The 115,343-nt window shown below is 41.5% G+C and carries 105 protein-coding genes, 1 tRNA gene and 2 riboswitches (1 of these 108 running past the window's edge); of the genes, 68 read left to right on the forward strand and 38 right to left on the reverse strand.

Translation table 11 applies throughout. The features are described 5' to 3' along the window. Positions 1 to 103: 103 nt before the first annotated feature. A complete protein-coding gene (locus IEW76_RS14380; RefSeq protein WP_188655002.1) occupies positions 104 to 1,003 on the reverse strand; it encodes a mechanosensitive ion channel family protein in 900 nt (299 codons plus the stop codon). A 144-nt stretch (positions 1,004 to 1,147) separates the two neighbouring features. On the opposite strand from IEW76_RS14380, the gene IEW76_RS14385 reads away from it, so the two are divergent. From IEW76_RS14385 to pdaA, 5 genes are all read left to right on the forward strand, one after another. Beyond that, entirely contained in the window at positions 1,148 to 1,294 is a 147-nt protein-coding gene (locus tag IEW76_RS14385; RefSeq protein ID WP_188655004.1) for an SE1561 family protein, read from the forward strand. A gap of 354 nt (positions 1,295 to 1,648) precedes the next feature. Continuing rightward, complete coding sequence (locus tag IEW76_RS14390) at positions 1,649 to 2,737, forward strand: AimR family lysis-lysogeny pheromone receptor (RefSeq protein WP_188655006.1); 1,089 nt, start codon at positions 1,649 to 1,651, stop codon at positions 2,735 to 2,737. Continuing rightward, a complete protein-coding gene (locus tag IEW76_RS14395) occupies positions 2,709 to 2,867 on the forward strand; it encodes a hypothetical protein (protein ID WP_188655008.1) in 159 nt (52 codons plus the stop codon). Before IEW76_RS14390 ends, IEW76_RS14395 begins: the two co-directional genes overlap by 29 nt. 194 nt (positions 2,868 to 3,061) lie before the next feature. Next, a complete protein-coding gene (locus IEW76_RS14400) occupies positions 3,062 to 4,381 on the forward strand; it encodes a Na+/H+ antiporter family protein (RefSeq protein WP_188655010.1) in 1,320 nt (439 codons plus the stop codon). Positions 4,382 to 4,614: 233 nt separating this feature from the next. Next, positions 4,615 to 5,385, forward strand: coding sequence for a delta-lactam-biosynthetic de-N-acetylase (pdaA, locus tag IEW76_RS14405; RefSeq protein WP_373286008.1), 771 nt, complete (start codon positions 4,615 to 4,617; stop codon positions 5,383 to 5,385). A gap of 32 nt (positions 5,386 to 5,417) precedes the next feature. Here pdaA and IEW76_RS14410 read toward each other — a convergent pair whose 3' ends face one another. Together IEW76_RS14410 and IEW76_RS14415 are read right to left on the reverse strand one after the other, a co-directional pair. After that, a complete protein-coding gene (locus tag IEW76_RS14410; protein WP_188655015.1) occupies positions 5,418 to 6,041 on the reverse strand; it encodes a class I SAM-dependent methyltransferase in 624 nt (207 codons plus the stop codon). A 12-nt stretch (positions 6,042 to 6,053) separates the two neighbouring features. Further along, on the reverse strand, positions 6,054 to 6,455 hold the full coding sequence (locus tag IEW76_RS14415; RefSeq protein ID WP_188655017.1) for a VOC family protein: 402 nt from the start codon (positions 6,453 to 6,455) through the stop codon (positions 6,054 to 6,056). Positions 6,456 to 6,618: 163 nt separating this feature from the next. Between IEW76_RS14415 and IEW76_RS14420 the strand changes: the two genes are divergently transcribed. From IEW76_RS14420 to mbcS, 10 genes are all read left to right on the forward strand, one after another. Continuing rightward, positions 6,619 to 7,503 carry a DNA-3-methyladenine glycosylase family protein gene (locus IEW76_RS14420; protein WP_188655019.1) on the forward strand — a complete coding sequence of 295 codons (885 nt, stop codon included), beginning with the start codon at positions 6,619 to 6,621 and terminating at the stop codon, positions 7,501 to 7,503. 141 nt (positions 7,504 to 7,644) lie between these two features. After that, positions 7,645 to 9,084 (forward strand): glycogen synthase, encoded by a 1,440-nt coding sequence (locus IEW76_RS14425; RefSeq protein WP_188655021.1) that lies wholly within the window; start codon positions 7,645 to 7,647, stop codon positions 9,082 to 9,084. Continuing rightward, the gene (locus tag IEW76_RS14430) at positions 9,084 to 11,507 is read left to right on the forward strand and encodes a glycogen/starch/alpha-glucan phosphorylase (protein WP_188655023.1); all 2,424 of its coding nucleotides are present in this window, start codon (positions 9,084 to 9,086) and stop codon (positions 11,505 to 11,507) included. The genes IEW76_RS14425 and IEW76_RS14430 overlap by 1 nt, the downstream gene beginning before the upstream one ends. A gap of 208 nt (positions 11,508 to 11,715) precedes the next feature. Beyond that, positions 11,716 to 12,096, forward strand: coding sequence for a hypothetical protein (locus IEW76_RS14435; protein ID WP_188655025.1), 381 nt, complete (start codon positions 11,716 to 11,718; stop codon positions 12,094 to 12,096). A 62-nt stretch (positions 12,097 to 12,158) separates the two neighbouring features. After that, on the forward strand, positions 12,159 to 12,599 hold the full coding sequence (locus tag IEW76_RS14440; protein WP_188655027.1) for an SRPBCC family protein: 441 nt from the start codon (positions 12,159 to 12,161) through the stop codon (positions 12,597 to 12,599). Between the two features lie 350 nt (positions 12,600 to 12,949). Beyond that, the gene (locus tag IEW76_RS14445; protein WP_188655030.1) at positions 12,950 to 13,798 is read left to right on the forward strand and encodes a YitT family protein; all 849 of its coding nucleotides are present in this window, start codon (positions 12,950 to 12,952) and stop codon (positions 13,796 to 13,798) included. 63 nt (positions 13,799 to 13,861) lie between these two features. Next, positions 13,862 to 14,551, forward strand: coding sequence for a GntR family transcriptional regulator (locus IEW76_RS14450; protein ID WP_188655032.1), 690 nt, complete (start codon positions 13,862 to 13,864; stop codon positions 14,549 to 14,551). Between the two features lie 761 nt (positions 14,552 to 15,312). Beyond that, on the forward strand, positions 15,313 to 15,948 hold the full coding sequence (locus IEW76_RS14455) for a YczE/YyaS/YitT family protein (RefSeq protein WP_188655034.1): 636 nt from the start codon (positions 15,313 to 15,315) through the stop codon (positions 15,946 to 15,948). A gap of 289 nt (positions 15,949 to 16,237) precedes the next feature. After that, positions 16,238 to 16,876 carry a YczE/YyaS/YitT family protein gene (locus tag IEW76_RS14460; protein WP_188655036.1) on the forward strand — a complete coding sequence of 213 codons (639 nt, stop codon included), beginning with the start codon at positions 16,238 to 16,240 and terminating at the stop codon, positions 16,874 to 16,876. 654 nt (positions 16,877 to 17,530) lie between these two features. Continuing rightward, positions 17,531 to 19,114, forward strand: a complete 1,584-nt coding sequence (mbcS, locus tag IEW76_RS14465) for an acyl-CoA synthetase MbcS (protein ID WP_188655038.1) — start codon at positions 17,531 to 17,533, stop codon at positions 19,112 to 19,114. Positions 19,115 to 19,192: 78 nt separating this feature from the next. Here the strand turns inward: mbcS and IEW76_RS14470 are convergent, their stop codons facing one another. Beyond that, the gene (locus IEW76_RS14470; protein ID WP_188655041.1) at positions 19,193 to 19,741 is read right to left on the reverse strand and encodes a GNAT family N-acetyltransferase; all 549 of its coding nucleotides are present in this window, start codon (positions 19,739 to 19,741) and stop codon (positions 19,193 to 19,195) included. A gap of 160 nt (positions 19,742 to 19,901) precedes the next feature. Here IEW76_RS14470 and IEW76_RS14475 point away from each other — a divergent pair, with 160 nt between their 5' ends. Beyond that, the gene (locus tag IEW76_RS14475) at positions 19,902 to 21,224 is read left to right on the forward strand and encodes an FAD-dependent oxidoreductase (protein ID WP_188655185.1); all 1,323 of its coding nucleotides are present in this window, start codon (positions 19,902 to 19,904) and stop codon (positions 21,222 to 21,224) included. A gap of 6 nt (positions 21,225 to 21,230) precedes the next feature. Further along, the gene (locus IEW76_RS14480; protein WP_188655043.1) at positions 21,231 to 22,289 is read left to right on the forward strand and encodes a class I SAM-dependent methyltransferase; all 1,059 of its coding nucleotides are present in this window, start codon (positions 21,231 to 21,233) and stop codon (positions 22,287 to 22,289) included. A 783-nt stretch (positions 22,290 to 23,072) separates the two neighbouring features. Here IEW76_RS14480 and IEW76_RS14485 read toward each other — a convergent pair. Together IEW76_RS14485 and IEW76_RS14490 are read right to left on the reverse strand one after the other, a co-directional pair. After that, on the reverse strand, positions 23,073 to 23,576 hold the full coding sequence (locus IEW76_RS14485; RefSeq protein WP_188655046.1) for a cupin domain-containing protein: 504 nt from the start codon (positions 23,574 to 23,576) through the stop codon (positions 23,073 to 23,075). Positions 23,577 to 23,720: 144 nt separating this feature from the next. Then, positions 23,721 to 24,563: an STAS domain-containing protein gene (locus IEW76_RS14490; protein ID WP_188655048.1), complete on the reverse strand. Its 843-nt coding sequence runs from the start codon at positions 24,561 to 24,563 to the stop codon at positions 23,721 to 23,723. 1,090 nt (positions 24,564 to 25,653) lie between these two features. Next, a riboswitch (PreQ1 riboswitch) is annotated at positions 25,654 to 25,698 on the forward strand. A gap of 98 nt (positions 25,699 to 25,796) precedes the next feature. On the opposite strand from IEW76_RS14490, the gene queC reads away from it, so the two are divergent. Genes queC through queE form a run of 3 tightly spaced genes read left to right on the forward strand, consistent with a single transcriptional unit; the run spans position 25,797 to position 27,650 of the window. Next, positions 25,797 to 26,462, forward strand: a complete 666-nt coding sequence (queC, locus tag IEW76_RS14495) for a 7-cyano-7-deazaguanine synthase QueC (RefSeq protein WP_188655050.1) — start codon at positions 25,797 to 25,799, stop codon at positions 26,460 to 26,462. Continuing rightward, positions 26,462 to 26,941: a 6-carboxytetrahydropterin synthase QueD gene (gene queD, locus IEW76_RS14500; RefSeq protein ID WP_229721252.1), complete on the forward strand. Its 480-nt coding sequence runs from the start codon at positions 26,462 to 26,464 to the stop codon at positions 26,939 to 26,941. Before queC ends, queD begins: the two co-directional genes overlap by 1 nt. Further along, positions 26,934 to 27,650, forward strand: coding sequence for a 7-carboxy-7-deazaguanine synthase QueE (gene queE / locus IEW76_RS14505; protein WP_188655052.1), 717 nt, complete (start codon positions 26,934 to 26,936; stop codon positions 27,648 to 27,650). The genes queD and queE overlap by 8 nt, the downstream gene beginning before the upstream one ends. A 757-nt stretch (positions 27,651 to 28,407) precedes the next feature. Here queE and IEW76_RS14510 read toward each other — a convergent pair. Together IEW76_RS14510 and IEW76_RS14515 are read right to left on the reverse strand one after the other, a co-directional pair. Further along, entirely contained in the window at positions 28,408 to 30,039 is a 1,632-nt protein-coding gene (locus IEW76_RS14510; protein WP_188655054.1) for a BCCT family transporter, read from the reverse strand. Between the two features lie 311 nt (positions 30,040 to 30,350). Then, positions 30,351 to 30,962, reverse strand: a complete 612-nt coding sequence (locus tag IEW76_RS14515) for a nitroreductase family protein (RefSeq protein WP_188655056.1) — start codon at positions 30,960 to 30,962, stop codon at positions 30,351 to 30,353. A gap of 262 nt (positions 30,963 to 31,224) precedes the next feature. Here IEW76_RS14515 and IEW76_RS14520 point away from each other — a divergent pair, with 262 nt between their 5' ends. Beyond that, complete coding sequence (locus tag IEW76_RS14520; protein ID WP_188655058.1) at positions 31,225 to 32,463, forward strand: aminopeptidase; 1,239 nt, start codon at positions 31,225 to 31,227, stop codon at positions 32,461 to 32,463. Positions 32,464 to 32,661: 198 nt separating this feature from the next. Next, the gene (locus IEW76_RS14525) at positions 32,662 to 34,830 is read left to right on the forward strand and encodes an ATP-dependent helicase (RefSeq protein ID WP_188655060.1); all 2,169 of its coding nucleotides are present in this window, start codon (positions 32,662 to 32,664) and stop codon (positions 34,828 to 34,830) included. A gap of 31 nt (positions 34,831 to 34,861) precedes the next feature. Here IEW76_RS14525 and IEW76_RS14530 read toward each other — a convergent pair whose 3' ends face one another. The 3 genes from IEW76_RS14530 to IEW76_RS14540 form a co-directional block, all read right to left on the reverse strand. Next, positions 34,862 to 36,067 carry a helix-turn-helix domain-containing protein gene (locus tag IEW76_RS14530; RefSeq protein WP_188655062.1) on the reverse strand — a complete coding sequence of 402 codons (1,206 nt, stop codon included), beginning with the start codon at positions 36,065 to 36,067 and terminating at the stop codon, positions 34,862 to 34,864. Between the two features lie 214 nt (positions 36,068 to 36,281). Next, positions 36,282 to 37,583, reverse strand: a complete 1,302-nt coding sequence (locus tag IEW76_RS14535; RefSeq protein WP_188655189.1) for an NCS2 family permease — start codon at positions 37,581 to 37,583, stop codon at positions 36,282 to 36,284. Between the two features lie 110 nt (positions 37,584 to 37,693). Continuing rightward, positions 37,694 to 37,795, reverse strand: a riboswitch (purine riboswitch). Between the two features lie 812 nt (positions 37,796 to 38,607). Further along, a complete protein-coding gene (locus IEW76_RS14540) occupies positions 38,608 to 40,095 on the reverse strand; it encodes a potassium/proton antiporter (protein WP_188655191.1) in 1,488 nt (495 codons plus the stop codon). A 427-nt stretch (positions 40,096 to 40,522) separates the two neighbouring features. Between IEW76_RS14540 and trpE the strand changes: the two genes are divergently transcribed. The 9 genes from trpE (at position 40,523) to IEW76_RS14585 (ending at position 49,247) form a co-directional block, all read left to right on the forward strand. Then, positions 40,523 to 42,046: an anthranilate synthase component I gene (gene trpE / locus IEW76_RS14545; protein ID WP_188655064.1), complete on the forward strand. Its 1,524-nt coding sequence runs from the start codon at positions 40,523 to 40,525 to the stop codon at positions 42,044 to 42,046. Then, positions 42,039 to 43,064: an anthranilate phosphoribosyltransferase gene (gene trpD / locus IEW76_RS14550; RefSeq protein ID WP_188655066.1), complete on the forward strand. Its 1,026-nt coding sequence runs from the start codon at positions 42,039 to 42,041 to the stop codon at positions 43,062 to 43,064. The genes trpE and trpD overlap by 8 nt, the downstream gene beginning before the upstream one ends. Next, positions 43,057 to 43,833: an indole-3-glycerol phosphate synthase TrpC gene (gene trpC / locus IEW76_RS14555; protein ID WP_188655068.1), complete on the forward strand. Its 777-nt coding sequence runs from the start codon at positions 43,057 to 43,059 to the stop codon at positions 43,831 to 43,833. The genes trpD and trpC overlap by 8 nt, the downstream gene beginning before the upstream one ends. Then, positions 43,814 to 44,473, forward strand: a complete 660-nt coding sequence (locus IEW76_RS14560; RefSeq protein ID WP_188655070.1) for a phosphoribosylanthranilate isomerase — start codon at positions 43,814 to 43,816, stop codon at positions 44,471 to 44,473. The genes trpC and IEW76_RS14560 overlap by 20 nt, the downstream gene beginning before the upstream one ends. Further along, entirely contained in the window at positions 44,451 to 45,641 is a 1,191-nt protein-coding gene (gene trpB / locus IEW76_RS14565) for a tryptophan synthase subunit beta (protein ID WP_188655072.1), read from the forward strand. The genes IEW76_RS14560 and trpB overlap by 23 nt, the downstream gene beginning before the upstream one ends. Before the next feature lie 13 nt (positions 45,642 to 45,654). Beyond that, complete coding sequence (trpA, locus tag IEW76_RS14570) at positions 45,655 to 46,467, forward strand: tryptophan synthase subunit alpha (RefSeq protein ID WP_188655193.1); 813 nt, start codon at positions 45,655 to 45,657, stop codon at positions 46,465 to 46,467. 43 nt (positions 46,468 to 46,510) lie between these two features. Next, on the forward strand, positions 46,511 to 47,110 hold the full coding sequence (locus tag IEW76_RS14575) for an anthranilate synthase component II (protein ID WP_188655074.1): 600 nt from the start codon (positions 46,511 to 46,513) through the stop codon (positions 47,108 to 47,110). Between the two features lie 248 nt (positions 47,111 to 47,358). Then, positions 47,359 to 47,655, forward strand: coding sequence for a hypothetical protein (locus tag IEW76_RS14580; protein WP_188655076.1), 297 nt, complete (start codon positions 47,359 to 47,361; stop codon positions 47,653 to 47,655). A gap of 131 nt (positions 47,656 to 47,786) precedes the next feature. Then, on the forward strand, positions 47,787 to 49,247 hold the full coding sequence (locus IEW76_RS14585) for an FAD-binding domain-containing protein (RefSeq protein ID WP_188655078.1): 1,461 nt from the start codon (positions 47,787 to 47,789) through the stop codon (positions 49,245 to 49,247). A 59-nt stretch (positions 49,248 to 49,306) separates the two neighbouring features. Here the strand turns inward: IEW76_RS14585 and IEW76_RS14590 are convergent, their stop codons facing one another. The 5 genes from IEW76_RS14590 to IEW76_RS14610 form a co-directional block, all read right to left on the reverse strand. Next, on the reverse strand, positions 49,307 to 50,200 hold the full coding sequence (locus tag IEW76_RS14590) for an ABC transporter permease (protein ID WP_188655080.1): 894 nt from the start codon (positions 50,198 to 50,200) through the stop codon (positions 49,307 to 49,309). Positions 50,201 to 50,214: 14 nt separating this feature from the next. Beyond that, positions 50,215 to 51,219 carry an ABC transporter permease gene (locus IEW76_RS14595; RefSeq protein WP_188655082.1) on the reverse strand — a complete coding sequence of 335 codons (1,005 nt, stop codon included), beginning with the start codon at positions 51,217 to 51,219 and terminating at the stop codon, positions 50,215 to 50,217. 131 nt (positions 51,220 to 51,350) lie between these two features. Further along, positions 51,351 to 53,021 (reverse strand): ABC transporter substrate-binding protein, encoded by a 1,671-nt coding sequence (locus IEW76_RS14600; RefSeq protein ID WP_188655085.1) that lies wholly within the window; start codon positions 53,019 to 53,021, stop codon positions 51,351 to 51,353. A gap of 43 nt (positions 53,022 to 53,064) precedes the next feature. Then, positions 53,065 to 54,039, reverse strand: coding sequence for an ABC transporter ATP-binding protein (locus IEW76_RS14605; RefSeq protein WP_188655087.1), 975 nt, complete (start codon positions 54,037 to 54,039; stop codon positions 53,065 to 53,067). Continuing rightward, the gene (locus IEW76_RS14610; RefSeq protein ID WP_188655089.1) at positions 54,020 to 55,033 is read right to left on the reverse strand and encodes an ABC transporter ATP-binding protein; all 1,014 of its coding nucleotides are present in this window, start codon (positions 55,031 to 55,033) and stop codon (positions 54,020 to 54,022) included. The genes IEW76_RS14605 and IEW76_RS14610 overlap by 20 nt, the downstream gene beginning before the upstream one ends. A 206-nt stretch (positions 55,034 to 55,239) precedes the next feature. Here IEW76_RS14610 and IEW76_RS14615 point away from each other — a divergent pair, with 206 nt between their 5' ends. Together IEW76_RS14615 and IEW76_RS14620 are read left to right on the forward strand one after the other, a co-directional pair. After that, positions 55,240 to 55,551, forward strand: coding sequence for a hypothetical protein (locus tag IEW76_RS14615; protein WP_188655091.1), 312 nt, complete (start codon positions 55,240 to 55,242; stop codon positions 55,549 to 55,551). Next, the gene (locus tag IEW76_RS14620; protein WP_188655092.1) at positions 55,529 to 56,254 is read left to right on the forward strand and encodes a peptidoglycan recognition protein family protein; all 726 of its coding nucleotides are present in this window, start codon (positions 55,529 to 55,531) and stop codon (positions 56,252 to 56,254) included. The genes IEW76_RS14615 and IEW76_RS14620 overlap by 23 nt, the downstream gene beginning before the upstream one ends. Before the next feature lie 17 nt (positions 56,255 to 56,271). On the opposite strand, the gene IEW76_RS14625 is transcribed toward IEW76_RS14620, so the two are convergent. Next, positions 56,272 to 57,051: an SDR family NAD(P)-dependent oxidoreductase gene (locus tag IEW76_RS14625; RefSeq protein ID WP_188655094.1), complete on the reverse strand. Its 780-nt coding sequence runs from the start codon at positions 57,049 to 57,051 to the stop codon at positions 56,272 to 56,274. Positions 57,052 to 57,319: 268 nt separating this feature from the next. Between IEW76_RS14625 and IEW76_RS14630 the strand changes: the two genes are divergently transcribed. Further along, on the forward strand, positions 57,320 to 57,850 hold the full coding sequence (locus IEW76_RS14630; protein ID WP_188655096.1) for a GrpB family protein: 531 nt from the start codon (positions 57,320 to 57,322) through the stop codon (positions 57,848 to 57,850). Positions 57,851 to 57,889: 39 nt separating this feature from the next. On the opposite strand, the gene IEW76_RS14635 is transcribed toward IEW76_RS14630, so the two are convergent. Genes IEW76_RS14635 through IEW76_RS14645 form a run of 3 tightly spaced genes read right to left on the reverse strand, consistent with a single transcriptional unit; the run spans position 57,890 to position 59,789 of the window. Beyond that, entirely contained in the window at positions 57,890 to 58,666 is a 777-nt protein-coding gene (locus IEW76_RS14635) for an ABC transporter permease (RefSeq protein ID WP_188655195.1), read from the reverse strand. Beyond that, positions 58,666 to 59,574, reverse strand: coding sequence for an ABC transporter ATP-binding protein (locus tag IEW76_RS14640; protein WP_188655098.1), 909 nt, complete (start codon positions 59,572 to 59,574; stop codon positions 58,666 to 58,668). The genes IEW76_RS14635 and IEW76_RS14640 overlap by 1 nt, the downstream gene beginning before the upstream one ends. Beyond that, positions 59,571 to 59,789, reverse strand: a complete 219-nt coding sequence (locus IEW76_RS14645) for a PLD nuclease N-terminal domain-containing protein (protein WP_188655100.1) — start codon at positions 59,787 to 59,789, stop codon at positions 59,571 to 59,573. The genes IEW76_RS14640 and IEW76_RS14645 overlap by 4 nt, the downstream gene beginning before the upstream one ends. Positions 59,790 to 59,936: 147 nt before the next feature. Between IEW76_RS14645 and IEW76_RS14650 the strand changes: the two genes are divergently transcribed. The 19 genes from IEW76_RS14650 (at position 59,937) to hpaB (ending at position 78,840) form a co-directional block, all read left to right on the forward strand. Beyond that, positions 59,937 to 60,009, forward strand: a tRNA-Ala gene (locus IEW76_RS14650). A 466-nt stretch (positions 60,010 to 60,475) separates the two neighbouring features. Next, entirely contained in the window at positions 60,476 to 61,210 is a 735-nt protein-coding gene (cpaB, locus tag IEW76_RS14655) for a Flp pilus assembly protein CpaB (RefSeq protein ID WP_188655102.1), read from the forward strand. 51 nt (positions 61,211 to 61,261) lie between these two features. Further along, positions 61,262 to 62,404 (forward strand): CpaE/TadZ family protein, encoded by a 1,143-nt coding sequence (locus IEW76_RS14660; protein WP_188655103.1) that lies wholly within the window; start codon positions 61,262 to 61,264, stop codon positions 62,402 to 62,404. A gap of 27 nt (positions 62,405 to 62,431) precedes the next feature. Next, positions 62,432 to 63,805: a TadA family conjugal transfer-associated ATPase gene (locus IEW76_RS14665; protein ID WP_188655104.1), complete on the forward strand. Its 1,374-nt coding sequence runs from the start codon at positions 62,432 to 62,434 to the stop codon at positions 63,803 to 63,805. Then, positions 63,777 to 64,706, forward strand: a complete 930-nt coding sequence (locus IEW76_RS14670) for a type II secretion system F family protein (RefSeq protein ID WP_188655105.1) — start codon at positions 63,777 to 63,779, stop codon at positions 64,704 to 64,706. The genes IEW76_RS14665 and IEW76_RS14670 overlap by 29 nt, the downstream gene beginning before the upstream one ends. A 3-nt stretch (positions 64,707 to 64,709) precedes the next feature. Further along, positions 64,710 to 65,645, forward strand: coding sequence for a type II secretion system F family protein (locus IEW76_RS14675; protein ID WP_188655106.1), 936 nt, complete (start codon positions 64,710 to 64,712; stop codon positions 65,643 to 65,645). A gap of 21 nt (positions 65,646 to 65,666) precedes the next feature. Beyond that, entirely contained in the window at positions 65,667 to 65,885 is a 219-nt protein-coding gene (locus IEW76_RS14680; RefSeq protein ID WP_188655107.1) for a hypothetical protein, read from the forward strand. 15 nt (positions 65,886 to 65,900) lie between these two features. Continuing rightward, positions 65,901 to 67,313, forward strand: coding sequence for a VWA domain-containing protein (locus IEW76_RS14685; protein WP_188655108.1), 1,413 nt, complete (start codon positions 65,901 to 65,903; stop codon positions 67,311 to 67,313). Between the two features lie 49 nt (positions 67,314 to 67,362). Continuing rightward, positions 67,363 to 68,772 (forward strand): VWA domain-containing protein, encoded by a 1,410-nt coding sequence (locus IEW76_RS14690; protein WP_188655110.1) that lies wholly within the window; start codon positions 67,363 to 67,365, stop codon positions 68,770 to 68,772. Between the two features lie 39 nt (positions 68,773 to 68,811). After that, on the forward strand, positions 68,812 to 70,227 hold the full coding sequence (locus IEW76_RS14695; RefSeq protein WP_188655112.1) for a vWA domain-containing protein: 1,416 nt from the start codon (positions 68,812 to 68,814) through the stop codon (positions 70,225 to 70,227). A 52-nt stretch (positions 70,228 to 70,279) separates the two neighbouring features. Further along, a complete protein-coding gene (locus tag IEW76_RS14700; protein WP_188655114.1) occupies positions 70,280 to 71,734 on the forward strand; it encodes a hypothetical protein in 1,455 nt (484 codons plus the stop codon). A 65-nt stretch (positions 71,735 to 71,799) separates the two neighbouring features. Beyond that, positions 71,800 to 72,636, forward strand: coding sequence for a hypothetical protein (locus IEW76_RS14705; RefSeq protein ID WP_188655116.1), 837 nt, complete (start codon positions 71,800 to 71,802; stop codon positions 72,634 to 72,636). A 47-nt stretch (positions 72,637 to 72,683) separates the two neighbouring features. Beyond that, entirely contained in the window at positions 72,684 to 73,496 is an 813-nt protein-coding gene (locus tag IEW76_RS14710) for a hypothetical protein (RefSeq protein WP_188655118.1), read from the forward strand. 51 nt (positions 73,497 to 73,547) lie between these two features. Further along, on the forward strand, positions 73,548 to 74,258 hold the full coding sequence (locus tag IEW76_RS14715; protein ID WP_229721253.1) for a hypothetical protein: 711 nt from the start codon (positions 73,548 to 73,550) through the stop codon (positions 74,256 to 74,258). Positions 74,259 to 74,261: 3 nt separating this feature from the next. Beyond that, positions 74,262 to 74,654 carry a TadE/TadG family type IV pilus assembly protein gene (locus IEW76_RS14720; RefSeq protein WP_188655120.1) on the forward strand — a complete coding sequence of 131 codons (393 nt, stop codon included), beginning with the start codon at positions 74,262 to 74,264 and terminating at the stop codon, positions 74,652 to 74,654. After that, entirely contained in the window at positions 74,651 to 75,319 is a 669-nt protein-coding gene (locus IEW76_RS14725; protein ID WP_188655122.1) for a Tad domain-containing protein, read from the forward strand. Before IEW76_RS14720 ends, IEW76_RS14725 begins: the two co-directional genes overlap by 4 nt. A gap of 11 nt (positions 75,320 to 75,330) precedes the next feature. Beyond that, positions 75,331 to 75,537 carry a hypothetical protein gene (locus IEW76_RS14730; RefSeq protein ID WP_188655124.1) on the forward strand — a complete coding sequence of 69 codons (207 nt, stop codon included), beginning with the start codon at positions 75,331 to 75,333 and terminating at the stop codon, positions 75,535 to 75,537. Positions 75,538 to 75,899: 362 nt separating this feature from the next. Beyond that, positions 75,900 to 77,261: a sodium/glutamate symporter gene (locus tag IEW76_RS14735; RefSeq protein WP_188655126.1), complete on the forward strand. Its 1,362-nt coding sequence runs from the start codon at positions 75,900 to 75,902 to the stop codon at positions 77,259 to 77,261. 169 nt (positions 77,262 to 77,430) lie between these two features. After that, a complete protein-coding gene (gene hpaB, locus IEW76_RS14740) occupies positions 77,431 to 78,840 on the forward strand; it encodes a 4-hydroxyphenylacetate 3-monooxygenase, oxygenase component (protein ID WP_188655128.1) in 1,410 nt (469 codons plus the stop codon). A gap of 83 nt (positions 78,841 to 78,923) precedes the next feature. Here hpaB and IEW76_RS14745 read toward each other — a convergent pair whose 3' ends face one another. The 8 genes from IEW76_RS14745 to IEW76_RS14780 all read right to left on the reverse strand — a co-directional run bounded on the left by IEW76_RS14745 (position 78,924) and on the right by IEW76_RS14780 (position 88,767). Beyond that, positions 78,924 to 81,254 carry a sensor domain-containing phosphodiesterase gene (locus tag IEW76_RS14745; RefSeq protein ID WP_188655130.1) on the reverse strand — a complete coding sequence of 777 codons (2,331 nt, stop codon included), beginning with the start codon at positions 81,252 to 81,254 and terminating at the stop codon, positions 78,924 to 78,926. An 845-nt stretch (positions 81,255 to 82,099) separates the two neighbouring features. Next, entirely contained in the window at positions 82,100 to 82,222 is a 123-nt protein-coding gene (locus IEW76_RS14750; protein WP_156969235.1) for a YfhE family protein, read from the reverse strand. Positions 82,223 to 82,325: 103 nt separating this feature from the next. Beyond that, complete coding sequence (locus IEW76_RS14755; RefSeq protein WP_188655132.1) at positions 82,326 to 82,877, reverse strand: GNAT family N-acetyltransferase; 552 nt, start codon at positions 82,875 to 82,877, stop codon at positions 82,326 to 82,328. A gap of 336 nt (positions 82,878 to 83,213) precedes the next feature. Continuing rightward, a complete protein-coding gene (locus IEW76_RS14760; protein ID WP_188655133.1) occupies positions 83,214 to 83,801 on the reverse strand; it encodes a class F sortase in 588 nt (195 codons plus the stop codon). Positions 83,802 to 83,859: 58 nt separating this feature from the next. After that, positions 83,860 to 84,657: a DUF4397 domain-containing protein gene (locus IEW76_RS14765; protein ID WP_188655134.1), complete on the reverse strand. Its 798-nt coding sequence runs from the start codon at positions 84,655 to 84,657 to the stop codon at positions 83,860 to 83,862. 211 nt (positions 84,658 to 84,868) lie between these two features. Beyond that, positions 84,869 to 86,287, reverse strand: a complete 1,419-nt coding sequence (locus tag IEW76_RS14770; protein WP_188655135.1) for an MBL fold metallo-hydrolase — start codon at positions 86,285 to 86,287, stop codon at positions 84,869 to 84,871. A 440-nt stretch (positions 86,288 to 86,727) separates the two neighbouring features. Then, positions 86,728 to 87,840: an amidohydrolase gene (locus tag IEW76_RS14775; protein WP_188655136.1), complete on the reverse strand. Its 1,113-nt coding sequence runs from the start codon at positions 87,838 to 87,840 to the stop codon at positions 86,728 to 86,730. Positions 87,841 to 87,861: 21 nt separating this feature from the next. Next, positions 87,862 to 88,767 (reverse strand): TIGR01777 family oxidoreductase, encoded by a 906-nt coding sequence (locus IEW76_RS14780; RefSeq protein ID WP_188655137.1) that lies wholly within the window; start codon positions 88,765 to 88,767, stop codon positions 87,862 to 87,864. Positions 88,768 to 88,886: 119 nt separating this feature from the next. On the opposite strand from IEW76_RS14780, the gene recX reads away from it, so the two are divergent. Beyond that, entirely contained in the window at positions 88,887 to 89,702 is an 816-nt protein-coding gene (recX, locus tag IEW76_RS14785) for a recombination regulator RecX (RefSeq protein WP_188655138.1), read from the forward strand. A gap of 269 nt (positions 89,703 to 89,971) precedes the next feature. Here the strand turns inward: recX and IEW76_RS14790 are convergent, their stop codons facing one another. Further along, the gene (locus IEW76_RS14790) at positions 89,972 to 90,631 is read right to left on the reverse strand and encodes an SDR family NAD(P)-dependent oxidoreductase (RefSeq protein WP_188655139.1); all 660 of its coding nucleotides are present in this window, start codon (positions 90,629 to 90,631) and stop codon (positions 89,972 to 89,974) included. A gap of 82 nt (positions 90,632 to 90,713) precedes the next feature. Here IEW76_RS14790 and IEW76_RS14795 point away from each other — a divergent pair, with 82 nt between their 5' ends. Next, positions 90,714 to 91,064 (forward strand): YfhH family protein, encoded by a 351-nt coding sequence (locus tag IEW76_RS14795; protein ID WP_188655141.1) that lies wholly within the window; start codon positions 90,714 to 90,716, stop codon positions 91,062 to 91,064. Between the two features lie 56 nt (positions 91,065 to 91,120). Here IEW76_RS14795 and IEW76_RS14800 read toward each other — a convergent pair whose 3' ends face one another. After that, entirely contained in the window at positions 91,121 to 91,918 is a 798-nt protein-coding gene (locus tag IEW76_RS14800) for an HAD family hydrolase (protein ID WP_188655143.1), read from the reverse strand. 157 nt (positions 91,919 to 92,075) lie between these two features. On the opposite strand from IEW76_RS14800, the gene glcT reads away from it, so the two are divergent. The 4 genes from glcT (at position 92,076) to IEW76_RS14820 (ending at position 96,245) form a co-directional block, all read left to right on the forward strand. Next, on the forward strand, positions 92,076 to 92,915 hold the full coding sequence (gene glcT, locus IEW76_RS14805; protein WP_188655145.1) for a glucose PTS transporter transcription antiterminator GlcT: 840 nt from the start codon (positions 92,076 to 92,078) through the stop codon (positions 92,913 to 92,915). Positions 92,916 to 93,110: 195 nt separating this feature from the next. After that, positions 93,111 to 95,138, forward strand: coding sequence for a glucose-specific PTS transporter subunit IIBC (gene ptsG / locus IEW76_RS14810; protein ID WP_188655147.1), 2,028 nt, complete (start codon positions 93,111 to 93,113; stop codon positions 95,136 to 95,138). 18 nt (positions 95,139 to 95,156) lie between these two features. Then, positions 95,157 to 95,423, forward strand: a complete 267-nt coding sequence (locus IEW76_RS14815; RefSeq protein WP_188655149.1) for a phosphocarrier protein HPr — start codon at positions 95,157 to 95,159, stop codon at positions 95,421 to 95,423. Positions 95,424 to 95,645: 222 nt separating this feature from the next. After that, positions 95,646 to 96,245 carry a TetR/AcrR family transcriptional regulator gene (locus tag IEW76_RS14820; protein ID WP_188655151.1) on the forward strand — a complete coding sequence of 200 codons (600 nt, stop codon included), beginning with the start codon at positions 95,646 to 95,648 and terminating at the stop codon, positions 96,243 to 96,245. Between the two features lie 123 nt (positions 96,246 to 96,368). On the opposite strand, the gene IEW76_RS14825 is transcribed toward IEW76_RS14820, so the two are convergent. Together IEW76_RS14825 and sspK are read right to left on the reverse strand one after the other, a co-directional pair. After that, entirely contained in the window at positions 96,369 to 96,542 is a 174-nt protein-coding gene (locus IEW76_RS14825) for a YpzG family protein (protein WP_188655153.1), read from the reverse strand. A gap of 12 nt (positions 96,543 to 96,554) precedes the next feature. Further along, positions 96,555 to 96,713, reverse strand: coding sequence for a small acid-soluble spore protein K (gene sspK, locus IEW76_RS14830; RefSeq protein WP_036787409.1), 159 nt, complete (start codon positions 96,711 to 96,713; stop codon positions 96,555 to 96,557). Positions 96,714 to 96,852: 139 nt separating this feature from the next. Between sspK and IEW76_RS14835 the strand changes: the two genes are divergently transcribed. Then, the gene (locus tag IEW76_RS14835; RefSeq protein WP_188655155.1) at positions 96,853 to 97,119 is read left to right on the forward strand and encodes a YfhJ family protein; all 267 of its coding nucleotides are present in this window, start codon (positions 96,853 to 96,855) and stop codon (positions 97,117 to 97,119) included. Positions 97,120 to 97,197: 78 nt separating this feature from the next. On the opposite strand, the gene IEW76_RS14840 is transcribed toward IEW76_RS14835, so the two are convergent. After that, positions 97,198 to 98,178 (reverse strand): metal-dependent hydrolase, encoded by a 981-nt coding sequence (locus IEW76_RS14840; protein WP_188655157.1) that lies wholly within the window; start codon positions 98,176 to 98,178, stop codon positions 97,198 to 97,200. Between the two features lie 92 nt (positions 98,179 to 98,270). Between IEW76_RS14840 and mutY the strand changes: the two genes are divergently transcribed. Continuing rightward, positions 98,271 to 99,323 (forward strand): A/G-specific adenine glycosylase, encoded by a 1,053-nt coding sequence (gene mutY / locus IEW76_RS14845; protein WP_188655199.1) that lies wholly within the window; start codon positions 98,271 to 98,273, stop codon positions 99,321 to 99,323. 119 nt (positions 99,324 to 99,442) lie between these two features. Here mutY and yfhS read toward each other — a convergent pair whose 3' ends face one another. Beyond that, positions 99,443 to 99,667, reverse strand: coding sequence for a mother cell protein YfhS (yfhS, locus tag IEW76_RS14850; RefSeq protein ID WP_188655159.1), 225 nt, complete (start codon positions 99,665 to 99,667; stop codon positions 99,443 to 99,445). A 149-nt stretch (positions 99,668 to 99,816) separates the two neighbouring features. Here yfhS and IEW76_RS14855 point away from each other — a divergent pair, with 149 nt between their 5' ends. The 3 genes from IEW76_RS14855 (at position 99,817) to IEW76_RS14865 (ending at position 102,787) form a co-directional block, all read left to right on the forward strand. Then, positions 99,817 to 100,014: a gamma-type small acid-soluble spore protein gene (locus IEW76_RS14855; protein ID WP_188655161.1), complete on the forward strand. Its 198-nt coding sequence runs from the start codon at positions 99,817 to 99,819 to the stop codon at positions 100,012 to 100,014. A 298-nt stretch (positions 100,015 to 100,312) separates the two neighbouring features. Then, complete coding sequence (gene ntdP, locus IEW76_RS14860) at positions 100,313 to 100,843, forward strand: nucleoside tri-diphosphate phosphatase (protein WP_036787395.1); 531 nt, start codon at positions 100,313 to 100,315, stop codon at positions 100,841 to 100,843. Positions 100,844 to 101,008: 165 nt separating this feature from the next. Beyond that, entirely contained in the window at positions 101,009 to 102,787 is a 1,779-nt protein-coding gene (locus tag IEW76_RS14865; RefSeq protein WP_188655163.1) for an ABC transporter ATP-binding protein, read from the forward strand. A gap of 383 nt (positions 102,788 to 103,170) precedes the next feature. On the opposite strand, the gene IEW76_RS14870 is transcribed toward IEW76_RS14865, so the two are convergent. From IEW76_RS14870 to IEW76_RS14880, 3 genes are all read right to left on the reverse strand, one after another. Continuing rightward, positions 103,171 to 104,244 (reverse strand): FUSC family protein, encoded by a 1,074-nt coding sequence (locus tag IEW76_RS14870; protein ID WP_188655165.1) that lies wholly within the window; start codon positions 104,242 to 104,244, stop codon positions 103,171 to 103,173. A 192-nt stretch (positions 104,245 to 104,436) separates the two neighbouring features. Further along, positions 104,437 to 108,924 (reverse strand): glutamate synthase-related protein, encoded by a 4,488-nt coding sequence (locus IEW76_RS14875; RefSeq protein ID WP_188655201.1) that lies wholly within the window; start codon positions 108,922 to 108,924, stop codon positions 104,437 to 104,439. A gap of 409 nt (positions 108,925 to 109,333) precedes the next feature. Further along, the gene (locus IEW76_RS14880) at positions 109,334 to 110,629 is read right to left on the reverse strand and encodes a glutamate-1-semialdehyde 2,1-aminomutase (protein WP_308422083.1); all 1,296 of its coding nucleotides are present in this window, start codon (positions 110,627 to 110,629) and stop codon (positions 109,334 to 109,336) included. Positions 110,630 to 110,838: 209 nt separating this feature from the next. Here IEW76_RS14880 and IEW76_RS14885 point away from each other — a divergent pair, with 209 nt between their 5' ends. Together IEW76_RS14885 and bcp are read left to right on the forward strand one after the other, a co-directional pair. Then, on the forward strand, positions 110,839 to 111,258 hold the full coding sequence (locus tag IEW76_RS14885; protein WP_188655169.1) for a potassium channel family protein: 420 nt from the start codon (positions 110,839 to 110,841) through the stop codon (positions 111,256 to 111,258). A gap of 53 nt (positions 111,259 to 111,311) precedes the next feature. Further along, positions 111,312 to 111,782, forward strand: coding sequence for a thioredoxin-dependent thiol peroxidase (gene bcp, locus IEW76_RS14890; protein WP_188655171.1), 471 nt, complete (start codon positions 111,312 to 111,314; stop codon positions 111,780 to 111,782). A gap of 92 nt (positions 111,783 to 111,874) precedes the next feature. Here bcp and abc-f read toward each other — a convergent pair whose 3' ends face one another. Next, a complete protein-coding gene (gene abc-f / locus IEW76_RS14895) occupies positions 111,875 to 113,467 on the reverse strand; it encodes a ribosomal protection-like ABC-F family protein (protein ID WP_188655173.1) in 1,593 nt (530 codons plus the stop codon). Between the two features lie 619 nt (positions 113,468 to 114,086). On the opposite strand from abc-f, the gene IEW76_RS14900 reads away from it, so the two are divergent. Next, on the forward strand, positions 114,087 to 115,037 hold the full coding sequence (locus tag IEW76_RS14900; RefSeq protein WP_188655175.1) for a D-2-hydroxyacid dehydrogenase: 951 nt from the start codon (positions 114,087 to 114,089) through the stop codon (positions 115,035 to 115,037). 2 nt (positions 115,038 to 115,039) lie between these two features. Then, on the forward strand, positions 115,040 to 115,343 hold the 5' portion of the coding sequence (locus IEW76_RS14905; protein WP_188655177.1) for a cob(I)yrinic acid a,c-diamide adenosyltransferase. It continues 254 nt past the right edge of the window; 304 of the gene's 558 nt are visible here — the first part of the coding sequence; the start codon lies at positions 115,040 to 115,042; its stop codon lies off the right edge, out of view.

The following is a 115,343-nucleotide window of genomic DNA, read 5'->3' on the forward strand; positions in this document are numbered from 1 at the left end:
TCTAGGGCTTCGTAGTTTATCTCATCGATATAAATTTCTACGTCAAACTTAGGGAAACCGCCGAGTACGGGTCCGTACGCTCGGTGGTGTGAGAGGACGGAGGTTAGTCACCTCCTCCTACTCGATTCTGTTCATTTGATGGTGGAGAAGGGAGATCAATATGCTGTAGTGACATTTGAACACCAGAGTCAAACAGTTTTTCAGCAATCATTCTCCTAGCTTCTTTGGCTGCGGTCCAGTACACAAGGTCTTCGGTTAATCCGACAATCGTGTATTCATATCCTCGGTGATCTTTGTTTAAGGAGGTCATGCCGTAGACTTGGAATGGTTGAATCGGCTTCTTTGTTAAGTCTTTCTTTAAGTATTGATCAAGCTCTTCATTAAGTTGTTCACAAGTTTCCTCTAATAGCGTAAATATACGTTTTGGATCCTCAGTGAAGCTAACAGTGATCGCTTCGATGACGCGCATATGATCGATGTTATAGTTTTGAATGGAAGTTACTTGCCCATTACTAATGGTCAGTAGCTTCCCGCTCCACTGCCGTACTTTAAGAAAACGGAGCCCAATATCTTCTACAGTACCGATAAATTTGTCGTTAATAGAGACGAAATCGCCTTTATGAAGCTGCTTTTCGTAAATAAAGAAGATACCCGATAAAATGTCCTTAATAAGACTTTGTGCGCCAAAGCCAAGAATAATACCGATGACACCAGCCCCGGCCAGAATGCTGCCTACCTCTACACCATATACAGAAAGAATATAAATAATGATCCCGATTGTAGCTGTATAGGAAACAATGGAATTAATCATGGATTCAAGCGTCTTCTCTTTTCGTTCTTCTATGAAAGAAGTTCGTTCAAAGAAAGATCGAATCGATCGCCTAATGAACCGTATCCCTATAAAAACGACAAGAATCGCAACAATGACTTGAACGATTTTATATTCGAATATTTGAAGGAAAACGTCGTACCAATTCTGCAAGTTGTTGATCCATTCGTTCATAACTAAACCTCCGTCATGCCTGGTAATGGCTATATTATAGCATGAACGGAAGTGCGTCTCTATAAACACTCGGCGCCATTAGACAAATTACGACTTTTCTAATAGGATAGAGCTACATGACTTCAATTAAAAAGGAGCACATCCATGAGTAACGAAGCTAAAATTGATGAACTGAAACTACGTCTAAACACGTTTATGACAAAAGTTGATGAGTTGGACCCAGAGAAAACATCTGTCGAAGATGTGGATCGTTTAATTAAAATGCTAGAAGATTTAGAAGAACGTTTTTAAGGATAAGACACCTTTAAGGGGTGTCTTTTTTTTTATATCTATATATAAAATGATTTATGTAGTTAATGGGTGGAGCCGTGAATAGGGTTTTAGCTTTGATTGCGCACGATTTAATGAAGCTACTTTACTAATTAGATTTTTCTATAAATTCTTCATTTTTAAACATTTAGAATGGTAAAAATTCCATTTTTATATTAAGATGATAACTAAGATAGTCACAGAGAATCATTGACAATGTAAAAATGTGAAAAATGACACCTTAGAAAAGAACCTCATAAAACACCTAGAATTCTGGCATCTCACTTAAAAAACGATCAGATGTGAATTCAATCTTCTATATAAGGGGATTAGCATATGCGAAATGAAGAAACTGGTCCGATCTGTTCTTCTGAGCAATTAGAATCGGTTCGACAGCTAGTAGGACCCAACGAGCCTGCGCTGTTTACCGTGTTGCAACAGTTAACGAAAGAATATGATGAGGTTACGGCCATACAGCTAGCAAAGAAATTTTGTCTCTTGTGCCAAACCGATGAAAACAAGCGGGTTGGCTTGGAGTATTTGTATATGAATGGGTTGCTAGATGAAGTACAAGAACTAGTTAAGATAAACGAGCAATCAGAAAATCAAATAAACCGTGAGTGGGCTTATCTTTATCAATTCTTTTTGGATAGGAAGTTGAGAAATGCTCAATTAATTGATTTTGAAGCTTTCTCATCAATGTTTAAATGTTCTGATCCAGAATTAGATTGTTTAATGCTTTTTACAAAAGTTTATGTACAAGCAGATAAGCGTGATTTTGGGTTTATAGAAAGTATAAGGCATGAGCTAACTGATAAAATGTTGAAAATTAACAACACTGTTTTGAGGATTTGTTTTCAATTAAGAGAAAATGAAATGTTATTCGTATATTATTGGAGAAATGACAAGGTAGATATAGCGCGACATTACGGTTTTAATATACTAGACAATACTCTGCTTAATTATGACAAGAAATGTTATATGCTAGCTAATTTAGCTGAGACCTATACTTATGATAGTTATGAATTAGCATTGGAATATGCATACAAGGCAAGAGAAGTGGCTAAAGAATATAATTTAAGCCATTATTTTCACTTAATAAATCAAAGGATTATACCATTTATACATGCCGTAAATAATAACACTGAAGGAATAGAAACCACAGATGTGCCTGAAGCAGCACACTTAGCTGCTGTTAGAGGTGAAAAAGAAACTGCAATAAGGTTGTTAGAAAGTCTGGGGGAGCTTACCCCTTTCCAAGTATATTATATGGGGTTAGCTAAAGATGATGAAGATCTACTATACGAATCTTATAGAAGAATAATTGACGAAATTGGCGACTATTTCTTTGGAAGGCTACCACTAAGAGAGTTGAAAAAAAGGGGGTGGAAATTTAATGAAGAAAAAAATCTTTATGTTAATTAGTGCTTTCTTACTCGTTATAACCATACAGTTTAGTAATGGACAGACTCAACATGAGGATGCAATTAGTGTGGACGAACCTTCTATGAAAATTATGAATTTCAGTGACCCATATATAGATGGTATGGGGTAAAAATTTATCACGTTAAAAGGAAGCATCCCAATGCTTCCTTTTTCTATGCGCTCCATAAACAAATATTCCCACCACCCTTTTTTAATCAAGAGGGTTGATTTTTTTACGTTAGTCCTTTACCATATTAAATTGTTAACGAACTAATACAATAACGTAAAAATACAAATCTCTTGAAACCTATAGGAGGGTATAAAATGCTAGCTTGGTCAGTTGTCGTATCTGTACTTGTTATGACGGTTTTAAGCTTGCTACGCGTCAACGTCATCATTGCCATATTAGCTGCAGGGCTTACAGGCGGGCTTATGACTGGTGCGAGCTTGACGGATACATTAGATATGATTATTAATGGCATGGGGGGACAAGCGCAGGTTGCCTTAAGTTACATTTTATTAGGTGCCTTTGCTGTTACGATTGCTTATTCAGGTATTACAGGTATTCTTGTTCAAAACTTATTAAAAGTGATGAAGGGAAAACGAGTAGCGCTTCTATTCGTAATTGCAGGTGTTGCATCTTTATCCCAGAACGTAATTCCGGTTCATATTGCTTTTATTCCAATTCTTATTCCACCGTTATTAAAACTGTTTAATGAAATGAAGATCGATCGTCGCGGAGTAGCTACAGCTTTAACATTTGGTTTGAAAGCTCCTTACCTTATGATTCCTGCTGGTTTCGGGCTGATCTTCCACCAGACGATTCAAGACTCTATGAAAGAAAATGGAGTAACCGTTTCAGTGCCTGAAATTGCTCAGTCCATGCTCATTCCTGGGTTAGGAATGGTTGTTGGACTCCTTATTGCGGTCTTGTTTACGTACCGTAAACCACGTGACCCTGAGGAGATCATACAGGTAGACTCTGAGAAAGCTGAAGTAGCTGCTTCAGAAGAAAATGTAGAAACCTTTGGTCGAAAGCATGTGTTCACGATTGTTGCCATTATTGTTGCCCTTGGTATTCAATGGTATACAGGTAGCATGGTGTTCGGGGCGCTTGCTGGACTTGTTTCTATGTTTGCTTTCCGTATCGTACCTTTCAAGAGGGGCGATCAAGTTGTTTCAGAAGGTATTGGCATGATGGGTACGATTGCCTTTGTTATGCTCATCGCTTCTGGATTTGCTAATGTGATTCAGACAACGGGTGCAGTTGACGCGCTTGTTGAACAAACATCTGGTCAGCTAGGTGATAATAAGATGGTCATCGCATTCCTTCTTCTTGTCGTAGGTCTTGTAATTACGATGGGGATTGGCTCATCCTTTGGTACAATTCCGATTTTAGCAGCTCTTTATGTACCAATTTGTGTGTCAGTTGGCTTTTCACCGCTCGCTACTGTAGCCTTGATCGGTACAGCAGGAGCACTTGGTGATGCAGGTTCACCTGCGTCTGACAGTACACTCGGGCCAACATCAGGATTGAACGCTGATGGGCGCCACAACCACATTTGGGACACCTGTGTTCCGACTTTCTTACACTACAACATTCCATTGTTTGTGTTCGGTTGGGTCGCAGCAATTATTTTATAAATAAATAGATCGTTCCACCTGCCTGCTCCACCACACCGGGGCAGGCTTTTTTTATGTCTTTAAACCAATAAAGGGTGCCAGGCACCCTTTATTGCGTTAAAGGATCGCAGGGTGTCTGACACGCTGTTCCACTTTAGAGTGATGAAGGGTTGGTTGTGTATATTTTGGAGGTTGTGATGAAGACTAATATAAAAAGGTGGTGTGTGCTTGTGAGGATTTGGTTGCTTATTAGTATGGTGGCGGGGTGTTTACTCTATGCGCCAAATGTGAGTGCTCACGGAAGCTATGGGTGGGGGTTCAGTAAAGTAGGAGAAGGACAGCCTCCTGATGTTGGTAAATATGGACCGCTTTTAAAGAAATATGGCGGTTATTATATGGACCATACGGATGAAAAGGTTGTTTATTTAACGTTTGATAATGGATACGAGCAAGGATACACAGGTCAGATCTTAGATGTGTTAAAAGAGAAAGATGTTCCTGCAACGTTCTTTATAACAGGTCACTATGTGAATAGTGCTTCTGATCTTGTGAAGCGAATGGTTAAAGAAGGTCATATTATTGGTAATCATTCCTGGAATCATCCAGACTTATCGAGGGCTTCTTCAGATAAGATCAAAAAAGAATTAGACCGAGTTGAGGATGCTGTAGCGGAGATGACAGATCAGGAATCGATGCAATACCTTCGCCCTCCAAGAGGTACTTTTAGCGAGCAGAGTTTGGCTGAAACAGAGAGGATGGGCTACATTACAATGTTTTGGTCATTAGCGTTTGTGGATTGGCACACGGATGGTCAAAAAGGGTGGGAATATGCATATAGAAGTGTTCTAAAGCAAGTTCATCCAGGGGCGGTTATATTGCTTCACACGGTTTCAGAGGATAACGCACTTGCTCTTGAACATATGATCGATGAACTTCGTAAAAGAGGCTACACGTTTAAGAGTCTTGATGACTTAGTCATGAAAGATCTGTTGCCTAATCCACTGCAGTCATTATCTGGATTATAAGAAATAGCGAGGCCTCGTCTTTAGAGGTCTCGCTATTTTCGTAATGTAATGCAATTGTAGTGTGTTTCTACTTCAACCAAATTAAACTGATTCAACTTCTGATCGTTTTGGAAAAATGTTTTCTCAGGAAACCATTTTGAAGAGACGTCCTCTACAGACCATTGGTTACTGATGTTCCACTTCGTTTCTTCCCATTCCTCGTACCACTCCTCTGGGAAAAAGGAAGCTGTCTCTGAACTTTCATTAGAAGAAATGACTTTTTCACTAACTATAAGTAAAGTGCCATGTTCAGAAAGGACACGACTTGCTTCACTTAAAACTTTCGGACGGTCAAATAAATGCCAAACCCCAAAGGCTATAACCACATCAAAACTGTCCCTTTCAAAAGGCAAATGTTCAGCATCCCCTTTACGGTAAGTAATGTTTGGGTTGCGGCTTTTAGCATCCGTAAGTTTCCTAACAGAGCGGTCAAGTCCAGTAACGTGGGCCTCATGATGAAAGAGAGCATTGGTGAAGGCACCGTCTCCACATCCTATGGTTAAAACATTCTTCCTATAGAGTGTCGTACCCTGGTCTTCGCATATTTGCAAGAAGTAGTCAAACTTATGTGAGGCTTCGTGTTGGGAATCAACCGCCCCAATTTGATCGGAGCTCATATGATCAACTCCTTACTGGCTTACATGATTGGTCGAACTCATGCATAACCAATGTTCATCTGGATCTTGAAAATAAAAGACTTTTCCGCTTTCGGCTTCTTCGATCTCTGTAACGGACATATTCACTTCATGGAAGAAGTGGTAACAAGCATGAATGTCTGTTGTATAAAAATCTATGACAGGATTATGCTCGATATTCGCGTTGGAGTTTGAGAAATGTAATGGTGATACTGAATTTGTCTCCGCTAATTTGATCGTTGCTGTTCCTTTTTCTCCAAAGGAAAGATAGCACGCGTGATCTTGTTTCTCTACAGTGTGTAGTCCGAGGATTTCAGTATAAAAATCCTGAGACTTATCTAAATTTGAAACGGGTACTTCGATGGTTGCAATTTTTACAATTAATTTATCATCCATAATCTTCACCTCTTCAATTTTGTCTAAGTTTGATTAGTTTTCTTTTCCTTTTTTGTCAGCCTGATAAACAAGAAAACCATATCAAGTTAAATGTAGTGCGTTTTAGGGTAGCGTTAAAAGATATAGAGAAAATGAAGCGTATAAAGAAAGGGAGAGGCTTGATATGTCAACAAACTACAATTGGCAAGAACATGTTTATTTAGATACGTTTTATGACTTTGACTACACGTTACTCCGTTTTAGTCTCGACCCGTTGACTAAATTAAATCGGGAAGAGAGATGGGTGCAAATCCCTGTCCAAATTGGTTCAGAACAGCATGTTGTTCTGGTAGAAGGGATTGGTACAAGGGAGGAGCCAGCATTCGTTATAAAAGGGAATTCACTAGAGCGGAAGGAAGAACTGCTTGACCACATGCATGACTTATTTCAGTGGGATGTGAATCTAGAGGACGTTCATAAGCATTTCCTTCGTACGAATCTTGATCAGTTGTTTAAGGATCATCCTGCAACTCCGATCGTGAAGGACTTCCACCCATATGATTGTCTGATGAAAACGATCATTCACCAACAGCTTAATATGAAGTTCGCCTATACATTAAGCACGCGTTTTGTTCAGACATACGGTAACCAAGTAGATGGCGTGTGGTTTTATCCAACACCTGAGCGCGTAGCAACGATCCCTTATGAAGAGCTTCGTGCTTTGCAATTTAGCCAGCGAAAAGCTGAGTATGTTATCGATACATCTCAGAAGATTGTTGACGGGGAATTGAACTTGCAGGAACTTACTACGTTAGATAATGAAGAAGTTATGAAGAAGCTGACTAAAATTCGTGGGATTGGGCCTTGGACGGTTGAGAATTGGCTTTTATTCGGAGCAGGGCGTGCTGACTTCTTGCCAAAGGCTGATATTGGTCTCCAAAATGCTTTGAAACTATATTTTGACCTTGAGAGAAAGCCAAAACACGATGAAATAGAAACGATGAGTACGGGTTGGAGTCCATATAAGAGTTATGCCTCTCTGACTCTTTGGAGAAGTATAGAGGGGTGAAGAAGTCTGGTCATGTTAAATGGCCAGGCTTTTTTTATTTGATTCAAAAACCCTGGATCATGGAAAGTGGGCATGTTTGTTGTTCCTGAGCATACATTTTTCTATATGTCTTATACGATCAATCGAGTAAGGAGAGGAAAAATGAACGTACTCCATATCGCCTCAGAGTGTGTGCCGTTTTGTAAAACATATGATTTAGCCGACGTAATAGGTTCCTTACCGAAAGCTCTTCAGGAACAAGACGTTAAGATCAGCATTATATTGCCTTTATATAAATCAATTCCTTCTCATTTTCGAGCCATGATGACAACTCATACAATATGCTCATTGCGGTTGGGGTGGAGGGAGAAGGTGTGTTATTTGAAAGAAGCTGAGTTTGATGGACTGCGATATTATTTTATTGAACAAGACGAGTACTATGGATATGAGGAGGTCTATGGTGATCCTCAATCTTTTCATGAAGCGGAGCGCTTTGCTTTTTTCTGTAAAGCTGTTTTAGAAGTTCTTCCAAAGCTCCGTGATAAGCCAGATGTGTTGCATGCGCATGACTGGCAAACAGCGTTCATTCCTTATTTATTGAAAGAAGAATACACACATAATCCTTATTATGCCTCTATAAAGACCATGTTTACGATCTATCAATTGAATCAACAAGGGGTTTATCCAGCAGGAACGTTTAATAACTTGCTTGGTTTAAATGAAGACATTTGTGAGTATTATGGCAAGGTCAATCTCATGAAAGCAGCTTTGATACATGCCGATCTACTTACAACGGCAAGTAAGACCTATGCTGATGAAATTCTCCACCCTGATCACGGGGAAGGCTTAGATGGTGTGTTACGTGAACAACAATGTAAACTTGTTGGAATCTGTAATGGGGTAGACCTATCTGTTTATGACCCATATACAGATCCATCACTTGTATGTCATCCACCTCTTAAAGAGTGGAAGTCTGTGAATAAAAGGGCTCTCCAGCAACACCTTTCGCTGGCGGTAAGGGAGGTTCCTATTGTTATTATGGTTTCTCCAGTTGGATATTCAGCAGGGTCTGAAATCGTTTCCCCTGTTTTAGAAGAATTATTGGATGAAGAAGTACAAGTTCTGATCATTGGAAAAGAAAGTGACAACTTTGAGCACCGTTTAAAAGAATTGCAAAAGGTGTATAAGAGGAAGCTGTTTGTTCATAGTGAGTGGGACGAAGAGTTGGTGAGGCAGGCATACGCTTCGGCAGATCTATCATTGATCCCTTCTCAATGTGAACCAGGAGGAGAAAGGGCGGCTATGGCTTTTCAATATGAGGTAGTGCCTGTGGTGAGAGAAACAGGTGGACTTAAAGATACTGTGACGAGTTTCAATGAATTCACAGGAGAAGGGAACGGGTTTACGTTCGCCCCTTATCAAGCTCACGACTTGCTTTTTACTGTGAGGAGAGCTATCCACTTTTATGGAGATCCGTTACTGTGGTGGCGTATTGTGCAAAATATTAAATCTGAAGATTACGGATGGCATGAACCATCTAAATCGTACGTAAATTTATATAAAACGCTTCTTTCATACACTGACCAGGAGGTGCGGTTATAATGTTTCGAAACGTAGATGCTTTTAAAGAGGCTTATCTTGAGAGGCTAGTGAATATGCATGGAAAAGGTGTGGAGGAAACGACCCCTTCAGACCAGTATGCAACGCTAGGAGCGATGGTTCGGGAATATGTTAGTCGAAATTGGATCACAACGAATGACCAGTACCGGGATAAGGGTGAGAAACAAGTATACTACCTCTCCATGGAATTTCTTTTAGGGAAGTTGTTGAAGAGTAATTTGATGAACCTCGGTATTCGTGAATTGTGCGAGCAGGGGTTGGACGAATTGGGGATCGATCTGGATCGCATTGAGGAACAAGAGCCTGATGCTGGTCTTGGAAATGGTGGATTAGGGCGTCTTGCGGCTGACTTTCTTGATTCGATGGCTTCTCTTCGTCTCCCGGGGCATGGGTGTGGTATTCGCTACAAGTACGGATTATTTGAGCAGAAGATTATAGATGGCTATCAGGTGGAAATTCCTGACTATTGGCTGAGGGAAGGGAATGTGTGGGAGCTTAGGAAATCAGATAAAGCTGTTGAAGTCCGATTTGGAGGTAGGATAACCTCTCATGAAAAGAATGATCAACTAACATTTGTTCACGAAGATTATGAACCCGTATTGGCCGTGCCTTACGACATGCCGATTGTGGGGTATCGGAACCAAACGGTAAATTCTCTCCGTTTATGGAGTGCGGAGTCTGCTATTAAAGACTTTGATTTCAATCAAATGAATGATCACAATTACCATCGACTAATTGAATATAAGAAAGCGACTGAAGCGATATCAGAATTCCTCTACCCGGATGATTCAACAGAGGAGGGGAAGCGGCTTCGGCTGAAGCAACAATACTTTTTAGTATCGGCAAATCTGCAAAGCATCTTGTGTCGGTTTAAAAGAATGAATAACGACTTGTCGGAGCTCCCGAATAAAGTGGCGATTCATACCAATGATACTCATCCTGTGCTTGCGATTCCTGAGTTGATGCGCCTATTGATGGATCAAGAGGGGTTAGGTTGGGATGAGGCGTGGTCGATTACGAAGAAGACGATTTCCTACACCAACCATACACTTATGGCAGAGGCGTTAGAGCGATGGTCCGTGGATCTAATGCAAGCGCTTCTTCCGAGAATTTATATGATCATAGATGAGATCAATGAGCGTTTCTGTAAGACGCTATGGGAAACCTACCCTGGTCAATGGGAGAAGATTCACCACATGGCAATCATTGCTGATGGGTATGTGAATATGGCTAATTTAGCTGTTGTAGGAAGCTATAGCGTCAATGGTGTTTCGAAGCTTCATAGCAACATTCTTAAGAAGGAATTGATGAAGCCATTCTATGAATGGGAACCACATAAGTTTAATAACAAGACAAATGGCATCACTCATAGACGTTGGCTAATGTATGCGAACCCTGACCTAACATCAGTCATCACAGAAGCGATTGGGTCAACATGGTTGAAGAACCCGAGTGATCTGATGAATTTGCAACCCTTAACGAACGATCCATCTCTTCAACAAGCCACTGCGTATGTGAAGCGTCACAATAAAGAAAGGTTATCCAATCATATTGCGGATCAATACGGGATCTCCGTTGACCCTGACTCTATATTTGATGTCCAAATTAAACGTATGCATGCTTACAAGCGTCAGTTGTTGAATGTATTTCATATTATGGATCTTTATCGCAGGATCAAGGAAAATCCAAAGAGCAGAATTACGCCACGTACGTTTATATTCGGTGGCAAAGCCGCTCCGAGCTATCATTTAGCTAAGAGTGTCGTAAAGCTCATTCATACGATTGCAGATGTTATTAACAACGATCAATCAATTAATGATCAAATAAAAGTTGTTTTTATTCGGAACTATGGGGTGTCAGATTCCGAACGAATCATCCCTGCTTCCGACATCAGTGAACAAATTTCAACCGCAAGTAAAGAAGCATCAGGAACAGGAAATATGAAATTTATGATGAATGGTGCTGTTACAATCGGTACACATGACGGAGCTAATATCGAAATGGCTGAAGCGGTAGGGGAGGATAATATCTTCTTATTTGGCCTTAAGCCGAATGAAGTTCTATCTTATTATGAAAATGGTGGCTATCACGCCCGTGAAATGTATAATCAAGACCCGCGGTTAAAGCAAATCTTAGACCAGCTGATGAATGGAACGTTTGTGAAGGAAGACGTAGATTTTAAATCCATTTATTATAGCTTAATTGACCACGATGAATTCTTTGTTCTAAAGGACTTCTCTGCCTATATTGATACCCAGCAGCGCATTGCCAAAGCGTATGGGGATCAAAAGGAATGGAGGCGCATGAGTTTACACAACATCGCGCATTCCGGCAAGTTCTCAAGTGACCGGACCATCCATGAGTATGCAAGTGGGATTTGGCAGCTTGAACCGGTATTTATCTAATAAAGTATTTGCTTGAAATGAGGATGGCGCTATGCGTCATCCTTTTTACTTTAGTGAAAGTCTTTTAGAATCTCTTTTTTATAAACTTAGTATATCTTTGTCTATAACTCTATTTACTTGAAAAGTGAATCGTTCCTTTGGACTAGTATTAAAGAAAGAGATTGAGATATAATAGAGAAAAGGCTTCATTTTAGGAGGGGAAGAAACCATGGAAAGAGCGAAACGCTTTGTTGTCGTGCAAACCCCTGATTGCTTTTTTATATTATCTAGCTATGATCACCAAAGTTTTCAAAAAGTATGGGGCTACGTTGATGTTGTAGGAGGTTTTCCTACACAGAAACAGGCCAGGAAGTATGTGCAAAATCGGATGAGGCAAGGGAAAATTCAGGTGGATACAGAAGGTTTTGCAGTGTATCGGGATGATAAAGGAAAATTGAAATATATAGAGTTGAAAGCGGTCCAAGATTTAAGAGAGCGTTTCGGATGGTTTCCAATCGAGGGTAAATTCTCATCTGAAAAGGAAGCGCTTTCATATATTATCCATGCACAGACATCCATGGACCCGCCTTGTTTACCGCATACTTCATAGATTTAATCTCTCCCCGTTTGATATACTAGCTTAATAAGAACGTTTAGGGGAGGAGAATGGCAATGACTACTTTTACAGATAAAGTTGTAATCGAAAAGCCCCGTGAAGAGGTTTTTGCATTTACGACCAATATAGATCATTTTAAAGATGTAATGCCTAATGTAGTTCATACAGAAACACTTACAGAAGGGGCATTTGGGGTCGGTACTAAAATAAAAGAAACACGAGAAATCAAGGGCAGGAAAGGCACCTCAACAATTGAGGTAATTGAGTATGTGCCAAATGAGCGTTATTCTGTAAGAAGTGTACTAGAAGGATTAGAAACCATCTATCATTATTCCTTCCATGAAAATGGGACTCAAACCACGATTGAGTTTGAGTGTGAATTGAAGGCATCTACATTGAAGATGAAGATGATTAAACCGATTTTTAAGAAGACGCTTCAGCGTGAAGACAAAGAGCATTTGAATCTGATCAAGCAGGCTCTGGAGGAAGTCGAGTAAAGTCTACTGTATTCAATAAGGGATAAGGTTATAAAAATAGCTACGCTTAGGGTTTTTAACTCTAAGCGTAGCTATTTTTATAAGCATTTTCATAGTTAGTATATTTCCCTTTAGAAATTGGGAGTACATAGAGTAGGAAGGAGAGTATTAACTTCTTTATAATTGTTAGAAAATTTGTTTAAGTAAACGCTTTCCGAGGCCCTTATATCAAGGTTTCAGAGTTTGTGTAGATTTTTTGTAAAAACTTAAAATCAGCTGTTTACACCGTCTAGTATGAGTCTTATAATTTCAGATTGTACTACAATTTTGATCGACAATACGAAAACAATTTGAAGAAAAGGAAGATGCGTATGTTCAAAAAGGTCCTTTCCTTTTTAATTATTAATCTGGGTGTATTTTGTTTAGCGGTAAACGTCCACTTTTTCCTATCTCCAAACAACCTGGCAACAGGCGGAGTGAGTGGTCTTTCGATCGTTCTGCATAATATCTATCCCGACATTTCTTTGGGGCTTGTTATGTTAATCTTAAACGTAATTTGCTTCATACTAGGCTTTATCTTTATCGGATTTAACTTTGGAGCGAAAACCATTTATACAAGCTTTGCAGTTTCGTTCATGGTTTGGGCACTTGAGCGATTTGCTCCCCTTAGCCAACCGTTATCCGATGATATTCTGATTCAACTGATTATCGGCCAAATGATCGCCGCGGCTGGTATTGCTATGGTCTTTCACCAGGGGGCGTCTACAGGAGGAACCGATATTATTGCTATGATTATTAATAAATTCTTCTCCCTAGAACTTGGTAAGGCTGTCTTGCTATCGGATATTGCCATTGCAACATCATCTATATTCTTATTCGGTCCACAAGTCGGGCTATATGCCTTCTTTGGTGTTATTCTGAATGGAATTGTAATTGATTATGCACTGCAGCAATTTGATAATAATAAAGAGATTGTTATTATCAGTCGCGAAAGTGAAAGAGTTCAACACTTTATTGTCAATGAACTTGGAAAAGGGGCGACGATTCATACTGCTAAAGGTGCCTTTACCCAGGATTCAAAAGAAGTGATTACGACAATCCTGAAACGTAAGGATTATACGCGTCTCAAGAAATATATTGCTGAAATTGACCATACAGCGTTTATCACCGTTCACTCGATGAATGAAATTATAGGGGAGAACTTTAAACGCTTAGCCTAAATAGAGGTAAATGGAATAAACTTGTCAAAATAGAACTTGTTTATAAAGGATGAATAGTTCACCATGAGTGAGAAAAAATCAATGATTGATCGCGTTCACCAATCCCTTAAAGAAGCGATTCTTTATAGAAAGATTGCTCCCGGAACGCAACTAGTTGAGAAGACGATTGCTGAGCAGCTTAGTGTTTCTAGGACGCCTATTCGACACGCTATGATTCGTTTAGAACAAGAAGGACTCGTCACCATTGTTCCAAATAGAGGAGCTTTTGTCGTTCAACCTACAGTAGAAGAGATCAGACAAGCGTTTGTCATGAGAAAGGAACTAGAGAGTACCGCAGCTCGCTTAGCAATCAATGAGGTTACAGACGAAGACCTTGAAGTCATGAAAGAACTAGTTTCAAGAGAAAAAGAAACGTATGAAAGCGTCGATATTTTAAGATATATTCACGTAAATAAATCCTTCCATATGTATCTTGCTCAAAAAACTGGGAACACGTTTTTGCAAGACTATATGGAACGCATATTGGATCAGATGAATGTCTATCTAGTATTATATGATGTCTTCTACGATGCTGACTCATCGATGGAAGGAAGTACACGCTTCGTTGAGCATGAGCATATTATTGAAGCTCTTAGTAACCGGGATCTTGATTACTTGTTGCATTTAATCGAGCGTCATATGCAATTTAGTTTAGAATCAATGAATTTAGATAAAACCACATATCGTTCGCTAGAGAACGTACTCAAAGACTGATTTGTTGAATGGTGAGCCATTTCGCAATCAGTCTTTTTTATGAAGTGGGGCCGTTATGTTTGCTAAGTGGTTGGGGTGTCTTGGGAACGACTCGCTTTCCGCGGCCCTACACGACGTGGGGTCGTTCGACGTTGGCTATTGACGTGACGGTCTTAGTCGAACTTCCTCTACTCTACCTTTTTAACACCCTCCTCCCTCAATCCGTTCAGTCCGGGGTCTCGTCGACCTCTTTCTCCCGCAGGAGTCTCCCCGTTCCCAAGACACCCCTGGCTATAATTTTGCAAACGCCCCTACATTTTAAGGGTGGTGAGAGTTGCAAGTTTAAGACTTCCACATACGGCATGTTTCCGTTACACCATATATGGTAGAGGTGGTTCGGGAAATTGCGAGACTCCTGTGGCAGTAGGAGCCTAGGGGAGACCCCGGAGGGAGCGGACGCGACTGAGGAGGCTTCCCAGCTCGCCGCGGAAAGCGAGTGATTTCCCGAACCACCTTACGCTCAATTAAAGCTTACGTAAACATTCTCTCAGTTTCGAGTATTCAACAATCTAACCCCTAGCTAAATAATTTAATAGGATCAATGTGAAAGCACCTAAAAAGATAACGGTTTCATTTCCCTTTCAAGTAGAAAATTAAACCTAAAATGGCAAAAAATATTGTTATAAGTATTGACTCTGAAAGTGGTAGATTTTACAATTATCAATGGTTTATAAATAAAGCTCATCTTAGCCAATGGTGGAACTAAGAAAGGGGACGCTTTGTTGACATATAGAATAACGGTTTATTTATTAGGAATGTTTGTAAACTTCTTCGGTGTAGCCTTAATTGTAAATGCGGCATTAGGAGCAGGGTTCTGGGCATCTTTCTTTATCGGTCTTTCTGACTTATTTGGATTGACAGTCGGAACATGGACAGGGATCTTTCAATTTCTGATTATCTTTTTGAATGCCTGGCTCATTAAACAAGCTCCAGAATATAAAGCAGTTATTCCGGTAGTACTAGAGAGTTTAATATTAGATTTTTGGTTAGAGATCGTCTTTTCTCGAATTGATTTCACGACAGCGCCGTATGCTGTACAAATCGTTATGTTAATCGCTGGCGTCATCTTTTGTGGCCTTGGTGTTGCGATATATATCTTGCCTGAATTCCCTCGTGGACCAATGAACCAATTGTTCTTGGCGATTGGGAAACGTTTTAATGTAAGTTTAGGAACAGGACAAACCATCGTAGCTGTTATTGTAACAATTAGTGCGTACCTTATTGGAGGACCTGTGGGAATCGGAACATTAGCGAACATGTTCTTCCTTGGACCTGGCATTCAATTCTGGTACACACACGCATATCCTATGTATTACCGATTACACCCAGGGTATCAAGACGAACTTGAATTAGTATAAATAGAGAACAAGAAACCTGAACGAATGCTTCTCTGAAAGATTAAGAGAAGGGATCGCTTCAGGTTTCTTTTTTTGGGGTAGATTTGGGACGATTAGTGTATTAATTTATTTAGAATTCAGTGAATGCGATTCCAATATTCAGTGTAATAAAATTGTTAAAAAACGTTATATAATAACTGATGCACACCTATTGACCGCCTTGTAAGTGTGGGTGTAGAATGTTTTCAGGATTTTTCAATTGGCCCTACAGCTTAGCGAATAATTACATCAAAGAAAGGGGGAAATCGTCATGACTTATAGAGTAACGGTTTACCTTCTTGGAATGTTTGTGAATTTCTTTGGTGTAGCATTAATAATTAATGCCACACTTGGAGCGGGATTTTGGACGTCCTTTTTTATAGGTATGTCCGACCTGTTTGGTCTTACGGTAGGTACTTGGTATGCCATCTTTCAATTTCTTATCATTTTCGTCAATGGATGGTTAATCAAGCAAGCACCTGAATTTAGAGCAGTGATTCCTGTGATCTTGGAAGGTTTTATTTTGGATTTTTGGCTAGAGGTTGTCTTTGGACATTTAGACTTCTCAACAGCTCCGTTTTTATTACAAGTCGTTATGCTTATATCAGGTGTCCTTATTACGGGTCTTGGTGTAGCGATCTATATTATCCCTGAGTTCCCAAGAGCACCCGTGGATCAGCTGTTCTTAACTGTAAGCCGCCGCTTTAATCTAAGCTTGCGCATGGGGCAAACGGTCGTAGCTGTTATTATGGCTACAAGTGCATTTTTAATTGGAGGTCCCGTAGGTCTTGGGACATTAGCTGGTATTCTATTCTTAGGCCCAGCCATACAGTTCTGGTATATGAAAACTTATCCAATGTATTATCGATTCCATCCGAATTATCAAGATGAGGTTGAACTCATCTCCTAATAAGCACGAGGTTCATTCCTTCTATTAATAGAAGGAATGCCTCGTGCTTTTTTATATTTATCGATTGTTTCATGCGATAGTAGTAGCAGAGTTCATTCTTTTACATAAACCCCTTATATGGAAGACTTGAAGCTGAGGTGATGCTTCCGTTTGCTTCGGTTGAGCTTAAGGTGGTTCGGGAAATCACTCGCTTTCCGCGGCGAGCTGGGGAGCCTCCTCAATCGCTACGCGCTTTCCGGGGTCTCCCCTAGGCTCCGACTGCCGCAGGAGTCTCGCAATTTCCCGAACCACCTTTACCATATATAGAAGTAACGGAAGCATGCTAGATAACGAGGGAGGGTTGTTAAATTCCTGCCATTCTCGAGCTGCGGGGCCGTTCGTATGATACATGGCAAGGGGGGTCTGGGGAACGGGGAGACTCCTGCGGGAGAAAGAGGTCGACGAGACCCCACAGAGAGCGCAAGCGAACGAGGAGGCTCGACAGCTCGCCCGCGGAAAGCGAGTCGTTCCCCAGACACCCCTTAGCACTCATTAAACGTAACGGCCCTAAACAAAATAAAGTGTAGTGCGGGTGGGGGAGAATATGCCTCTTCCTAAATTGTTAGAAAATTTGGTATAATGGAGTCGATCAATTTGTTGAGAGGGGATGTCAGGATGAAACGTGAAGATTTAATTGCTCCAGAGCAGTACAATGTCGTAAGTGAAGTTGAGAAGTTTGCGAATGATCCGAATCATACAGCTCTTCACTGGGAAGATGATTCTGGTAATGCCCGTGAGATCACGTATCGGAAGCTGATTAAACGTGCAAGTAAAATTGGTAACGCTTTCTTAAGGCGAGGACTTAAGAAAGGCGATAAAGTATTAGTCATGGTTCCTCGGTTAATCGAAGCGTATGAAGTTTATCTTGGCGCACTGAAAGCTGGTCTTGTTGTAATCCCCAGTTCAGAAATGCTTCGTGCGAAGGATCTTCAATATCGAATCAAGCATGGAGAAGTTAAGGCTGTAGTCAGTTATTACCCTTATGTGGACCAATTTGCTGACGTGGATGCAATTGATCAAGTTACTAAATTTGTTGTGGGTCACGAATCAGAAGGATGGCTTTATTTAGATTATTTAATGGACCAAGAAAATGATCATCTTGAGGTCGCTCCTACTTCAAAGGATGACATGGCTTTTCTATCCTACACATCTGGCACAACAGGGAACCCTAAAGGGGTGGTACATACCCATGGGTGGGGATTTGCTCACCTACGAACAGCTGCTTATAAATGGCTTGCCATTGAAGAAGGAGATAAAGTATGGGCTACAGCCGGACCAGGCTGGCAAAAGTGGATATGGAGTCCTTTCTTATCTGTGCTTGGTACTGGAGCCACCGGTTTTGTCTACCAAGGTAAATTTGACCCTGAACGCTACCTGACCCTGCTTGATACCCACAAGATAAATGTACTGTGCTGTACTCCGACTGAATACCGATTGATGGCGAAACAGGATGGGTTAGACCGTTTTGATTTGTCACATTTACACAGTGCTGTATCAGCAGGTGAGCCATTAAATAGGGAAGTTATCGATATCTTCCGGAACCACTTTAATGTAACGGTGAGGGATGGATACGGACAAACAGAAAATACGTTGTTAGTTGGCATATTAAAAGGCATGGAAGTAAAACCAGGGTCAATGGGAAAACCGACCCCTGGTAATGAGGTTGCGATTATTGATGAAGAAGGACGACCATTAGGAGCGGGAGAGATCGGTGATATTGCCGTTCATTTGAATACACCGGCTTTATTTAAAGAATATTATAAGGACCCAGAGCGTACGAAGATGTCTTATAGAGGGGATTACTATTTAACTGGGGATCAAGCTAGTATGGATGAAGATGGGTACTTCTGGTTTGAGGGGCGGAGTGATGACATTATCATCAGTTCAGGATATACAATTGGACCTTTTGAGGTGGAGGATGCTCTCGTGAAACATCCATCCGTTCAAGAGTGTGCCGTCGTTGCTAGTCCGGATGAAATCAGGGGAAACATTGTTAAAGCGTTTGTTGTGTTGAAGCAGAACGTTCATGTTGATCAGGAAGAGCTTACGCTAGAACTGCAACAGCATGTCAAAGATCATACAGCCCCTTATAAATATCCTAGAAAAATTGAGTATCTTGATGAGTTGCCGAAGACGACATCAGGAAAGATTCGTCGGGTTGAACTTCGGAATCAAGAGAAACAATCAGAACGTGCATAATAAAATGAATTCAGGTCATTTATAAACATAGTAAAAAGCTGGTGTACAAGCCTTCAACGGCTTGAACACCAGCTTTTTTTATTTCATAAGGTCATATTCTTCTTTTAAGAGACTGTAGACAACATGATCTACATAACGATCGTATAACCACTCACATTGTCTAATTGTTCCTTCTTTTGTGAAGCCTAGACGCTCAGGAATGGCTTGGCTTTTTTTATTCCTCTTTGCACAACGTATTTCAACTCTATTAAATTCACGTGTTTCAAAAAGGTACTGCAAATAGGTCGATACCGCTTTGGTGATGATTCCTTTACCCTGGAACTTCTCACCTAGCCAATATCCAATACTCGTCTGCTTGTTTCGATGATCCAATTGATGGACGCCGATCACACCAGCTAGCTCTCCTTTATAATAAATGCCAGTTTCAAACCCCTTGTTATCAGCGAATTTTTCCATGGTTCCTTCAATAAAACGTTTTGTATCTGCTGGCTTTTCTGTGTCATCGATCCAAGATAACCACTTTCTTAAATGGATTCGATTCGAATGAACCAATTGAAATAGTCGGTCTACATCTGTTATATCTAGTAATTTTAAATGGAGTTCTTTGTTAATTTGATAGATAAACATGAATGAATCCTCCTTATTGAAGGCTATACAATATTTATATTTTATCAAAAGATTGCGAGTTACGATACGGAAAGGCAGTGAGCGGATAGTTGAAAGGTTTCATCTATTTGGGTGGGTGGAATAGATTAACATTACATAGATCATATAAGGGGGGAGGAGCATCGACGCGGAGGTTTTAGTTAATGGGGGAGGCGTGGGGGGCCTTGCATTAGCAGTGAAATTAGCGAGTCGAGGTGTGAATGTGGCGGTTGTTGAGCAATTAAGTGCTGAGTCCCCTCAATATAAAGGGGAACTATTGCAGCCTAAAACACTAGCCATTTTAGAAGATCTTGGCGTAATCGATGAGGTCGTGGCTAATGGCCATTCTTTCTCCACTCTTGAATTTATTGAGCTAGAAAGACGATCTTCTAAGCAACCCAAAAAAGTCGGAGAATCGTTTATGGATTACGGATTATTAGCAAGTCCATACAATTACGCGCTTATGATCCCCCATGAAACGTTAAAATCGATTTTATTAAATAAGGCGAAACTCTATTCAGAAAGGTTTCGGTATATTCAACCCGCTCGTTTTACTGGGTTTAAAGATGGTAAAGCTATAATCCGCCATACGAAGGATAAAACGATTGAACCAATTTTAGCCAGGTTTTACATAGGGGCTGAAGGACGGAATTCCCCCACGCGAAATGCAATGGGGCTTAAGGCGAATAATCGAACGTACAATCATCATTTCCTTACCGTTACAATCCCTAGGCCTGCTAACTTCAAAACGGGGAAAATTGTTACCACAAATCATCGATTTCTTGGTCTGTTTCCATTACCTGATAATAAGATTAGAACTGTTTTTCTAATTAAAGCAGGTGCTTATAAAAGTATGAAACAGGAGGGGATCGAATACTTTCATAAAGCGTATGCAGAACTTTGCCCTGAACTTGGTGAACATGTCACATCCCTTCATGATTGGAAAGATATACAGCTCATGATCCCGACCATGTTTCATGTTAACCGGTATGTGGTTGAGAATTTGGCCTTGATTGGAGATGCGGCTCATGCTGTACACCCTATGGCAGGGGAAGGGATGAACTTAGCTATACAAGATGCAGATGTGTTAGGTGAACTAATTGCGTGGATGAAGAAAAAAGGTACGTATGATAATCAATTATTAAAGTGGTATGAGCAAGTTCGAATGCCCAGAGCGAAATTTCTTTTAGGTCTCAGTCATCTGTCGGCATTGGCGTATTCTTTTCCCTACCCGTGGTGGAGGAGAATCCGGATGAAGAGTATTGAGCAAATGGAAAGGGATCCATCCTTGCATGTAAAGCAAATGCTGAACATCTCTGGACTTGGGAGATGGGACAACACGTTGATGGACCGTCTCATTCAAGTTGGTGCTTTTCCTAAACGAAAACGAAGCATCTCAGAATCAAAACAGCTTAAATACTTTTTTGAACGTACAGAAGATTATCCATGGGAGAAAGAGGAGTGATGGGAAATGAATATAATCCAAACCGCCTTAAAAGCAAGGAACTGGATGAAGCGGAATGAATCATTCTTACCTACCTGGCATGCCTACGTAGGATATGAATTAGACTTATTTAAGACTTTCAAGAACCCTAAAACAGTAGATGAAGTTGTAACAGAAACAGGACTCAGCAAAGAGCTTTTGCAGTGTTGGGTGGATGTAGGGGTATCCATTAAGCATTTAAGAAAACGTACAGGTGGACGGTATCGAACGTCTAAACATCACTGCGGGGAGTTTCTTGAAGATGAATCTAACAGTGTAGGAGCTCTTTTAAAAGAAATGATGGAACTGCATATTCCTACATTACTTGCTTATCCAAAGTACATGAAATCAAATGAGCGCGCGGTATTCAATCATGAGAAGTTCGGAGATGTAGTGGCGGAAACGTCTACGCTTCTAGAGCACTTCGCAATACGTCGGATTAAGAAGATGATGAAAGAACATAAGGTAGAAACTGTGATTGACTTAGGTTGTGGGCATGGAGGTTACTTAAGGAAGCTTGCGAAAGATTTCCCTGAAGTACAAATGCTTGGGGTAGATGTGAATGAACGGGTAGTCGAATCAGCGAGAAAGGCCTCAGCAGGATATGACAATATAGATTATATTGTTGCAGATGCTAGTGACTGGCGCCCTGAAGAAGGTGAAAAAGCTGATTTAATTCTATTGCATAATGTGTTTCACTATTTAGACCCTATGGCGCGCACAGAACTTTTGAGTAATTTAACGACCTGGTTATCTGAAGACGGTCGCATCTCAGTGATTACACCAGTAAACGAAACTGCGCAGGGTCAGGCATTCTCTAGTGCCTTTAATAGTTTCTTTACGGCCCACTCCAACTTATATGCTCTTCCTTCATCTGAAGATATTGAAGAGTTAGCGGAAGCTTCTGGCCTAACGTTATCAGCTTACAACTCGATCATTAAAGAAGGTGGATGGTATGCCTTTTGGTTGATGCCACAAACCGTGTCTGATCCTGAGTTAGAGAGAGAGCCAGAGTCTCGACCTTTAATAGCATCCGGGAAAGTCTGATCTACCATTGTAGGTCAGACTTTTTTTATCTCTGTTAATAGTAAATGTTGATTGCTTTCACATAAGCCGCCATATGAGGAAGACTCGAGCTGAGAGAATATTTCCGTAAATTTTAGTTGAGCGTAAGGTAGGCCTGGAAACCACTCGCTTTCCTGTGGGGAGCTGGTGAGCCTCCTCACCCGGCAAAGCCGGGCTCCGGGGTCTCACCTAGGCTCTTCTACCCACGTGAGTCTCGCAGTTTCCAGGCCCACCTTTCCGTATTGGGAAATACGGAAACAAGCCAAATGTAGATTCAATGAGGCGACAGCAACATTCAAGCAGCGGGGCCGTCCTATCACTTTTGATAAGGGGTGTCTAGAGAACGACTCGCTTTCCGCTGCCCAAATCTCAAGGGGGGAGTGAGAGTTGCGAGGTATCTGCATATGGTATGCTTCCGTTACACCCATATATGGCAGAGGTGATTCGGGAGATTGCGAGACTCCTGCGGCAGTAGGAGCCTAGGGGAGACCTCGGAGGGAGCGAATGCGACTGAGGAGGCTCCCCAGATCGCCGCGGAAAGCGAGTGATTTCCCGAACCACCTCACGTTCTAACAACGCAAACGGAAACATTCTCTCAGTTACGAGTATTCAACAATCCTGCCCTACTATTGAAGAAACGTGTAAAAATATGAAGATTAAAGTGGAGAATTGAGGGAGGGGAGACAGTCTCTTAATCATTCACGCCAATAAGAAGAGGCTCTCATTTAGTGAGAGCCTCTTCTTATATGTACCGCTTATTTATGGTTAGCTCCAAAACTGCAAGAAAAGAAGATCGTCTCCGAATACAGGGTCTGTTGATGGGAGAGGGACCTCTTTAATGTTGTGTAAGACTTCAGGGCGCTCGTTCGGATTGCCATTCCGCATATCTTTGTACTGGCCCTCTGGATAAGCACCGACAACAAGAAACTCTTTCGAACCATAAAGCTGTTTGTGACCTACACCCGCTGGGATAATGATAACATCACCAGGTGATACTTCTAATTTGCGTCCACTTTGACCGCCGAATTGAACTGTGGCTTCACCGCTTAGAACCCCTAGCACCTCATGGGCGGTGCTGTGATAATGGTGGTGGGGGAAGATCGAACCAATCCAAGTACTGTGCCAACCTTTTTGTAAAAAGATCTCATCCATGTGGTCGATATATTCGTTTAGTACTCCTGGATAAACCAATAGTGGAAGCGGACTATTTGGGATCTCTCCGTCGTCTTCAAATGAGTAGGTTTGAATCTGATTAGCAAATGCATGCATAAGACTTTCCTCCTATAACCAATTCCTTAGGAAAATACCCTCCTATAGTTATAATTAAACCATAAAATATGAAGAAAAAGGAAATAGTTAGTAAAAAAAGACTCAAGCACATGTTTGCGCTTGAGTCTTTCAGGCTTATAAGAATCATTTTTCTTGGTGTAAGGATGCTTCTTCAAGTGCATGGTAAAGCGTGCTTTTGATAGGAACCTTAGAGAAGTTGATTCCAAGTTGAATCGCCACTTGTGCCACTTTTGGATTCATTCCGCAAAGGACAGACTTTACTCCTAGAAGGTCTAGAGATTGAATAAGTTGATACAAGTGGTGGGCTACAAGGGTGTCGATGTTCTGAACGCCTGACATATCAAGGTAAAGCGTCTCATAAGGATGTTGGTTGCATTGTTCTAACGTATGCTCTTGAATATGTTTTGTACGCTCAGGATCCAAGTCCCCAATAAGAGGAATGATCGCTTCTTTATCTGTTATAGGTATTACGGGTGCACTTAATTCATTGATGAGCTGTTGTTGAGTGTGGATTTGACGAATGCTTGTTTCGTAATAATGTTTAGAGAACTGATAAATCACATAGTCTTGAGCGTCGTTAAACGTTTGACCGATATTCATCGCCTGTTCGATTCCGATATTATACTCATAGGCAAACGTCTTAAGGTGTTGCCAAATCGCTTTACGGAAATTTGAGAACTGTCCTAGTACTTCATTAATAGGAACCTGTTCTCCAACTCGTTTCTCCGAGATTTGCTCTGCCCAATCTTTTAGTTCGAGATTAGGGTCCGTTTTTTCAGAAATGAACACATTCGACAGGGATTCGATTAATTGATTATTCTCCTCCCTTAGTTGGTCTGTGCTAGCAGTGCTCTTTGTTGAAGAGTAGTAGGAAGTTAAATCATTTTCACGCATGTTTAGCCATGTTTCTGTAATATCTGACACGTTATTGTTTATGTATTCATAAAGTTTATGATTAATGTTCATTTTTTACACCTCCGGCTTAATTGTGCTCCCCCCATCATATCGGAGATGAAAGTTTAATGAAATTAATAACTGGTAAATCTCCTATATTTCTTTGTTTGGATTATTGAGAAAATAAAAACATCTTGATTTCCAAGTATTTAATGTTGCTGAAAGCATTTTCAACTTGATACATTATAGAAGGTCAAACGCCATTGACCACCTTTTACCCATAAAAAAGTCGCCAAACGCCCCCCTTTCGTTATTTTCGATTACGTCAGGTTTAAACAATATCCTTTGGCTTAATGAACTCCGTGTCCCACAAATGTTTAACCGGATTAGATAGAAAGGTTTGGCGGCTTTTTCCCTTTATGCAATTGGAGGATCTTTTACCCCGTGTGCATTGTAAAAAGACTCCTAAATTGTAAAAACCACTCCCATAAGAGAAAGCTAGCACCTTGGAAACGAGCTGCTAGCTTTCTTTTTTTGTATATAATGTTGAGCGTATGTTTCCGTTAGCTTCGGTTAAGAGTAAGGAGGGCCTGGAAACCACTCGCTTTCCTGTGGGGAGCTGGTGAGCCTCCTCGCCCGGCAAGCCGGTCTCCGGGGTCTCACCTAGGCTCTTCTGCCCACGGGAGTCTCGCAGTTTCCAGGCCCTCCTTTTTCACGTTAGAAGTAACGGAAACATGCCATGTATAATCAACAGGAATTTGGGTAGTCCTCACCATAATTAAGCAGCTGGCCCCTTTGCTAAATAGAGCAAGGTGAGTCTAGGGGGCTTTTTGATTCCTGTGCCCTTCAACTGAAGCGTTGAGGGATAACCTAGACACCATGCTTCTTTATTTGGCGTGTTTCCGTTCCTTCTACATCAGGCAAAGGCGGTTCGGGAAATTGCGAGACTCCTGCGGCAGTAGGAGCCTAGGGGAGACCCCACAGAGAGCGTAGCGATCGAGGAGGCTCCCCAGCTCGCCGCGGAAAGCGAGTGATTTCCCGGACCGCCTTCCGCTCAGTCAAAGCAAACGGAAACATCTCTCCGCTTCACGTCTTACGTTTTAGCCAGGCATATGTTACAATCAAGTAGACAAAAAATTGAATGAAAATCTGCATGGTTGATGCGGGAGAGGTTCTAGCTACACCCTCTATAAAAAACTAAGGATCGAACTATACCTTCGCCTTAGGTATGGTTTTTTTATTTAGTTCGAATTGAAGTACGGGTGTGTAGAATTCTCTTTTTATAGTGAAAGGAGAATTTTTTTTATGGATAATAAGAAAGCCCTTGTTGTGTTTAGTGGGGGACAGGATAGTACGACTTGTCTTTTCTGGGCAATGAAGCATTTTGATGAAGTTGAGGCAGTGACGTTTGATTACAATCAGCGTCATGATGAAGAAATTGAAGTAGCAAAGGAGATAGCTGAGGATTTAGGTGTAAAACATACAATTCTTGATATGTCGTTATTGAGTCAGTTGGCACCTAACGCTCTTACTAGAGATGATATAGAGGTGAAAGATGGGGAAGATGGCGACCTTCCATCTACATTTGTACCGGGTCGAAATCTTTTATTCTTATCCTTTGCATCTATTATGGGTAAACAAATTGGCGCGCAGCATATAGTGACAGGAGTTTGTGAGACAGACTTTAGTGGCTATCCAGATTGCCGTGATGTATTTATTAAATCTCTTAACGTAACTCTTAATCTTTCAATGGACGATCAGTTCGTTGTTCATACACCGTTAATGTGGTTAGACAAAGCGCAAACTTGGGAGCTTGCGGATGATCTTAATGCTCTTACGTACGTGAAGGAACGTACATTGACATGTTATCACGGTGTTCGTGGCTCAGGCTGTGGCGAATGCCCTTCCTGTAAATTGAGACAAAACGGTTTAGACACTTATATAAATAAAAAAGAAGGAGCGAACGCATAATGGCTATGGATCAATATGGATTTCGCATCGTAGAAGACTTACAGAAAATTGATCAGGATATTAAGCGTAGTGACCTTCAGTATCATAAGAAGCGTGTCATGGTCAGTAAAGAATTTACGTTTGATGCTGCTCACCATCTGCACTGTTATGAAGGGAAATGTAAAAACTTGCACGGACATACGTATCGTGTGGTGTTTGGCATTAGTGGTTACACGGATGATATCGGTATCGTAATGGACTTTGGTGACATTAAGCAAATTTGGAAAGAACAAATCGAGGTCCACTTAGATCACCGATACATCAATGAAACACTTCCTTTAATGAATACGACTGCTGAAAACATGGTCGTATGGATTTATGAGAAGATGGCGGGCGCATTACCGCAAAATGATCAGTCCCTTCGTGTTGAATTTGTAAAGCTTTATGAAACACCAACAAGCTTTGCAGAGGCAAGAAGGGAGTGGATGGAGCTTGAGTAAACTACCTGTTTTAGAAATATTCGGGCCGACCATTCAAGGAGAAGGGATGGTTGTTGGGCGAAAGACGATGTTTGTTCGAACAGCTGGCTGCGATTACAGCTGTGCCTGGTGCGATTCCGCCTTTACATGGGACGGAAGTGCGAAAGAGGACATTCGTCTACTGACAGCAGGCGAAATTTATGATGAGCTAAAAGAAGTTGGTGGAGGATCCTTTGATCACGTTACGATTTCTGGTGGCAATCCTGGGTTGTTAAAACATATGGGCCAGCTTGTCGATCTCCTGCACGAAAACGGTTGTGAAGTTGCTCTTGAAACACAAGGGAGTAAGTGGCAGGACTGGTTTACAAGCATTGATGACCTTACGATTTCACCGAAGCCACCAAGCTCGATGATGAAAACAGACTGGCAAAAGCTTGATGAAATCATTGAACAACTTGACTCTCTAACCACCAGCTTAAAAGTCGTTGTCTTTGATGAAGAAGACTTGGAATATGCTAAAGGAGTTCATAAACGCTATCCTGGTATTCCGTTCTTCGTACAAGTTGGAAACGATGATACGGAAGAGGCGGATGATACGAAGTTGATGCATCGTTTATTAGGGAAGTATGAATGGCTTATTGATCAGGTAATGGCCTCGACAGAATTAAACCGCGTCCGCGTCTTGCCTCAGGTGCATGCGTTGCTGTGGGGTAACCGACGAGGTGTATAAGGTGAAGCAGTACTCTTTTGGAGGGTACTGCTTTTTTTGTTGGATATCTCAGCTAGGAGGGTCCGTTACGTTTATGAGTGCTTGGGCTTGCTCGGGGACAACTCGCTTTCCTGCGGCCTCACACGACGTGGGGTCGTTCGACGTTGTCACAGGACGTGACGGTTTTAGTCGAACTTCCCCTTCTTTTTAGAGCCTCCTCGTTCGCTTTCGCTCTCTGTGGGGTCTTCCCTAGCTTAAAAGTGCAGGCGTGTTGCCTAGAACCGTACGGACAAGACAGCTTTTTGGAAAAGGCGTTAAGCCTTTGTAAAAAAGATGACTTGTCTCGCTAGGTTCTCCACGCCGGAACTAGATAGGCTCCTTTTCCCGCGGGAGTCTCGCAGTCCCCGAGCAAGCCCTAGCTTTTAAGGAGGGGAACGGCCCGCAGTTCGCATCAGGAGATCTGATGTCACCCTATATGGCATGTTTTCGTTCATTCTTATATGGCATAGGTGGGCCTGGAAACTGCGAGACTCCCGTGGGTAGAAGAGCCTCGGTGAGACCCCGGAAGCCGGCGTGCCGGCTGAGGAGGCTCACCAGCTCCCCACAGGAAAGGGAGTAGTTTCCAGGGCCACCTTAGACTAAACTAACGTGAACGGAAACATTCTCTCAGCTTCAAGTTTCCAACAAACTTATCTTCTATAGTATTGTTTAATACAGTTTACATAAAAAAAGGTGCTCCTTGGTGAAGGAGCACCTTTTCTTCTATATAAATAGGGGGTTAACTTACTTGAGAGTCTTCTTGTTCTTGTTCTTTTTGAAGACGTTTCTTGCGCTTTAAGCGTCGTTTGATTTGTTTAGAATCTAGATTAATTGTTTTTGGTTGGTAGTCATCTGAAGCAACGATATCTTCGTTCGAGGCTTTCATAAATGACCAGGCTAGCATGACCATTATGAATAATAATGGTGTTCCTCCGACGATACTAGCTGTTTGTAATGTACCTAAGCCACCTAAAATCATTAGGGTAAGTGGTAGTAGGCAAAGGGCGAAGGCCCAGAATAGGCGATTCCAACGTAATGGTTCTTCCTCAACGTAATTCTGTACAACTGATGCCAGTATGTAAGAACTAGAGTCAAATGTTGTTGCAAGGAAGATAATCGCTAGGACAGTAAAGGTTGTAATCATAATTGGAGCCATCGGCAATTGTGCGATTACACTAATTATTGCAGCTGGTGCTCCTTGTGTATTTAAGACGTTAATAATATCAAATTGTCCTGTAAGTTGCATGTACATACCGTAGTTTCCGATTACTCCGAAGAAAAGAACGCTTCCGAGTGTACCGTAAAGCATTGTTCCAAGAACCATCTGCTTAATTGTACGACCACGGGAAATTCTTGCGATAAAGAGTCCAACGAATGGTGCGTATACAAGCCACCATGCCCAGTAGAATACTGTCCATGATTCTGGGAAACTTGTTTCAGCAATCGAATTAAGGCCAGCAAATGACTCAGTCCATGTGGCCATGCGGAAGAAATTATCCGCTAGTAAACCAAGACTATTAAATGTTGTTTCAGAGATGAATTTCGTTGGTCCGAAAATAAATACGAAGGCAAGTAAGAAAAGGGATAACCATAAGTTTACATCACTTAGAACTTTAATTCCCTTTTTCAACCCTGAATAAGCACTAATGGCAAAAATAACAGTACAAACAATTAGTATACCCGTTTTAAGTCCGAGTGTAACTTCAATGCCAGTTAAGCTTGAAATTCCTTCGGCGATCATAGGAGTTCCAAGCGCTAGTGTCGTACCAGCACCGCCCATTAGACCGAACATAAATAGAACATCGATGATCGTACCTAGAGGGCCGTCCGCTCGTTTACCGATGACAGGTCGACAAGCTTCACTAATTTTTAATACAGGCTTTTTACGAACATAATAGAAATAAGCAATTGGTAGTGCAGGTAATGTGTAGATAGCCCAAGCAATTGGTCCCCAGTGGAAGATTCCATATACGCTTGCCCATTGGATCGCTTCTTTCGTGCCACCTTCAACAGCGAATGGAGGAGCTTGGTAATAATAAGCCCATTCGATTGTACCCCAGTATAAAATACTAGAACCAATTCCGGCGCAGAATAACATAGCTGCCCAGGAGAACGTTTTGAATTCTGGTTTTTCACCTTTGTCTCCTAATTTAACTTGACCGTTTTTACTAAATGCGACATAGAGAAGGAATAAGAAAATGCCGAGGCCAACAATCATGAAGACAACACCAAAGTTTGTGGTTATGATATCTTGAAGTTTGTCTACAATAACTTGACCTTTTTGAGGAAATAAAATGAGTGGAATTGTTACTGATAAAAGTAGGAATAATGCCCCTGCAAATGTGGGCCAATCCATAATTTTTTTATTCATCTAATCGTCCTTTCTTTAAAGTACATAGTTAATCATAATAGATTACCAACTTTTTGTACAGAACAAATTGTACAATCTATTTGAATTAATTGAAAAGAACGAGATGATCAAACTGGACAAACTTACTGATAGTGCTGGGATGAAGGGATATTGAAATTTTGTCAAAAAAAATAAAAAACCTCGATTTACTTCGAGGTTTTTAGGGAACGTTGCATAGTTATTAAAAATAATTAACGAGTTTAAGAGTTTCCTTGATCTCTACTCGGGTTCAGTCCAGTCTATACGTTGCTAAACGGGCGCTTACGCTTTTGTTAGATCCATGTTGAGACTTCTTCTACAGAGCGGCGGGGTGTTTTGGCTGGGGTCCATGCTTCTTTACCGATCGATATCAGCATTACAGGTTCAAATCGTTCTGAGATATCGAACGTTTCTTTTAGTTGATTAGCAGAAAAGCCACCCATTGCTAACGTATCATAGTCACGGGCCTCGGCTGCGAGCATAATTTGCATGCTGACAAGTCCGGCATTAATAAGAGCTGTATCATGGGCGGCTTGTTTATTTTCATAAATTCGATTAATTGTACCTGCGATATTTTCTTTCATCTCTGTGGTAATAACTTCGTTCTCTACTAGAGGGTTGAAGGCATCGTCAATATTTGCATTAGCTTCTTTATCTGCAAGTACAGCAATTGTTGCAGCAGCGTCTGTTACTTTTTCTTGTCCAAATGCAATCGGAAGAAGCTGTTGTTTCGCTTCATTGCTGTGGAAGACGAGAAAGTGCCAGTGTTGTAAGTTAAAAGAAGATGGGGCAGTTGTCGCATCTTTAAGGATGGCTTCTAGTTCTTCTTTAGAAATCGTGCTGTCTTTAGCGAATTCTTTCGTACCGTTACGTTTTTGCATTGTTTCAATCATTGTTGTATCCATTAGGAAGAACCTCCTATGTCATTTGGTTTAGCTTGGTTTCGAGATATTCGAATGGATTTATTCCTATTTCGATTAGATATTGTAACGAAATGAAATGCTTATTCGCAATGGTTTTACTCGTACATTTACATCCATTGTAGAAAAACGCTTCTTGTAGTGGATAATGTAGGAATAACGAAGCGGCTATTGTTACAAAAACGGTCCGGATTTGTTATGCTAAATGGAAGTCAAAGTATTCAAAACACTTTAAAGGAGGGCTTATATGCCTACAACACAGCAGTTAGAAAAATACGCAGAGTTAGCTATACATAAAGGAGTCAACTTACAGAAAGATCAAATTCTTATGTTGAATGCTCCTGTTGATGGTGCTGAGTTTGCGCGAATTGTAGCTAGAAAAGCCTATGAAGCTGGTGCTAAAGATGTTCATATTAACTGGGCCGATGATGTTATGCAACGCCTTTATTTCGAGCATGCTTCACAAGATGTATTAGAAACAGTACCTCAGTGGAAAGTAGATCAATATGACTATTTTGCTGAAAATGGTGCTGCAGTATTATCCATTCGTTCAACCGACCCTGATAATTTAAATGGGATTGATTCTTCTCGAATAGCTGCCGCTAGTAAAGCGAGTGGAGAAGCGATGAAGAACTTTAGGAAGTATACGATGAACGATAAGATTACGTGGTCTATCGTAGCGATTCCGAACCCGGAATGGGCTAAAAAGGTCTTTCCTAATGTATCCGAAGAAGAAGCGGTATCAAAGCTTTGGGAACAGATCTTTACGATTACACGAGTAGACCAAGAAGATCCATTAAAAGCATGGGATGAGCATAACGAAGCGTTAGGGAAGGCTCGCGATTACCTTAATAAGAAGCAATTTAAGAAATTGATCTATAAATCTCCAGGTACAGATCTTGAAGTGGAACTACCGGATAGTCATGTTTGGAAAGGTGGGGCATCTAAATCAGAGCAAGGTACCTCCTTTAATGCAAATATGCCTACTGAAGAAGTCTTTACATTACCTCATAAATACGGCGTAAATGGTACTGTATCTAGTACAAAACCTCTTAGTTATGGAGGAAACTTGATCGAGAATTTCTCATTAACATTTAAAGAAGGTAAAGTCGTGGATTTCGAAGCAGAAACAGGGTATGAAACATTAGAGCAACTGGTAAACATGGATGAAGGGGCACGTCGTTTAGGAGAGCTTGCCATTGTTCCTCATCAGTCCCCAATTTCTCAAAGTGGTGTGATCTTCTATAACACACTTTATGATGAAAACGCGTCTTGTCACCTCGCTTTAGGAAAAGCTTATCCTAGCAGCATCGAAGGTGGAGCGAAGATGGATGATGATCAACTTGATGAAAATGGTGTGAACAACAGTATTGTCCACGTCGACTTTATGATGGGATCAGGAGAACTGGATATCGATGGTATTACGCCATCTGGTGAGACGGAACCTGTTTTCCGTAATGGCAACTGGGCATTTGATTTTTCATAAAAACCTGTAAGGAGAGCTCTATTTGAGCTCTCTTTTTTGTGTTCTTATTTCTTTATCACTGTAAAGAACCAAAGGGTGCCAGTCCCCCTTTACTCTGGTAAAGGGGGACTGGCACCCTTCAGTGCTGTTCATGGTTAAAGAGGTGGGTTGTTTGGTATAATGGTGTACAAACAAACGTTCTGTTCGGGGGTAAGGTATATGGAGACTGATGGAATTTTTAATGGTTTGAATGAACAGCAAGAAATGGCGGTTACTTCGACTGAAGGAGCGGTTCGGGTTATTGCTGGAGCTGGTTCTGGTAAAACGCGTACCCTAACGAACCGCTATGCATATTTAGTAAGTGAATTAGGGCTTGAGCCTTCTAATCTTCTATGTGTCACTTTTACGAACAAAGCAGCTCAGGAGATGAGGAGAAGGGTTAAGAAACTTGTTGGTGGAGAAAGAGATACGGGATACATTAATACTTATCATGGTTTTTGTGTGCGAATCTTACGCGAAGACATCCATCATCTTTTCTATCCGAAGCAATTTCTCATTTTAGACACAGAAGATCAAAAGTCAATCTTAAGAGAAATCTATGACGAGTTTGGGTTAAAGGTGAATGACCACAAGTTTGCCCGAATCTTAAAGAAAATTGGTGAACTAAAAGCGGACACAGGTTATGTGTATGATCTTATTTCGAGAGAGAAAACCATCGATCCTGAGCAAGTAGAAGAGGTAGATCGAAAAATTATAGTAGCCTATCTAAAAAAGCAAAGACGAGTGTATGGGCTTGATTTTGATGATCTTCTTAACTTTACATTAGTGCTCTTTGGAGAATATAAAGACGTATTGGAGAAATGGCAGGAAAGACTATATTACATTCAAGTTGATGAGTTTCAAGACAGCAGTCCAAAACAATTTGAGCTCATACGGATCCTTAGTAAAGGTCATGGAAATGTGTTTGTTGTGGGGGATCCGGACCAAACGATTTATGAATGGAGAGGCGCTGATCCAAAATTTATGGTGAATTTTGATCAGTGGTTTCCTGGTTGCAAAACGGTCCTGTTAAATGAGAATTACCGCTCCACTCCTCAAATCTTAGATATCGGAAATGCACTTATAAAGCAAAATAAATTACGAGTAGATAAAGATATGTTCACGCATAACCCTAAGGGCGTTAATGTTATTCACTACCACGCTAAGACAGAGGAAGAGGAAGCCAAATGGATTGTTTCACGTATTCAAACCTTGCAAAAAGAGCGTGGAGCCTCGTTAAATGAGGTGGCGGTTCTATACCGTGCGAATTACTTATCGCGCTTTGTGGAACAAGCACTCATTCATGAGAACCTGGAGTATAGTATCTTTGGAGGGTTTAAGTTCTTTGAACGAAAAGAAATTAAGGATGCGCTTGCTCACTTAAAGCTTTTGGCTTTTGAAGATGATTTATCATTTATGAGAATTATAAATACACCTAGAAGGCAAATGGGGAAGAAGCGGATTACCTTTTTAAGAGAGCGGTCTGAAGAAGAAGGCAAATCCCTCTACCAAACGTTAGTTGATCATATAGATCATCCTATTTTCAACCGTACGAAAGCGAAAGAATTTATTGAAGTAATAGAATCCATGAAGATTAAGCGTACTGAACTCTCTGTTGCAGACTTACTTCAAGACTTATTGCAAGGAACGGGTTATGAAGCCTTTATTCGCGAGGATGGAGATCATGAGAGGTTAGATAACCTGATGGAACTGAAGCACTCGGTTGTACAGTACGAAGAAGCAATGGGAGAAGAAATTTCGCTTGAATATTATTTACAAATGCTCACGCTTTATACGGAAAATGATAGAGAGGACCAACGTGAAGCGGTGAAGCTAATGACGATCCACACCTCAAAAGGATTAGAATATCCATATGTTTTTTTAGTCGGATTTAATGAAAGAGTTTTACCTAATGAGCGATCACTGAGGGAAAGAAAAGAGTATGCCCTTGAAGAAGAACGTCGTCTTGCTTATGTAGCTATGACGAGGGCAGAACGTGAACTATATCTGACAGAATCTGAAGGAACAAGTGGACGAGGAGAGAAGAAGTATCCTTCTCGCTTCCTATTTGAACTTGAAGAATCATTATACGACAGACTCGGTATAATCGAACCTGAGTTTGAACAAGAGGCGAAGGAAATCATTCGGATGAACAATCAATTGGAGGCTACACCAACATCTGACGCTTCTTTTAAGAGGGGCGATCGAGTGATTCATCCTGTTTTCGGAACAGGGACAATTGAAGAGGTTGATGATCGTAAAAGGATGTATAAGATCTATTTTGAAGAGATGGAAGTGACTCGGCCTATTAGTTGGAACTTTAAGCGTTTAGAAAAGTCGAATGTATAAGAAACGAGGCTGCCATGTGACAGCCTCGTTTTTATATACCATTTTGTTTTCGGTAGTTGCTTGGTGATAGACCTTCGTACCTCTTAAATATCCTTGAAAAATGAGAGGCGCTCTTGTATCCGAATGTTTCAGCTACAGTCAGGATCGAGTCATTCTGTCTTAATAATGCTTTCTTAACTTCTTTCATTTTTTGTCTATGAATGTATTGTTGAAGTGTGAGACCTATTTCTCTTTTAAAGAGTTTAGAAAGGTGCTCTGATCGCACGCCTAACTCCTTCGAGATTCTTTCAATGGTAATTGGTTTATGGAGGTTAGATTGTATGCTCTCAAGGCAGGCTTGCATGAGTGGTGAATGATCCTTTTGCTCTTGTTGTTGGATTTTAGATAGATAGTCATGAAGCATCACTTTCTCCATATGCATAAGGTCTTCAATTTTCTCTTTTTGCTCAATTTCATGTATATAATAGTAAGAAGTTGATAAGGACTCGGTTTCGTCTACCCCTGCGCTAATGGCTGTTCGAGCTACTAATGTAACTGTGGAAATTAATCTATTCTTATAAGATCGAACCATATTGTCCTTTCCATACGTCGGGATAGGGTAGTACTTGGTGTGACTAAGTTCATCAACTGCAGAGGGGTCTCCTTGATGTAACTTATCCAAGAACTTTTGCTCGAGTTGAAAGGCTTGTGATAAGAACTGAGTATCTTCTTGAGAAGGCTCATTCTTCTTAGGTATGAACGTGAATTGATCAAACGTTTGATCAATGATAGGTGTCTCCCAGTCATTCGCAAGTAATGCTAGTAAAATTTGTCCGTAATAAAGAACTTGTTGCGAGTGGACGACAGGGAGTTGAGCATAGTAAGTCAGAACCTTCCTCGATACATAAATGGATTCCCCTTGCCTTTGAAAAGCTTCTTGAATGTCTTGGTTGTTTAATTCATTGTATAGAAAAGGACCTATACAAATATAACCAGCAGGAAGCGAGGGAAAAGGTTCGGTGTTTATGGCTAAAAAGTGGCGATGAAAAGGGTCTGTTACGTGGTGAACTCGTCCTCTTTGTTTCATTTTATGTTGAATCAGTTCTCTTTCTTCTTTCTCTAGACGCTGTAGAGGGCATGCAATTTCACCCATAGAAGTCTTATTCTGTGTACCGTACTCAAAAAAATAGATAGGTGCTCTAGTCGAATAATAAAAGGTGAACAGAGCGCGCAGAGAGTAATCGGTTTTGATCTCCATACTATAATCTCCTTTTAGTCTATTCGATTACATATAATAGCATTAAAACAAAAAGATGTATAATATATATGTGTTTTGTGTGTGGAAAACACTTAGTAGGGATGAGGGGTTCGTTGCATGTATTCGAAGTTGTAAAGAGAGAGGTGGCTAGTTATTAAAAACCCCCTGTAATCAAGAATTACAGGGGGCCTTACAAGTTAGATGGGTTGCTTTCTTACGCGCTATAGATTAAATAAGGGATAAATAGAACGAACAGAACGTACATCATCGGATGCATGTCCTTGTGTTGTTTGGATGCGATCATGGTTATTGGGTATAGAATAAACCCAAGAGCAATTCCTGTTGCTACACTACTTGTTAAAGGCATCATGAGAATGGTAATGAAGGACGGGATTGCAATTTCGATTCGGGTCCAATCAATCGCTTTTGCCTCGGATGCCATCATTGCGCCAACTATAATAAGAGCTGGGGCAGTAAGGGTAATTGGGACAATAGATAGAACTGGCTCAAAGAAAATCGCAATTGCGAAACATAGGCTCATAATGACAGCTGTGAAACCAGTACGTCCTCCTGCTCCAATTCCTGCAGAGGATTCTACCATTGAAGCAGTAGTTGAAGTTCCTAGTGCAGCACCTACCATTGACGCTGTACTATCTGAAAGTAAAGCACGTCCTGCGTTTGGTACTTTATTGTCTTTCATTAATCCAGCCTGAGAAGCAATGGCGATTAGTGTGCCTGCAGTGTCAAAGAAGGCTACAAATAAGAACGTAAAGATAACAGGTAAGACAGTAGGGGAGACCGCATTAGCTAAATTTTCAGGTTGCAGCGCTACACCAAGAGTTGGTTCTAAACTTGGTATGCCACCTACAATGGCGTCTGGTTTTGCGATCATTCCTGTTAGCAAACCAACGACCGTTGTAATGATAATTCCATAAAAGATGGCGCCTTTCCATCCGTAAGCCAGCATAATAATCGTAATAATAAATCCAAATACAGCTAAAAGCGTGCTCGCGTCAGTTAAGTCTCCAAATGCTACAATCGTGTCCGGATTACTCACAATCAAACTCGAGTTTTTTAAACCAATAAAAGCAATGAAAAAGCCAATACCAGCTGAAACAGCGTGCTTTAAATTTTGAGGAATAGCATTAATTATCTTTTCCCGGATTTTTAATAAACTTAGAATTGTAAACAAAATCGCTGCGATAAATACACCAGTTATGGCTGTTTCCCACGGAATTCCCATTGTATTTACAACGGCAAATGTGAAAAATGAGTTTAAGCCCATACTTGGTGCGATCCCGATTGGGTAATTGGCGATTAAACCTATCATAAGTGTACCAAATATAATCGTTAAAGCCGTAGCGGTAAAGACAGCGCCTTTATCCATTCCTGCTTGACTTAAGATTGCTGGATTAACGATCAGGATGTAAGCCAGAGCCAGAAACGTTGTCATACCAGCTATAGTTTCTTGCTTGAAGTTTGTCTCGCGTTCTTTAAATTGAAAGAACTCTTGTATGCGGTTCATAGTTGATCCTCCCTTTATGCATTAAAAAAGCCTCGGTTAGGTATCTACCGAAGCTTGAGATCTACAAAGGGATCGCGTATCACTATCCAAAAGTGGAGTTATTGATAAACGAAATCCCTTGTAGCCTAGCTATTTACGGTAGCTTAGTAGATACGTTCGAGCCCTATTCTCGAACTTATACAAGGAAATGAAGTGAAGTGTAGTGTATAGTATTAATTCATTGATGACGATATCGTCACTTAAGCAACTTTAGCAGTATAGGGTAGTAGCGTCAATACTATTATCATTTTCGAAAAATTAAGTGTTTAGTGGTGTTATTTTTTGTAATTTGTTTGGTCGGAAATGGGGCAGGATTGTTGAAGACACGGAGCTGAGATATTTGAGGCGGATAGGTCCGTTGCTGTAGAAGTGCTCGGGCTTGCTCGGGGACAACTCGCTTTCCTGCGGGGAGCTGGGAAGCCTCCTCGTTCGCTATCGCTCTCTGTGGGGTCTCCCCTAGGCTCCTTATCCCGCGGGAGTCTCGCAGTCCCCGAGCAAGCCCAGCCAATAGGTGGTGAACGGACCTCATATAATTCTTGTGCTTAAGCCCACATTCCCATATATGGAGCGTTTCCGTTACTCTCCATTCAGCAAAGGCGGGGATGGAAATTGGCGAGCCTCCTGTGGGTAAAAGAGGTAGACGAGACCCCGCAGTGTGGTTTTCCATGAGGAGGCTCTAAAAAGAAAGAGAAAGTTTGACTAACACCGTCACGTCAATAGCTAACGCCGAACGCCCCCATGTCGTGTGAGGCCGTCTGCGGAAAGCGAGTGATTTCTAGGCCCACCTTACGCTTCGTTAAGGCTAACGGAAACGACTCCTATCTCCTGCATAACAATCATCTCGACTTCAAGTCCTCCGTATAAGTGAGCTTATGTGGATAAGTTAAAAAGGTCAGCAACAAACATTAACAAGGCCAATAGTTAAATAAAAAAAGCACTGCGATATTATTGGGGATCGCAGTGCTGCTGAGTACTTCTATTCAATCTGAGCATGAAGCGTTTCGGCTTGGAGTAGTTTTTGTAATTCTGATTTGTTCTTTTTGGACACAAGGATATACAAAACGTCACCTTCTTGAATGACGGTTTGTCCGTATGGTGTAACAATGTCTCCGCCGCGTATAATGGCGTTAATGAGTGTTCCCTCTGGGAATTCAATGGATTCAAGGTTCTGTCCATTGATAGACGTTGCGGGCGTAACTTCATACTCTACAAGTTCTACGTTCGCCTTACCGATGGAGATGAGTTCAAGAGAGTGAACCGGATTGTTACGTGCTTCACCTGCAAGGTTTAGTTTCTTAGCTAGCGGTGTAATGGTAGACCCTTGGAGAAGGGTTGAAGTGAGCACAATAAAGAATACTACATTAAAGATTAACTGGCTGTCGTCCAGGTCTGCCATTAGTGGGAAAGTTGCTAAGACGATTGGTACTGCTCCCCTAAGTCCCGCCCAAGACAAGAAGAATTTCTCTTTAACAGTGAAAGGAAACGTCCCTAGAGATATAAAGACCGCAATTGGACGAGCTATGAAAATGAGAATTACGGATAGAAGCAAACCTTTTCCTATTACATCTGTTGTGAATAATTCAGATGGGAAAACAAGCAGCCCTAGAATGACAAACATGGTAATTTGCATCATCCAAGTAAACCCTTCATTAAAACGTAAAATAGAGTGGCGGTAGGTTAATTCTGAATTTCCGATGACTAGCGCTGCAGCGTATACAGCTAGTAAACCGCTTGCTTGAACCAATGAACTTACGCTGTATGTAAGTAAGGCAAAGGAAAGAGCAAATAGGGGATAGAGCCCTCCAGAGTCTAAATTAATCTTATTGATTGCCATACTTCCAAGCTTACCGATGACGACACCAACAATTAATCCAATTCCCATTTGCCAGAAGAAAGAGCCGGCAATAATGAGATAATTGGCTTCTGGTTGTTTGATTAACTCAATAAATGAAACGGTTAGGAACACGGCCATAGGATCGTTTGAGCCGGACTCAGCTTCAAGTGTGGCCTCAATTTTACCTTTCACATTTTTTCCTCTTAATACTGCGAAGACAGCAGCGGCATCTGTGGAGCCTACAATGGAACCAAACAGGAGGGCTTCTAGCCATGAGATGTCAAAAATGAACTTAGAAGCTATGCCGACAAGTGCAGCTGTAATGAGTACCCCTACGGTAGCCAAAATTAAGGCAGGTGTAGCAACCTTTTTTATAGTCCCCCATTTTGTTTCTAGTCCACCTTCGAACAAGATCACAATGAGAGCAAATGTCCCTACAGTCTGGGCAAGGCCGGCATTATCAAAGTATATAAAGCCAAGTCCATCACTACCGACAAGCATGCCAACGCCAATAAATAAGACAAGAGACGGTACACCTAGTCGGGTGGAGAATTTTGTAACTAAAACACTTGTGATTAATAAGATCGCTATTAGAAGTATCGTTTGATTAGATTGAAATAGTTCTTCGATTCTGAATCCCGTCCTTTATAACTAACACTTTAAATGAAAATCAAGCTTGAGTATTTCTAGCTTGCCCCATTTATTTCTTTATTTAATTATATAAAAAACGAAATTCAAACTCCAATCAAAGCTTTCACATAATTGTTGGATAGCTGTCCGATTGACATGAAGTAAGGCATGTATTACACTAGTTTACAAGTTTTAGAAGAGTTTAGATTAGAGAAAATTAGGCAAATAGATGTATGCAGAGTAGATTAGATTAGTATGATGTTAAATAGAAGAGATTAGTTTAGGTGAGTTGAGAATGAGATAGGTGAGTTGAGGAGTTTTTAGTTGAGATGAGTAGAGCATAGGTCCATCATATGAAGATGGTTCCCCATATATTTATCCTCAAGCCCTCTCATTCTCCATGACTTATTATGGAGAGGTGAGATCGATGAAAGACATACTTCAATTTTTACAAGAGTCGTCTACCCATAAGACGGTTCCCGTTACGTATCAGTGCTATAGTGATACGGTAACCCCCATTCAAATGTATGAACGCTTGCGCGAAGAAGCGGTCTATTTATTAGAAAGCGGAGACCATACCTCCTCTTGGTCTCGATATTCCTTTATTGGTTTACACCCATTTATTACGATGTCAGAAACGAATGGTCAAATTTCGTTTTACGATGAAGATCGGCAAGAAACAACAGAGGCAGAGTCCCTTCAAGACGGCTTTGATCAAATTTTTGATCGACTACAAGTGAAACTTCCAGATGTCCCATTGCCATTTCACGGCGGAGGAGTCGGATTTGTTTCTTATGATGCCATTTCTGATATGGAGAAGATACCAGCTCCTCGATATGACGATTTGAATATGCCTCATTACCACTTTCTGTTTTGTCGAACATTATTAGCGTACGACCATAAGTCAAATGAGCTAACCCTTGTTCGATTTGTTCGAAACGAGGATGATGATGAAGATACACTTCGTCAAAAGTACGACCAGGCAGTAAATAAGGTGAATGAGCTTTTATCAAAGCTTTCATCCACTCAAGAGGCACAGCCATTTTTAGCTTTTCACAACCATAGCAAAACAAATGGTCTTGAGGGTGTCGAGACGAACTATGAGAAGAGCAAATATAAAGAAGATGTAGAGAAGATTAAGGAATACATTCGCGCAGGAGACATATTTCAATCTGTACTATCCCAACGATTTTCAAAGAAAGTGAGTGTTGATGGACTTCAGTTGTATCGTGTATTACGGCACGTGAACCCATCACCTTATATGTTTTATATTAACTATCAGGATTATGAATTGATTGGTAGTTCCCCAGAACGCTTAATCCAGGTTGCCGATGATGAAATCGAAATCCATCCCATAGCTGGCACAAGAAAACGTGGGGAAACTGAAGAAGAAGATCATGCCTTAGCAGAGGACCTTCTGCAAGATGAGAAAGAGAAATCAGAACACTACATGTTAGTGGACTTAGCGAGAAATGATGTAGGCCGAGTAGCTTCTTTTGGAACAGTCAGAACTCCAGTGCTTTCTGAAATCATGAAGTTCTCAAGGGTTATGCATATGATCAGTAAAGTTACTGGAGACCTTAGTCCGGGGACTCATCCGATTGAAGCATTTCAGTCAGCATTCCCGGCAGGAACATTATCAGGAGCTCCTAAAATCAGAGCTATGGAAATCTTGCAAGAACTAGAGCCGACTGCTCGTAACGTATATGGCGGAGGCGTCGTTTACTTTGGCTTTGATGGAAACCTCGACTCGTGTATTGCAATCAGGACCATTCTACTTAAAGATCAAATGGCTCACGTGCAAGCTGGTGCAGGTGTTGTAGCTGATTCCGACCCTGAGAAAGAATGGCAGGAAACCGTGAATAAAGCAAGCGCGCTATTGCAGACCATTGATCAAGCAGAAGAACTGTTTGGGACGAAATCTCACGAGGAGGAGACGAACTATGCTTAAAGCAACCCTAAACCGACTGTTAAATGAAGAGACTCTAACGGAACAAGAGGCTTTTCAGATTATGGATCTTATCATGCAAGGGGAAATCGGTACAGAACAGCTGGCTAGTTTTCTATCAATCTTGCGTTTTCGAGGTGAAACGGTCGAAGAACTTCTTGGATTTACTAAAGGAATGCGTAAGCACATGAGGACGATTCAACATTCAGAAGAGGTAGTTGTGGATACTTGTGGAACCGGTGGAGATGGTTTGTCCACATTTAATATCTCAACAGCCGTTGCAATCGTATTAGCTTCAATGGATGTGAAGGTCGCAAAGCACGGGAACCGAAAAGTATCATCTGCGAGTGGAAGTGCTGATGTTTTAGAATATCTTGGAGTTCCGGTTGATACGACAGCCGAACAAGCGGCTGAAATGCTAGAGACTACAGGGATGACGTTCTTATTCGCGCCAAATTATCATCAAGCAATGAAGCACGCTGTCACAGCAAGGCGAGAACTGGGCTTTCGTACAGCCTTCAATGTCCTAGGCCCATTATCAAACCCTGCTAATGCAAGACATCAAGTAATTGGGATCTATGATACGTCACTTGGAGAGAAGTTGGCTCATACTTTACACGAACTTGGATCCGAGCATGTCCTCCTTGTAACAGGCAAAGACGGATTAGATGAATTGTCGATTTCAGATGAAACGAACGTGGTGGAATTAAAAGAAGGCGTTGTGACGAGATCAACCGTTAAGCCTGAACAATTTGGTCTGAAACGTGGGCGTTTAGAAGATATACAAGTTAAGAATTCATTAGAGAGTGCTAAACTCATACAGGCAATCTTTGAAGGAAATGCGAACGAGAGCGCAAGAGATATTGTTGCCCTGAATGCTGGTGCTGGTCTTTATGTAGGAGGAAGAGTTTCTTCTATAGAAGAAGGGGTACAAGAAGTTCAGAAGGCATTAGGGAATAAGACGGTTCATCATTATTATCAATCGTTGCGACACACATTGGAGGGAGCACGTTATGCTTGATCGAATCATTGAAACGAAGAAAGAAGAAGTGAGTACTCTTTCATTACCTGAACAAGCAGAAGTAGAGAAGCGTTCTTTTTATGAAGCGTTAAGTACGGGCGAAGATCTGGTTTCGCTCATTGCTGAAGTGAAAAAAGCATCTCCTTCTAAAGGTGTAATCCGTGAAGACTTCCGTCCTGTAGAGATTGCGGGAGTTTACAATGAAGCAGGGGCTAGTGCGATATCTGTTCTTACCGATCAGACTTACTTCCAAGGAAAGCGCGAAGACTTAACTGCGGTTAAGCAACACGTTACGGTTCCTGTCTTACGAAAAGACTTCATAATCGATGAGCTCCAGGTTGAAGAGAGTGCGCGGATTGGGGCAGATGCGATCCTTCTTATAGGAGAAGTGTTAGAACCTCGTAAGCTCTACGAACTTTATCAAAAAGCTACAGAGTTAGGTCTGGATGCTTTAGTGGAAGTTCATGCAGCGGAAACGCTCGAGAAGATTCTTAATGTTTTCCAACCAAAGATTATAGGCGTGAATAACCGAGATTTAACGACTTTTAAAACGACTCTCGAGCAAACAGAGAAGATTGCAAGCTGCATTCCTAAAGGTAGCCTTGTGGTCAGTGAGAGTGGATTATTCTCTTATGAAGACGTGAAGCGGGTGAAACAGGCAGGAGCCAAAGCAATTCTCGTCGGAGAGGCTCTCATGCGTGAGAACAATGCGACAAAACAAATTCACAACATGTTAGGACGTGTACATCATGAGTCAAACCGCGCTTAAATTTTGTGGAAATCGAAGCTTTGAAGATCTAAAGAATTCCATTCAGTCCGGTGTTCCTTACGTAGGTGTAATCTTTGCTGAAAGTAAACGTCAAGTTCTTCCGGAGCAGGTTTCAGACTGGCTAGAGCGTGCGCCTTTAAGCGAGAATCAACAAATAGTGGGGGTGTTCGTTAATCCCTCCATGCTTGAGATTGAAGAAGCCCTGCACCTGACTCATTTAGATATTATTCAATTGCATGGAACAGAGACGTTATCTGAAGTCCTTGCGATTAAAGAACGTTTTAAGAAGCCAGTTTGGAAGGCCATTCATCATTCTGAAGATGCTCTTGAAAGAATGGGCTTGTTTCAAGGAGTTGTTGATGGGTATGTGGTCGACTCTAAAGTGAAAGGACACTGGGGTGGTTCAGGTGTTCGCTTTGACTGGGGGCAGGCTCCTTTCTATATAGAAGAGGGGAGAAGACAAGGCGTGCCTTGCTTTATTGCAGGGGGCGTAACAGACGAGAACGTGAGTGAATTAGTAAAGTTAAAGCCTGCAGGTATTGACGTTTCCTCAGGGATTGAATCAGATGAAGCTAAAGATATGAATAAGATGAGTAAATTTGTAAGGGGGATCCATCATGTCAGTCGTATATCCGGATAACAGAGGTCGCTATGGTGATTATGGAGGTCAATTTGTACCGGAAACATTAATGGCTCCGTTAAAAGAGATTGAGGATGCACTTAATGAAGCTATGAAAGATGAGAGCTTTCAGAAAGAATACCGTAATGAACTAGAGCATTATAGTGGTCGTCCAACGGCTCTTACTTATGCCGACCAGCTCACGAAGACATTAGGTGGAGCAAAAATCTACTTAAAGCGTGAAGACCTAAATCATACAGGAGCTCATAAGCTAAACAATGCGATTGGTCAGGCGCTTCTTGCTAAAAGGATGGGAAAGAAAAAGATTATAGCTGAAACAGGTGCCGGTCAGCATGGTGTTGCATCTGCAACCGTAGCTGCGAAGCTTGGATTAGAATGTAAGGTGTTCATGGGAGAGAAAGATATTGAACGCCAGCAGCTAAACGTTTTTCGTATGCAGTTGTTAGGAGCTGAAGTCATTTCTGTTTCTTCTGGTGACAAGACGTTAAAAGATGCTACCAACGAAGCGATTCGTTATTGGGTCGCCCATTGTGATGATCACTATTATCTAATTGGATCTGTTGTAGGCCCACACCCATATCCGAAGATGGTTCGTGATTTCCAACGTGTCATTGGTGACGAAACAAAGCGCCAATTTAAAGAAAAAGAAGGAAAGCTACCTGATCGAATTTACGCATGTGTAGGCGGAGGGAGTAATGCAATCGGCATGTTCTATCCTTTCTTAGAGGATGACGTAGAGCTTGTTGGAATTGAAGCGGCTGGTAAAGGAATTGATACCCCTGATCATGCAGCAACTCTTCTTAATGGAACACAAGGAATTATTCACGGTTCTATGACGTATCTCATTCAGGATGATCACGGCCAAATCGTAGAGCCGTATTCCATCTCCGCTGGACTTGACTATCCAGGTATTGGGCCTGAGCATGCTTACTTGCACAGTTCCGGACGCGTTCGATACGAATCTATAACAGATGCTGAAGCGTTAGAAGCCGTAAAGACCCTCTCTCAGGCAGAGGGAATCATACCAGCTATTGAGAGTGCTCACGCCATTGCTCAGGCTGTTAAAGAAGCAAAACAAATGGATCCTAGCGAAACCATTGTAATTAACGTATCTGGTCGAGGGGACAAAGATATGAATACGATTATGGAACAATTTCAGGAGGGGTAACACGATGACGCAAATGGTTGAACAAACACGTTTTCAAAAGAGATTGAAGCGCGAAAAAAATTTATTTATACCGTTTATCATGAGTGGCGATCCAACTCCTGAAGCGACTGTTGAGATCGCATACACAATGCAGCAAAGCGGAGCTGATGTATTAGAACTAGGAGTTCCTTATTCAGACCCTTTAGCTGATGGACCAACGATTCAAGAAGCAGCAGGTCGTGCTCTATCGCAAGGAATGAACCTGACAGAAGCAATGAAGCTCGTTCCAAAGATGAGGGAGCGCGGGGTTACGATTCCAATTGTACTATTTACGTACTATAACCCTGTTTTACGTTATGGTCTTGAAGCTTTTGCGAAGGCGATGGAAGAAAATGATGTGGATGGTTTACTGATTCCGGATATCCCTCTAGAAGAAAGTGAAGAAATTCGAGAATTTACAGAACAGTATGGGGTAGAACTCATATCCCTTGTTGCCCCAAATTCAGAAGAGCGCATTAAGCGCATCGCAGAGCAAGCCAAAGGGTTCCTTTACTGCGTTTCCTCTCTCGGTGTAACGGGTGAACGAAAAGATATGAATCCTGATATTGCTTCTTTCTTAGAGAAGGTGAAGCACTATAGCCAAGTACCTGTAGCCGTTGGGTTTGGAATCTCGAGCTACGAACAAGTTAAGCTAGTCCAAGGACATAGTGACGGTGTCATTATTGGAAGTAAAATCATCAAATTAATCGACGCTCATCGTGAAGCTCTATCAAATGAAACGACTAGGGCTGGAGCGTTGCAAGAGTTACAGAGCGAAGTGGAGCAGTTAGTTAAAGGGAACGAATAATAATCCTTAGGAGCCGAGAATAGCAGAGAATAGGAGAGTAACTATGATCTTAATGATCGATAACTATGATTCTTTCACATATAACTTAGTTCAATATGTAGGTGAGATTTATGGAGATATTACAGTAAGAAGGAATGACGAGGTGACTATAGAGGAAATTAGAGCTATGGCGCCTGATGCTATCATTCTATCTCCTGGTCCATGCAGTCCAAATGAAGCCGGAATCTGTTTAGAGGTCGTTCGTCAATTTGCAGGAGTCATGCCGATCTTAGGCGTTTGCCTTGGGCATCAAACAATTATTCAAGCGTTTGGTGGGGAGATTGGTCGAGCTAAAGAGTTGTTCCACGGCAAGACCTCGCTCGTTATACATGATGGACGTAGCTTGTATAATCAAATTCCTCTTCCATTTACCGTGGCGCGTTATCATTCACTAATTGGAAGTGAAGTAACGTTGCCACCGAGTCTCGAAGTTACCGCGCGTACCCCAGAAGGTGACTTAATGGGAGTGCGTCACTTGGATTTTGCAGTAGAAGGCGTTCAGTTTCACCCTGAATCGATCTTAACGGAACATGGAAAGAAGTTACTTCGTAATTTCCTAGATTATTACGAGGTTAGGATGACGAAAAGAGAAACAGTCCAATAGATTTATGGAAGTAGTTCAGTTTTAAGGGGGGATCTCCTCTTGAGCTGAACTATTTTTATTGTCTTTTAGGGAAGCGAGTCCCCATGATGGCTTAAGTATATAAGTGATCGACTAATATAGATAAAAATTTTACATAATGTTATTAGAAAATTTAGAACAATCTACAAAATTCGCGCGCTTTTTCACTAGAAACGTTTTATAATACTTGGAAACGGGTATTATATAAATATAATTAGGAGGGTATGCATATGACAATGACAGCGAAATACCTCGAATCGGACTTAAGTTTATTGCAAAGCATTTCCCGGGCGAAACAGGAACAAGATGAGAAAGCGGTAGAGTATTTGATTACTTTTAGAAATGAAAATGTCGTACACGTGCCGAATTGCTTAATCGAATTAAGAAACGGTCAATATGTTGGAAGCGGTGACTATATTCATAATCTTGATGGTACCTTTTACTTATGCTCTGCTAATGGGTCAACGAAGATGGTTGATGCAGATTTTGTTTACGAATTTTGCAGAGGAATTGCCTATCATTTATAAAGTTTTGAGATCGTTAGAGAAGGAGTACTCGGTTAACCGAGTACTCCTTTTTTTAAGGAGATGGCTTCTAGATCTGTGCGAATGTTTCCAATTTGATTTACAATAATTGTACATCAAGAGGGGGGATTCTTGTGTTACATGTAGTTTGGTATAAACGAGATTTACGGATTCATGATCATCGTCCGCTTCAAGAAGCATGGAGAGAAAAGGAACCTATTTTACCTCTTTATGTGGCGGAACCATCTATCTGGCAAGGGAGCGAATTATCCATTCGTCATTTTCAGTTCGTGCAAGAAAGTTTGGAAGATTTAAAGGGAGCTTTTGAAAAATTAGGGGGATCGTTGTTTGTGACGATTGGAGAGATGGAGAGCGTTCTTCATACGATTTACGAATCGGTGGGTCCTTTCACATTACATGCTCATGAAGAGAATGGAACCCCACTTACATACGAGCGAGACAAGCGTGTGCGTCAATGGATGAAGGTTCGGGGTCTACTTTTTCATGAATATCAACATTGTGGCGTTGTGCGAGGAGAGAGGAGTGAGGAGCTTTTTAAGAAAGATTGGAAAGAGTTTATCGGGATGCCTGTCTTGAATGCCCCTGATTCAATTTGGACCATTGACCAGGAAAACCTCCCAAGTACAATTTCCACTAATATGGACGCGCTTTCGAGATTCAAAATAGGTGGATCGCGCATTAAATATGGGCAACAAGGTGGAGAAGGGCTGGCACATGAAACGCTTGAGAGTTTTCTTGATGAACGTTTTACAAGATACAAAGAAGAACTCGCCAATCCTCTTGCTTCAACGAACACTTGTAGCCGAATCTCTCCTTACCTTGCCTGGGGGAATATATCTATGAGGCAGGTCGTTAAGCGGACGAAGGAAGCTCTGGAGCAATGTGATAGGAGTGATGATCGGAAACAGTTAAAAGCGTTCAACTCAAAATTGGAAGAGCATTGTCGTTCCATTCAATGGATTGAGGATCACCCTAGTTCTGTTTACACCTCTGGTAATCCTACCTTTGATCAGAGTCGGGAAGTATGGCAAGAGGGCTTCGAACGTTGGTCCAAAGGAGAGACAGGGCTTCCTATGATTGATGCAGCTATGCGAGCTCTCATAAAGACTGGCTGGCTTAACAATAGATTACGTGCCATGCTTTTATCTTTTGCGTGCCACACACTTAGGATGAACTGGAAGGAACCAGCTGACTACCTTGCAGGGCTTTTCGTAGATTATGAGCCAGGTATTCATTATAAACAGGTACATTCAGTAGTATCACCTGAATCTATTAAAAGGGGGCGCTTGTATGACCCTGTCAAAGAAGGGAAAAAGTATGATCCGGAAGGGAGGTTTGTGCGTCAGTATGTACCGGAATTAAAGCATGTGCCGGATTCATACATCCATGAACCTTGGAAATATGATGGCTTCTTTCACCTGGAATACTATGGTCCCATTGTTGATGTAGGTAGAGCTAATCGAAATGTGAAGGCACGTATAGCAGAGGTAGAGAATAAAGGGGAGGGTTCAGAAAAGAAGAAAGCGGTTAAGGAAGAGGATGAACAAATCGTGTTTGATTTGTTTACCGAATAGATTGTATAAAGACGCGAAGAGTTAATCGAACTCTTCGCGTCTTTAATTGATCAAGAGTGTTATTGTTTCATCTTCGGATCCAGGGCATCCCGCAAGCCATCCCCCATTAAATTGAAACCAAGCACCGTCAGCATAATAGCAATTCCAGGGAAGATCATCGTCCAAGGGGCTTGTACGAGGTAACTTTTTGAATCTGCGAGCATTTTCCCCCAATCGACGTCTGGTGACTGTGCACCTAGACCTAGGAAACTTAGTGCAGCTACTTCAATAATTGCTGTAGCTACAGCAAGTGTCCCTTGTACAATAACGGGGGTCATACTGTTTGGAAGTACGTGATGGAAAAGGATGCGCGCATCATTCATACCGATTGATTTAGCCGCTGTGATGTATTCTTCTTCTTTCACACTCAGCACTTTTGATCGAATGAGTCTCCCGAAATTTGGTACGTTAATGACAGCGATGGCTATGAGTGCATTTTGTAAATCAGGTCCTAGTATAGCTACGATTGCAATAGCGAGTAGGATGCTAGGGAAGGCCAGGAGAATATCAAATATTCTTGAGATAATTGTATCCACCCATTTTCCGTAAAAGCCGGCTACTATTCCAAGTGTACAACCTACTAGGATGGATCCTGCAACACAAGAGAAACCAACCCAAAGAGAGATGCGTGCACCGTAAATAATACGTGATAGAATATCTCGTCCAAAGTCATCTGTCCCGAGCCAGTGCTCAGCAGAAGGGCCCTTTAATCGATTAATTAGATCAGGTTTCGTATGGTCATAGGGCATAATGAATGGGGCGAAAAGGGCTACTAAGATAAAAAAGACAACGATACTCAGGCCTGCGATAGCGATTTTATTTTTGGCAAAACTTCGCCATGCGTCACGCCATGGAGATGATGGTTTCTCTATAGAGGTGTTAGCGGGTTGTTGTAGGGAAGGTGTGGTCTGCATGCGTTTCCTCCTTTCTACTTATAATCGATTCTTGGATCAATCAAGGCGTAAAGCAAGTCCACAATAACGTTAATAAAGACGAAGATTGTGGCTATTAATAGAATTCCAGACTGGATTACAGGGTAGTCCCTGTACTGGATGGCATCATAAATGTAGCGTCCGATACCTGGCCAACCGAAGATGGTTTCGGTTAAGATGGCGCCACCTAGTAAGAGGCCGGTTTGAAGCCCTATAACAGTAAGGACAGGGATCACGGCATTTTTTAGAGAGTGCTTGTACACAACCCAGAAGTTTGTGAGTCCTTTTGCGCGGGCGGTACGGATATAATCAGAACGCATGACCTCTAGCATCGACGAACGAGTCATACGGGCAATAATAGCCATTGGAATAGTGGCAAGAGCAATGCCAGGTAAAACTAAGTGTTTAGCTACGTCTGTAAATTGCTCCATGTTTCCTTGTATAAGTGTGTCCACCAAATACAAATGCGTGATGGGATCGATTACGCTTGAAGCTTCATAACGACCGGTAGAAGGGAGCCAATCTAATTGAACAGAGAAAATATATTGCTCCATTAAACCGAGCCAGAAGATTGGCATCGAAACACCAATAAGAGCAAACACCATAGCGGTATAATCGAACCAGGAGTTATGAAACCAAGCACTAATGATTCCTGCGTTGACACCGATAAATATAGCGATGACCATAGCGACAATCGTTAATTCTACTGTAGCAGCGAGATAAGGGAAGATCTCCTGACTGATTGGAACGTCCGTTTTAATAGAAGTCCCAAGGTCGCCCTGAAGAAGACTGCCAATATAATCTACATATTGAATATGCCAGGGTTGGTCAAGTCCGAGCTGTTTCTCCACTTCAGCAATGGCTTCAGCGGTTGCTCGTTGCCCCAAAATAATTTGAGCTGGATTTCCTGGTATCAAATAAATAATAGAAAATACAAGTAAACTCATTCCAAACAGAACAGGTAAAAGCATAAAAACCCTACGAACTGCATAAGCCCCCATACGACACCTCCCGTAATAGCAAACTTTACTGCTTTATCATAAAGAAGGGTGCCAGACACCCTGCACCACTTTAATGCTGTACAGTGTGGCATGGTGTCTGGCACCGTTTACTGCTTTAATGTGTGAAAATGTTATTTGGTGAATTCTGTGTTTGTGACTGGTTCGGATCCGGTTGGGTGTGGGATGTAGCCGCTGATTTCTTTCTTAGCTGCGATGACTGGAGTAGAGTGGACGAGCGGGATCCATGGTGCGTCATCGTGTACGATAACTTGGGCTTCTTTATAAAGTTCGTTACGCTTATCTTGATCGGTTATCGTTTGTGCTTCAATTAAGATGTCGTGAAGCTCATCGTTTGAGTAATAAGCATAGTTGTTACTGCCGATGCTGTCTTTATCAAGTAAAGTGTATATGAAGTTGTCAGGGTCGCCATTGTCACCTGTCCAGCCGAGTAAGAAGGCATCAAAGTCCCCTTTGCTGGCTTTTTCAAGATACGTACCCCAGTCAGCTGTTTGTAAGTTCGCTGTTACTCCAATTTGAGCAAAGCTTTGTTGTAGCACCTCTGCGATCTTTTGGCCTTCTGGAATGTAAGGGCGTGGAACAGGCATATACCATAAATCAAACTCGAATCCATCTGCATATCCAGCTTCAGCCAAGAGAGATTTAGCCTTCTCTAAATCGTATTCATAATCTTCGATATCATCGTTGTAACCTTCGATACTCGGAGGCATAACGGTTTTAGCAGGTTCTGCTAATCCTCCGTAGAATGCTTCAATAATTTGATCTTTCGGAACAGCATGAGAGAGAGCCTGGCGAACTAGAGCATCAGCCATAGGCGTTTCACGGTTAACCGTAAAGGCCATATATCCAACGTTCATAGATGGGCGTTCTAGTAGTTGAAGAGTGTCATCTGCTTTAATGCGTTCTACATCAGAAGGGTTAACGCCATCAATGAGATCAACCTCACCTGTCATTAGAGCATTCAGGCGAGCGGAGTTTTCAGGAATAACTGTGTAAATGACTTTATTAAGCTTCGGAAGTCCTTCTTTCCAGTAATTTTCGTTCTTCTCTAATACAATACGTTCGTTTCGCTTCCATTCAGAGAACTTAAAAGGTCCTGTTCCAACAGGGTTTTCTGTGAACTTGTCTCCGTATTCTTCTAGTGCAGCAGGGCTAGCCATTCCGAATGGAGACATGGCTAAGTTTTTCAGGAATGGAGCTTGTGGACGTGTGAGAGTAAATTGAACAGTAAATTCCTCAATTGCCTCCACACTTTCAATGACGTGCCCTTCATCCCCTTTAAATCCACCAAACATCGTGTAGTAAGGGAATTGATCGGAGTCGCCGTTCATCCAGCGCTCGAAGTTATACACCACAGATTCTGCATTAAACGGTGTGCCATCATGGAACGTAACCCCTTCTTCAAGGAAGAATTTATACGTTAATCCTTCATCATAAACTCCCCAGCCTTTAGCCAATCCAGGCACAAGTTCTGTATTTGTTTCTTCATAGTTTAAGAGCGTTTCAAAAAGGTTCTCGGTAACGCGGAATGTTTCACCTTCTGTCGTTGTAATCGGATCAAGAGCTGTTGAGTCTCCACCACGAGCATAAACTAAGGTATCCTTTACTTCCGCAGTCCCCTCTTGTGAACCATCGTTCGTCGTTTCTTCTGTAGCGTCATCGGTTTGATCTTCTGTAGCAGGTTCCTTCGTTTCTTCCTCTTTCTCCTTGTCACTGCAACCAACTAGAGCCACAGATAAGACAAGCATAAGTAGTAATGATAAAAGCCAAAAACGTTTCGTCATTCTTGAAATTCCCCCTTAATTTTTAAAAAGCTTTATATGAAGGTTACGCATCACCATAAAGGTGGCACGCAACGTGATGCCCAGGACTGATTTCTTGAAAAGCAGGGCGGTTTGTTTTGCAGACGTCCATACACTCTTTACACCTTGTATGAAAGGCACAGCCTTTAGGTGGGTTGGAAGCGCTCGGAATTTCCCCTGTTAAAACTTCGCTATCTGGTTGATGGTCTGGGTCTGGCACAGGAACAGCAGAGAGGAGAGACTTGGTGTAAGGGTGAAGCGGTTCCTCGTAAAGTGTTTCACTGTCTGTTAGCTCGACCATTCTTCCTAAATACATTACGCCAACACGGTCGCTGATATGACGAACAACTCCTAAATCATGTGCAATAAAAATATAAGTGAGGTCAAATTCAGCCTGTAAATCCTTTAACAAGTTCAAAACTTGAGATTGTATAGAAACATCAAGAGCCGATACAGGTTCATCGGCGATAATGAGCTTCGGATTTGTCATTAATGCACGAGCAATACCGATTCGCTGACGCTGTCCGCCACTAAATTGATGAGGATAACGCTCGGCATGGTATCGGTCTAATCCGACGGTTTCGAGCATGTTCATAACACGTTCTCTCCGCTCTTTTTTACCCTTAATGCCATGAACAATAAGTGGCTCTTCTAGGATCTTCTCAACTTTGTGCCTTGGATTAAGGGAGGCATAGGGGTCTTGGAAGACGAGCTGCATTTCTTTTCGAATCTTTTTCATGTTGTTAGATGAGAGTGCGTGGATATCTTTGTCCTCAAAACGAATTTCACCATCTGTTACCTCTAGGAGGCGGAGTAGGAGACGTCCAATTGTTGACTTTCCACACCCGCTTTCCCCAACAAGTCCTAACGTTTCTCCTTTATATACCGCAAAAGAAACCCCATCCACGGCTTTTACTTCTCCGACTTTTCTGCCGAAGATGCCACCGGTAATGGGAAAGTATTTCTTAACCTGGTTCACTTCAAGTAATGGTAGTTTCATGGCTTGCCTCCTTTTTCGTCTCTGTGTCGTAAAGGAAACATCTTACTTGTTGATTCGTCTCCATCTTATAAAGAGGGGGATCTTCGACAAAACATCGCTCCATTGCATGTTCACATCGTTCAGCGAAGCGACAGCCCTTATCAATAGATCCAGGTTTTGGCACATTACCTGGTATGGATTGAAGGCGGTCCTTCTTGGAACGAATATCAGGAACAGATGCGAGGAGTCCTTTTGTATATGGATGTAAGGCGTGTTTGAAAAGCGTCCTAACAGGCGCTTCCTCAACAATTTTTCCTGCATACATCACGACAACTCGGTCACAGACTTCAGCTACAACCCCGAGGTCATGAGTAATCATCATAATAGATGTATGAAGTTTCCGGTTTAATTCTTTCATCAACTGAAGAATTTGTTTCTGAATCGTGACGTCTAAGGCTGTTGTAGGCTCGTCCGCAATTAAAAGTTGTGGTTCGCAAATCATGCTCATTGCAATCATAACCCTCTGTCTCATGCCGCCTGATAGCTGATGAGGGTAATCGTTTAGTAGTTGTTCAGCTCTTGGTAGCCCAACAAGCTCAAGCATCTCAATGTTTCGCTTTCTCGCTTTTTCTTTTGAACATGATTGGTGTGTATGAATGGCTTCAGTGAGCTGGTTCCCTATTTTAAAAAGGGGGTTGAGTGAGGTCATCGGCTCCTGAAAAATCATTGCAATTTCATTTCCTCTTATAGATCGCATTCTCTTTTCAGTAGCTTTAGTCAGGGATTCACCTTGGAAAAAAATCTCCCCGCCGACGATTTTTCCTGCTTGAGGGAGAAGCCCCATGATCGACAGAGAAGTGACGCTCTTTCCACATCCGGACTCCCCAACAATCCCCAATATTTCTCCTTTATGAATGCTGAAATTGATATCATCTACTGCTGGAACAATCCCGTTATCAGTGAAGAAACTTGTCCGTAATCCTTGTACATGTAAAATGTCCTGCTGCTTGCCCACAGTTCCACCTCTTTCTCTAAATCTAGTACTATCACTCTATTCATGTAACGAAATGAATATTCACGAAATGATTTTGGTAGAAAAATAGACACCTTAAGTTAATTTGCAAGAGATTATAGGGGTGAGAGGCGTTGGTTTTCCTGAATTGTACAGTCAAAGGAGGACCACCCTTCATATCTTATAGAAAGAGACAAGGAGGTGAGTATATGAAAAGGAATAGATGGAAGAGTTACCGACTGTGGGTAGCTATTGCAGCATTATTGGGGATGTTTTTACAGGATTGTGGGTTTATCAATATGGTAGATCGATATGAAATGTACGTGAGTGTGATTCTCTCAATCTTGATCTTCCTTGGAGTCATCCATTCACCTGAGAAGGAAGTCATTAAGGAAGTATTAGAGGAGGAAATTAAGTCTAAAGAAAAGGAACAAGAGTCTTTAGATCAGGGAGCCGATAAAGAAAGCTTAGAAGAAGAGAGTAAGAAGGAGGAAGAGGATGAAAGTCAAAAGTCTACCTAAACTAGTAGATTTACGGGGGAAAACGGCGCGGGATGGAGATTATAAACGGGTTGGTTTAGAAAATAAAACAGATATAGCGATTCACCATTCTCTAACGGATGAAGGAGACTCTGAAGCTTTTGCCAGGTATCACGTCCATACGAACCAATGGCCAGGGATCGGCTACCACTTTGTCATCCTGAAAGATGGAACGATTGAATGGAACCACGATTTGGATCGAATGAGTTATCACGTAGGAAATGGGAATAAACGAGCGATTGGAGTTTGTTTGGTAGGAGATTTTAGGTATTATGAGCCAAGTCTAGATCAAAAGAAGGCGTTCAAGGCCCTTCATGAGGCATTGAGGGAAGAAATGCCTCGCTATGAGCGGACGTTGGGTCACAATGAATTTCCAGGTTATGAATGGAAAGCATGTCCTAGTTTTGACTATAGGGCTGTGTTGGAAAAAGCGAAGGTGGAAGCAGACGTCAAAAGATACCGATTAATGACAGGCACATTCTCTACGGCCGAAGAACTATCGGGAGGGAAAAAGCGCTTATTAAGTCGCTTTAACTGGACGGTGTATGAACGAGCAGACCATTCAAACTTTAATCCTCCATACAGACTCATAACAGGAACCTTTGTATCAAAAGAGGAAGCTGAGCGTTATGCATCCGTACTAGAGGATGAGTTCGGATGGATCGTTTATGTAATCGATGCATAAAAATAGTGCCAACTCCTTTAGGAATTGGCACTATTCATATTTTGTGCAATGCGAGCGGCGACAGAACGAGGGACAAATTTAGCAGCAAGGGCACTCACGCGGTTTACACGACCGGGTACAATGACGCGCTGCTTCTTCATATATCCTTCGAATCCAGCTTTAGCAACCATTTGGGGAGACATGGTGCTCGAAGTAAGCTTAGAATTTTCTGCTTTTGCTGTTTTAAAGAAGTTCGTTTCCGTTGCACCAGGACATAGCGTCGTGACATGTACATTGGAGCCTTTTAATTCTTCCGCCATGGCTTCTGAGAAGGAAAGAACGTAAGATTTAGAAGCATAATAAACAGCCATTTTAGGACCAGGTTGGAATGCAGCAGTACTGGCCACATTTAAGATTCCAGCCGGCAATCCCTGATTCGCTGCCTTTTTCAAAGAAGGCAGGAAGTAATGCGTAAGTTCAGTCAGGGCTGTAATATTGACTTGAAGCATATCTTGTTGTTCTTGAAGGGAAAGTTCATCGAAATACCCATTTAATCCAAAACCAGCGTTGTTAACGAGCGCGCTGATCGTAAGGTCCTTATCCAGGACATGTTGGTACAATTCCTTTGAAGCCCCGGGTTGAGAGAGGTCTTTAGGAATGATCGTAACCTCTATGTGATTCAATTCGTCTTTCAGCTTCTGAAGTTTCTCTTCATTTCGGGCAGTTATAATCAAGTTATAGCCGTTTGCTGCGTAAAGTTTTGCGAATTCGTATCCTAAACCACTAGATGCTCCTGTAATAAGGGCAGTTGGATTCATAGCAAAAGAACCTCCTAGAATGTTTATTAGTTCGTATGTTTAAGTATTTAAACCATACATAAGTTTACCCATAAAGTCAACTTGGCTGTTTAAGCACGGAAGCGTCCAAAGACGAGAAAAATAATGACGGCAAGAACGATAACAATGGAAGATACTATAGCAAACATGGACAATCTCCTTTTTCTTATAATCTACCCGTTTCTAGTGAGTTCTAAATCTAGAGAAGGAGATTTGTGCATTAAATGGAATTATTTTGTGGAGGGATATTATGAGATTAGGATTAGCAAAGGACGAGGTAAAAATCGTTCCGCACACTAAAGAATGGAAGACTGAATTCAATAACGTTCATGCATGTCTAGTGAAGAATACTGGGTTGGAAGGTGTACGAATTGAACATATAGGGAGTACAGCTATCGGAGGCATTCATGCAAAGCCAATTATCGATTTGATGGTTGGTGTGGATGATTTGGAGAATGTGAAGTCACCCGTACGAGCTGGACTTAAAGCGTGTGGGTTTCTACAGTTGCGTGTGGAACGTCCAGGTGAAGTAGTTTTCGCAAGATTTACTGACGAGAGCTATAAGGTAAAGACACATTACGTGCACTTAATGGAATATAAGAGCGAACTATGGAATAATCTCTTGTTCTTTAGAGACTACTTGAATGAGCATGAAGATGAGAAACGAGCTTACGAGAACTTAAAATTTGATTTTATTAACGGAGACGAGGAAGGGATTGTTGCTTACACGGATCATAAAGAAGCTTTCGTTAAGAGGATCACGGATAAACGACCAAAGTAAAAGGAGGCTCTACATGAGCCTCCTTTTCTTTATTCCCTACTATGCAGCGAGTTCTTTTTTCCGGAATATCAAGACGGAGCTTATCAACAATACACCAATAAGTAAAAGAGTGATGATTAAAGTAAGCCACAGGTCTCCGCTAGTTGAGCCGTTTATGACATACTCCCTTATATACGCATTAATTTGAGGTGGGTACCCGTCAATGAATCTTGAGACAAGTCCGTTAAGGCTGTTAATAAGAATAATAAGGGCTACTGATAGAAATCCCACCAGTCCCGGTGTTTTAAAGAATACGTTCATAAAGATAGAGATGGTAAGGACAAATGTAATCCATACACTATAAAGGAAAAAGGAACCGATCATAATAGAGAATGCTAAGTCTCCGTATAGGATATTGACGTAATACCAGCTAGTTAGTAAACCAAGGAATAAACTGAAAAAGATAAGTACAAGCGTGCTTGCCCATTTAGCCGTAATGTAGGCTGTATAACTCACAGGTTTTACTAGAATTAATTCTGTAACCCCGCTCTTACGCTCTGCGGCAATGATTCCCATCGTCATAAGTAGCACAACGGCAACGCCTAGGAGGTTAAGCTGTCCGAAGCTTAATAAGAATGCTTCAGGCGGTGTGGGAGTTGGTAAGTCTAAGATTGCTCCTTCAGGCAACTCACCAGACTTTTCAAGAATGACGGGTAAATAATGTGTCGTAACTGGATCGAGGGCAGCTACAAGAATAAATGTAATCGGTACCCACAACCACTTGAAGTTCCGCCAATTTTCGAGTGTCTCTTTTTGAAATAGTGTCATCCACTGCATCACTCGTTCACCACCTTCATAAATAACTCTTCTAGGGAAAGGCGTCCGATTTCAAACGAGGTAAGAGGCCAGTGATGTTCGACGGCTTGTTGTAAAATAGCTGACCTTGCATCCTTTATTTTGTTCACTTCAACGTAGAGTGCATCTCCGTGAGGCTCTACTTGGAGCACCTCTGGTAATGAAATGAGTTGTTCAATATATTGCTCTGAATGTGATTCAAATTCTATAATGATTCTGTTTACGGCTTGAGTTGCTTGTAGTTCTTCAATTGTCCCTGAATGATGTAGTATCCCATTATGAAGAAGCAATAGTCTGTCACTCACTTCCTCGGCATCGCTTAAGATATGTGTCGAAAACAAGATCGTCGTTTCTTTCTTTAATTCTTCAATTAAATTTAGCACCTCACGACGCCCGTTTGGGTCAAGGGAGGATACTGGCTCATCGAGCATGATTAATTTGGGGCGGTGAATCATGGCCTGTGCAATCCCGAGTCGTTGCTTCATTCCACCAGAATATTTTCCGATCCTACGGTTTTTAGCTTCGTGTAATCCTACTTTTTGTAAAAGTTGATCCGCACGGCTTGCGGCCTCTTTCTTAGATAAACGAGCTAAGCGAGCAACATAGATGAGGAATTCACGACCTGACATCCAGTTATGGAAGACAGGATATTGAGGTAAATACCCAATCCAAGAACGAATGTCTTCTTTGTTGGACTTGCCTTCAAACGTAATGAGGCCAGACGTTGGCTTCATTAACCCGGAGAGCATCCTCAGGGTGGTTGTTTTGCCAGCTCCGTTTGGACCAAGTAAGGATACACACATTCCTTTCTCTAATTCAAAGGAAACATCCTCAATCACAGCAGTCCCATCAAATTGTTTCTTTAAATGTTGTACGTGTATAAAACTCATCCATCATTTCTCCTTCCTATAAGGAAGTAAAGAATAGGGCCAGGTATATTGAAGAATAGTATGATGATTAACCAGACCCACTTAGGACCGTTTGTGCTCTCGATTCTAAACCAATCCACTAAGGCGACTATAAGTAAAATGCTTTGTATAACTAGGAGAGGAGCTACAATCCCCCATGGAATGCTACTGATCACTTCAGAAAATGTTTGTTCCATTTCAATCATCCCTTCTACGTATTCACTTATATAACGTATGGGGGAGGGGAAAGGTTCATGAAAAAATAAGAAATTAGATTTTTTTGAAAAAGGATTGATTAAGATTACCATAGTACAGTATAATAGTCGTTGACTTACATTACATTCGGGGCATTAGCTCAGCTGGGAGAGCGCTACACTGGCAGTGTAGAGGTCAGCGGTTCGAGCCCGCTATGCTCCATCGAGAAAGCCTTCTTGCATATTTGCAAGAAGGCTTTTTTTATGTCTTTAAAAGTGAACAGGATAATTTCACTAGTTGAATAGACTCAGAGTAAAGAGCCCAAATGAATAAATATGTTCCGATAACACGAAGAAATCCTTCTGGCAAGGATTTCTTTTTTTTTCGAGTTGATGGACCCGGTTTCGACATTTTGTAGAAAATATGGAAGGATTATGAACCTAAGACTTTTGTACTCTTTTTGGTATTCTTGTAATATTTTAGGGTTTCGGGACTTTGGGATTAGGATACTTATGTTACCATACTGACGAAAGTTACAGAATTTAGTGATAACTGGAAGATAAAGCAGGAATGGTACATAAGTCACATTAGCTTCTTCTTGTAGTGGCTAATGTCTAAAAGTCTAAGCTGAATCAAACCCAACTCTGTAAACATACGACTTTATTCTAGGAAAAGGTGGTTTCGAACTATGCTTGAGTCCAAACGAAGGGCCATTATCTTCTTTTCAATTGCAATTGTGCTTGCTGGAACTTCAGGGTTCTTAGTACTTCAAAAAGTACAGGCACTCAATTCGAATTTAGGGACGATGGTTCAAGTCTTTGTGGCGAATGAAAACATCTCTTCTCGAGATGCCATTACACCAAACAACATTCGTACAGAAGAGATCCCTCAGAAGTATTTGCGGGATGAACATATCACAAACGAACAAGATTTGATGAATAAAGTAACAGTTGTGCCTTTATCAGAAGGAGACGTTATTACAAAGAATTTACTGAAGCAGGTGTCGACTGTGACAGAAGAGGACAATCGTTTAATTACGATAATGTCTTCAGAGCGGGTTACATTCGATGAGCCTCTTCTGGCATTAGACCGAGTCGATATCATTGTTTCACATGAATTCGAAGGAGAAAGTAAAACAGAAGTGTTTATGGAAGACGTGAAGGTAGCAAAGGTAGCAAAAAAAGACGGCGAATTTGCAGGGGTTCAGGTAGAGGTTCCGTTTGAAAAGGTACCGCGTTTGATTCATATGCAAAATTATGCAGACAGCACACGGATTGTAAAAGCCAATGTAGGTCAAAGCGCTGCAGCGGTTCAACAAGAGAAGCAGTCGGAAGAAGAACAGAAGCCGAAGGACGAGAAGAAAGAGGAACAATCTACTGAAGAAGATAAAGAAACCAAAGAGAAGCAAGATGGTGAAGAGTAATTTATTCACAAATAACCCATAGGTAAAACATGTTGATTCGGAGGAGTCCAAATGAGTAGAACCCATGACATTTTTCTAATTGGAAATAACGAAACGTTAGAACAAGCGATCACTGACCAGCTGAAAGAGGAATTTCAATTCACTCATTTGTCGTCACAAAATCTATCGTATGAGTTGAAAAAGCATGTAGTGGAACTGGCGGTTGTATTAAATACAGACAACGAATCGAGTTCTGATCTGATCCAAACCGTTTTATCAGAGTTTCCAAAAGCCTTTATTCTGTACATCGATAACGAAAGTGATTTTGATCTGTTAAGGGAGATCACGCGCTTGGGTGTGTCTGATTACCTTGTATTCCCGGAAGAAGAGAGCGTCTTTCGAGAACGCATACACATGTTATCCGAACGCCTGCAAAGCTCACGGGATCGATCAACAGAGAACTTTCGCCGGGGTGGTGGTAAGATCTTTTCCTTTTATAGCGGTCAAGGTGGAACAGGGAAGTCCTTAATTGGTTCTTCGTTTGCTCAGGCGTTGAAACTCGAGTCGACGGCAAATGTGTTATTTATTGACTTGAATACGCAGTATGGAGGAGCAGAAACGTATTTAAACGTTAGTAGCAACCGTTCTCTTATTGATTTGCTTCCGGTTATTCAAGAAATTAATGAACACCATATTCGTAATATTGCCACGTCAGAGTCTTATTCAAACTTAGATGTACTTATCAGTCCACGTGATGCTGAGTTAGCTGAGAAGATCGGGGAGGACTTTGTCGTTCGCCTACTCCGCGCGTGCAAAAGAAACTATGACTTTATCATTGTTGACTTGCCTACGTGGATGGAGGAGCGGACTTACACGGCTCTTAGTGAGTCTGACCGAATCTTTTATATGATTTCCCTTGATACAGCGGCGTTACGTATTTTGAAAAATGTTGAGGACTTGTTCAAACAGCTAGCCATTAACACAGATGAGAAGCTTGAACTTGTGATTAACTTCTCAGGGCGTGAGAACGAGCTCACTAAAAAGGATCTCGAACGATTTGTCACCTATCCAGTTGCAGCCAAGTTGCGTCGAGATATCAAAGGGGTACAGGCTGCAGTTAATCAGGGTGCCCCGCTTCGTAAAGAGGCGAAAGAAAAGAAGTTGACCCCGGTTTCGAAGGACATTCAGGGCTGGGTTCGCTCCATGTTGAAATAATCTTTAAGGGAAGAGGAGGTGCTTACGATGGCGCTATTTCAACGTAACAACCGTGATCGTTCAAGAGGTGAGACCTATGAATCGAATGTCCTGACCAATCATACGTACATTGATGAACTCGTTGATCACTATAAGGAACGTCTATTAGCTGAAACCAATCTAGATCATTTAACGAGTTTACGAGAATCTGAGAAACGGCTAAAGCTCGAGCGCCTTGTGAACCAATTCCTTTCTGAGGAAAAGGTCGTTCTACCACGGGAAGATAAGGAATCACTTCTCTCGCGCTTAATTGATGAGAGTGTTGGGTTCGGGCCGCTTGAAGCCTTGCTCAAAGATGATGACGTTACGGAGATTCTCGTAAACGGCCCGAAGGAAGTGTTTGTTGAGAAGAACGGACAACTTCAAAAAGTGAATGTCGTTTTCAAAGATGAGTCACACGTTCGGCACATTATTGATCGTGTTGTTGCACCTCTTGGGAGACGTATTGATGAAAGTTCGCCGATGGTGGATGCGAGGTTGCCAGACGGAAGTCGTGTCAACGCCGTTATTGAGCCGATTAGCTTAGGGGGCACGTTAATCTCGATCAGAAAGTTCCGAAGGACGCCGTTCACCGTAGAGGACCTGCAGGAGAACGACACCTTTACAGAAGACATGTCCCAATTCGTTCAAGCCCTCGTGAAAGCGAAACAAAATGTATTAATTTCAGGCGGTACCGGAAGCGGAAAGACAACCCTTTTGAATGCATTTGCGAAAGTTATTCCTCATCAAGAGCGATTGATCACGATTGAGGATTCTGCAGAGTTACGTCTAGATCGGGATAATGTGGTCGGCATGGAAGCAAGACCGCCAAACGTTGAAGGCAAAGGAGAGATCTCCATTCGTCAACTTGTGAAAAACTCGTTACGAATGCGACCGGATCGTATCATTGTGGGGGAGGTCAGGGGACACGAAGCCTTTGACATGCTCCAAGCTATGAACACCGGTCACGAAGGCTCTTTAACGACTGTTCACGCCAATACGCCAATGGATGCAATTAACCGCGTAGAAGGGATGGTAGTCATGGCTGGAATGGATTTGCCCACGCATATTATTCGAGAGTATATCGTCGGTGCGATTGATTTTATTATCCAGGCTGAACGCTTATCTGACGGGACTCGTCGCATTATGAACATATCAGAGATCCATGTGAAAGAAGGAAACAAAATTGAAGTAAGTGATATTTTCAAATTTCAGCGTACTGGGGTTGACCATGAGGGGACAATTCTTGGAAATTATACAGCGACAGGGGTCGTGCCGAACTGCCTCGATCATTTACGGTCACTTGGGTTAGAGTTTGATCAATCGTTCTTTAAGCCGAAGGAGGAATACGCTGATGACCATCGCAGTGTCTATACTATATAGTCTGGCCGTTCTCTCTTTCCTCCTTTTCTTGTACGCGTTTCTTGGTTACCGAAGTGCGAAGAAGGAATGGAAGCAGCGGGTGAAGACCTGGTATCCAGAAGATGCACGTAAAAGTTTTATTAGTTCCATTGGCGACCGATTTGACGCATCTGAACAAGCTCAGCCTCTAAGTGATAAGTTACGCAATGCGAATGTAAAGCTCTTGCCGTCTGAGTACATCGGCATTCTTATATTAGGGGTGCTTGTGTCGTTTGTGATGTTTGCAAGTATCTTCAATGTACCAACAGGCTTAAGCTTTGTTATTTCGGTAGCGCTCATGTTGGCCGCGCACTTTTTCTTATTTTTACTACGAAAGAACAAATACGAAGAGCGGTTTAATAACCAGCTTTCAGAGGTGTGTCAGATTCTCGGGAACTCAGCGCGATCTGGGTTAACAATCAACCAGGGGATTGAAATTGCAGCACGAGAAGTTGCAGCCCCAGCGGGGGACGAATTCCGCCGCATTGCGAATGAATTACGACTAGGGGTACCTCTTGAAACAGCGCTTCGGTCAATCCAAAAGAGGAATAAATCACGAGAGTTTAATTTGTTTATTGCTACCATTCTAATCCAGAAGAAAACCGGTGGAAACTTGGCGGTCACGATGGAGACGATGGCCACTACGTTAGAAGATCGTAAAGTTCTTCATCAGACGATTCAAACGATGACGTCAGAACAGCGGTACACGTCGTTCATTATTCCGATTTTGCCGGTTGTACTCCTTTTACTCATGAACAACATCGTGGAAGGGTTTATCGACCCTCTTTGGACAGGGCCTGGCTTAATTATTCTAGTTATCTTTATATCAGCTCTCGTGTTGAGCTTTTTCCTCATTCGTAAGATTACGACGATAAGGGTGTAGCGTATGGATGCATTAATTATAGTTGCCATCATAGGATTTTGGTTATGTGCGGTGCTTGCTTTGAAGCATTTCTGGTCATACCTTACGGCCAAACGTGATGTGTTAGGGCATGTGTCAGCTGTGACGCATATTGATGCGTTTGAGAAGAAAACGAAGAAGAAAAGCCGGCGTGCAGCGATTTTCGAGCGTGTGACTCGATATGCGGATGATTTCTCTGATATCGGCCAACGCGTCAACTTCTTCAGTGAAAGCCGTGACGTTCAAGAATGGTTGCGTAAAGCAGGCAACCCACTTGGGCTAACTGTCGAAAGGTTTCAAGGACTCAAGATTTTCCTCACCTTTGCGGGGGTATTTTTAGGAATCCTCTCGGTTGTCATGGGCCTTCCTTTGTCCCAATACACGCTCGTATTTGCACCGATTATAGGTTATTTTCTCCCGATCGTTCTCGTTCGGGGACAAGCAAAGAAACGCCAGCAAGCCTTAAAAGAGGATCTACCGGATTTTTTAGACACGGTTAGCACAAGCCTGCAGGCGGGGGTTAGTTTAGATCATGCTTTGAGGGAGGTGATACGGTATTTTGACGGCCCGTTACGAGAAGAATTCTCTCGCTTTAACCAGGAGATTGATCTTGGCGTACCAAGAGAAAAGGCGTATCGATCTTTACTCAGTCGAAACGATAATCCAGAATTTCAAACATTAATAAAGTCTTTAATACAAGGTATGAATTTGGGAGTACCGATCGCAACAACTTTTAAAATTCAAGCAGAAGATATTCGAAAGATTCAAGAAGAACGCGTTAAAGAATTAGCGGCGAAAGCTTCACCGAAAGTGACGCTTGTGACAACTTTCTTAGTCGCACCTGTTTCCATTTTAATTATCGCCGGCTTAATGGTGATGAACATGTTGTTAGGAGACAACAGCATTTTTAATAACTTTTAAAAAACTTAGGAGGTATATGATATGAATTTCTTGCAAAACTGGTTTGCATCTATGATGAATTTTGTGACGGATATGAAGGAAGATGAAAGAGGGTCTCAGACACTTGAGTGGATTGGGATTGCGGCGGTTGTTGTGATTGTGGTTGGGGTTATTTCTCAGGCGATGTCTGGGTCTGGAATTGGTAACGACGTAGTTGAGAAGTTCAGTGGACTAATTGATAACATCGGTGGAGGCGGTTGATTAGGGGAGTTAGAAATGAGAAAAAATGTTGTGGTTCTTGTGAGCATTATAGCTTTTCTTTTGGCTGCTTGTAGTAATAATGAGCAACAGTCTCAAAATAATCAAGGTCAACCTGAAGGTAATGAAGAGCAAAAAATAACAACAAACAATTCGAATGCAGATGAAGATAACGATGAAAAGGTGAATAAGACTAGTTCAGGTACATCCGCCTTAGCGGATGTGCCTAAACTACCAGCAACCACATCTGATTTGATCCATCAAGAGCCAGGGAAATATGCCGATCAAGAGCCGTATGCTGATGGGGTTGAGGAAAAAGTAATTGAAGATCTTAGCAAATTGGATCCCTTACCCCAAGATGCAGATGAAAAAACGAAGAAACTCTATTTTAGGTATATGTACTCCTTAATTGCACAAGACTTTGAAGATCCACAAAACCTGATAAATAAATGGGAGTACAGTGCATCTGGAAACCCTGATTTACCTGATTCGAAGTATCAATTCAAAGATAACTATAATGTTGAGGTCATTCTGGATGCTAGTGGAAGTATGGCAGCTAAAGTTAATGGAAAAACAAGAATGGAATTAGCCAAGCAATCTATTCAAAACTTTTTAAGTGATTTACCTGAAGAAGCAAATATTTCTTTACGTGTGTATGGCCATAAAGGGTCTGGTTCCGATAGTGACAAAGAGTTATCTTGTAATTCCATTGAGCAAGTTTACTCGTTTGATCAATATAGCAAAGAAAAATTCTCTGAGGCATTAAACCAATTTGAACCTAAAGGATGGACGCCAATTGCAGATGCTTTAAAAGCATCGCAGCAATCTATGAGTCAGTTTGATCCTAGTGCCAGCACAAATTTAATCTATCTAGTAAGTGATGGGATTGAAACGTGCGATGGAAATCCTGCTAAAATAGCTAAGAATTTTTCGGAATCAACAACTCAACCAATAATCAACATCATTGGGTTTCAGGCAGATCCAAAAGCACAAAAACAACTTAAGAAAGTAGCTCAAGCCTCAAATGGTATGTATAGCACTGTAAATAATCAAAAGGCTCTTGAAGAGGAGTTCGATCGTGCTGAAGAAGTATTAGAGGCCTGGGAAGATTGGAAAGAGGATGCTATGTCAGAAGCAGAATATGCTGAAACAGATAATTACTTTGATATATTAGGGTTCACCAATGATTGGTATTATAAGCACCTTGATCAAAGTAATAAGATCACCGCTGTTATGAATCTTGCAGAAGATGCAGAAATACTAACATATGATCAAATTTCAGAAATGGAAAAATGGGATTCTCAAATATCAGATCTAGCCGAGAAATCTTCTAAGGAGATTGAAAATCAGTTAGAAAATATTAGCGCTAAGAAGTTAGATAGATTTAAGAAGTCTATTAAAGAGAAGTTTAGTGAGAAAACGGATAAGTAAAAACATATCCTTTGAATTGATGGAAGGGTTTGCTTGGGAGGCTTTGTTTATGAAGGTATTCCGACTGATATTGATAGGGCTTTTAATTTGTTTCTTCTCAGCATGCAGCAACCAAGGCGAACAAGCAAAAGGTGAACAAAAATTAGAAAGTAATGAACAAGATGAAGAAGTGTTAAAGGATCTATCAGAATCAGAACAAGAAGCAGATAAAGAGAATCCTTCCAGCGAGGATACAGCACTTTTCGGGTCTTCACATGAATTACCAGAAACAACAAAGGATTTAATTAATCAAAAGCAAGGGAAGTATGGTCATTTAAATCCGGATTTGGAAATTGTTAAAAAGAAGATTATTGATGACCTTAATCAATTAGATCCACTTCCAGAAAATTCGAATGAAGAAACGAAAAAACAGTACTTTAGGTACATGTATTCTCTTATCGCAAAGGATTTTCCTGACCCTCAAAATACTATTAAAAAGTGGGAATATGGTGCCTCAGGAAATCCCGACCTACCAGATGCAAAGTTTCAATTTAAAGACAACTATAATGTTGAAGTCATATTAGACGCTAGTGGAAGTATGGCAGCAATGGTCGACGGGCAAACAAGGATGGATTTGGCTAAAGAATCCATTCAGCTATTTCTAAGTAAAGTACCAGAAGAAGCAAAAGTGTCACTTCGTGTATACGGGCATAAAGGATCCGGTGAAGAAAGTGACAAGGAACTTTCTTGTAGCTCAATACAGCAGGTCTACTCATTCCAAAGCTATAACAAAGAGAAATTCTCTAAAGCCCTTAATCAACTTGAACCTAAAGGCTGGACTCCAATCGCAGACACTTTAAAAGAATCGCAAAAGTCTATGGAGCAGTTTGATAGCGATTCAACTACCAATCTTATCTACCTAGTGAGTGATGGGATTGAAACGTGTGGAGGAAACCCAGTTCAAGTTGCTGAACAGTTTTCAGACTCACAAGCTCAGCCCATTATTAACATTATAGGATTTCAGGCGGACAGTGATGCTCAACAACAATTGAAACAAGTAGCTCAAGCCTCAAATGGGATGTACAGTACAGTGAATAATCAAGAAGATCTTGATGAAGAATTCGACCGTTCTCAAGAAGTGTTAGAGCGATGGGAAGCATGGAAGGAAGACGCCTTATCAGATGCTAAATATGCTAGTGCAGAAAATGGTTATGACATCACGCGATTTAAAAATGACTGGTATGCCACAGGAGTTTCTCAAGAGAGCGATATTGGTACGGTGTTATACGCAGCAGTTGATGAAGATATCATTACTTACGATCAAAGGAAAGAGCTTAAATCTTATGCAGATGAGATTGAGAAGCTAGTAAAAGAATCACAGGATCAACTAATTAAGGAATTAGAAGATATTAATATTGAAAAAGTTGAAGAGTTGAAGAAATCTATTGAAGAGAAGTTTAGTGAGAATACAAAGGAATAGTAATAACCGTAGCGTTTTTTTGATTAGGGGGCTTTCGCTATGAATATCAAGAGGCTTATCATGATTGGACTTTTAGCTAGTTTCGTCACAGCATGTAGCAGTCAAGATGAACAAACGACTAATGAACAAAAACCAAAGAACGAAGAACAAGAAAAAGTTGCTTCTAAAGATGAATCACCTAGTCAAGAAGAAGGACAGGGTGCTGAAGAAAAGGCTTCTGCTTCAAGCATAGATACGTCTATCTTGGAAGAAGCACCCGAACTACCTGAAACCACACAGGATCTAATTAATCAAAAAGAAGGTAAATATGGTGGGGAAGAACCCTATGCTGTTGAAGAAAAGATAAAAGAAGATTTAAGTCAATTGGACCCTCTTCCAAAAGATGCCGATGAAGAAACGAAAATGTTGTATCTCAGGTATTTGTATTCTTTGATAGCCATGGATTACCCCGATCCGCAAAATACCATAAAAAAATGGGAATATGGCGCATCAGGACACCCTGATTTACCAGATGAAAAGTTTCAGTTTAAAGAGAACTACAACGTTGAAGTTATTTTAGATGCAAGTGGAAGTATGGGAGCCAAGATGGATGGGAAGACAAGGATGCAATTAGCAAAAGAATCTATACAAGATTTTCTGGCTGCTCTTCCTAAAGAAGCGAACGTTTCATTACGTGTGTACGGTCATAAAGGATCAAGTGCTGATGGTGATAAACAGCTCTCTTGTAATTCAATTGAACAAGTATATTCTTTTCAAAGTTACAACAAAGACCAATTCACCGATGCTTTAAATCAATTTGAACCTAAAGGGTGGACTCCTATTGCTGATGCATTAAAAGAATCACAAGATACAATGAGTCAATTTGATCAAGAAACCAATACAAACCTCATCTACCTCGTCAGTGATGGGATAGAAACCTGTGGAGGAGATCCTGTCAAAGTGGCTGAACAGTTCTCGAAGTCAGATGCACAGCCGATTATTAACATTATTGGATTTCAGGCAGATGCCAATGCACAAGAGCAATTGAAGCAGGTTGCACGTGCATCGGAAGGGATTTATACGACCGTAAGAAATCAAAAGGGGCTTGAAGAAGAATTCCAACGTGCTAAAGATGTGTTAGAAGAATGGAAAGATTGGAAAGAAGATGCGTTATCTGACGCTGATGCAGAAGAGGTAGACAATAGCTTTGATATCTTAGAGTTCAAAAATGATTGGGCATTTACAACTTTAGGTCAAGGTAATGATATTAGTTCTCTCCTATATATTGCTGTAAATGAAGAAATTATTACGTATGATCAACGGTCTGAATTATTGTCTTATGCAGATGAAATAGAAGAGTTAGCTGAGAAGTCTGAGAAAGAGCTTATCAGCAAACTAGAAACTATAAGTGCTGACAGAATAGAAGAATTAAAGAAATCTATTGAAGAGAAATTTAGTGAGAATACAGAGAACTAAAAAGAGACGACTGAGGTGAGGGGGAAGTAAAAACAAGGGTGAGGTGACTCAGGTGAGTAAAGTGATCCAAAAGTTCTTCATTTTCTTGGCTATTGTTTTTGTCACTTTCCAACCGATCCTCGTTCCTGCCGTCTACGCCGTCGAATCATGGTCAGGTGATTCGTGGGAGGGGAACTCCTGGGAGGGCAACCCATGGAACAGTTCAGAACTCCAATGGTCAGGTGAGATATGGGAAGGGAAATCGACAAACGGAGAAACGTGGAATGGAGAAGGAACGAATGGAAACGGCTTTCAAGGCGAATATTTTAACGGCGCCTATTGGACGAGTGTCCCGTGGTACTTAGAAGGATGGAATGCCGAAGGGTGGAACCAGGCAGGCTTTAATGGATCTGGTAGTCAAGGAACACCTTGGACGAACCCTGCTATTAATGGCTATGGAAGCACACAAGGAACCCCATGGCAGGCAAATGGTTTTAATGGAGGGCTGACACAAGGGGATCCATATGTGCAGGCCGGTTTTGACGGATTAGGGACGCAAGGGGATCCATATGCGCAGGCCGGTTTTGACGGATTAGGGACGCAAGGGAATCCATATGCGCAGCCTGGTTTTCTTGATAACGGCACACAAGGCGCTCCTTATGCACAACCTGGTTTAGGTCTTTACGGGTATGGAACTAGTGCGCCAGGATCGAGTAGTCCTTTTATGTACGGGCCTTTTAGTACGGTTGGTGGCGCAACTACCAATGAAGACCCGATGAATGCTAAGTTGCCTTTTGAATATGACGCAACAAAATTCGTAGTGAACGATATAATGATGGGCCAGGCGGGGATGATGTATGATCTAGCTAACTATCAAGAAGGTAGTTCGATTAGAGCAACGCCTAGTGGGTTTTATAAAAACATTTTGATTAATGGTGTTAAGTTAACAGCAGGGGATAATTCCTATGTAAAGACTGCGGCGAATGCATATGATACTGCTGCCCATGCAAAAGGCGGATATGACGCCTTTCAAACATTTAGAGATGTGAAAAAGATTGAAAATTTTCGAAATGCTGATCTTGCCAGCAGATCTAGAACGTTGTCTGGTGTTTCTCAAACAGCTTTAAATATAAGTAACGGTGCGGTATCTAAATTTAATATTGCTGCAGCTGGGATTGGAGCAGGTTTCTCAGCTATAGAAACAGGTTTTAATACAGCAAAAGCGATTGATGTTTACAATAGTGATGCAAGTAACAGCGAAAAAATAACTGCCACAACAGATGCCACAGCTAGTCTTGGAGATACTTTAATGAATGCAGGAATGGTGGCAACTGCTATCCCTGGAGCTCAAGCAGCTGGTCTGGGAATTGCTGCAGCAGGAGCTGTCTTGTGGTTAGGATCGAAAGGTGTAAAGTTGGTTTCAAGCAACTGGAAAGGCGGTCCTATTAGAACTGCTAAAGAGATTGGAAGAAAAGCTAAAGATAGCATTGTGAATGCGTACAATAAGGTGAAGGGTTGGTTTTCATAATATCCGAGGCATATAGTTGATTATATGCCCTCCCTTTATTACACCAACTTAAAAGGAATGATAAGATGCATGATCAAAAATTTTTAGACAAAGAAGCAAAAGCTTTAAAAAAACTATTTGAAGACTTTAACATAAGCTCGTTTGCCTATAAATTGAACGGGGATCGTTATTATTATGTTGCCTATGTAAGAGGAAGCAAATTAAAAGGTCAGGCTATTATTTCTACAAAAGGGTCTGTAAGCCAAGAAGAATTTGAACATGTTTTTAATAAACTAACATTTGCGAAGTTACTGACAACTAAGATTGATTCTGTAGGGCAAAGTAGAGCGGCGATTGATATGGAGCCTTTTAAAGAAACTCGAGATTTTTTGCAAACCTGCTTAAACGGTCAGGAGTTAGATTCTGTAGCTAAGATGCATGTTACGAAAGTATTCAATGCGATTCAATCTAATATAGAAATGCAAGATGATTTAGTATCAATATTTAAACAATATGACCGGGATATGGACTCTATTATTAATGAGGTTGGTTTCTTTACTGACGAAGATTTGCAAGAAATGCTAGATGTACTAGCACAAATCGATTATATACAATATACACAGTTATATCATCAATGGAAGATAGCGGAAAATGTAGATGAACTGCTAAATCGATTACCATCACAAGATATTCCTTCTAATATTAGGGCGAATTTGAAAGTGTTGGATTCAAGTAATAAAGACAAATTAGAAAGAGATATGGCTGACATTACGTACAAAGAAGATCAATCTGAACTTACTAAAGAAGAATATACGAATCTTGTAAAAGGTAGATATAGAGGTAACATCTCAAACTTAAATCAAGAAAATATTCCACTAATTCGTAATGAAAACATAGATACTAAATTTCTTATATCTACGTAAACAGATTATATTTATGTGCTCGAAAGATATTGAGAAGGATTGATTTCATGCAAGAAATTCAGCTATTAGAAAAAAAGGCTAAAAGCGATAAGAAACTATTTGAGAAATATGACCTGAATCCATTTGGTTACAAAGTCAATCAAGCAAAACATTATCTCGTTAGTTATTTTTCTAGGAATCAACTTAAAGGTTTAGCAGTAATTTCGTCATCCGGTTCAGTAAGCCAGGAAGAGTTTGAGCAATCTTTTGAAAAGTTAACCTTGTTAAATGCCTTGGTAAATCAATTAGATAAAGAGGGTAGTAAAAGGGTTAAACTTGAAATGTTTCCTTTTGAGAAGATACGGGATTATCTTCGTATCCATATGAAATCTAGTGACATAGGTGAGGAAGAAAAGAGGTTATCCGAGAGCGTTCTATCCATGATGATGAAAAGTTTGGACATGCAAAAAGAGCTAGTAAATTTATTCGAAAACTATAATAAAAAAGTGGAAGACATCATTAGTGGAAAAGGTTATTTTGTTGATGAAGATGTAGAGGAGATCTTTGAGATTTTCATTCATTTTGACTACACACAATTTCAACAAGTTTCTATGCTTCACAAAAATACTGACACAGTAGATCGGCTTTTAGAGTCGACTCCTAGCAGCAAAATGAATGCAGAGATCAAAGAATACTTATTACAATTTTCTAGTTCTGAAAAGCAAAATATGAAACAACAGCTTGAAAAAGTTGCGTATGTGGAAAATCAAGATGAATTACCAGAGGAGAAGTATAAAGAGGTAGTCAGAACATCTTTCTTGCAAAGGGTCGAAAGTTTAAATAACAAGAATAGAAAGCTGATTAGAAACAACGTTAATTAGTTTTTTACAGCGTGTTATAAGAAAAAAAGCCTCAAATAAAAGGAGTTTGCTATGGATAAGCCCATTCGATTTACGTGGGAACTGTATACAGGGAAGATCGAACAAATCCTACTATTAGTGGTTTGTACCACGATACCTTTGTTGTTGATTCACTCATTTGCGACCAATTATATATACGCCATCACCCCTCAGCTCACACCGCTGTATTCGTTTGGGGATATCTATTATGCACTGCTGACTATATTGTTGTACCTATGGGCGCAAGTGCCATTTATCCGCCTAGCGTATAACGAATATGTTGGGGAGGAGAAAGGTGTTGGGGATGCCTTGCTTCAGTTTATGCTTCAAGGCTTTACCGTCTTTGTCTTTGCGGTGATTACAGCCGTTGTAACGACGATTGGGTTTATGCTGTTTATTATCCCTGGGTTGTTATTGTTATCGATTGCTTTTCCCATACCTTACGTGACGATGTTTGACGGCAAACCGATTCACAAATCTCTCCGTGAAGGATTTCGTCTAGGGAGGAAGCACCTCCTTAAAATCTTCGGGTTGTTGACGTTTGTTGGATTTGTGGAGCTAGTCGTAGGCATCCTGATTACGCTTTGGATCTTTAACATCACCTCATCCTTTGCAGCGCAGATGGTCACTCAAATGGCGTTGAACGTGATCATCTTTCCATTCTTTATTATTCTCATGTCCTCGTTCATGATTAAATGGCGTGAAGGACAGCGTGTCATCGAAGTGGAATCACAGGAGGCGTAGCGTATGATCAAACGATTCAACCAGTTAAGAAAAGAAGATGGGTCAGCGACAATTGAGTTCTTGGGCATCGTTCCGCTTGTATTCTTACTCATTCTTATCTTCTGGCAGTTCGCGGTCGGGATTCATGGCATCATTGTGGCCCAATCAGCAGCCAATGAATATGCAAAGGTGTACTCTGTTACAAAGAACGCTTCAGAAGCAAGGACTGCAGCTGATGAGATTATGTCAACAGCTAGTGATTCCATTAGTTACTCGGCTAACGTCAGTGGAGGTAAAGAGTTTAAGGTGGATCTGCAGCTTCAGATTAGCTTCGTCATTTTACCTGACGCATTATTCGGTGGCGGTGAACCAACTGTGTCTTACTCCACTTCAGCAAGAGGCAGGGTAATCGAATGAAACATCTAAAAGAAGAGGATGGGAGTATTACGATCTTTGTGATTGGAATCCTTGCGTTAATGATGGTGCTGTTTGTGTTTGTTATGAATCTATCAAGTGTTCTTGCCGTTAAAGAACAAGCGAACACTACTTCACAGCAAGCTAGTTTAGCGGCAACGAGTGTTCTTTATGAAGAAGTGCAAAACCTGATGGATGACTATGAAGAAGATACATTTGAAGGGAAAGTGAACTCATTCTTTGAGGAGTTTGATGAAAAAGTTAAAGAACGTAGAGACGATTTACGGCGCAATGGTTCCTATGCAGAATGGACAAACCATGAGCTGCGCTTAGAAGCCATCGATCAAGTGATTGAAGAAGAATTAGACAAGCCTGCGTCACGAGCAAAGTTACGAGAGTATTTCGATGACGAAATGGATGAGATCATAAGGAAAATGAGACAAAAAGCCAAAGCGTCTATTTCAGCTAACGGAGGTTCATTGGAGGATGCGGAGATGAAGATCGACAACAATCGCATTTATGTTCGAGCTTCCAATGAGTTTCAGTCAACTGGATTTAAAAGAGTTCTAGCTGACCTAAAAGAAAACATATTCCGGTCATCAGCTGGACCGAAAATAGATTTCCTTTCTGATATTTGGGGGAGCCGAGACAAAACACTAGGTTTATAGGAGGGCTTCACATGAGTGGTCAAAAGACAAAGAAGGAAAAGAAAATGAACCGGATTTACATTGCGTTGATGGTGTTCTTTTATGTGATTTATGTTCCTGTCTCTGTCGCTGGCTGGTTAGGGGGAGATGAAGGATTCCCAATTACTGCTGTTACGGTTGGGATTGGGTTGCCGATTATGAGGAGTACACATTTGAATCGTTTGCGCGAGCAGAGCTAGTTGTATACTACAGAAGAGAACATGAAGCCTCAACCTTTGTGTTCTCTTTTTTAATTTCTCCAGCCCTAGATGGGACGAGGGAACAATCCCTCCTGAAAATTTTTCTTGCCAAAACCGAAAAAATGCTTATAATTAAATAAGTCGGAACTCGAGATATTTTGTCGAATTCCCTGCACACTAGGCTGCCAACACAAGAGGATCCCTCTACCTGAAGCGGCTTTTTTTCTGCCTAAAAAAGTCGTTTTTAATGAATTACCTTTCCATATTTTTGAAGTTTAACTTCCGCGAGAACTCTACCCTACATTTACAGAGTTACCCTATACGAGAGAAAGACAATAATCATATAAAAGGAGCGTGGGTAAATGACAGTTTGGGATTTAGCGATTGATTTAGGTGTCATTTCCGTATTATTACTAATTGGCGTGGTGTTACGTGCCAAAGTTACATTTATGCAAAAATTATTTATTCCAGCAAGTATTACAGCAGGGGTTTTAGGACTAACCTTTGGACCAAATGGGTTTGACCTTCTGCCGTTTAGCGATATGGTTTCTTCTTATCCAACGGTTTTAATTGCCGTCATTTTTGGTGCTATTCCAATTGGAGCTGCTAAAGTTCAGTGGAAGAAAACCTTCGGACGGGTTCGGAACATGTGGGTCTACTCCATGCTACTTACGCTACTCATGTGGGGCGGTGGAGCATTTATTACGTACCTTCTGATTGCCCGAGTGTCGGATGTTCCAGATGGTTTTGGTTTAATCTTAGGTGCTGGTTTCCTTGGAGGCCATGGCACGGCAGCGGCGATTGGAGAGGCGTTTAGTGGTCTTGGCTGGGAAGAGGCGACAGACCTCGGGTATACATCAGCTACGATTGGACTTGTTGCTTCTATACTAGGCGGACTATTGTTAATTAAGACAAATACAAAGAAGAAGCAAACAAACTTCATTTCTGATTTTAGCGATCTGCCACAAGAGTTACGTACAGGGCTTGTGAAGAAGGACAAGCGTGTGGCCTCAGGTGAAGATACGGTTTCTAGCAATACGGTAGATCCGTTATTTTTCCACATTGCTATTTTAGGAGTTGTGGTATTAGGTAGCTTCTATTTAAAGACAGGTATTGAAACGTTGTTCCCGCAAGTGAGTATTCCGCTATTGAGTCTATCCTTTGTGGTCGGTCTCATGATCCAAATGGTGTTGAATGGCACTCGAACGAATGAATATGTGGATAAGCGTATTATTGACCGTTTAAGCGGGACAGCTACAGATTTAATTGTCATCTTTGGTATGACCTCTATTAACCTAGCGGTAGTAGCTTCATACTTATGGCCACTATTAGCTTTAATGGTGTTTGGTGTCATTTGGGCATATTGCATTTTCCGTTTTATCGCACCACGCGTGTTCCATCAGCACTGGTTTGAGAATGGGATCTTCGGCTGGGGCTGGAGCACAGGAACGGTAGCGATGGGAATTGCATTACTGCGCATCGTAGACCCGAAATCAGAGAGTACGACGCTTGATGATTATGCTCTAGGTTATGTAGGCATGATTCCGATTGAAATCTTAATTATTGCGCTTGGACCTGTTATGGCGATGAGTGGACTAGGACCGGTATTCTCTTTGATTTTATTAGGGGGAAGTCTTGTTATCGTGGCTATTGCTGGTAGAGTGGGCTGGCTTGTACCAAACTCAAAAGCGTATATTCCAAGCCAAGATTCAAAAGTTTCATAATATAAATGTCAGAACTTATTCAGAATGCCTCTAACTCAGGGCGTCATCTGTCAGACGAACCATTATTAGAATCCCTCGTTCTCTAAGGAACGAGGGTTTTCTTATGCTCACATTTAGTGGATTCCCTAATAATATAAGATATGAACTTTCTAGATTGGGATGTGAGCATATGCCGGCCATTACAGGCGATGAGTACCTCAGAAGAATCAATGCACTCAACAGCAATGTGTGGTATGAGGGGCAGAGGGTTACGGGGAAGATCTCAGAGCACCCTGCTTTTGCAGGAATGATTAAAAGCCAAGCAGCTTTATATGATTTGCAGCACCAGGTGAAGAATATGACTGTTAGAAGTGAGAAAACAGGGGAGGCGGTTGGCGTCTCTTACCTAATCCCTCGTTCAATGGAGGATTTGCAGAAGAGAAAAGGCATGATTCAAGAGTGGGCCTCTTTTAATGGAGGACTTATGGGGAGAAGTCCTGATTATATGAATACCGTGTTAGCTTCTTTTGCTGCTTCTCTCGAGGTCCTTAAAGGTGAGAAGAAAACATTCCCTAAGAAGTTGAGGTCTTTCTACGAATACGCACGTGAGGGAGATTTATCATTTACCCATACGTTTATTAGTCCTCAATCAAACCGATCTAAGCTCTCAGTTCTTGATGAGGAGGTTACGAATGCACGCATCGTAAATAAAAGCGATGAAGGTTTGGTTATAAAAGGGGCGAAATTACTCGCAACACAAGGGGGAATCACAGACGAGATCATTGTGTATTCCACTCCGGGGACTGCTGAAGAAGATCAATCATACCTATTTTCGATACCGAGTGATACAAAGGGATTGAAGTTTGTATGCAGGCGTTCTTTTGCCCATTCAGATACACCTCTTTCTTCCCGTTTTGATGAAATGGATACAATCGTGTTATTCGATGAGGTTATTGTCCCTTGGGACCGGGTGTTTATTTATGAAAATATAAGGGCAGTAGCCAGTTTGTATCAAGATGGGAAGTTTATTCCGTTTACCCTCCACCAAATTGTTTCAAGGCAAGTGATAAAGGCTGAATTTGCCCTTGGGGTGGCTCAATCCATCATTGAGATGATTAACGTTGGTGAGTATGAGCATGTGCAGGGGAAGATGGCGGAAATGATTCGAGGCGTTGAATCAATGAAAGCCCTTTTGTTTAAGGCAGAAGGAACAGGAACGTTAGATGAAAATGGCGTATATATCCCTGATCCTTTACCTCTGTACGTAGCAGTGAATGAATTCCAGCGTTTCTATCCTCGTTGTATGGAAATTCTTCAACAACTCGGTGCTAGCGGGATGGTGACTCTCCCGTCTGAACGTGACTTTTCCTCTGAAATAGGTAGTGATCTTAACTTCTATTTAAAAGGATACGAAAAGGGAGGGAAAGAAAAAGTCGAGCTGTTTCGACTTGCTTGGGATTTGTCGATGAGTGAATTTGGTTCAAGACAAACTCTTTATGAACGCTTCTTTTTCGGAGACCCTGTTAGACTTGCCCAAGCGGTGTATAAAACGTATTCGACTGAGAGTGCAATCCAACGGGTGAACCGTTTCTTAGAGTAATAGCCACCATTCAGTAAGTGTTTAGATGGATAGGGCCCTATTATGAGAACCAGCATCTAATGAAAGAGATACTGGTTCTTTGTTTATAAAGAGTACTTTTTCATCCATGTTGTAATATCTCTTACAGGAAGCGGCCTTGATATAAAGTACCCTTGTACTTGGTGACAGTTCATTTTTCTTAAGGTTTTGAGTTGTTCCAATTCTTCTATACCTTCAGCCACCACAGTTAGTTCTAGGCTTTTGGCTAAGTTAATCATTGTTCTCGCTATAGCTGCATCCTTTTGATTTGAATTAATATTCTCCACGAAACGTCGATCAATCTTCAATGATTGGATGGGGAAGTGTTGAAGATAGCGTAATGAAGAATAGCCAGAGCCAAAGTCATCAATTGCAATGCAACACCCTAAGTCTCGAATAGCATCCATTTGCTTCATGATTCGTTCCTGGTTTTCCATAGCTAAGCTCTCTGTTATTTCTATTATTAGAGAAGAAGGCTCGATTTCTGTTTTAGCAATGGCTTCTTGAATCACTTCAGGTAGGTTTCCTTGTTGAAACTGACGCGGTGAAATGTTCACAGAAACAGTGAGACCTCTATGTCCCATCTCATTCCATTCTTTCAATTGACGAGCAGCTTCTTGTATAACCCATTCTCCGATAGGGACAATGTGTCCTGTAATTTCGGCTAATGGGATAAAATCAGCCGGAGATATAAGGCCATGCTCATGATGATGCCAGCGAATTAAAGCTTCCATACCTACAATTTTCTTCGTGTGAAGGTCAATCTGAGGCTGATAATACAGTTGGAATTGGCCTTCTTGTAGCCCTTGCATAAGATTCATTTCAAAAATTAGGCGTTCTTTTGATTGGTGCTCCATTGAATCTTGATAAACCTGAAGTCCATTTCGCCCTGCGTGCTTTGCTTCATAAGTAGCCCGATGTGCATGTTGGATTAAAACCCCAGAATAATCTCCATGCTCCGGATAAAATGCAATCCCAAAACTACACGTTAAGAATAAGCACTGTTCGTTCACGGTAAAAGCTTCCTTAAACGCATCCTTAAAGGTTTGAATACGACGATAAAGAGCGTGTTGGTTAGAAGTAACTTGGGTTAGCAAGAGAAAGCTATCCCCATTTAAACGCCCTAAATGCTCCCCGTCTTCAAGTAAGTGATTAATACGTTTCGTAATGGCGAGAATCAGTTGATCCCCCACTTTATACCCTAGCGCTTCGTTAACTTTCCAGAACTGATCTAAATCAATATAGATGGCCGCAAATTTGTCTATCTCTTCATCTACCTGTGCTATCTTGTCTTCCATATAAGCTTCCATCTGATTGCGGTTCGGTAGCTGGGTAAACGGGTCAACATAAGCAAGGTTGCGGATCTTATTCTCAGCTTTCTTACGTTCAATATGTTCTAGTACGAAAGCAGTCAGGTCTGCAATGGAACTGACAAAAGCTTCTTCTTCAAATGTCCAGTGCCTTGGTTTCGTATGTTCCACACATAAGACTCCAATTGATTTCCCGTTACAAAGAATTGGCGCATCTAATAAGGCGTATACGTTGTTCTTGTGAAAGTAAACGTCTTGTAACTCACTAACACGAGAATCAAGAGTGGTGTTGTCTATAGAAACGGTACGCTCTTCCTCGATTGCTTCAAAGTAGGCGGGGTGCTCATCTTTTCTCAAAGGGTCTATTCTTGAATGGGACCTAGTTTCGCTCGAGTATGATGTTACATTCTCAAAGTATGACGAATGTTGATCCTTTTCTTTCAGCCAGATACTAGTACGACTAGCTCCAAGCGTATGGGCTGTGGATTCACAAAGCATTCGCATAGCGGGAACTAAATCTACAGAGTTTAGTCGTTCGTCTTTAGCGAGTCGCATAAATTCGGCTTGCTGACGTCGAACTTGGTCTGTTCGGTATAACACGCCTTCTTCTTCGACCTTGGAAGTTGGTTGCTTTTGAGCTAACATGACCCCGATTAATGTAATGAGTGGGGTAATATAATGGTCATGCTTAAAGGGTTTGTTTGAAAAGACAACAAGAGCTCCGTTTAATTGCAGGTCCTTATACTCTAAAGGAACGACAATGTGATGCGTTGCAGGCATATTCTTAAATGGTTCTATTATAGGTGAGGAAAGGGGATTGGTGTGGATATATTGATCTGAGGCATGTACTTCTTTTAGCCATGAAGGAGATAATAAGGGGAGGGGATATAGACTTGTATTTAAAATCGCTTCGTAATCAGGAAACAAACGACCGTTATGAGTTGTATATACGACAGCCCCATCACTTTGGAAAAAATGATTCATCTGCTCTAGAGCATAATAGATTGCCTCAGGAACACTGCGTTGATCCATTTCACGGTAGATAAGTTGGAGTACTTCAAATAGTTCTGGTTCAGATTGTAGCATAATCGATAAGCTCCTCCTTCAGTCTTCAAGATAAAAGTATTATAACAAAACAAAAGCCTAAAAGGGAGCAATAACTTTTACGTTAGCCTAGTAGAGCAATAAAGTGTGTCAGGCACCCTTTAGTTTGTTAAAGGGTGCCTGACATGCTTTATTGTCGGGAGTCCGGCTCTGGGTGTCCGGTCAGGATCGTAAAGCGTCGTGACTCCGTCGCAGGGTGTCTGGACGGAGGCGCTAAGTGTCGAGACGCCGGCTCTGGGTGTCCGGACGGGGGTGCTAAGCGTCGAGACGCCGCCGCTGGTTGTCTGGACGGAGGCACTAAGTGTCGAGACGCCGCCGCTGGTTGTCTGGACGGAGGCACTAAGTGTCGAGACGCCGCCGCTGGTTGTCTGGACGGGGGCACTAAGTGTCGAGACGCCGGCTCTGGGTGTCCGGACAAGGCCGCCAAGAGTCAGAACGCCGCCACAGAGCGCCCGGACCAAGCCACAAAGCGCCAGGACGCCCTCCTGAAGCGTCCTGAAATAAAAAAAACGGCTACTGGTTAGGTAGCCGTACAGAGTGATTGTTCCATTTTATATGTGCACGAAAAGGGGAGGAATCGGTGCATGTGATTGCGATAAAATTCGCTTAAATGGAACAATCTGTTATACACAGTTATATCCACAAGTGAAGTGTTATATACATGTGTTTTCCAGATGTTATCAACATAATCCACAAAATTCTGAAAAGTTATACACATTTTATTATACACAAAATGGGGAACGGATATGAAAGGTTTTTCCAAACTTGTTAACAGTGTGCACAACTGTGTGGATAACTTTTTTCAACAGGGTTAATTTTCAAAAAAATCAACTCTTCTTTGCATGATCGAGAGCTGTGTTCGCTCGTTTAAATTCTTTACGATACATCACTTCTTGAGCTTTACTTAATTTGCTTCGTCGTTCTTTGGCTTGTTGGGCTTTTGATTTCATTAGGGATGCCTCCTTTTTAGTTATAGGATAGGCGGAAAAGAGGAAAATTATACAAAAAGAGCTACTCGCTTTATTAAATACGAGTAGCTCCTTAAGCTGACTTTCATGCCTCTTGTGCTTGTTCTTCCCCTTCGTCTGTACGATAGTAATGAAAGACAAATTGATCTTTAGAGATCGCAAAGAGGTCAAATACCTCATCGTCATGATTAATCCAGTCGTAAACTTCTGGATAACTTTTGTTTGCCATGGAGCAGTATGGGAGTTTTAAAGCAGCTTTTTGAGATCTTGGATTGCTTTTGCGAATTTTCATGAAAATGGTTTGCACATCTAATTCAAAAAACAACTCTTCAAAGAAAGCTTCTTTAGCTAAACGGTTATACCCTTTACCGTGGAACGGTTTACCTAGCCAGGTTGCTAAGAAACCAGTGTTGTTGTCCATGTCAAATAGGTTAATCGTACCAATGGGTTGGTTCCATTCGTCGAGAATGGTTCTAGAAATCAATTCGCCGCGTTCTTCAGCCTCGAGGGTTTGTTTTGTTAGAAAGTAATATTCATCTGAGGAATAAGCTTTGTGGCGGACATAAGGGAAAACTTCAGGGTCAGACATCAAATCGAAAAGGTGCGGGGACTCGTGCAAATCGCGTTTTTTCAACATAAAAAATACCCTCCTGGTCATGAGGGCAGAATTGTACCGCTTGGGAATCCATACACTGGTTTCCTGGTCTCGAACCACCCTCGAATTTTTATCAAATGCTCACAAAAATCCGGGGTGGGAATCGAACCCACTAGGACCAGTCGTAACTGGTGGCTCACCATTTGCCTTCCCTGCGAAATTGTCTATTAATAATTTATGATTTCGCATCATATCTCTATCCTTATAGTACTCGATCCAAGCTTAAAAGGGAATCATTATTTTGCTCATTTTCAAAAAAATATTTGGAAAGAAAACCAGTCCACCTTTAACATGTTAAAGATGGACTGGTACCTTCTGTTAAGGCTTTAGAGAAGTATATACAACAAGACGTTCTTCATGATCTTGGATTGAATGATCAAACGTACCTGTACAAGTTAGAAGGTTGAGGTTTCTATGGTTGGATGGGCCGAAAATCTTACGAAGAGGGGCATCGTCTTTAGGATAGGCGATTACTTTGTCTACTTCGAAAGTAAGCTCTTTGCCATCTTCACCCATCAAAAGGATTAAATCTCCTTGCTCTAGCTGCTTGAGATCAAAGAAAACAGCTGGACCATTACGATCATCGACATGACCAGCGAGAATCGCGTTACCGCTATCTCCTGGCATTGTCCCAGGTTCAAACCAGCCAACATCCTCACCGTTATTAGGAACCTCCATTTCCCCACTCTTGTTCAATCCTTTCTGGACAATAGGTGCATCAACATCGATGGCAGGGATGCGGATATGAACAGGCGAGATCCCTTCTTGCTCAGGTTCTTGTAACAGGGTAGGTTGTTGTTTAGAAGCCTTCCTAGTTGCATTGACACTCGTAGAAGAAAGGTGCTGTATGGTAGCTTCAACCTGCTCCGGTTCTACAGTTTGAGTGTCGTTTGCCGTGCCTAACATCTCCTCGTTACAAGCGGTTAATAAGAGAAGAGTGAACACAATGGATAAGCGTTTCATTTTATTGTTGAGTACGACGACGGAATAACAGTAGTGCACCAGCGCCTAGTACGGCAACACCAGCAAGTATTGGTAGGTAAGATGTAGAGTCAGTAGATGCTCCACCCATACCTGTTTGAGGCATATCGTTAGGCATTAGCGTGTAGTCTTTAAGCATTAATACATCAAGATTATCTGCCATACCTACGGCAAATACGCTGTATACTGTATTTTCTTCAAGTGATGTACCAGAAAGGTCCATAACTTGTGTACCATCTTCTGTGCGAATCTCTAAATCATATGTGCCTGCGTCAAGTTCTTTATAATCCGTTACCATAGGGAATGTTGCACCGCTAAATAGTGCATCTCCACCAACAACACCAACATCTACTGTTGGAGCGTCAGGAGAAAGGTGTCCAACGCGTACTTTCGTCATTCCTTCTGTTATGTTCATAGAATCTTCTACAACTTTGAGTTCGAGATTTTCTAATGTATTAATCGCTGCTACCGTGTAAGCCATTCCAGCTTTTACAGATAAGCTTTGAGAGATTACTGGATCTTTCTCACCTTTCGTGCCAGCCGCGTAGATTTCAACAGTATGTTCACCAGCAGGTAGTTCTAAGTAGTCAGTTGAAGCTTTGAAAGAAGCACCTTCTACAACTGCATTTCCATTTACATAAACATCAACTTCAGGAGCATCAGGGGAAGCGTGAAGAACACGAACCATTGCCATATCGCTATGGTTGTCGGCAAAAACTGAGGAACCCATTGTTCCTACAATAAGCATCGTGACAAAAAGTGCTGATAAGATCTTTTTCATTTAAAAAATCTCTCCTTTGAATGTTTTTGTACAACATTTGTTCATTTGTTGTACATTCATTGTATTACCCGCTATGCAATAAAAACAACCTTCAAACTCTTCTCAATGTGCTCGACCTAAAATTCTCACTCTGTGCACCAAGTCCAGATATCCGTTTAGATGGGGAGTAGATAAAAAAAGAACGCCTTAATAAGGCGCTCTTTATATAATCTTATTTCGTTTGCGGTAGGTCTTCTTTAGACCAAGCACCAAAGCCACCGGCCATATTTGTTACATTCTTAATACCGTTTGCTTGTAGAATACTTGTAGCCATTGCAGAGCGACCACCAGATTGACATTGCAGTACAACTGGTTTATCTGTTGGAACTTCGTCAATGCGCTCTTGAAGATAACCAAGCATAATGTGCTGAGCCTGTGGGATGTGTCCATCATTCCATTCGCCTTCGTTACGGACATCGATTAGGGTTACTTCTTCGTTAGCAATTTTGTCTTTTAGCTGATCAGGTGTGGCTACTTCATAAGATTCAGTTGCAATGCCTTCTCCTTTTAAGCCAGCAATTGCAGCTGTTTCCATATAACCTGCCACATCGTCAGCTCCGATGGAACGAAGGGATTTCGTTAAATCTTCGATGTTCTGTTCGTCTGCGATTAGATAAACAGGCTTATCGTAATCAACTAACCAACCTGCCCAGTTTGCAAAGGACTTGTTGTTTGGAATGTTGATTGTTCCTGCGATGTGCTCTTTAGCGAATTCACTTGCAGGACGTGTATCGATTAGTTGCATTCCGTTTTCAAGTTCTTTTGTTAGCTCATCTGCTGAAAGAAGTGTGTTTTTAGGTTCGCCTAATTCACGAATAAGAGCCGGGCCAACTTTGTTAACTTTCTTCATGACAGCAAAATATTTCGGTGGTTCTGGTTGCTCACTGATTAATTCGTTAATGAATGCTTCCTCTTCGTCGTGGCGAAGTGCCCAGTTGGTTACTTTTTCATATCCAACTGTACTTGAAGGGATCGCACCAAGTGCTTTACCACAAGCACTTCCGGCACCGTGACCAGGCCATACTTGCATGTGGTCTGGTAGTTGTTTGAAGCGTTTCAGAGATTCAAACATCTGTTTAGCGCCTACGCGAGACGTGTCTTTTTGGCCAGCTGCTTTTTCAAGAAGGTCAGGACGGCCAACGTCACCAACGAATACAAAGTCGCCTGTGAATACACCCATTGGCGTATCTTGGCCACGATCGTAAAGAACAAATGAGATTGATTCAGGTGTGTGACCTGGAGTGTGCATAACTTCAATCTTTACGTTACCGACCATAAACTGATCTCCATCACGTACAATTTCGTGATTGATTTGATCTAGGAATTGATACGTCCAATCATTACCGCCTTCTCCAGAAAGCATAGCAATTGCGCCAGTTTCTGTTGCTAATTCTTTTGCACCTGAAACGAAGTCAGCATGAATGTGTGTTTCTGTAACGCGTGTGATCGTTAAGTTTTCTTTCTTGGCAGTATCTAAATAAGCTTGAATGTCACGGGAAGGGTCTACAACTAGTGCTTCACCAGTTGCTTGGCAACCAACCATGTAAGAAGCCTGTGCTAGTTTTTCATCATAAAAATACTTTAATAACATGAAAATCCCTCGCTTTTAATAAGTTTTTTATATCAATCTTTTATACCAGTGGAGGTATATAAATAACTAAAAAATTTTTGTCTTGCTTGCTACATTTTTTATAGTACCACATATACCCTTAGGGGTAAAGGGGTTTGTTTTTTGGCAATTAATGTTTGCGGGTTAAGATCTTGTCCTAACTAGGTTTCTTCTAAGAAAAGCCTAGAATCTCCTTCAAAATTACCGTTTCTTCACAAAACGTTAACAAATATAAAGGAATAGGATATGTCCAGTGTAACGTATGTACCCACGGAGGTAAAAAAGTATGTTTTTAAAGCATTTTATTTTGAGCCATGTGTATTTGAAAAAAAATTTGAATGTAGTGGGGGGGCACAGGTTCCCCTAATTAATAGGAACTGAATCAACAAAAACCCCTCTTTGACGACCAAAGAGGGGAGGGGTTATACAATTTTACCGTCAATCATTGTCCATATAGGCTTGGCCATAAAATCAAATGGGTGGCCATTCCACAATACAAGGTCCGCATCTTTCCCCACTTCTATACTACCAACACGATCGTCTACACCTAAGTTTCGCGCTGGAAGTATGGTAATTGCTTCAAGTGCTTTTTGTGGTGAAAGACCTTCGCGAGCAGCAAGGGCTGCACATACATTTAGATACTGAATAGGAGTGTAGGGGTGGTCGGTTGTGATGCTTACATGAATGCCTTGTTCTGTAAGTGCCCGAGACGTTTCCCAAGATTTATTCTTTAACTCTACCTTTGAGCGGCGGGTAAATGTTGGGCCGACAGCTACTTGCAGGTTACGTCCTGCTAGTTCTTCCGCAATGAGGTGCCCTTCTGTACAATGTTCAATGCGAAGGTCTAATTGAAATTCCTCAGCAAAACGAACCGCGCTCATAATATCATCCGCTCTGTGCGCATGAATGCGTACAGGTATTTCACGTTTTAGTGCTTGAATGATTGGTTTGTTCCGTGGGTCTTCAGGATATTCACACCACTGAGCGCGTATAAATGTCTCACGAAGCATACCCATGATGCCCATGCGGGTAATTGAATCATCACGTGATTGAGAGTGAATGCGTTTTGGGTTCTCACCTAAGGCAAGTTTAAGTCCGGCCGTTTCTTTCAATAACATGTTCGTAATATTCTTTCCTACCGTTTTAATAACAGAAGTCGTACCGCCAATTACGTTTGCGCTACCGGGCATGATATGAGCTGCCGTAATCCCGAATTGACGCGCGTCTTGAAAAGCACTATCGAGCGGGTGTGCGCTGTCTAAAGCACGAATGTGCGGTGTCATGGGTTCAATTGTTTCATTGGCATCGTTTCCTGCCCAACCTGTTCCTTCATCATATAAACCTAAGTGGGTATGAACGTCAATGAAGCCTGGAAACAAGTAAAGGCCTTGTCCATCAATGACCTCATCATCTGAACCTCCATCCACAGTCTGCCCAATATCTTTAACTTTTTCGTCTTCAATTAGAACTTCTCCATGTTCTATAGCAGGAGATGTAATGGGGTGAATCGAAACATTTGTAATACGAGTTTTCATGGGTTGCCTATTTCCCTTTCTTTAATCACACAAAATATCGCGCAAGGCTGGTTCAAGCGTTGCATATTTGAATTCATAGCCTAGGTCTAGTGCCTTTTGTGGATATACGTATTGTCCTTGTAGAAGGAGTATGCTCATTTCGCCAAGTGCTCCTTTTAATGCGAGAGAAGGGACTGGTAGCCAGTGAGGGCGGTTTAGTACCTTCCCGATTGTTTGACCAAGCTCTTTGTTCCGTTTTGGCTCAGGGGCAGTTGCATTCATTGGTCCAGACACATTTTCGTTGTTTAAAGCAAAGTCGACAATCCCAACGATGTCTTGGATGTGGATCCACGACATCCATTGTTCCCCGTCACCAACAGGACCTCCAGCCATCATTTTATATGGAAGGGCCATTTTAGGGAGAGCCCCTTCTTCACCGAGTATTACTCCAAAGCGTAAGTAAACAGTACGGACGTTATAATCTGCCGCTTGTTCCGCCCGCTTTTCCCATTCTGTTACGACATTTGCAAGGAAGTCATCACCTGGAGTAGTCGTCTCTTCTGTAAACGTTTCGCTTCTTGATGTGCCATAAAAACCTACTGCGGATGCGTTAACAAGTACCCCGGGTGGATGTTCCATCGTTTTGATCAGGTCTAATACTGCTTCTGTTGCTTCAATACGACTGTTCATGATGCTTCGTTTTGTTTCCTCTGTCCATCGACTGCTATTCAAATTCTCACCTGCAAGGTTCACAATCCCGTCTAATGGGGGAAGTTCTTCTTCTGGTTTACATTCATCTTTTAACCATCCTACATATTTTACTTGATCCGTATTAGGGTGTTTGTCTGGATTCCTTGTTAAAACGTAAACCTCATGACCTTGGTGAACAAAATGTCTCGTGATGTGTGTTCCTACAAAACCTGTTCCTCCGGTAATGGCTATTCGCATTGGAAACCCTCCTACAAATATAGGTAATTTTAGTTTATATCAGTTCTTTAGAAAAAGCGATAGAGGAATGTACGGGTCATTCCTCTATTCGTGATAAGATGAAACAGAGGTGAATATGATTGCCAAAAATCACTAAAATAACTACGCAAAAGAAAAATACGCAGCGCTATAACATTTTCCTGGACCGAGGCGAAGGGGAAGCCTACGCCTTTAGCGTTGACGAAGAAATATTAATTGAATATATGCTTCGTAAAGGGAAAGAGCTTGATGAACCAACGATTGAAGTTCTTGTAGAGAAAGACGGTTATCACAAAGCGTATTCCCTGGCTCTCAATTACTTAAGCTACCGGATGCGCTCTGTGAAAGAGATGAGGACGTATATGAGGGAGAAAGAATACGATGAGGATAAGATTGATTATGTGGTAGACCGCTTAGTAAAAGAGGGGCTCCTTAATGACCAGGAATTTGCGGTGGCTCTCGTTCGAACACGGCTTCATACGTCTAGTAAAGGACCAATGCTTGTAAAGAAAGAGCTGATTGAAAAAGGCTTAACAGCAAATGAAGCAGAAGATGCGCTTCAACACTATCCCTATGAAGACCAAGTGGAAAAGGCAAGCAAATGGGTAGAGAAGAAGCTTCGTTTAGATGGAAAGAAGTCTTTCAAACAGCAGGTTCAAAAAGTCCAACAAACGCTTATGCAAAAGGGGTTTCCTCAAGACGTGATTAAAGTTGTCATGGACGATGTGAAGGAGGAAAAGGACAATGATGCCGAATGGGAGGCCGTTGTTCACCAGGGAGAGAAAGCTCTTCGTAAATATGCTTCAAAGGCAGAGGGATATGAGTTAAAGCATAAAATTAAAGGGGCTTTATACCGTAAAGGTTTTCCTTTTGAGTTGATTGAACAATTTCTAGAAGAATATGTGACGGAAGAATAAAGAAAGAGCTGCCACTTGTGAGAACAGGTGACAGCTCCTTTTTTGCGTGATTCCTTAAGCTCTACTTTGGTTCAGTCCAGTCTATACGTTGCTAATCGGGCGCTTCCGCTTTTGTTTGCATCCAGCTCCAGCGCCCAGCAACTAGTAGACTTCCCTCACCTCCGGTCGATCAGTCAACATCGATTCGCTTATGCTCCTCGTGTTTCCTTGATCTCACTGCGGTTCAGTCCAGCCTATACGTTGCTAACCGGTCGCTTCCGCTTTTGAGCTTACTGATCGACTTTAATTTCTTCTCTTCCGTCGTCTTGGTTGTAAATGATTTGTGCTACTGTGGATGGGTCTTTGAGTTTTGATGGGTTACTCACATGCTCGCTTCCATCCCAAAATGGGGTGTTCATACCACCCATGTAAACAGCTGTTACGGATGTGGAGGTTTCGGCTAATTCTTTTTGTAAACTTTCTGTGAAACCTCGTTGTGCGAACTTGCTCGCGCAATAAACGGATTCGTTTACTTTTCCTCTAAGACCAGCAGTGGAGATCATGTTTAGAATTCTGCCTCCTGATTCCGTTAAACGAGGTAGAGCAGATTGAGTCATATAAATGGTTCCTTTTACATTTGTATTAAGCATTTGATTGATGTCAGATGGAGTAAGTTCTTGTACAGGTCCAAAAATACCGAGTCCTGCGTTGTTAATTAAAACGTCTAACTTCGGCATTTGTGCCATCGCTTCTTCAACGGAAGATGGATCTGTTACGTCGCAAACGACAACGTTTGCGATTCCTCCTTGTTCTTCAATTTCTCGCTTTACGGAGAGTAGTCGGTCTTCTGTTCTTCCAAGTAAATAAATCGTATTGTCATGGGCAGCGTATTGTTTGGCAAGAGCTGCTCCTAGACCTGTTCCGGCTCCTGTGATCGCTATGTAACTCATGTAATGACTCCCTTTCTTTAAATAGAATCTAGTTTCTATTGTGTCCAATCGTTGCTAAAATGTAAATGAAAGGGGTGTCAACATGGAGAAACGTTTTAGCGATATGACAATTGAAGAGTTACGAGACCGTGTGGCTGAGCTTACTGAACAAGCTAGGAAAGCTGAGCAAATGGGAATGGTGAATGAATATGCGGTCCATCAGCGAAAAATTATTATGGCAAAATCATATATGATGAACCCAGCCGAGTATCAGGTTGGGGAGATTTATGAGATCGAGGGAGACCCGGGGATTTTCTTTGAGATTGTATATATGAACGGGGTTTTCGCTTGGGGGTATCGCCTGAATCCACAAGGTGAACGATTAGAAGTTCAAGGTTCTGAGGAGCAAGAAGCGATGCCTATCTCAATGTTTGGAAAGAAGGTTCAATCATAGAAGAAGTCCCGCACAAGGAACGCCAACCTTATGCGGGACTTTTCTTTCTCGTTGACTTAAACTAATTTTTGATCATACATGGTTTCAATCGCTTTGGCTACAGAAGGAACAACGTGACTTGCTTGGTCTTTTACAGCTTGTTCAGCTTGAGACATCGCAAAACTATGCTCGGTCAAGTTGAACATAGATAAATCATTAAAGGAGTCCCCGACGCACGCAATCTCTTCTGGTTGTATTTCAAATGATTCAAGAAGGTGCTTAATTCCTGCCCCTTTGCTAATGTCTTTTGGCATTAAGTCAAGACATGCAGGATCCGAGATGAATGTGTCGAGCAGATGATCGAACTGTTCTTCAATTCTTTGTTGCATTTGTTTGAGTGAAATGTTCGCTCCGTGAAGAGAAATCTTGGACGGTTCAACGTTTGTTCCGAGCTTGTCGGCTAAGTTAGGGTCGACAATGACAGGACGGAACATTCGCTTTTTCATTGCCTCAAGGCCTTCGCTTTCTTCCTGAACATAAACATCTTTCTCTGTAGACACTGTTGTGATTAACTCTTCATGCACGGCTGCTTGGAAGATCTCTTTGACATGGGGTGGGTCAAATGTATGACTGTGGATGTGGACTCCTTCTTTGTCGTAACCAAAAGCACCGTTTTGACTAATGCGGTTGGCTTTTCCTTTTAGATCCATCATCTCTAGGACAGCTTCTATCTCGTGATCGAGGCGGCCTGTGGCAATGGTTAATTGAACACCGTGATCCATGATTTTCTTAATGGCTTCAATATCACGGGGGCTCACTTCTTTCTCAAAGTTTAAAATTGTTCCATCTAAATCAAGAACAAGCATTTTTATCATATGTAACACACCTTCTATTATATGGATTAGGGTCAAAGATTGATTTTACCATAAAATTATTTTATAATTTGCAAGCGTTTTTATACAAATAGAAAAGACTGTTATGATAAAGATAAAGAGACATAACTGGTTAAAAGAGTGGAAATGGGGTGAGGGAATGCCTGCTTCAGCTAGGGTCAAAAGAGTCCTCAACAATAATGTTGTCATAGCCATCCATCCTGTTCATGAGGAAGTCATCTTGATCGGAAAAGGGATTGGGTTTGGCAAGAAAAATGGAGAGGCTCTAAATGTGAGTGAAGTAGAGAAGACGTTTTTATTAGAAGATAAGGTGATGCAAGAAAATTACAAACAACTCTTACCCTATGTAGGGGAAGAATTTATTGGGTTTATGGACGATCTCTTATCACATATTGAAAAGCGGATGGACAGTACCTTAAATGAGCATATTCACATTGCATTAACCGATCACTTATCATTCGCAATTAAGCGTATGAAGGAAGGATTAGATTTTAACAATCCTTTTTTAATTGAAGTCCAGTCGTTGTATCCTAAAGAACATGAAGTTGCTTTAGAGGTTGTTGATATGATTGAAAGTCGGCTTGGTTTTCAGTTTCCGATAGGGGAAGTTGGCTTTATTGCGATGCACATTCACAGTGCCATCACAGATAAAGAAATCTCCCAAATTAGTCGGGACTCAGAATTAATCAGGCAACTAACGCAACTGATTGAACAGGAGCTTGCGATTGATCTGGATCGCCAAAGCATTGATTTTCACCGACTTGTTCAACACTTAAGACGTGCGATTGACCGTGTTTACAAAGGCGAAGAAGTAGGAGAGAGAACAAAACTCGATAACCTATTGAAAAATGAGTATCCCGTATGCTATAATTTAGCTTGGAAGTTGATTAAGATTATGCAACAAAAGCTAAAACAGCCTATTGACGATGCTGAAATTGTTTATTTAACAATTCATTTACAGCGTTTGCAATCATCATAAATGTTATTCTTTACGTGTTACTGACACGATCAGGCATGAGTAAGGAAAGACAATACAAATCATACTAAGGGTAACGTGTACCTTTATGAAGATTTGTGAGTCTTTTTTTACTCATGCCTTTTTTAATGTTTTAAATGAAAGCGTTTGTGAATGGGCTTACAGCTTTTGATAAACAAGATGAGGGAGGAAACGAGAATGTTTAAACAAGCTTTTGGTACATTGCAGAAAGTTGGTAAAGCCTTAATGCTTCCGGTTGCGTTATTGCCTGCTGCCGGTTTGCTGCTTGGGGTTGGGACAGCCTTTCAAAATGAAACATTATTAGAGCGTCTTCCTGCTCTTAGGGCTGATTGGTTCCAGATGTTTGCTGAAGTAATGGCGAGTGCAGGGGATATTGTCTTTGCAAACTTAGCCTTACTCTTTGCAGTTGGTGTCGCGATTGGTTTAGCAGGAGGAGAAGGTGCAGCAGGACTTGCTGCAATTATTGGTTACCTAATCATGAATGTCACGATGGGTACGATTGAACAAGTAACACCTAAAATGGCGGAGAATAGTGCCGCATATGGTCAGGTTTTAGGAATACCGACCTTACAGACAGGGGTATTCGGTGGTATTATAATCGGTGTCATAGCGGCCCTCTTATATAAGAGATTCTTTAATATTGAACTTCCTCAATATTTAGGGTTCTTCGCAGGAAAGCGTTTCGTGCCAATTGTAACGGCATTTACATCTTTATTTGTAGGTATTGCAATGGTCTTCATTTGGCCACCTATCCAAGACGGACTTAATGCTTTTTCACACTTAATGTTGAACCAAAACCGAGTTATTTCAGCATTTGTGTTTGGACTTATTGAGCGTTCACTAATTCCATTTGGACTACACCACATTTTCTATTCACCATTCTGGTTTGAGTTTGGAACGTATACAACTCAGGCAGGGGAAATTGTTCGTGGTGACCAACAGATCTTCTTTGCACAGTTAAAAGATAACGTAGAATTAACGGCTGGTACGTTTATGACAGGTAAGTTCCCGTTCATGATGTTCGGTCTTCCTGCAGCAGCATTAGCTATTTATCATACAGCAAAGCCTGAACGTAAAGCAGTTGTTGGAGGAATTATGGCCTCTGCAGCTTTAACTTCTTTCTTAACAGGTATTACAGAGCCACTTGAATTCTCATTCCTATTTGTGGCACCATTATTATTTGCCGTACACGCGGTCTTCGCTGGTTTGTCATTTATGGTAATGGAAATCTTGCAAGTTAAGATCGGGATGACGTTCTCTGGTGGTTTAATTGACTTCTTACTATTTGGAGTTCTTCAAAATAAAACCGACTGGTGGCTTGTACTACCGGTAGGGGCAGTGTTTGCGGTTATTTACTACTTCGGTTTCCGTTGGGCTATTCTGAAATTCAACCTGGCTACACCAGGACGTGAAGATGAATCTGAAGATGACGGAGATGAAATTGAAGTAAGTGAAAAACCTTACAACATTCTAGAAGCTTTAGGTGGAGAAGAAAATATCACATATTTAGATGCTTGTATCACTCGCTTACGAGTATCTGTTGAAGATAAAGGGAAAGTTGATAAAGATCGCTTGAAAAAAAATGGCGCATCAGGTGTAATGGAAGTTGGTAATAATATTCAAGCTATTTATGGCCCTGCTTCTGATTCAATAAGAGGACAAATTCAAGATATTATTGATGGAAAAGTGCCTCGTAAAGCGGAAGCGAAGCCTGAGGAACCTGCTACAGATGAATCTTGTGATACTCCAGCAGGGGAATTTAGCTTTGTTAGTCCGCTAAAAGGTGAAATTATGCCGATTTCAGACGTGCCAGATGAAGTATTTTCAGGTAAAATGATGGGGGACGGCTTTGCAATTCTTCCATCTGATGGTGAGATCGTTTCACCGATCAACGGTAAAGTACTAAATGTCTTCCCAACGAAACATGCTCTTGGTTTACAAGCTGAAGATGGAACAGAAGTACTGATCCACTTCGGAATCGATACGGTTACCCTTAAAGGTGAAGGATTCGAAGCATTTGTTTCAGAAGGTGATGAGATCAAGCAAGGTCAGACTTTATTGAAAGTTGATATTGCTTCTGTTCAAGAGAAAGTACCATCCATTGTCACTCCGATTGTGTTTACAAATCTTGGAGAAGGACAAACTGTGAAGATCAATGCAGAGGGCACTGTCTCACAAGGACAAGAGGATATTATTTCAATTTAATAAAAGGAGAGATTTTTCATGGCAGAACAAACAGTGAAAATTACAGCAAAAGACGGTGTGCACGCACGCCCAGCAACAGTACTTGTTCAAGAAGCAGGTAAATACGAAGCAGACGTTAACCTTGATTACAACGGTAAAAGCGTAAACCTTAAATCAATCATGGGAATCATGTCTCTAGGAATCCCTTCAGGCGCAGAAGTAACATTCAAAGCTGAAGGTAGCGACGAAGATGCTGCACTTAAAGCAATCATCGACGTTGTTAAAAACCAAGAACTAGGTGAATAATAACCTAACGAAAAACCAGCATCCTAACGATGCTGGTTTTTCTTATGCATTCACCCTTTACCAAGGTAGAGTATGACAGCGTGCCAGACACCCTTTAGTGCTGTAGAGGAAAGCAGGGTGTCTGGCACGCTTTAGTTGGATGAAGCTACTTTTGTATCTGCTTGTGTTGGGGGTGGGGTTTATCTACAATGGAGTTAGATTGGAATGAATGGGAGTGGGAGTATGAAAGGCTTTCAGGATGATGGGATGAAAGAGGAATTGTATAACCGTGCAACTAAACTGTTTATCGAGCGTGGTTATGAGGAAGTGACGATGAAGGAGATTGCAGAAGAAGCCAATCTTTCTGAAAAACAGTTTGTAAAGATGTTCAATTCAAAAGGTGACTTCGTAATAGAGCTTATGATGGAAGGTTTTTCTCTAGAGGAAGAGGATGCAAAGGAACTCGAGCGAATCGATTTAAATAAGGCCGTAGCAGACATTGTTTATGATTATATTATGAGGCGTTTAGATCGTTATATGGTGTTTGGTAAGAAGATGTTTAAAGAAATGATGTCCTGGAGTTTGAGCCTTATGAAGAAGAAACCAGCCCTGATGAATAAGTTTGTACAGATGGATTTCATGTTCGTTGATGATTTAATTGAGTTCTTAGATGAGTTAAAAGATAAAGGGTGCTTTGAAGACAATTTTGATTCTGTTCAAGCGGGGGAAGTTATTTATAGTGTTTTAGCGTTTGAATTCCTGGTCTATATTTATCAGCCAAATCATTCTAGGGAGCAGCTAAACAATGGGCTCAAAAAGAAATTACAGTTTATCCTTACATAAGAAAGACGAGCCGATAAAGGCTCGTCTTGATTAACATCCACCCTTTATTACTGTAAAGTGCAGCAGGGTGTCTGGCACCCTTTACTCTTTTAAAGTGTTAGAGGGTTAGGTGCTTGACCAGATTTAGTTGCGTTTTCGCATCTGGACTTGGGTGATGATTTCGGATTGAGATTGTTGGGTCTCTCCGTTTACTTGATCGAAAGCATGTTTCGCACTAGCTCGCGGAGATTGGAAAGGGTCACTGTATAAATTCTTGAAAAAACGTTTATCTTCACGTTTCTCTGATTTATTGGCCACGACAGGTCCCTCCTAGAAATTTGTGTGATCGCGTTGGGAAGATTTGCGCGCTCGTTCTTGTGGGCGCGTGTTAATGGTGCCGTTTGCACGTTTAGCTCCATATTCGGATTTAGCACGTGCTTCACCATTTGGCTTTTTCTCAGGAAATCCCACGGTTTTATTTCTTACCATTCTAATCCCTCCTGAGTCATCTCTTACACCTTTCAAAGAACAAGTTCTTTGAAGTGGTGTAAGCATAGTATGTGCATCTAATCCTAAGCTATGTGATACAATGAAGGACAGATTGTTGGAAACAAAAGAGGTGAATACCATGGAAGATATTTTTGATCGATTAGCGAATCGTCTTTGCGAAGAAAATGATAAGCTAAGCATGTACCAAGCGCGGATTTGGGTAGAGTACTTGTGGGAAGATTTCGAAGCCACAAGAGCTAAAGCCGGACGTGATTATGAAGGGAAGCAGATGACAGAGCAGATTGTTATGCAATGGATTAACAGCTATGGTTCTCGTCTTCATGACTTTATGAGTCAGAATCCCCGATACAAGCACTTATTTAATGATGATCAACAGCTGCATTAATGAAGGATAGAGAACATACATTGTTTTCGTAGACGTAAAAAAGACACGGAATAGCTATTCCGTGTCTTTTTCATCCTTTCATGTCGGTAAGATGTCTAACTTCTTCTGTAGCTTTTCTTCTGAGAAAATCCACCCGGTATAAGAAGATAAAATATTTAAATCGTCATCCAATGTCACGACAGCCACGAACGGATAGCGTTCATTCGACCGATAACGCAAGTCGATCAACCGTACCTCTGTATAATCATCGTATTCGTCAATCTCCCACCGGTATACAGGGGAGAAGGAAAGGAAGGCATCCATGTTTTCGTCTTCAATGGCCTTTTGCATGACTGGTAAATCCGGAAGTGGTTTACGCTTGAACTCATCTAGTATCTCAATTTCTCCGTTATCAGCACGACCAACATAAAACTTATCCATCGTTGTAATAGCTAGTCGCCACTTATTATATCGAATGGTAGGAGAAGTCACGATTTGCTCAACATGATCATAATGGTTCTTGATTTTATTTACCATTTCACGTTTAGTGAAATATCGTTTAAGATAATAAAGGACGAGTACAAACCAGACGATAAGAAAGGTTATTCCAGGATTAGCACCAAGCGCCCAGGCGATGATGCCAACAATATGAAGACCGAAAATGTACGGATCAAAAGTGTTAATAATCCCGTAGGCAACCCATCTATTTGAGAATGGTCTGTATGCTTGAGTGCCGTATGCATTAAATACATCGACAAATACATGCAGAATTACGGCGAAGAAAGTCCATAACCATAAATGAAGGAAATCCACCTGAGGGAAGAATGCGTAGATCAATCCTGCGATTGAAATCCCCCATAAAGCAACAGCTGGCATTGAATGGGTAATTCCCCGATGGTGACGAATATAGACTGCGTTATTGCGAAGTTTGTTAACGGTATCGAGGTCAGGAGCTTGAGAACCAGCCATTACGCCAATGAAAACTGCGTTGAATAAAGCTGGATCGCTTTGTACAGCAGGATCTAGAGTAGCTAGTCCTCCTAAAGCAACTCCCATAACAACATGGGTACCAGTGTCCATCTTAAGCCTCCTTGTAGACTCTCTTCGATTTTTTAGATAATTTTATTGTAACAAAAGGGTGAACAATTGTGAAAAATGAACCAACTTACAATATGCTTGAAGGCTTTGATATAGAAGCTTTTCGCCATGATTTAATCGAATGGTTCCGAGCTGAACAACGAATACTTCCCTGGCGTGAGAATCAGGATCCTTATCGGGTGTGGGTATCTGAAATTATGCTTCAACAAACAAGGGTTGATACGGTAATTCCATACTTTCAAAACTTTTTAGAGAAGTTTCCGACTCCAGAAGCCCTTGCTTATGCTGAAGAGCAAGAAGTATTAAAAGCATGGGAGGGCTTAGGTTACTATTCCCGTGCACGAAATTTGCAAACAGCCGTCCGTGAGGTAGTCGAATCCTACGAAGGCAAAGTGCCAAATAATGAAAAAGAACTTGGTTCCTTAAAAGGGGTTGGACCTTACACACGTGGTGCGATTTTAAGTATCGCCTATGACCTCCCGTCTCCGGCTGTAGATGGAAATGTCATGCGCGTATTGTCGCGCATCCTCATGATTGAAGAAGATATTGCTAAACCAGCGACGAGGAAGATCTTTGAATCGCTTATACGAGAGCTAATATCTAAAGAAGATCCATCTTCTTTCAACCAAGGTTTAATGGAGCTAGGAGCTCTTGTGTGCACACCTAAGAGTCCGTCCTGTCTTCTGTGTCCGGTTCGGTCTCACTGTCGAGCTTTCCATGAAGGGAAAGAAACAGAGTTACCTATTAAGTCTTCTAAAAAGAAGCAGAAACGTCTTCCTTATATGACACTGGTTCTAAAAGATCAAGAAGGACGATATGTAGTTGAAAAACGTCCTGATAACGGACTGCTCGCTAATCTATGGCAGTTTCCTATGGTGCCGATGCAGCAAGTAGACCGAGAAAAAGTCGTTGATTGGGTAAAAGACCATTATGGTTTGGAAATTGATCTAATGAACACCGTTGATCAAATCAAACACACCTTCTCCCACGTTATTTGGGATATGGAAGTGGTTACCGCTACAGCAAGCGGAGAGCTAGAATCTAAAGAAGCTCGTTTTTCTACAAAAGAGGAACTAGAGGAGTTACCGTTTCCGGTTTCCCACCAAAAAGTTCATAAACATCTATAGAATTTGAACTGCCCCTTGATAATAGGGGGCAGTTTTTTTATTTGGTTAACTTGATCTCTACTCGGGTTCAGTCCAGTCTGTACGTTGCTAAACGGGCGCTTCCGCTTTTGTATTTTGTATTAATCAACGATTGGTTTTGTTCCAGATGTCCACGTGGCTTCTCTTCTTTGGAAGCCGCCTCGATTTTGGATTTCTTGATTAATTTCTCTGAGGATGGTGGTTCCTTCAGAGTTGAGGTAAGGAACCATCTGACTCAGAGCATGTTGAAAATAAACGAGCTCATCTTCACGCCAATCGTCTTTCTTCGTCATTGTGAGTTCAGTCATATCTCGACCGATATACATTGTTGATCCCTCCCATATATATAGGATGGGCATTTGAAACGTCACCTATACCGATAGGCTGCTGTGATAAATGGATTTTAATGGAATATAAATTCTTGGAATAGCTTTTACGATTTCTGCGCAATCTAGTTGTTGCGGAGGTGATTAAGTTGGCTAAAAAACAAAACCAACAGCAGCAAGCAAACAAAACAGCATCAGGTACAAGTGTTGATCACGTGAAACAGCAAAACCAACAGTCTGCACAAGGACAAGGGCAATATGGTACAGAATTTGCTCAAGGTCAAGGTAAAACAGACGTACAACACGTGAAACAGCAGAACCAAAAGTCTGCTCAAAAGAAAAAATAACAGCAACATCATACTTGGCGGTCGTAACCCCCGAATTCTAACGACTTCCTAAAAAGAAGAGTATCCCTGAAAAGTTCTCTCCCCCCTAGTTTTCTTTGCCTAATTGGCCAAGAATCTACGGGAGAGTAGCTTAGGGGATACTTTTTTTATACATATGATAAATAAAAAATTCCTTTCTCACTCTTTAATATAGTTTTATTATTTCCAATCATCACTTGTTATCGTTATAATAATATGAAGGAAAGATATAGAATTTTATAAATAAAGGTCGTGCGAATAGAGGAGAAAGGGAGATTTCATGTCAGTCCCAAAGCCGGGTCAACATATACAAATTCATAGCTACAAGCATAATGGTCAGTTGCACCGAGTGTGGGATAGCACCACCATCTTGAAGGGTACGAATAATGTGGTGATCGGTGCCAATGATAAAACTAGGGTAACCGAAAGTGATGGTCGGACCTGGGTAACAAGGGAACCAGCTATTTGTTATTTTCATTCGAAGTACTGGTTTAACATAATTGGTATGCTTCGAAACGATGGGGTTTATTATTATTGCAACATCAGTTCCCCCTTCGTTTATGATGAAGGTGCCATAAAGTACATTGATTATGACCTTGACGTTAAAGTGTTTCCCGATTATACCCATATCTTGTTAGATGAAGATGAATACGAAATTCATCGCGAGGATATGAATTATCCGGGTGTTTTAGACCACATTTTAAAAAATAATGTGAATCATTTGCTACGTTGGGTGAGGCAAAGGAAAGGGCCATTCTCGCCGGAGTTTATAGATCAATGGTATGAACGTTATTTAACCTACTTATCGTAAGTACAAGAAATGTCCTAAAAGGGGACGGATCCCAGCAAGATTTGGGATTGTCCCCTTTTATGTTCGTTGAATGGTTTTTGAACGATCAGAATGACTACTTTGTTGATATCTTGTTCTTGGTGTGGGAGAACGTTTTTTCAACAACATAGAGAAAGAGGTGACACCATGAGTAGCGTGAAGCGCTATATGAATTTTGTGAAGCCATATAAATGGAAAATTGTATTAACGGTGTCAATCGGAATATTGAAATTTGGTATTCCCCTATTGATTCCGCTGTTATCTAAATACGTAATTGATTCAATCCTTAACAACCCTGACATGACCCAGGCAGAACAAATCGATCAACTAGTCTGGCTTATGGGAGGTGCCTTTATTGTATTTGCTGTGATTCGACCGCCTGTTGAGTATTTCAGGCAATATCTTGCTCAGTGGGTTGGAAACAGCATTTTATTTGATATTCGCGAGAAATTATTCGATCATATTCAACGGCTTAGCCTACGCTTTTATTCTAAAACCAAGACAGGGGAAGTTATATCCCGTGTCATTCATGATGTCGAACAAACAAAAAACTTCGTGATGACGGGTCTTATGAATATATGGCTAGATATGTTTACTATCGTAATTGCCATTGGGATTATGCTTTATATGGATGTCTGGTTAACACTCGTCTCGATCTCTCTCTTTCCGCTTTATGGATTCGCTATTAAATACTTCTATTCTAAATTACGAAGATTAACGAGAGATCGTTCTCAAGCTTTGGCTCAAGTACAGGGACACTTGCATGAAAGAGTGCAGGGGATGCCGGTTGTGAGAAGTTTCGCTCTTGAAGATTATGAACAAGAGCAATTCAATGTTCAGAATAGAAACTTCCTAAACAAAGCGCTTAGCCACACAAGCTGGAATGCGAAGACGTTCAGCGTAACGTCGACAATTACCGATATCGCACCCCTTCTCGTGATTGGGTTTGCGGGTTACTTTGTCATCCAAGGTAATATTCAAATTGGTACGATGGTCGCGTTTATTGGTTACATGGAGAGGGTTTATAGTCCGCTTCGTAGGCTAGTAAGCTCTTCTACTGTTCTAACTCAATCGTTAGCATCGATGGACCGAGTATTTGAATTTATGGATGAAACCTATGACATTAAGGATAAAGAAGGAGCAGAAAAGCTCGACCACGTTCATGGTGATGTGGAGTTTGATCGTATTTCTTTCCGTTACGATGAAGATGAGAGTCTTGTGCTCAAGGATCTTTCTCTTAATGTAAAAAAAGGGGAAACGATTGCGCTTGTTGGGATGAGTGGTGGAGGAAAATCGACCCTCATCAGCCTTCTACCACGCTTTTATGATGTAGAATCAGGAAGTATTAAGATTGATGGAAAAGATATACGAGATGTAGAAGCTCGCACGCTTCGTGATAAGATTGGGATGGTTCTGCAGGATAACATCTTGTTTAGTGAATCGATTGCGATGAACATTAAGATGGGGAACCCTGACGCTTCAGATGATGAAATGATTGCAGCAGCCAAAGCGGCCAATGCTCATGATTTCATTATGAGTCTGCCTTACGGGTATGACACTACTGTAGGGGAAAGAGGCGTCAAATTATCAGGAGGACAGAAGCAGCGTGTAGCCATTGCGCGCGTTTTCTTAAAAAATCCACCTCTGTTAATCTTAGACGAAGCAACATCCGCACTAGACCTTGAAAGCGAGCATTTAATTCAAGAGGCGTTAGAGAAACTTGCTGCAGATCGAACGACCTTTATCGTTGCTCACCGATTATCAACAATTACTCATGCTAATCGCATTGTATTATTAGCCGATGGTGAGATTAAAGAAGTGGGTAGTCATGAAGAGTTGATGAATAAAAAGGGTGCGTATTATGATCTTTATCAAGTACAGCAACTGGATGACGCCGAGCCTGAAACTGAATATTTAGGAACATAAAAAAGAAGGAGAGGCCCCGCACCGCGCGGGTCCTCTTCTTTTTTGTGAAATGGGGTCCGTTACCGAGTGGGGCCTAGGGCTTGCTGTGGGACAACTCGTTTTCCTGCGGGGAGCTGGTAAGCCTCCTTCTTCGCTGACGCTCCGTCCGGGGTCTTACCTAGGCTCCTCACCCCGCGGGAGTCTCGTCGTCCCACAGCAAGCCCTGACGTTAATGGGTGAACGGACCGCTTATTACAGGTTGTCTTAATTCTCTTTCCTCCCATATTGTATAGGATCACGGAAAGCGAGTGATTTCCAGGCCCACTTTACGCTTCATCAAAGCTGACGGAAATGTCATTTTAACGATGGTCAAATGAAAAGTAGACCCTATCCATGGACAGGGTCTACTTTTTAATCGTCTTAATATGCTCGCTCGTATGATAAAGCTGGTAACTTGAGAGGAGTTTTTTCAAGTGTGCCATTTTTTGATGGTAATCCATTAATTTTGTGGCTAGGGGGAGAAACATTAATTTTTCTTCTTCTGTTTCTTTCTCCTCGTATATATCAATTAGATGTTCAACGAGCTTTGGAATATTGGGTTCGCCTGCTTCTTCTATAGGGTCTGATTCGTGAAAACGGATTCTGCCTTTAATAGAGAGAATGAGCTTCTCGTGAACATGAATGACCTTATCAATTTCGTTAACAAGTGTCGTTCGAAACTCAGCGGGAACCTTATCCATTTCGTTTTCTAGACTGCTAAATGTTTTTAATACCTCGAAAGCTTTACGTGTAGTCGAGATTAAGTGTTTAAACAAAATGAGTTTGCGGGCCTTCTCGAAACGGCGTTTTTTGAAATAGGTTCGTTCTTCTTTAAACAAGCTATACGTATGATCTAAGTACACCATTGCGCCTTCTAGTCTTTCGATCTCTTCACGAAGGGCTGGGCGATCGGATAAGTGACGTGTGGTAATACGTAGCCACTGCAGGATGTCACTTGTATGCTGGTCTACTTGATTAAAGAGCTTTGTTTCATATTTTGGCGGTAAAAAGACTAAGTTTACGATGAAGGAAGCAAAGATCCCGATCATAAGTGATGAAAAGCGTAGCATTGTAAATGGAAGTAGATCCATCTCGGTTGATTCCATAATGGCAATTACAGCAACTAGGGCAAGGAGGATCGTATTCTCCTTCATGCCAAACTTCACACAAACTCCGATAACGAGGACAATGGTGAATCCCATAATAAATGGGTCGTTACCAAGGGAGATCAAAATAATATAGGCAACAATAGCACCTATAATATTTGCTTCTACCTGTTCAACAATGGATTGGTACGACCGATAAATCGATGGCTGTATTGAAAATAAGGCAGCCATACCTGCGAAAACTGTGCTGGTCTGAAAGGGGAGGGCAGCCGCTATATACATCGCTATGGCTACGGCTAATCCTGTCTTCAGCATACGTGCACCTAACTTCATTTCATAACCTTCTTTCAGAAGAAAATCCAATAAGCGAAATTGATTATACAATTGTTTTCGTTAAAAGAATAGCTCAATTTTGTAAATCTTTACTAATCTATGTGGACAGTGTCACATACTATTCACAATGAGTCTAGTATAGAGGAGGGTGGAATGCAAAAAAATACCCTGCACTTGGCAGGGCATCGTATATTATTCGGTTGATACGGAAGGATCTGCTTGAATTTTCTCAGGAACGACTTGAAGGAAGTGCTCTTCAAGGTTTTCAAGAAGAAGTTCAAGAGAATCAGCTTCTGCGTGCTGATCATGTTGTTTTAAGACTTCAATGTATCCTGTAAGCATTTCATTTACGTCTTCTTTTCCGCCTTCGTTTAGGGGTTCAATTTCGACTTTAGCTCCTTTAGCAATTCGCTTATGAAGGGCTTCTTTCGTTAATCCCATTTCTGGTTGATGACGAAGATAAACGGCTCCACCAGTCATTCCAGCACACATCCAAGGTCCTGGGTCACCAAGTACAAGACCACGTCCGTTTGTCATATATTCAAAGGCGAACCCTTTAATGCTTGAGTAACATCCGAAGTTGCCATCGTGTTCAGCAGGAAGAGGGGCCTGTAGTTGCTGCCCTATGATAATATCAGCTCCGGATAATCGAATGCCGGCTCTTGAGTCTGCTGTACCTTGAACAATGAGTCGGCCTTTTTGAGCTCCGTATCCAAATCCTTTTCCAACTGCTCCGTTAATATACCCGCCGTGAGCTCCAGGGGATTTTAAGATAGCAAGGGTTCCACCGAATGCCGTTTTTCCGACACCGTCCTGACCACCACCGATAACGGATGTATCCATACCGTCAGTGAGGTAAGCCCCGAATCCATTACCGACTATAGAGCCTTCTTTATAGTGAAGTCGAATTGGATCAAGGTCACGATAGGATCCATCAAGACGATCACGGACGCGGTGACAAGAAACGCGACTGCTAAGGTTTCGTTGTTCACTTGTTACATTTGAGAATTCCCTAGAATCAAGAAGCTGTTCTTGGTTCCCGTCTAAATATTCTGCTCCTACTGCCATAAGGAGACGTTCTTCCATTCGTTCATATTTCTTCTGATAAGCTTGGATTTCTTCAACTTCGAGTTTTTCTAGTAGAGGAGTTAAATCCATCCAATCTTCACCGCGGTACTGTTCTAGTAAATCAGAACGGCCGACCAGGTCTTGTGTCTTGGAGAAGCCTAGCTCAGCTGTTAGGCGTTTAAGTTCTTCACCAAATGTGGTAAATAGATTCATAAGCCCTGTAACAGAAGGTTGGTACTCCCTTGGAACGAAGCGGCGAAGTCCGTGTTCTTTTGCCTGAGCTTCTGTTTCAATTTGTGTGGCAATCCCAACGTGACACGTATCAAGGTGACACCCACGACATGCGGTACAACCTACTGCAATCATAGATAACGTGCCAAATCCAACGCGATTAGCTCCTAAAAGCATTACTTTCATTACATCAAGGGGACTGCGTAACCCGCCATCTGCCCAAATCTCCACAGAGTGACGAAGACCGGCTTCAAGAAGAGCGTTGTGAGCAGCTTTTACACCAATCTCAACAGGAAGCCCTACGTGTTGAAGAGCATGAATTCTTGCTGCACCTGTACCGCCATCAAAGCCGCTGAGCGTAATGAAATCAGCACCGGCTTTAGCAACTCCGACAGCAATCGTTCCGATGTTTGGAACAATCGGGACTTTTACGGTAACTTTCGCCTGATCGTTGGCGGTTTTCAGTTCAGAAATCATTTGTGCTAAATCTTCAATAGAATAAATATCATGGTTGTTCGATGGCGAAATTAAATCAGAACCGATTGTTGCATTACGTGCTTCTGCAATTTTAGCGGTTACTTTAGAGCCTGGCAGGTGACCACCTTCACCAGGTTTCGCGCCTTGACCAATTTTGATTTCTAGTAGATTAGAAGAATTCAATAACTCTGCATTCACCCCAAATCGACCAGAAGCGATTTGTTGTCCGCGTGTGTTTGGATACTTTCCAAGCATATCTTTAATCTCTCCGCCTTCGCCGTTGAAGGAAATCATATTAAGTTGATCGGCAGCTTCAGCGTAAGCGCGGAAAGCTGTCTCGTTTTGAGAACCAAAAGACATGGAAGAGATCATAAATGGCAAGTCATGTGTGCCAACTCCAAGATCTACTTTAGACGTTTCTTCTTTATGTTCGCTTGATTTTGGTTGAACGAGGTGGCGAATGCTGAGCGGATTCTTTTCTTCAAGTCCGTCAATTTTCTCCCGAAGGTCATCTATAGGGTTTCCTTTCGCTACATCTCCGATCGATTTCCAAAGACGAGGCCAAGCATGGAAGCTCTTGCCCGGACGAGCCTTTTCGTTTTGGAAATCCTCACGACGGGCGATCGAATCTTCTTTCAGTGCATTCCAGTTGTAGGACAATCCGTCACCGCCAAAGAAGTTTACGATGCGTAGCAATCTTGAGAAATCGTTGTGTAAACCGATACTCGAGAAGAGGCGAGCATATCCTCTTAATTCGTGAATACCGATTGTTGAGATTACTTTTTCAAGGCCTTTATTCAACGCATAATACAAGTTAAGAGATGGCGTTAATTCTTCCTCAGCTACAGTCGCAAAAAGTAGATAAGGATTGACCGCGTCTGCTCCTAAACCAAATACGGTTATGAGGTCATGTAAGGAGCGAATCGAAGCTGAACGCAGAATAATAGATGTGTTTCTCCGTTTATGATTCTCAACGAGTCGTTTGTCGATTGCCGATACGACAAGGTGAGGGTCTAGCCAAAGGTGGTCTTCCTGGTGGGTATCCCCATCATTTAGAACAAGAAGTTCGGCACCTTTATCTACGAGTGATTCTGCTTCGCTTGATAAGCGGCGGATGGCCTCTTCAATCGTTTCTTCATCCCGAGCTGTTATAGAAAGCGTTTGAGTAAGTCCTTCTTGGTTGAAGCGATGTAGAATTTGTTCATAAGATGGTTGCTGTTCTTGAGAAGAAATGGTCTGAGCGTGTACACCTTCTACGAGAATCGGTGATAGAAGTTCTAAGTTAAAGGGAGCTTCGTCTTTTGTTACTACATTAGGACGACGCCCTAAAATGGTTCTAGTAGAGAAGTGTTCGGCTTCACGGTCCCGGTCGATTGCCGGGTTCGTCACAACTGCGACACTTTCTTTAAAATAATCGGCTATGTTTTTACGACCCTGGTGTAAAGAAGCGAGAGGAACATCATGCCCAAGGGAGCGAATCGGTTCTGCTCCTTTTTCAGCCATTTGCTCAAGAAGTTGAATATGTTCCCTGTCCCAACCATATGCTGCATACCAGCCATTGTGAACATTTGTTACGGTTGGGTGAGGCTTAACTGTATCTGTATTACCGGGTTGGATACGAGAATGGAAGCCTTCGAAATCAAAGCGTGCGCCCATACGTCGGTATACTTCTTCTTGATAAGCAAAGTGGTCGAATACTTGCAATGTACCATCTTCGTCATATTTTACTCCAACCTTTTCCCCTGGAGAGAGAGGTTTAGGATCGCTAACGTACTCGCTATTTGCCCGAATCCCGGGTTCAGAACAGAAAAGGTGGGCATCCATTGTTTCAAGCTGCCATAGTGGTCGTAGCCCTAGAGAATCCAAACTGAAGGCAGCTTCATTTTTATGCCTGGAAATAATTCCAGCTGGTCCTTGCGCGAAATGGCCCCAAGCTTCACGCATGTAGGCATACATATCTTGAATGTGAGTAGGGTAACGCTTTAATTCGTTTAAAATAGGTGGGAACATTAAATCAAGTGCTTCAAACAGTCCATAACCTTCTCGTTTAACAAACGTTTCAATTGTTCGGTTAAGGTCCTGGGAGTCACTTCCGTTACCAGTTAAAGGGACATTGATCATTTCAGCTTCATCTCGAAGTTTAGCGATTGTGTTAATTTCACCATTATGACCTAGCATGCTAAATGGTTGCACACGAAAAAAGCTTGTAAGCGTGTTCGTAGAGTAGCGGTTGTGACCTAGTGTCATAGCAGATGTAATTTTAGGGTGGTCCAAATCAGCAAAATACTGAGGTAGCTGATCTCCGGCACCCATTACTTTATAGACTACGTGATAAGAAGATAAAGAGGCGACGTGTACATTCTCATCCTCTTCAATCGCAAGGGAAACTTCAAATAAAGCACGATCTAAATTAATGTTTTCATTGTTTGGTAAAAGGGCAATCTGCCAGAATATCGGCTCTTGTTTTTGCGCAAGAGGTCCTAAAGCTTCAGTGCGAGTTGATTGTTCGTCTTGGTAGATTAGTTGAAAGCCGTGTTGATTTAAGATGTCTTGAATGTTGGTTTTTATAGTGGTGGTTTGAGCTTGTTTATTGATGAAAAGGTGTCCTACAGTAAATTGAGAGTGGTGGGCAAGGTTTTTGTCTTGTTGTTTAGAAGTTAGTTTTTCTTCCCAAAGGGCTTTTGGTATATCCATATGAATACCAACGCCGTCTCCTTCTTGCTTAGTGAAACCTGCACGGTGGTTCATGGTCACAAGTGCATTAATGACAGTGTTAATGTTTTCTTTTGTTGGCTTGTTTTCTTTCTGAACACAAGCAACAATTCCACATGCATCATGTTCATGTTTGTGATAGTCACGAAATTCATTAGGATCCCAGTTTACGCGTCTCGATTTGGTCAAGATGACCGCACCTCCTTGAAGATTTACAAATAGTATCGACCTTAGGAAGTGAAGGACTTCCTGTAGTCGTTAAATGAGAAAAAGAAGGGCTTTCGCAATAGATTGCAAAAGCCTTGAAAAGTGTTCTGTTCAGAACAAAATCTTTCGGAGCGAAGTGAAAGATTTTTTGAAAAGGGTAAGAAATGAAAAGTGTACAATCCGATGTACAAATTTTCTGAATTATTTATTATAGTATCATACGGGGGTAGGCTTTGCAATTAAATATACAGTGATTTGTATGGCGAGGAAGGGGAAGTTTGGTGTGAACGAAGTGCTTTATTCGTTGAGACGCCTTTAAGTAAGCGTTTTCAAGGAAGTGATAAAAAATCTCCGCAAATTATCTGATTGCGGAGATGTATAAAAGGGTGTATATTTATTCGCTTGCTAATGCTTTGAATGAAGATTCAACGGCACGTAGCGTTTCTTTAATGTCAGCTTCTGTATGTTCAGTTGTTAAGAACCATGCTTCAAACTTAGAAGGGGCTAAATTGATTCCCTCTTTCAACATCAGGTGGAAGAATTTCGCGAACATTTCACCGTCCGTCGCTTCTGCTTGGTCATAGTTTTCGACTTCTACATCTGTGAAGTACACGGTTAGAGCTCCTTTTAAGCGATTGATCTTAACAGGTAGCTTATATGTCTCTGCGTGATGTAAGATTCCTTCTTCCAACATGGCACCGAGCTGATCCATTTTTTCGTAGACGCCTTCTTGTTGTAGCACTTCAAGACAAGCAATTCCCGCTGAGATGGATGCAGGATTACCAGCCATTGTTCCAGCTTGGTATGCTGGCCCGAGTGGAGCAATTTGTTCCATAATATCTACACGTCCGCCATAAGCACCTATTGGAAGACCTCCGCCAATAATCTTACCCATTGCTGTCATGTCAGGTTCAACACCAACAATATCTTGAGCACTACCGTAGTGGAAGCGGAAAGCTGTGATGACTTCGTCGTAAATGACAAGGGCACCAGCTTCATGAGCAAGATCGTTTACTTCTTGAAGAAAACCAGGCTTTGGTTCAACGATACCGAAGTTCCCGACGATTGGCTCTACAAGCACACCTGCAATATCGTCTCCGTATTTTTCAAGTGCGTCTTTGTAGGTGGCGATATCATTAAATGGAACTGTAATCACTTCTTGTGCGATAGATGTCGGGATTCCTGCTGAATCAGGTGTGCCAAGTGTTGCTGGTCCGGACCCTGCTGCAACAAGAACTAGGTCAGAGTGCCCGTGGTAACAGCCAGCGAACTTAATGATTTTAGTTCTGTTTGTATAAGCGCGTGCGACACGAATGGTTGTCATAACGGCTTCTGTACCAGAGTTCACAAAGCGGACTTTTTCAATAGAAGGAATGGCTTCTTTAATCATCTTCGCGAACTTATTCTCAAGCTTTGTTGGTGTGCCGTATAACACACCGTTATAGGCTGCCTTTGAGATCGCTTCAGCAATATGTGGGTGAGCATGGCCTGTTATAATTGGTCCATACGCAGCTAGATAATCGATGTATTTGTTTCCGTCTACGTCAAAGAAGTAAGCCCCTTCTGCTTTATCCATAAAGATAGGAGTTCCGCCACCAACCCCTTTATAGGCGCGAGAAGGCGAATTCACCCCTCCGACGATATGGTCCTCTGCTTCTCTATATAACTCTTTCGATCTATTAATATTCAACAAGAAAACCTCCATAAAAAATACTCAAAACCCATTCTAACACACACCACCCCTTTATTGCTGTGCAGAAGAGAAGGGTGTCTGGCACGCTTTCGTGCTGTGAAGAGCTAGAGGGTGTCTGCACACTTTAACATGGTGAAGGGAATTCATATTAGGTAGGGCTTGTTTATATGATAGTGATAGGTGGAGGTTTGGGGGAGTGATGGGACATGGTGTGGGTGTTGTTGAGTCTGGTGGTGTTGTGTGTATGTGGAAGTTTGGCGGGGTTTTTTCGCCGTGATCAAGAAGTTCGTCAATTATTTTCCTTTTATCACTTTTATACGCTTATTACGGTTTATGGAATCGTTATGATTGGGTTTGGTTTGATCTACTTTATTCTGGCTTCTGAAGGGTTAGTTATATTGCAAGATGAACTTCTACAACAGGACTCGTTGCTTGATCGTTTTGCTCATTCTGTTTATTTTAGCGGGGTAACGCTAATGACGGTAGGATACGGTGATATTACTCCGATAGGGTTAGGGAAGGCAATTGCTTTGATTGAGGCGATGATAGGTTATATCGTGCCCGCTGCTTTTGTTGTTCAATATATGCATCATCATCAGCAGGATGAGCCATCAGATAAGTTGTAAGTTCTCCTGAATTTGGTTACCCTTAAAAGAGATTATGTTCAGGAGGGATAGGAATGACTATGGAAATTGGTAAACCAGCACCGGATTTTGAACTCCCAGCTAACAATGGGGAAAAGGTAAAGCTCTCTGATTATAAAGGGAAAAATGTTGTGTTGTATTTTTATCCGAAAGATATGACGCCTGGATGTACAACTGAAGCTTGTGACTTCCGCGATCATCATGAAAGCTTCAAAGACTTAGATGCTGTTATTCTTGGCGTTAGCCCAGATCCTGTTGATCGTCATCAGAAGTTTATCGACAAACATGAACTCCCGTTTTTATTATTAGCAGACGAGGAGCATGCGGTCGCTGAAGAATATGATGTGTGGAAGTTGAAGAAGAATTTCGGTAAAGAGTACATGGGGATCGAACGTTCAACCTTTGTTATCGACAAGGAAGGTAACCTGGTAAATGAATGGCGTAAAGTACGTGTGAAGGGGCATGTTGAAGAAGCCCTACAGTATATAAGAGAAAACCTAAACTAAAAAACCTCCATTATGGAGGTTTTTTATGTTGATCACTTTACTGTGGTAAAGGGTGTCTGGCACGCTTTCGTGCATTAGTGTGTGAATGTGGACTAATCTTGCTTGATTTGTTGTATTTTGCGTAAGGTATTCAGGTACTCTTGTTCAAGTTCCTCTTTATCTGCTCCGGTGTCTAGCGTACTGAGTCGGCTGATCAGTTCCGATAACTTTGTTTCTAGTTTCATGAGATCGTACTTTTCTTCTTCTGGGGCAGAAGCTTTCGAGTTTCTTTCTTCCCATTGACTGTAGGTGCCATCAAAAGCGTGGATGGTATGATTCTGTAGTAACCACAAGTTGGTTGCTGTTTGTTCTACGAAGCGGCGATCATGGCTTACATAAAGCACGGTACCAGAAAAATCGTTCATTAACTGCTCTAATGCTGTAATAGCTTCAAGGTCAAGGTGGTTGGTCGGTTCATCCAGGATGAGAACATTAAACTGACCGCTCAACAATTTTGCGATAGCTGTTTTAGCCCGCTCACCTCCGCTAAGAACTTCGATAGGTTTATTCACATCTTCTCGGTGAAAGCGAAGGCGTCCAAGGATCGTTCGGATGATGTGCTCGGGTAACAAGCTATCTTGTTTCACATATTGAAGAATGGTTTGGTCTTGAGAGAGTTCCTCAATCACCTGAGCAAAATATCCAACACGCGCTTGTTTGGGCATACTCACGTAATCTGAATCTGTCATTAATTGTTTAAGCAACGTGGTCTTCCCGCTACCATTTGAGCCTATAAGTGCTGTTTTTGAACCCGTTTTTAACGATAGTCGGTCTATTCGGTACAAGAGAGTGGAAGCTGTACTGGCTGATAAATTTTGCGCAGATAGGACATGTTTGTTGCTTATTGGCTCCATTGAATGATTTGTCATTTTTAGGTCAGACCATTCAAATGGCTTTTCTACACTTTCTAATCGATCCAGCCGTTCTTGTATCACTTTTGTAACGCGCTGGATTTTTTGTTGTTGCCCTTTGGCTTTTCCTTTGTGGAGTTGCCATTCAGAATTTCCCATTCGAGAAGGCGGCTTGTTCATACCTTTTGACTGTTGTTCTTTTTGATGTATTCGCTTTGTAAGGCGCTTTCTTTCTTTTGTATACTTCTCATATGCCTCTTGCTGCTGATTTATTTCGATCTGTTTAGCCTTTTCATAAGTGCTGAAATTTCCTTTGTAATGAGAAAGCTTTCCTTCATCAAGTTCCCAAATGGATGTACAAACCTGGTTAAGCAGCTTTCGGTCATGCGATACAATTACGTAGGAGCTCTTGCAAGATAAAAGCGTGCGCTCAAGCTGTTCAATATGTTTCCAATCCAAGTTGTTGGTCGGTTCATCCAAGAATAGAAGATCAGCCTCCTTAGAAAACAACTCCTCTAATTTCTGTAGTGTTTTCTCTCCGCCGCTTAATTGATCCCAGTTTAGATCTTCTCGATTAAGGTCTAGCTGATCAAATGAAGCAACCCTACCATACAATTTTACTCTAGTCGTTGCTTCGGTCTTTCCCAGTAAATAATGAAGTAGAAGTGTTTTCCCCTGTCCGTTCCTTCCAATTAACCCAATACGGTCCCCTTTATTGATGGAGAGCTCGTTGATGTGAAGTAAAGTACGGTCTGCGATTGAATAATGAATATGATTAGCGTGTAATAATCTCATAAAAAAACCTCCCTGGACGCTCCAGAGAGGAAGGTATGCAGACGTACTTTAGCTCATCGCACACCAAATAAATCTTACCGTTCTATAGGTGAAGAAGTGTGTGTTTGCGCAAGTGGTCTATAAAAAGACATACCTATCCTGTCTGGAACGAGTCGTTTCCAATAAAATGTGCTATTGAACTCGCCTCTCGAACTAGGATTAGTACTTCATTGCGCTAACGTTCACCCTTTCCATAATATTACTTTAAATTATACGCATCTTTCTTATGGATGGTCAACTTAAAATTGGAAAATGAATACTAGCCTATTTTCAACACGCTGGGTGAAGGTCCATACCAATTCATGACGATCAGCGTATAGTACATTAAGAAACAAACCTCCCCTTATTTATATAGATCAACATGTTAAGCGCGGATACCATTCGCGCTTCCTTTTATTCCTTTAGCACTCTAGCAAAACGCAGCGTGCCAGACACCCTGCACTTCTGTACAGCAATAAAGGGTGTCTGGCACGTTGTATTACGTTAGTGTGTAAAAGTGTTATGGAGCATTGATTTCTATGATTTTTGGGGAATAGGTTATAGTATAGACAGTAGGAGTTTTAGATAGGGAGGGAATTGTTTGTTTATTTTATCGTCATGTAAGATCAGAAGGGATTTACGGGAGCGCTTAGAGGAGGCTTATCCTTCAGTTACGTTTCAGTTTACAGATTCGATCGGGGAGGCTGCTTCTTTTTTGCCGGAAGCGGATGTATTACTTACATATGGAGAAGATTTGACGGAAGAACTGATCGAGGAAGCCATCCAACTGAAGTGGGTAATGGTTTTGTCGGCTGGGTTAGAGAAGATGCCATTTAAGAAGATAGAGGAAAGGGGAATCCTCGTTACCAACTCGAAGGGGATCCATAAAGTTCCGATGGCGGAGTATGCCATAGCAATGCTGCTTCAAGTAGCAAGGAATACTCGTTTATTGCTAGAGAATGAAAAGGCGCATGAATGGGATCGTAATGTAAAGCCTGTTGAGATTACCGGGAAGACCATGCTCATCGCAGGAACAGGGGCGATAGGGCAGGAAGTCGCTCGCCTTGCTCAGGCGTTTAGAATGTACACGATTGGTATATCGAATAGTGGTAAGGCAAAGGAACATTTTGATAACGTTTATACAAAAGATGAACTAGAGGCTCACCTTCCTGAAGCGGACTTCGTGGTTTCAGTTCTTCCTAGTACAGAAGGCACTAAGAACTTTTTCAAGAGAAAAGACTTTGAAATAATGAAAGGTGACGCAGTTTTCCTAAATATGGGCCGAGGTGACGTAGTGGACGGGGATACTTTATTGCATGTAATGGAAGAAAGATTAATTCACCATGCGGTATTAGATGTGTTTGAAACAGAGCCTCTACCAGCTGCTCACCCATTTTGGGAGATGGGGAATGTAACCATAACTCCTCATTCGTCAGGAATGTCTCCTCATTATCAACCAAGGGCCATGTCGATCTTTGAAGAGAACCTACATACTTTCCTGGCTGGAGGGAAGGTATCTGTAAATCAAATTGATCCAAGAAAGGGGTATTAATGATGAAGATTTATACACGATCTGGTGACAAAGGTGATACATCGCTTATTTACGGAGACCGGGTGTCAAAAAGTGATGCACGAGTCGATGCTTATGGTACTTGTGATGAGGCAAACTCCATGATTGGGTTGTCATTAAGCTATTTAAGAAGAGAAGACTGGCCAGAGAAACAAGCCTTCTGTGATACGATGCACCGTGTGCAAACCATTTTATTCCATGTAGGTGCTGAGCTAGCGACTCCTCAAGGGAAAGAAGTGAAGTGGCAACTCACTCAGGGGCACATAGATGAACTAGAAAAGCAAATTG

Origin of the sequence: Pontibacillus salipaludis (genome assembly GCF_014642405.1) — a bacterium.
Classification (GTDB): Bacteria; Bacillota; Bacilli; order Bacillales; family BH030062; genus Pontibacillus; species Pontibacillus salipaludis.

What these genes read in the sequence shown, in the direction of transcription:
- IEW76_RS14645 (WP_188655100.1), bottom strand. Translation starts at nt 59,789, where the DNA reads ATGGAACAAACATTTTCTGAAGTGATCAGTAGCATTCCATGGGGGATT.
- IEW76_RS14630 (WP_188655096.1), top strand. Translation starts at nt 57,320, where the DNA reads ATGAGATTAGGATTAGCAAAGGACGAGGTAAAAATCGTTCCGCACACT.
- IEW76_RS14795 (WP_188655141.1), top strand. Translation starts at nt 90,714, where the DNA reads ATGGAGAAACGTTTTAGCGATATGACAATTGAAGAGTTACGAGACCGT.
- IEW76_RS14670 (WP_188655105.1), top strand. Translation starts at nt 63,777, where the DNA reads ATGACCATCGCAGTGTCTATACTATATAGTCTGGCCGTTCTCTCTTTC.
- IEW76_RS14835 (WP_188655155.1), top strand. Translation starts at nt 96,853, where the DNA reads ATGGAAGATATTTTTGATCGATTAGCGAATCGTCTTTGCGAAGAAAAT.
- trpB (WP_188655072.1), top strand. Translation starts at nt 44,451, where the DNA reads ATGTCAGTCGTATATCCGGATAACAGAGGTCGCTATGGTGATTATGGA.
- IEW76_RS14615 (WP_188655091.1), top strand. Translation starts at nt 55,240, where the DNA reads ATGAAAAGGAATAGATGGAAGAGTTACCGACTGTGGGTAGCTATTGCA.
- IEW76_RS14725 (WP_188655122.1), top strand. Translation starts at nt 74,651, where the DNA reads ATGAAACATCTAAAAGAAGAGGATGGGAGTATTACGATCTTTGTGATT.
- IEW76_RS14800 (WP_188655143.1), bottom strand. Translation starts at nt 91,918, where the DNA reads ATGATAAAAATGCTTGTTCTTGATTTAGATGGAACAATTTTAAACTTT.
- IEW76_RS14590 (WP_188655080.1), bottom strand. Translation starts at nt 50,200, where the DNA reads ATGCAGACCACACCTTCCCTACAACAACCCGCTAACACCTCTATAGAG.
- IEW76_RS14420 (WP_188655019.1), top strand. Translation starts at nt 6,619, where the DNA reads ATGTCAACAAACTACAATTGGCAAGAACATGTTTATTTAGATACGTTT.
- IEW76_RS14780 (WP_188655137.1), bottom strand. Translation starts at nt 88,767, where the DNA reads ATGCGAATAGCCATTACCGGAGGAACAGGTTTTGTAGGAACACACATC.
- yfhS (WP_188655159.1), bottom strand. Translation starts at nt 99,667, where the DNA reads ATGTATATCGGTCGAGATATGACTGAACTCACAATGACGAAGAAAGAC.
- IEW76_RS14755 (WP_188655132.1), bottom strand. Translation starts at nt 82,877, where the DNA reads ATGTTGAAAAAACGCGATTTGCACGAGTCCCCGCACCTTTTCGATTTG.
- IEW76_RS14660 (WP_188655103.1), top strand. Translation starts at nt 61,262, where the DNA reads ATGAGTAGAACCCATGACATTTTTCTAATTGGAAATAACGAAACGTTA.
- IEW76_RS14530 (WP_188655062.1), bottom strand. Translation starts at nt 36,067, where the DNA reads ATGGAGATCAAAACCGATTACTCTCTGCGCGCTCTGTTCACCTTTTAT.
- queC (WP_188655050.1), top strand. Translation starts at nt 25,797, where the DNA reads ATGGATAATAAGAAAGCCCTTGTTGTGTTTAGTGGGGGACAGGATAGT.
- mbcS (WP_188655038.1), top strand. Translation starts at nt 17,531, where the DNA reads ATGAAACGTGAAGATTTAATTGCTCCAGAGCAGTACAATGTCGTAAGT.
- IEW76_RS14675 (WP_188655106.1), top strand. Translation starts at nt 64,710, where the DNA reads ATGGATGCATTAATTATAGTTGCCATCATAGGATTTTGGTTATGTGCG.
- trpC (WP_188655068.1), top strand. Translation starts at nt 43,057, where the DNA reads ATGCTTGATCGAATCATTGAAACGAAGAAAGAAGAAGTGAGTACTCTT.
- IEW76_RS14450 (WP_188655032.1), top strand. Translation starts at nt 13,862, where the DNA reads ATGAGTGAGAAAAAATCAATGATTGATCGCGTTCACCAATCCCTTAAA.
- IEW76_RS14520 (WP_188655058.1), top strand. Translation starts at nt 31,225, where the DNA reads ATGCCTACAACACAGCAGTTAGAAAAATACGCAGAGTTAGCTATACAT.
- mutY (WP_188655199.1), top strand. Translation starts at nt 98,271, where the DNA reads ATGCTTGAAGGCTTTGATATAGAAGCTTTTCGCCATGATTTAATCGAA.
- IEW76_RS14720 (WP_188655120.1), top strand. Translation starts at nt 74,262, where the DNA reads ATGATCAAACGATTCAACCAGTTAAGAAAAGAAGATGGGTCAGCGACA.
- IEW76_RS14620 (WP_188655092.1), top strand. Translation starts at nt 55,529, where the DNA reads ATGAAAGTCAAAAGTCTACCTAAACTAGTAGATTTACGGGGGAAAACG.
- IEW76_RS14605 (WP_188655087.1), bottom strand. Translation starts at nt 54,039, where the DNA reads ATGAAACTACCATTACTTGAAGTGAACCAGGTTAAGAAATACTTTCCC.
- IEW76_RS14525 (WP_188655060.1), top strand. Translation starts at nt 32,662, where the DNA reads ATGGAGACTGATGGAATTTTTAATGGTTTGAATGAACAGCAAGAAATG.
- pdaA (WP_373286008.1), top strand. Translation starts at nt 4,615, where the DNA reads ATGGTGGCGGGGTGTTTACTCTATGCGCCAAATGTGAGTGCTCACGGA.
- IEW76_RS14765 (WP_188655134.1), bottom strand. Translation starts at nt 84,657, where the DNA reads ATGAAAAAGATCTTATCAGCACTTTTTGTCACGATGCTTATTGTAGGA.
- IEW76_RS14635 (WP_188655195.1), bottom strand. Translation starts at nt 58,666, where the DNA reads ATGCAGTGGATGACACTATTTCAAAAAGAGACACTCGAAAATTGGCGG.
- IEW76_RS14380 (WP_188655002.1), bottom strand. Translation starts at nt 1,003, where the DNA reads ATGAACGAATGGATCAACAACTTGCAGAATTGGTACGACGTTTTCCTT.
- IEW76_RS14600 (WP_188655085.1), bottom strand. Translation starts at nt 53,021, where the DNA reads ATGACGAAACGTTTTTGGCTTTTATCATTACTACTTATGCTTGTCTTA.
- IEW76_RS14490 (WP_188655048.1), bottom strand. Translation starts at nt 24,563, where the DNA reads ATGAACATTAATCATAAACTTTATGAATACATAAACAATAACGTGTCA.
- IEW76_RS14400 (WP_188655010.1), top strand. Translation starts at nt 3,062, where the DNA reads ATGCTAGCTTGGTCAGTTGTCGTATCTGTACTTGTTATGACGGTTTTA.
- IEW76_RS14445 (WP_188655030.1), top strand. Translation starts at nt 12,950, where the DNA reads ATGTTCAAAAAGGTCCTTTCCTTTTTAATTATTAATCTGGGTGTATTT.
- ntdP (WP_036787395.1), top strand. Translation starts at nt 100,313, where the DNA reads ATGTCAGTCCCAAAGCCGGGTCAACATATACAAATTCATAGCTACAAG.
- IEW76_RS14710 (WP_188655118.1), top strand. Translation starts at nt 72,684, where the DNA reads ATGCAAGAAATTCAGCTATTAGAAAAAAAGGCTAAAAGCGATAAGAAA.
- IEW76_RS14665 (WP_188655104.1), top strand. Translation starts at nt 62,432, where the DNA reads ATGGCGCTATTTCAACGTAACAACCGTGATCGTTCAAGAGGTGAGACC.
- IEW76_RS14775 (WP_188655136.1), bottom strand. Translation starts at nt 87,840, where the DNA reads ATGAAAACTCGTATTACAAATGTTTCGATTCACCCCATTACATCTCCT.
- sspK (WP_036787409.1), bottom strand. Translation starts at nt 96,713, where the DNA reads ATGGTAAGAAATAAAACCGTGGGATTTCCTGAGAAAAAGCCAAATGGT.
- abc-f (WP_188655173.1), bottom strand. Translation starts at nt 113,467, where the DNA reads ATGAGATTATTACACGCTAATCATATTCATTATTCAATCGCAGACCGT.
- cpaB (WP_188655102.1), top strand. Translation starts at nt 60,476, where the DNA reads ATGCTTGAGTCCAAACGAAGGGCCATTATCTTCTTTTCAATTGCAATT.
- IEW76_RS14430 (WP_188655023.1), top strand. Translation starts at nt 9,084, where the DNA reads ATGTTTCGAAACGTAGATGCTTTTAAAGAGGCTTATCTTGAGAGGCTA.
- trpE (WP_188655064.1), top strand. Translation starts at nt 40,523, where the DNA reads ATGAAAGACATACTTCAATTTTTACAAGAGTCGTCTACCCATAAGACG.
- IEW76_RS14440 (WP_188655027.1), top strand. Translation starts at nt 12,159, where the DNA reads ATGACTACTTTTACAGATAAAGTTGTAATCGAAAAGCCCCGTGAAGAG.
- IEW76_RS14410 (WP_188655015.1), bottom strand. Translation starts at nt 6,041, where the DNA reads ATGAGCTCCGATCAAATTGGGGCGGTTGATTCCCAACACGAAGCCTCA.
- IEW76_RS14680 (WP_188655107.1), top strand. Translation starts at nt 65,667, where the DNA reads ATGAATTTCTTGCAAAACTGGTTTGCATCTATGATGAATTTTGTGACG.
- IEW76_RS14690 (WP_188655110.1), top strand. Translation starts at nt 67,363, where the DNA reads ATGAAGGTATTCCGACTGATATTGATAGGGCTTTTAATTTGTTTCTTC.
- IEW76_RS14815 (WP_188655149.1), top strand. Translation starts at nt 95,157, where the DNA reads ATGGCAGAACAAACAGTGAAAATTACAGCAAAAGACGGTGTGCACGCA.
- IEW76_RS14820 (WP_188655151.1), top strand. Translation starts at nt 95,646, where the DNA reads ATGAAAGGCTTTCAGGATGATGGGATGAAAGAGGAATTGTATAACCGT.
- IEW76_RS14595 (WP_188655082.1), bottom strand. Translation starts at nt 51,219, where the DNA reads ATGGGGGCTTATGCAGTTCGTAGGGTTTTTATGCTTTTACCTGTTCTG.
- IEW76_RS14425 (WP_188655021.1), top strand. Translation starts at nt 7,645, where the DNA reads ATGAACGTACTCCATATCGCCTCAGAGTGTGTGCCGTTTTGTAAAACA.
- IEW76_RS14865 (WP_188655163.1), top strand. Translation starts at nt 101,009, where the DNA reads ATGAGTAGCGTGAAGCGCTATATGAATTTTGTGAAGCCATATAAATGG.
- IEW76_RS14790 (WP_188655139.1), bottom strand. Translation starts at nt 90,631, where the DNA reads ATGAGTTACATAGCGATCACAGGAGCCGGAACAGGTCTAGGAGCAGCT.
- IEW76_RS14870 (WP_188655165.1), bottom strand. Translation starts at nt 104,244, where the DNA reads ATGAAGTTAGGTGCACGTATGCTGAAGACAGGATTAGCCGTAGCCATA.
- IEW76_RS14735 (WP_188655126.1), top strand. Translation starts at nt 75,900, where the DNA reads ATGACAGTTTGGGATTTAGCGATTGATTTAGGTGTCATTTCCGTATTA.
- IEW76_RS14395 (WP_188655008.1), top strand. Translation starts at nt 2,709, where the DNA reads ATGAAGAAAAAAATCTTTATGTTAATTAGTGCTTTCTTACTCGTTATA.
- IEW76_RS14760 (WP_188655133.1), bottom strand. Translation starts at nt 83,801, where the DNA reads ATGTTAGGCACGGCAAACGACACTCAAACTGTAGAACCGGAGCAGGTT.
- IEW76_RS14480 (WP_188655043.1), top strand. Translation starts at nt 21,231, where the DNA reads ATGAATATAATCCAAACCGCCTTAAAAGCAAGGAACTGGATGAAGCGG.
- queD (WP_229721252.1), top strand. Translation starts at nt 26,462, where the DNA reads ATGGCTATGGATCAATATGGATTTCGCATCGTAGAAGACTTACAGAAA.
- IEW76_RS14840 (WP_188655157.1), bottom strand. Translation starts at nt 98,178, where the DNA reads ATGGACACTGGTACCCATGTTGTTATGGGAGTTGCTTTAGGAGGACTA.
- IEW76_RS14715 (WP_229721253.1), top strand. Translation starts at nt 73,548, where the DNA reads ATGGATAAGCCCATTCGATTTACGTGGGAACTGTATACAGGGAAGATC.
- IEW76_RS14390 (WP_188655006.1), top strand. Translation starts at nt 1,649, where the DNA reads ATGCGAAATGAAGAAACTGGTCCGATCTGTTCTTCTGAGCAATTAGAA.
- glcT (WP_188655145.1), top strand. Translation starts at nt 92,076, where the DNA reads ATGCCTGCTTCAGCTAGGGTCAAAAGAGTCCTCAACAATAATGTTGTC.
- bcp (WP_188655171.1), top strand. Translation starts at nt 111,312, where the DNA reads ATGACTATGGAAATTGGTAAACCAGCACCGGATTTTGAACTCCCAGCT.
- IEW76_RS14625 (WP_188655094.1), bottom strand. Translation starts at nt 57,051, where the DNA reads ATGAATCCAACTGCCCTTATTACAGGAGCATCTAGTGGTTTAGGATAC.
- IEW76_RS14435 (WP_188655025.1), top strand. Translation starts at nt 11,716, where the DNA reads ATGGAAAGAGCGAAACGCTTTGTTGTCGTGCAAACCCCTGATTGCTTT.
- hpaB (WP_188655128.1), top strand. Translation starts at nt 77,431, where the DNA reads ATGCCGGCCATTACAGGCGATGAGTACCTCAGAAGAATCAATGCACTC.
- IEW76_RS14385 (WP_188655004.1), top strand. Translation starts at nt 1,148, where the DNA reads ATGAGTAACGAAGCTAAAATTGATGAACTGAAACTACGTCTAAACACG.
- IEW76_RS14580 (WP_188655076.1), top strand. Translation starts at nt 47,359, where the DNA reads ATGACAATGACAGCGAAATACCTCGAATCGGACTTAAGTTTATTGCAA.
- IEW76_RS14745 (WP_188655130.1), bottom strand. Translation starts at nt 81,254, where the DNA reads ATGCTACAATCTGAACCAGAACTATTTGAAGTACTCCAACTTATCTAC.
- IEW76_RS14885 (WP_188655169.1), top strand. Translation starts at nt 110,839, where the DNA reads ATGGTGTGGGTGTTGTTGAGTCTGGTGGTGTTGTGTGTATGTGGAAGT.
- IEW76_RS14685 (WP_188655108.1), top strand. Translation starts at nt 65,901, where the DNA reads ATGAGAAAAAATGTTGTGGTTCTTGTGAGCATTATAGCTTTTCTTTTG.
- IEW76_RS14695 (WP_188655112.1), top strand. Translation starts at nt 68,812, where the DNA reads ATGAATATCAAGAGGCTTATCATGATTGGACTTTTAGCTAGTTTCGTC.
- trpA (WP_188655193.1), top strand. Translation starts at nt 45,655, where the DNA reads ATGGTTGAACAAACACGTTTTCAAAAGAGATTGAAGCGCGAAAAAAAT.
- IEW76_RS14485 (WP_188655046.1), bottom strand. Translation starts at nt 23,576, where the DNA reads ATGCATGCATTTGCTAATCAGATTCAAACCTACTCATTTGAAGACGAC.
- IEW76_RS14705 (WP_188655116.1), top strand. Translation starts at nt 71,800, where the DNA reads ATGCATGATCAAAAATTTTTAGACAAAGAAGCAAAAGCTTTAAAAAAA.
- IEW76_RS14770 (WP_188655135.1), bottom strand. Translation starts at nt 86,287, where the DNA reads ATGTTATTAAAGTATTTTTATGATGAAAAACTAGCACAGGCTTCTTAC.
- ptsG (WP_188655147.1), top strand. Translation starts at nt 93,111, where the DNA reads ATGTTTAAACAAGCTTTTGGTACATTGCAGAAAGTTGGTAAAGCCTTA.
- trpD (WP_188655066.1), top strand. Translation starts at nt 42,039, where the DNA reads ATGCTTAAAGCAACCCTAAACCGACTGTTAAATGAAGAGACTCTAACG.
- IEW76_RS14460 (WP_188655036.1), top strand. Translation starts at nt 16,238, where the DNA reads ATGACTTATAGAGTAACGGTTTACCTTCTTGGAATGTTTGTGAATTTC.
- IEW76_RS14750 (WP_156969235.1), bottom strand. Translation starts at nt 82,222, where the DNA reads ATGAAATCAAAAGCCCAACAAGCCAAAGAACGACGAAGCAAATTAAGT.
- IEW76_RS14575 (WP_188655074.1), top strand. Translation starts at nt 46,511, where the DNA reads ATGATCTTAATGATCGATAACTATGATTCTTTCACATATAACTTAGTT.
- IEW76_RS14515 (WP_188655056.1), bottom strand. Translation starts at nt 30,962, where the DNA reads ATGGATACAACAATGATTGAAACAATGCAAAAACGTAACGGTACGAAA.
- IEW76_RS14415 (WP_188655017.1), bottom strand. Translation starts at nt 6,455, where the DNA reads ATGGATGATAAATTAATTGTAAAAATTGCAACCATCGAAGTACCCGTT.
- IEW76_RS14560 (WP_188655070.1), top strand. Translation starts at nt 43,814, where the DNA reads ATGAGTCAAACCGCGCTTAAATTTTGTGGAAATCGAAGCTTTGAAGAT.
- IEW76_RS14470 (WP_188655041.1), bottom strand. Translation starts at nt 19,741, where the DNA reads ATGTTTATCTATCAAATTAACAAAGAACTCCATTTAAAATTACTAGAT.
- IEW76_RS14730 (WP_188655124.1), top strand. Translation starts at nt 75,331, where the DNA reads ATGAGTGGTCAAAAGACAAAGAAGGAAAAGAAAATGAACCGGATTTAC.
- IEW76_RS14640 (WP_188655098.1), bottom strand. Translation starts at nt 59,574, where the DNA reads ATGAGTTTTATACACGTACAACATTTAAAGAAACAATTTGATGGGACT.
- IEW76_RS14510 (WP_188655054.1), bottom strand. Translation starts at nt 30,039, where the DNA reads ATGAATAAAAAAATTATGGATTGGCCCACATTTGCAGGGGCATTATTC.